Source organism: Streptosporangium nanhuense, assembly GCF_059358815.1.
In genome coordinates this window covers 1-115,343 of the sequence record NZ_JCADBG010000008.1, presented here as the reverse complement: position 1 = coordinate 115,343, position 115,343 = coordinate 1, and the positions used below count along the sequence as shown (strand labels likewise).

The window sequence follows — 115,343 nt, the reverse complement described above, 5'->3', positions numbered from 1 at the left end:
ACCGCCGCCGGGGTGCCCAGCTTCCTGGCGAGCGTCAGCAGCTCAAGGGTGACCTTCTTGACCTGGCCCTCGACGTGCTCGACCAGAACGAGAATCTCGGACATTGCAGCTAACCCCCGCTCTCAGACGAACTTCTTCGACGCGAGGAAGTCGGCGGCCTTCACGCCACCGTCGCCCTCGTCCTTGACGACCGTGCCCGCCGCGCGCGGCGGGGCGACCGCGAAGTCTGCGACCTCGCTCCAGGAGTTGGCCAGGCCCACCTGGGAGGCGTCGATCTCGGCGTCGGCGACGCCGAGCTTCTCGACCGGCTTCTTCTTGGCGGCCATGATGCCCTTGAAGGACGGGTAGCGCGGCTCGTTGATCTTCTCCACGACGGAGACGACGGCGGGCAGCGAGGCTTCGACCTTGTCGTAGCCGTAGTCGGTGACGCGCTGGATGGAGATGGAGCCCCCGTCGACCTGCACCTGGTTGGCGAAGGTGAGCTGCGGCACGCCGAGGCGCTCGGCCAGCATGGCGGCGAGGACCCCGGTGCGGGCGTCCGTCGACTCCGAGCCGAGCACGACCAGATCGAAACCGATCTTCTTGAGGGTCTGTGCCAGGGCGTGGGAGGTGCCCAGGGCGTCCGAGCCGTGCAGTGCGTCGTCCACCAGGTGGACGGCCTTGTCGGCACCCATGGCCAGGGCCTTGCGGATGGTGTCGCTCGCCTTGGCGGGACCCATGGTGAGGACGGTCACCTCACCGCCGTGGGCCTCCTTCAGGCGCAGCGCCTCCTCGACCGCGTATTCGCACAGCTCGTTGATGACGCCGTCGGCGGCATCGCGGTCGAGCGTATTGTCATCGGACTTCAGCTTGCGCTCGGTCGCCGTGTCGGGGACCTGCTTCACGCAGACGACGATGTTCATGGCCGGTGGCCGACCTCCCGTGTTCGCCTGCGCCACCGCGTCGCTGCGGTTGACGCCGGATGCGGTACGTGCACGCGGGGTACGTGCACGCGCTGCCAAGACTGCCAGGTGCCCTCGGGGGGCCTGGCAGCGGGTGGCCCGGTCGGTACGTGCCCGTCCCGGCCCCCCGCAATTATGTTACCCATCGGTAGCTTAGGTGCAAACCGCCAGGTTGCGCGGCTTGCGCCGAGCGGCCGTTACCTTCCCCGAGGACCGCCACCCCTACCTTACCGAACTATGTTCCGGTATTCGCGTGCGGGTTCCGCGCCCCGCGCACGCCCCCGTCCCACGCCCCGGCCCCGGCATCGGCCCGCTCAGCTGGCCACCAGGATCGCGACCAGGACGAAGACGACGGTGCCCAGCGCGAGCGCCAGGGTGAACGTGCTGAAGAACGCGCTGAGGGCCGCCCCCAGCGCGACGGTCCCGGCCCCGGCCGCCAGGTCGAGGATCATGCGCCCGCGGTCCCGGCGGGCGAACAGGGCGATGCCCGCGTCCACGAGCATCACCGAGCCGTACCCCGCCAGGAACAGCAGCGCCACCTCGGGCAGCGGTTCCCTGGCGGTCGCGGCCAGCAGGGAGACGAGCAGGCCGGTGCCGACGACCCAGCGGCGGTGCAGGACGACCCTGCGGCGCTCGCGGGCCTCCTCCGGCGAGGGCCTGCCGGTCTGCGGGCGCGACCGCCCCGGCCGCCACTCCCGGGTGCCGAGATCCTGCATCCCGGTGTCCGGGGAGTCCTGGGGCCGCCTGGCCTTCGGCACCTGGACGTCGTGGGGCCGGGCCTCCGGGAACGCCGCGGCACCGGGGGAGTCCGCTCCCGCGAACGGCGGGGGGTCGCGGAACGCCGCCGCCCGCCGCCACGCGCCCTCGGCCCAGGTGGCCTTCCGGGACTCGGCGGGAACCTGGCGCTGCCCGGCCGGCCGGACGACGGGGGTGCCGCCCACCCGCGTCAGGAGCGCGTCCGTGGGCGGCCGGGCCGCGGGGTCGCGCAGCAGGCACTCCCCGAGCGTCGGACCCAGCCATTCGGGAACGCCGTCGAGGTCGGGAGAGTGGTGGACGACGCGGTAGCCGATCGCCGACGCCGGGCCGGTGCCGTAGGGGTGCCGTCCGGTGGACGCGTACGCCAGCGTCGCCCCGAACGCGAAGACGTCGGCCTCGGAGCCGGCCTCGGCCCCCTCCAGCACCTCGGGCGCCAGGTAGCCGGGCGTGCCGAGCACGGCCCCCGAGGCGGTGACCGAGGGCGAGTCGAGCGCGGAGGCGATGCCGAAGTCGATGACGACCGGCTCCCCGTCGGTCAGGATCACGTTGGCGGGCTTGAGGTCGCGGTGCACCACCCCGGCGGCGTGCACGGTGGCCAGGGCCTCGGCCAGGCCGCGCGCCAGCCGTACGAGGGAGTCGCCGGAGATCGGCCCGTCGGCGGCGACCACCGCGCCGAGAGGGCGGCCCTGCACGTAGCGGGTGACCAGGTAGGGGCGGGCCCCCTCCAGGGAGGCGTCCAGGATCTCGGCGACACGCGGGCCCTGGACCAGCCGCATGGTCTCGACCTCGCGGGACAGCCTGGTCAGGGCCGTCTCGTCGGCCGCGACGTGCGGGTGCAGGATCTTGACCGCGACCGTGCGGCCCTGGGGGTCGAGCGCCAGGTGGACCTCGCCGAAACCTCCGGCGCCCAGTCTCGACAGCAGGCGGTAGGGGCCAAGACGTTCACCGTCCGGCGCAACCATGCGACTCCTTCCGGCGGGTCTCCTCCATCGTGCCGCAGAGAAGGCCGTCGCGCACCGGTCGGCGGCCGGGAAACACCCGCCGGCGGGGCCACTACTTCCAGAACGTCAGGAACCCCAGGCCGAGGCTGCTCATCAGGCTGTCGAAGAGACCGCCGACGAGGTCGAGCACGCCCATCGTGCCCTGGTCCACCGACTCCCGCCACTGCGCCGTGAGGCTGTCGACGACAGCGGTCGGGTTGCGCCACGGCGAGAAGGACGGGACCACGCTGAACGCCGCCATGACCGCGAAGAAGGCCAGCGTGCCCAGCACGATCGTGGTCACCATGCCCGCGCCGGGGCTCCGGATGACCCCGCTCAGCGTGCGGGCGACGGCCTTGCGGGGCTTGCCGCCGCCGGGCAGGACGAACAGCCCGGCCACGAAGGCACCGGCGGCGTAGGCGGCGGCGAAGTTCTTGTTCATGTCGCCGGCGTAGACGAGGAACCCCCACACGCACATGCCGAACATGGCGGACAGCGCCGCGCTGACCAGCGTCCCGAACGCGGACCTGATCAGCGCCCACGGGGTGCCGAGCACCGCGAGCAGGGGGTCGCTCGCGCTGTTGCCCCGGATGGAGCGGCGCTGGGCCAGGTCGCCGAGCAGGTGCTCGCCCACCCGCAGGCACAATGCGGCGACCAGCGCGAACGCGCTCACCACCACGGGCAGCACGCAGGCCAGCGCCACCAGGATCGTGAGCAGCAGCACCGACGCCAGCGGGTGGGCGGCGCGGTAGCGCTCCTGCGGAGGGGTGCGGGGCGCGGGCGCGGGCCGGTCCTGGGTGGGGGCCTCACGCCGCGCCTGGACCGGCGGCGGGTAGGGCCGCGCCTGGCCGGTGGGCGGCGGCGCGGGATACCCGGCCACCCGCTGGTCGGCGAAGGGCGGCGGGGCCGCGGCCCTGGCCTGCGCCGAGGGCGGCGCGGGGACGTAGGGCGGCGGCTTGGAGGCCGGGACGTACGGGGGCGGGGCCGTCGCGGCGGACCCCTGGCCCTGCTCCTGCCTGGGCCTGCGCTCGCGCCGCTCGGGCTTGGCGTACTCGACCGGCGGGAGCAGGTCGGAGTAGGTGCCGTCCTGCGGCAGCGCGCGGGTGCCGTTGCGCGGCGGCGCGGAGGGCCCGGGAGCGGACGGGGAGGGGGGCGTGGGCTGGCCGTCCAGGACCCTGGTGCCGTCGGCGTTGAGGACCTTCGTCCCGCCGCCGTCGAGGACGGAGGTGGGCGGCGTCTCCTGGAAGGCCGTCACTCTCGGGTCGAGGGCGCGGGCCATCCGGTGCAGCTCCGTCGCGGAAGGCCGGGCGACGGGGTCGACGGCGAGGGCCCGCCGCAGCCAGCCGCGCAGCCACGCGGGAGCCAGGTCGACGTTGGCCCGGCCCTCCATGATGTTGAAGCAGACGACCTCGAAGCTGCCCGTGCCGAACGGCGGCTTGCCGGTCGCGCCGAAGAAGACCGTCGAGGCCAGCGCGTGCACGTCGGCCGCCTGGGTGATCTCGGAGTCGCGGATGATCTCCGGGGCGAGGTAGCCGGGGGTGCCGACGAACATGCCGGTCTGGGTGAGCCGGGTCGCGTTGACCAGGTGGGCGATGCCGAAGTCGATGACCAGCGGGTCACCGTTGACGATCATCACGTTGGACGGCTTGAAGTCGCGGTGGATGACGTCGGCGGCGTGGATGGCCACCAGCGCCGCGCACATGCCCTGCGCCAGCCGGATGACCTGGTCGGCGGAGAGCGGGCCGTCCTCCAGGACGGTCTCCTCCAGCGTGCGCCCCGGCGCGAACCGGGTCACGATGTAGGGCTGCTTGGCCGTCAGCTCGGCGTCGAGCACCTCGGCGACGTGCGGGCTGCGCACCCGCCGCATGGTCTCCACCTCGCGGGTGAGCCGGTCGCGTGCCTTGAGGTCGGCGGCCACGTGCGGGTGCAGGACCTTGACGGCCACCTCGCGCCCGTCCTCGTCGAGCCCGAGGTGGACGACGCCCATGCCGCCCTCGCCGATCTTCCTGAGCAGGCGGTACGGACCCAGCCGCTCGGGCGCCCGCGTGTCCCCGGTCATCACGCCGCCTTCTTTCGTAGGTCCGTCAGTTTCTGCTCCACCGTTCCGACGTCGACCGGCGTCCACACCGCCCGTCGTGCTTTGTCTCCCACGGTGCCGATCGCCAGGAAGACCATCAGCGCCGCCACCGCCGCCAGCCCCGCGGCGGCGAGCATGGCCGCGCCGCGTGACGGCAGCAGTGATGCCAGCGTACGTCGCATCTGGCGGCTTGGGCCTTCTACGCCGGGTCCGGCGCACAAGGTCCAGAGCGCGACGGCCACGCCCCAGCTCAGCGCGTTGGTCACCGGCATGCTCCTGACCAGCACCGCCGCGAGCAGGAGCGTCACCGGCAGGCCGAGGATCAGCGCGTACGGCACGAGGGCGATGGTGATGCCGATCGACTTCAGGAGCGCGGCCGGCTGGCCGAGCACCCGGAAGACGTCGGCCGCCGCCTCGCCCGCGCCCCTCCTGCCATTGAACGCCGGCTGGGCGATGTCGGCGGCGCGCAGCAGGATCACCGCCGGGATCACCAGCGCGGCGACGATCACTGGGGCGATGACCGCCGCGGCCGTCATGACGACCAGCATCAGCACGCTCGCCACCCCGTACGCCTTGGAACGCTGCAACGCGTGTCCCGGGCGCTGGCCGGGATGGAGCGCCGACGGCACGGGCTGTTGCGGCTGCTGCTGGGGCTGGGGGTGCGGATAGGGGTAGGGGGGCGGGGTGGCGGGGGTGCGGACGTGCGGGGTCCGCTGCTGGTCGAAGGGGGCCTGCCGCTGCGGGTAGGGCGGCGGGGGCTGGCCACCGGGCAGCGGTGACCGGCCCCGCTGACCCTGCTGACCTGGCGGGGCCTGCTGGCCGGGCCCGCCGGGCCTGCCCTGCTGGTCGGTGTACTGGCGGATGTACTCCTGCAGGTCCTGGGGACGGACCCGCTGGGTGGGGATGTCCCCGTCGGCGACCGGCGCCGTGGCGCCGTCGTCGGACCGCGCCCCCTGCTGGTCGCGGGCGGTGGGGGTCTGCTGACCGGGGACGGCCCCCGGGGCGGGCCCCCGGGTGGGGACGTCCTCGGGGGCGAGCATGCCGGTGGGCAGGTCGTACGCGGCCTGCTGGGCCGCCGCGGCCTGGCGCAGCTCCTCGGGCGTCACCCGGCGGGTGGGCCACGGGTCGGGCTGCTCCTCGCCGAGCAGCGAGACGTACTCCTGGGGCTGGACCACGGGGGCCGGGGGCCAGGAGGTGGGCTGCTGGACCGCGGGGCGTGACGCCACCGGGGTCGGCACGTCGCCCGGCCCGTCGGCCTCGGAGCCCTGGCGCCCGGGGGCGCGCGGGACCGGGGCGCCGGTGCCTCCGGGGCCGCCGAAGGAGCCCGGGGGCGCGGCGCGGGAGCCGGTGACGGGGTCGTCGAACTCCGAGACCGTGGTGATCTCGTCGGGCACCCGGGACCTGCCGGGGCCGGTGCCGGGGCCGGGCAGCAGGCGCGCCACCTGCGCCGCCAGCTCGGCGGCGGCGGGCCGCCTGGCCGGGTCGCGCTGGAGCGCGGCCCGCAGCACCGGCTGGAGCGCCTGGGGGACGGCGTCGACGTTCGCCTTGCCCGCGGTGATGTTGTAGAAGATCATCTCCAGCGTGCCCTTGCCGAAGGGCGGCAGGCCGGTGGCGGCGAAGACCAGGGTGCCCGCCCAGGCGTGCACGTCGACCTCGGGCCCGGCCTCGTGCCCCTCGATGATCTCGGGGGCGAGGTAGCCGGGGGTGCCGATGAACATGCCGGTCTGGGTGAGCCTGGTGGCGTCGACGGCCTGCGCGATGCCGAAGTCGATGAGGACCGGCTCGCCGTCCAGGATGAGGACGTTGCCGGGCTTCAGGTCGCGGTGGATCACCCCGACCGAGTGGACGGCGGCCAGCGCCGACGCCACCCCGTGCGCGACCCGCAGCAGCGCGGGCAGCTCCATCGGGCCGTCCTGCTTGATGACCTCGTCCAGCGGCCTGCCCGCGACGTAGCGCGTCACGATGTAGGGGCGGTGGCCGGTCACGTCGGCGTCGAGGACCTCCGCGATGTACTCGCTGCGCACGCGGCGCATCGTCTCGACCTCGCGCGAAAGACGGCGACGCGCGACGTCGTCGCCCGCCACCTCGGCGCGGAGGACCTTCACCGCCACCTGCCGGCCCTGCGGGTCGACGGCTAGATGGACCACGCCCATACCGCCCTCGCCGAGCCGCCGCAGCAGCCGGTAAGGGCCCAATCGGTCGTCCTGATTCATGGCATGAAGCACCATATCGGCTTAGACCTCGCCCACGAGATGAACCATCGGGCCACATTTTCCGACTGAATAACGTTCACAGAACCCCGACGGTTTCCCGATTCCCGCTCTCACTTAATCTCATTTCCGCTTCAGTTGGCGAGGTGGAGAACCTGCGCCGTCTTCAACCCGGCGAGCAGGGAGCCGGGCACGGCCAGTTTGGAGCGGCGGACGCCGCTGCCGATCACCACCTCGGGGTGGGCCGCCACCGCCTCGTCGACGAGCACCGGCCAGTCCTCGGGCAGGCCGAGCGGGGTGATCCCGCCGTACTCCATGCCGGTCAGCGCGACCGCGTCGTCCATCGGCGCGAACGAGATCTTCCGTGCGTCCAGGTGGCGCCGGATCACCCCGTTGACGTCGGCCCTCGTGGTGGCGAGCACCACGCACGCCGCGTAGCGGGTCTCACCCGCGCGCCTGGCCGCCACGATCACGCAGTTGGCCGACTCGCCCGTGCCCACGCCGTAGCGCTCGCAGAAGGCCGCCGTGTCGGCCAGCTCCGGGTCGATCTCGGCGACGGTCACCCCGCCGAGCCCCCCGAGCTCACCCGGCCCGCCGATCGCCCGCGCCACCGGCTCGGCCAGCAGGTCCGGCCGCTCCGCGGCCCCCGTCCAGTCAAGCGTCCCGATCGCCATCGCCGTCTCGCCTCCCTAGGAATTCCTTCGGGGATTCTCTCGCACCGGAGACTTTACGGCGGCGGGGGGACACTCAGGAGGTCGTCTGGAGCACCCGCCGGTGCAGATCGGTGACCGCCCTCCTCGCGGACTGCATGGCACCGGCCTGCCAGGCGGTCAGGTGCGTGAGCCAGTCGCCGGCGAGGTAGACCCGGCCCGCAGGGCGCTGCAGCAGGTCGAAGGCGGCGTCGAAGGAGGGCCAGCTCGCCCAGCCGCCCTCGATGTAGGGCTGGCGCTTCCAGGCGATCGAGACGCTGGAGCGCAGCTCGGCGCGGTACTTCTCCCCGTGGATCTTCTTGCCCTGGGTGAGCGCGCGGTTCCGCCGCTCGCGGTGGGACAGGCCGGTGTACGCCTCGGCGTTCTCCTCGACGTTGTAGTAGCCGACCACCAGGCCGCCCCGGGAGTGGAAGCCGTAGGAGGGGTACCAGATGTGGGTGATGTCCAGGTCCGTCTCGCTGGCGCCGCCGTAGATGCGGTCGTCGATCTCCCACCAGCGCCTCCCGTACTCCAGCCCGATCTTGCCGGCGGAGACGGGTACGGGCGTGCGGAGCGCGGCGGTGACCGGGGTGCCGAGGTTGTGCGGCAGGCGCGCGAGCAGGTGGGGCGGCATGGTCGCGACGCAGTAGTCGGCGCGCACGACGCCGTCCCCGTCGCCGTCGCGGTAGGTGACCTCCACGCCGTCGGCCAGGTTCCTGATCCCGGTGACCGGCGTGCCCGTCCTGATCCGGTCGCGGCCGACCGCGTCGGCGAGCGCGCCGGTGATGACGTCCATGCCGCCCACCGGCTGGAACATGGGCATGACCTGGTCGTAGCCGAAGTCCATGGTGACGTACCTACCGGTGCCCGCGGCGAGCACGTCGCGCAGCGGGGAGGCCGGGCCCACGGGGACGCCCTCGCCCACCCCGGGGTAGGTCTCGAACCCCCGCCGCCTGGAGTCCCGCCGGTAGGCGAGGTCGGGGCCGAGGTCGCCGAAACGCCGCAGGAACTCCGCCAGCCGCTCGCGGTCGTCGGCGGTCAGGCGGCGGTTCAGCGCGCCCGCGTTGCTCGCCTTGGCCAGCAGCTCCGCGACGTAGCCGTACAGGTCCGCGCGGGCCGCGCGCGCCCGCGCCGGGGCGGTCATGCCCCGCGTGTAGACGTACGCCGAGGCGTTGTTGTTGACGAAGATCTCGACGGGGACGCCCAGCTCGCGGCAGTAGTCCATGGTGACCATCCAGGGCGCGATCCGCGCGGCCCCCGCGTTGAAGTAGATGCCCTCCCCGAACTCCGCGGTCTGCGTCTCGCCGCCCAGCTCGTCCAGCCGGTCGCCCGCGCGCAGCGTGAGGTTCCTGCCGCCCACCCGGCCGGACGCCTCCAGGACCGTGCAGTCGTACCCGGCCTTGCCCAGCTCGTAGGCGCAGGTCAGCCCGGCGACGCCCGCGCCGATCACGACCACCTTGGCCGCGGCCCTGCCGGTAAGGGAGAAGTCGGAGCGCTGCGGGGGCGTGAAGTTCCTGTCCTGGGACTCCGGGACGAGTCCGAGCGCGCCCATGGCCGCGAACATGGCCCCGGCGCCCCCGGCCGCGCCCACGCCGACCAGCAGCGCCCTGCGCGTCAGCCCCCCTCCGGCGGCGGGCGCGGTCTTGGCGGTGGAGGTCTCGGCGAGGGCGGGGGCGGCGTCGTCGGCCCGCGCGGGGTCCGTCTCGTCACTCATGGGGGTCGTCAGGGAACATCGGGCACCGTCGGGTCGAGGAGGGGCGTCGGGTCGAGGGGGATCGCGCGTCGTGGGCCGTCCGGGTCGAGGGGCCTCGGGCGCGGGGGCGGGAAGGACATCGAAGGAGATCTTGGGAGATCGGGGGGTCAGCCGTACGCGCCGCTGCCGCAGGCGATGTGGCCGCCGATCGTGGCGAAGATCCCCAGCAGGGCCATGATCTGCGAGAAGTCGTCGGTGGTGAACTCCGTGTGCCGCGGGCCCGCCGCCGTCACACCGGGGATGATCGCGCATCCCGCGGCGATGGCGGTGGAGTTCCACTCGACACCCAGGGTGAACGGCGGCTCGGGGACGCAGAGACGGAAGTCGGCCACCCGGTCGAGCGCGCGGGCGGCGGCCTCGCGGATGCGGGCGTGGGCGACGGCGGGCGGCAGGAGCTCGGCGGCGAACCTGTCGACGCCCTTCTTGACCGCGACGGTCTCCACGTCGCCGAGCAGCTCCCTGGCCTCCTCGCAGACGGCCTCGTCCCCGGTCACCAGGATCACGGGGACGCCGAGCGTCCCGGCGAAGGAGGCGACGAGACGGGTCTCCCCGCACACCTCGCCGTTGAGGTAGACGTTGTGGATCTCCTTGCCCATCCAGGTGTGGTTGAGCACCCCGTGCTGGACGCCGGCCCGCGCGTGGTAGCCGACGAAGCAGGCCGCCCGGTGGCTCGCGTCCAGCCCCTGCCCCATCCGCAGCGGCTTGCCGGGGCCCCGCAGCAGGGTCGCCCGCTCGTCGAGCAGGTCGATCCTGAGGTTCTTGGTCGAGCCGTGGGCGTCGTTCACGCGCACGGCGGTGGCCCCGGCGTCGAACACCCCCTCGACGGCCGCGTTGGCGTCGCCGGTCATCAGCTCGCAGCCGCGCTCGTAGCCCCGGCCCCCGGCGTGCATCTCCTCGGGGTCGGTCAGCCCGGTGACCCCTTCCATGTCGACCGAGAGGTAGACCTTCACGTCATCCCCCAGGTCTCGACGCGGCGCGCCTCATCCTCGCTCATGAAACCGATCTCCCCGTCCACGAAGTCGTGAACCTGCTTGCGCCACGGTTCGGGGATCTCCGCGACCGCGGGCGGGTAGCAGCGGTCCAGCCAGGCGGTGGAGGCCTCGGTCGCCCCGAGGTACCGCGCCGCCGCGGCGAAGACCGTGTCCTCGATGCCGGGCACCCGGGCGCAGCCGTACTCGATCATCTCCTGGCCGCCGTACGGGGGCGGCTCCTGCCACTTGCGGGCGACCGGGCGGCCCGCGGTGATCGTGGTGCGCAGCGGGCGGCGCTCGACGGCGGCCTGGATGAGCTCCTTGTACAGGCACTTGCCGCAGGTGCCGCAGGGGCCGCCCACCCCGCGCAGGCACCAGCGGAGCTGCCCGCGCAGACCGGAGTTCAGGGCGAGCCGCATCGTGACGGCCTCGCTCACCCCGCCCACCGGCAGCACGATGTGCAGCCCGGCGGCGGCGAACGCCCGTCCCCAGGCGCCGTGCGGGGCCCACATCAGGTTGTCGGGCGTGTAGCGGTGGATGTAGCGGGCGCCCCCCAGCCAGCGCGACCCCAGCTCGTAGCCGAAGGCCAGGCCGCCCAGGTCGAGCTCGTCGGCCATCAGCAGCGCGCCCGCGGCGACCGCGTGGTGCTCGGGGTAGCCGGGCCGGGGCTCGGCGAGGGTGAACTCCAGGTCGGAGCGGACGACGGTCAGCTCGCGGCCGGTCTCCTTCGCCAGCGAGGCAAGCACGTCGGAGCGGTAGTGGGTCCACCGGTTGGGAACGCGCGGGTGGGAGACCCGCTGGAAGTGCACGAACGGCGCGTCGGGCAGCATCGCGGCCACCGCGACCGAGTCGGCGCCGCCGCTGTAGGAGATCGCCAGCCTGCCCCCGGAGCGCGCCCCGGTGGTCCCGGTGGGACCGGCCTCGATCCCCCAGCCGTCGCCGATCGCCCCGGCGAGCTCCCGCGAGATCGGCCGGTCGAAGGTGACGCGGCGCCGGGTCCACGGCGCGACCACGGTCCACGCGGTGAGGGCGAGCAGGTCCGGGTGGATGTCACGCGGCGCCCGCGGCAGCTCGACCCTGAAGGTGTTCGTGGCGAGCTTCAGGGCCGCGCCGTCGGCGCAGTGGCCGGTGACGCCGTCCTCGGGGTCCAGCCGGAACTCCAGACGCCAGGTGCCGCCGTCGGCCGTCCAGGCCACTCTCACGCCGTGTCTCCCCTGCCCACCGTGCTCACCCTGCTCACCGTGCCCTCTGTACCGCCTCCGCCCGTACCGGCCGTGCCCGTCTCGCGCCCGGTGGCGCGGTCCACGGCCTGCCAGAGCAGCACCTCGTTCTGGAGCACCCCGTCCAGCGCGACCGCGGTCTCCTGGGCCAGCCGGTGGGTGTCGTCCCAGCGCTTGGCCCGCGCCGGGTCGAGTTTGACCCCGGCCACCCGCGAGCGGAGCTCGACGACCTCCGCGCGCAGCGCGGTGACCTCCCTGGCCAGCGTCTGGACCTCCCACAGCGCGTCCTTGACGTCCTGCCTGTGGTCGGCCCTGGAGATGTACCGGGAGTCGAACCAGCCGAGAACCGCCCGCCGCAGCGGGGCAGGCACCAGCGCACGCTTCACCAACCGCACCATAACCCGGCACGATACCGGCAATCCTCGATCATCCAGGACCAATCCCCCACAAGCTCCACCTCGACCGGCGAACAGGTCAGCGGCCGGTGAACTCGGCCTTCGACTTCTCGGAGAAGGCCCGCATGCCGATTCCCGCGTCGTCGGTGGCGAACAGCCCGGAGAACTGCAGGCGCTCGATCTCCAGGCCGGTGTCGAGATCGGTCTCCAGGCCGCGGTCCACGGCCTTCTTCGCGGCGCGCAGCGCGAGTGCGGGACCTCCCGCGAACCGGGCGGCGTACGCGAGGGCCTCGGTGTACACGTCCTCGTCGGGCACGACCCGGTCCACCAGGCCGATGGCCAGCGCCTCGGCGGCGGACACGTGGCGCCCGGTGAAGATGAGGTCCTTGGCCCTGGCCGGGCCGACCAGCCGGGGCAGCCTCTGGGTGCCGCCCGCCCCGGGGATGATGCCCAGCAGGATCTCCGGCTGGCCCAGCTTGGCCGACTCCCCGGCGATCCTGACGTCGGCGCACAGCGCCAGCTCGCAGCCGCCGCCGAGCGCGTAGCCGGTCACGGCCGCGACGACGGGCTTGCCGATCCTCGCGACGGCGGTGAAGCAGTCCTGCAGGACCTGCGAGTGGACCGCCATGTCGGCGTACGACATGCCGGCCATCTCCTTGATGTCGGCCCCGGCCGCGAAGACGTTCCCGCCGTAGAGGACCACGGCGTTCACGTCGTCGTCGGCGTCCACCCGCCGGGCGCACTCGGCGATCTCCAGCTGGACCTGCCGGTTGAGCGCGTTCATCTTCGGCCGGTCCAGCCTGATCGTCGCGACCCCGTCGGCCGCCTCCACCCGCACGAACTCACCCATGGACGTCTTCCGCCTTCCGCCGGGACCCGCGGGCCGCGCCGTGATCCTCGTCGATCTCTGTGCCGCGAACCACCATAGGCGCGTCTCAGTTGACGGGCATGGCCAGGTCCCTGCTCTCCCCCGCGCTCCGGCCCGCGCTCTCCCCCACCCGCCTGGGCAGCCCGGCGATCGTCCTGCGGTAGATCGCCTCGTACGCGCGGGCCATCACCTCCACGCCGAAGAAGCGCTCCACCCGGGAGCGGCAGGCACGCGGGTCGAGCGCGCCCGTCGCCTCGACGGCGGCGGGCAGCTCCGAGGGGTCGCTCCGGATGAATCCGGTGACCCCGTCCACGACCACCTCGGGCACGGCGCCCCTGCAGAGGGCGACCACGGGCGTGCCGCAGGCCATGGCCTCGATCATGACCATGCCGAACGGCTCCTCCCACACGATCGGGAAGATCAGGCACCGGGCCGCCGCCAGCAGCTCGTGCTTGCGCGCGGTGTCGGCCTCGCCGACGTACTCGGCGTCGGGGCCGAGCCTGGGCCTGACGTACTCGTCGAAGTAGTCGTACTCCATCTTCTCGGTGAGCTTGCCGGCGAGCAGGATGCGCCGTCCCGCGGCGCGGGCGGCGTCGATGGCCAGGTGGGCGCCCTTGTCCTCGTTGAAGCGGCCCAGCCACAGCGCCCAGTCCTCCTTGCGCTCCCTGAACGGGAAGGCCGTGACGTCGACCCCGTTGTGGACCACCCCCGCCCAGTTGAGGTCGGGGGCGATGCGCCGCTGGGCCTCGGAGATGGCGACCATCGAGACGGCCTCACCCAGCACCCGGTAGTACTCGCCGAACTCGCCCCCCACCTCCCCGTGGCAGGTGATCACCGTGGGGACCACCTGCGCGGGCGCGGTCAGCGGCCCGGCCAGGGTGTGGTCGTGGATCACGTCCACCACGAGCTTCGAGGTCATCGCGTACGCCTTGGCGGCGTGCAGGACCTCGGGCAGCGGCTCGCCGATCCGCTCCGAGGGCGCCCGCCCGTAGGTGCTCAGGAAGCGGGCGGAGGTCCCCGCCCGGCCGGCCCCGATCAGCGTGATGTCGTGCCCGCGCCGGGTCAGCCCGGCGACGAGACCGGCCACCATCGACTCGATGCCCCCGTATCCCTGGGGCGGCACGTCGTACCAGGGCGGCGCGACCATCAGGATGCGCATGCCCTCCGACCACTCCGGGACATTTCTCGAAGAAACCATGGCCACCTCACTGAAAAGAACACGGAACCTGGGAAACGCGGGAGAGACGATCAGTGGAACTGCCGCAGGGCGGCGGTCAGCGGGCTGCGCGGCTCGTTGATCAGGGTGATCCCCTCGGGCAGCCCGGTCACGACGGCGCCGTCCGGGCCGACCTCGATCGTGACCCTGGCGCCCGCGAGCGGCAGCCCCTGGATCCGCAGGCCCTCCAGGTCGACGGGATCCAGCCACACCCGCCCGTACGGGATCCACGGCTCGAAGCGCAGCAGGCTCCTGACCAGCTGGATGGGGCTCGCCGCGGCCCACGCCTGAGGGGAGCAGGAGGTGGGGTAGGGCACCGGCCAGGTGAACTCGGACCGGTCGAACCCGCAGAACAGCTCGGGCAGCCGCCAGCCGAAGACCTCGGCCGCGTCCAGCAGGCCGAAGGCGATCCGCTGGGCCTCGCCCGTGAAGCCGTAGCGCATCAGCCCGGCCGCGACCAGGGCGTTGTCGTGCGGCCAGACCGAGCCGTTGTGGTAGCTCATCGGGTTGTAGGCGCCCATGGTGGTGGCGAGGGTCCGCACCCCGTACCCGGTGAACATCTCCGGCGAGAGCAGCCGCTCGGCCACCTGGGGGGCCCGGTCCTCGTCGACGATGCCGGTCCACAGGCAGTGGCCCATGTTGGAGGCGAGGCTGTCGATGGCCCGCCCGGCGCCGTCGAGGCCGATGGCGTAGTAGCCCCGGTCCGGCAGCCAGAAGCACTCGTTGAAGGCGTCCCTGAGGCGCTCCGCGCGGGCCGTCCACTGCTCCTCCAGGACGTTGTCGCCCGCCTCGTGGGCGAAGTGGGCGCGGGCGATGTAGGCGGCGTAGACGTAGCCCTGGACCTCGGCCAGGGCGATGGGAGGGCTGGCGATGGTGCCGTCGGCGAAGTTGACGCCGTCGAAGGAGTCCTTCCAGCCCTGGTTGATCAGCCCGTGGTCGGTCTTCCTGCGGTAGGACAGGAACGGGTCGGCGGACCTGCGGATCCAGTCGAGGGCCGCGTCGACGTGCGGCATGAGCCCCTCGACGGCCTCCCCGTACATGCCCCACCGGCGCAGCTCGCCCATGACCATCACGAACAGCGGGGTGGAGTCCACCGAGCCGTAGTAGGCGCGGCCCGCGTGCGGCGAGGCGCCGGTCTGCGTGCCGAAACGGAGCTCGTGCAGGATCTTGCCCGGCTCCTCCTCGGTCAGCGGGTCGTCGACGGTGCCCTGCAGCCTGGCCAGGCGCCTGAGGGTGCCCAGTGCCAGGCACTGGTCCATCTGCAGCGCCATCCACGAGGTCAGCAGCGAGTCGCGGCCGAACAGGGTCATGAACCACGGCGCGCCCGCGGCGATCGTCGGCGCCTCGTCCGGCTTTCCGGCCTCGAAGAGCCGCAGCGCGCCGAGATCCTCCTTGGAGCGCTCCAGGACCTGGGCCAGGACGCGGTCGGAGGTGACGATGATCGGGCTGAGGCGCTCCCAGTCGGCGCGGCGCCTGGCGGGCTCGGCGTGCTCGAGCGGGTGGTGGGTGGAGAACCACGCGGGCGACTCCTCGCCCTCCAGGATCGGGTTGACCTGCAGGCTGGCGGTCCACTCGCCCCGCGCGGGCACGACGACGCGGAAGATGAGCATGCCGGGCACGGCGAACGGCGCGGGTTCGGCCACCACCCTGGTGCCGCGCGAGCGGCAGGCCGAGACGATCAGCAGTCCCGTCCTGTCGGCCGTCATCTCCACGTCGGTCACGTGCCGGACCCGGCCGGCCTTCACCTCGAACAGGTCGGCCACGTCGGAGGCGACGTGGATGTCGACCACGCATCCGGCCGGTTCACTCCCCAGGTTGCGCAGGGTCAGGTCCTCGCGCAGGCCTCCCCCGACGTAGCGGTCCCTGATGACCAGCAGGCTGCTCTCGGCCCGCCCGGGGCGGGGGGCCGCCTTGCTGAGGAACGTCGCGTGGTACGGCTCGGCGGGCAGGACCCTGAGGTCCTCCACCGGCATCTCGTCCACCCTCAGCTCCCAGCGCGACAGGATCCGGGTGTCGGCGTGGAAGACGCCCTGCGCCCCGCCGGGGAGGATGTCGCCGTTACGGGCGCACACGCAGAAGGAACCGCCCTCGACCAGCGTGACCGTGGTGTCGCCCAGCGCGCCCGGCTGGCCCTCGAACGTCCATGCGTCCACTGTTCTCTCCAGGATGTGCGAGATGTCGGCTATCTAGCCATTCCCACCACAAACAAGAAAGAACTACGCAAAAGATGTATGTTGTCGCTTTTTGCCCTATAAAGGAGGTTTTCTCAGAGCCGACCCGGCACCCGCACCCGGGGCCGCCCACCGCCGCAACCGCCCCTCGCGGGCGGAGAGGGCCCGACAAAAGCCGCGAATAACCGAGCCTCGCGCGAACGGTTGGAGTCACAACCGGAAAGATCCTGGCACGCCCGGACGTGAACCGATAGTAGTCATGCAACTACTTACAGTCACGAAGAAAGGGAGGATGTCGTGCCAGGTATGAACCGGCGGGGATTCGCCAGGTTGGCCGGGCTGGGCGCCGTGGGAGTGATGGGCTCGGCCGTGGACCCGGCGGTCGCGGCGGCGGTCTCGCTCACGGATCCCGCTCCCGCCCGCACCGGGCGGGAGCCGCGCGACGCGAGGCGCTGGGACGTCTGCACCCGGGTCGCGCGGGACCTGCTGCTCGTCGGCGAGAACGGCTCGGACCTCAAGCTCGAATACCTCAAGGTGCTGATCGACAACGGCCTGCCCAGGACCCGCTCCCCCAAGAGGATCCTCGTCGTCGGCGCCGGGATCGCCGGGCTGGTGGCCGCGACGCTGCTGAAGCGCGCCGGGCACCGGGTCACCGTCATCGAGGCCAACGGCAACCGGATCGGCGGCCGGATCAAGACCTTCCAGACCGGTTTCGCCGACCGGTCCCAGTACGCCGAGGCCGGGGCGATGCGCATCCCCGACTTCCACCCGCTCACGCTGGCGCTGATCGACAAGCTCGGCATCTCCCGCCGCCTGTTCTACAACGTCGACGTGCGGCCGGGCGACGCGGCGACCGGCCCCGTCCCGCCCGTCGTCTACACCCCGCGCAGCGGGCCGGCCTGGCGCTCCGGCCCCTCCCGGGGGGAGTTCACCGCGCCCGAGCGGGCCAACCACACCCTGATCCGGGTCAACGGCATCACCCAGCGCCGCGACGAGTACGCCAGGAACCCGCGCGAGATCAACGCCTCGTTCGGGCTGCGGGACGGCAGGACCGCCGGGAAGATCCTGGACGACGCGCTCGACCCGGTCAGGGACTACTTCTCCGTCGTCCGCGGCTCGCAGCGGGTCGACAAGCCGCTGCCGCAGCTGATCGAGGGCTGGGCCCGCGTGCTGTACGACTTCGACGACTACTCCATGAACCGCTTCCTGCGGGAGCACGCCCGGCTGAGCGACGCGGCGATCGACGCCATCGGCACCCTGGAGAACCTGACCTCCCGGCTGCCCCTGTCGTTCATGCACACCTTCCTGACCCGGAGCCTGGTCAACCCCTCGGCGACCTACTGGGAGATGGAGGGCGGCAGCCGGGAGCTGCCGTACAAGCTGGCGCCGGGGCTGCGCGGCGACATCAAGATGGACCGTCGGGCCGTGCGGATCCAGCACACCGGCCGGGGCGTGCGCGTCGAGACGGTCACCGAGACCGGCAGCACCGAGTCCGACTTCAGGCCCCAGGGCAGGGGCGAGACGTTCGAGGGAGACCTCGCGATCATCACGATCCCGTTCTCCGCGCTGCGCCACGTGGAGATCGCCCCCGCCCTGCCGTACCCGAAGCGGCGCGCGGTGATCGAGCTGCACTACGACTCCGCGACCAAGGTGCTGCTGGAGTTCCGCAGGCGCTGGTGGGAGTTCGACGAGCGCGACTGGAAGCGGGAGCTCGGCCCCCGCTACCGCCCGGGGACCGCGGCCCACGTGACGGGCGGCGGATCGGTCACCGACAACGCCAACCGGTTCGTCTACTTCCCCTCCCACCCGGTGCGCGGCAGCGAGGGCGGCGTGGTGCTGGCCAGCTACGCCTGGGCCGACGACGCCACCCGCTGGGACTCCATGGACGACGAGGAGCGCTACGGCTACGCGCTGCGGGGGCTGCAGGAGGTGCACGGGGAGCGTATCGCCGAGTTCTACACCGGCCACGCCCGGACCCAGAGCTGGATGCGCAACCGCTACGCCTTCGGCGAGGCCGCGGTCTTCACCCCCGGCCAGATGACCGAGATCCACCCGGCCATCGCCGCCCCCGTGGGACGGCTGCACTTCGCGGGCGAGCACACCTCGCTGAAGCACTCCTGGATCGAGGGGGCCCTGGAGTCGGCGGTCCGCACCGCCCTGGAGGCCAACGCCTGACCTCTCGCCCCTCGCCCCTTCGCCGCGGGGGGTCTCTCCGCGTGGCCCGCGGCACCGACCTCCGCGGGCCACGCGCCACCGGGCCGCCGTACGAGCGGGCGCGCTCCGGGGTCACGGCGCCGGGATGCTCTCTCGGGCGCCAGGGATCGAGTGCTCAACCCTACCCACCGCACCACGCGACGTGTCGGCACGCGCACGATTCCGGACCCGTCGGTGTCGTGACGTCGTACGCGGGCGCCGTCAGGCCGGCGTCGTACGTGAACGTTTCACGCGAGGACCGCGCGCGAGGCCCCGTGCGGCCCGCCCCTCGGGGACGCGAAGGCCCCCGTGCCCCTCCCGGAGAACCTGGAGGGGCACGGGGGCCTCGCCGTCCGGCGCGCGCCGGACGGTCACGCGGTCAGCGCAGGGTGCCGTTGGTCATGCCGACGGGCTCCTCGGGCACCGCGACCAGGCCGAGCTCCGAGGTCGAGGCCACCAGCGGGTGGTCGGGGACGACCCGGACGGTGTAGCCGAAGGGCCCGGTGCGGTCGAGGGGGATGGTCCCGGCGAAGACGGCCCTGCCGTCGTCGCCCTCGGACTCGACGGTGAGGTCGGCGTAGGAGGGGGCGGCCAGGTCGTCGTGGTCGCCGACCCGGCCGTAGGCCGCCTGGACCCGGATGTCGCCCGGCTCCAGCTCGCCCAGGGCGATGGTGGCCTTCAGCTCCACGGACGTGCCGAGCTCCGGGGTGCTGTCGCCCAGGCCCGAGGCCTCCACGTGCTCGACCCGCACGCCCGGCCAGGCCCTGCCGACCTTGAGCTTCCAGGCCGCGAAGCTCCTGGCCTGCTCGTACCCCTCGCCGGAGAGGGCGCGGGCGGACCTGGCGGCCGGGGCGTAGAGGTCGACCACGTAGTCGCGGAGCATCCGCCCGGCGAGCACCTTGGGGCCGAGCGAGGCCAGGGTGTGCCTGACCATCTCCAGCCAGCGCCGGGGCAGCCCGTCGGCCCGGTCGTAGAACCGGTCGGCCACCTCGTGCTCGATCAGGTCGTACAGGGCGGCGGCCTCGAGCTCGTCGCGGCGGTCGGGGTCGGCGACGCCGTCGGCGGTGGGGATGGCCCAGCCGTTGGTGCCGTCGTACCACTCGTCCCACCAGCCGTCGCGGATGGACAGGTTGAGCCCGCCGTTGAGCGCGGCCTTCATCCCGGACGTGCCGCACGCCTCCAGCGGGCGCAGCGGGTTGTTCATCCACACGTCGCAGCCCTGGACGAGCAGCTGGCCCAGGGCCATGTCGTAGTCGGGCAGGAAGACGATGCGGTGCCGCACGTCCTCGGAGTCGGCGAACTTCACGATCTGCTGGATGAGCTTCTTGCCGCCCTCGTCGGCCGGGTGGGCCTTGCCCGCGATCACGATCTGCACCGGCCTGTCGGGGTCGAGCAACAGCGCGCGGAGCCGGTCGGGGTCGGACAGCATCAGGGTGAGCCGCTTGTAGGAGGGCACCCGGCGGGCGAAGCCGATGGTGAGCACCTCGGGGTCGAGGGCGTCGTCGATCCAGCCGAGCTCGGCCGGCGAGGCGCCCCGGTTGATCCACGACTGGCGCAGCCGCGCGCGGGCCGCGACGACCAGCTTCTCGCGCAGCCGTCCCCTGATGCCCCAGACGTCACCGTCGGAGATCTTGCCGATGCTCTCCCAGCCCTGGGCGCGGTCGACCAGGGTGGGCAGCTCCCGGCCGGCGAGCTCCATGATCTCCCGGCCGACCCAGGTGGGGGCGTGCACACCGTTGGTGATGAACCCGATCGGGATCTCCTCGGTGTCGAATCCCGGCCACAGGCTCTGGAACATCTCCCGGCTCACGGCGCCGTGCAGCTCGGAGACGCCGTTGACCCGCTGGGCCAGCCGCATGCCCATCGCGGCCATGTTGAACTTGCCCGGCTCCTCCTCGGCGCCGAGCGCGAGGATGCGGTCGACGGGGACCGTGGGCCAGGCGTTCTCGCCGCCGAACTGGCGGCCGATCATCTCGGCGGGGAAGCGGTCGATCCCGGCCGGCACGGGGGTGTGCGTGGTGAAGACCGTCCCGGCCCGCACCGCCTCCAGGGCCTCGTCGAAGGAGAGCCTGGCCTCGGTGAGCTCGCGGATGCGCTCCAGGCCGAGGAAGCCCGCGTGGCCCTCGTTGGTGTGGAACACCTCGGGCTCGGCGTGCCCGGTGACCCGGCAGTAGGCGCGGATGGCGCGAACGCCGCCGACGCCGAGCAGCAGCTCCTGGAGCAGCCGGTGGTCGCCGCCGCCGCCGTACAGGCGGTCGGTGACGTCGCGGGCGGCGGTGTCGTTCTCGGCCACGTCGGAGTCGAGCAGCAGCAGCGGCACCCTGCCGACCTGGAGCACCCAGACCTGGGCGTGCAGCGTGCGGTGCTCGGGAAGGCTGATCTTGATGCGTACCGGGGTGCCGTCCTCCTCCCGCAGGAGGGTGAGCGGCAGGCCGCCGGGGTCGAGGGAGGGGTAGTGCTCCAGCTGCCAGCCCTCGGGCGAGAGGGACTGGGTGAAGTAGCCGTGGCGGTACAGCAGGCCGACGGCGAGGATGGGCACACCGAGGTCGCTCGCGGCCTTGAGGTGGTCGCCCGCGAGGATGCCGAGCCCGCCCGAGTACTGCGGCAGCGCGGCGGCGATGCCGTACTCGGGGGAGAAGTAGGCGATGGCCTTGGGCGCCTCGGACATGGTCTGGTACCACCGCGGAGCGGTCATGTACTCACGAAGATCGTCGGCGGCGTCGGCCAGCCGCCTCAGGAAGCGGCGGTCGGCGGCCAGCTCACGGAGCCGGTCGGCCTCCACGGCGCCCAGCAGGGCGACGGGGTCGTACCCGACGCGCCCCCAGATCGCCGGATCGACCTCGCCGAACAGATCCAATGTCTCGGGGTGCCAGGACCAACGCAAGTTGAGGACGAGCTCGCCGAGGGAGGCCAGCTCCGGCGGCAGGACGGTGCGGACGGTAAACCTGCGGATTGCTCTCACGGTGCCAGACCCTAGTTACTCAGCGCCACGAGGGCGACTCAAACACTCACGCGTCTCCCTCTCACCGCTATCAATCCACCCCAAACACATCAAAGGCAGGTGATCAACTGTTAGGACAACTCGCGGAAGAGTAAGAGGTGCCGCACTCTATCCAGCGGGACGCATGAAGCTGGACTATTGGGGCACCGGACATACGAGCCAGAACGTACTGCCCTCGGGATCCGGCCGTCTCATCAGGGCAGGCTTCCGCTTGCCCCGAGACCGGCCGCCCGGGGATGCTTGAAAAAACGAAGATCCTTCCTTGCTGACTTCCCCGGCGGTACCGGGCGTGCCGCCGCTACCTTGAGACGCGATGATCGGACGAATCCCAATCCAGGACATCCACCCCACGGTCGACTGCGGGCGCCGCCCCGCCAAGGCCGCCGCGGGTGAGACCTTCGAGATCTCCGCGACCGTGTTCCGGGAGGGACACGACGCGGTCGCGGCAGGGGTCGTGTTCACCGGCCCCGGCGGCGTGCGCGGCCCCCTGCTGCCCATGGGCGAGCTCGCCCCGGGCACCGACCGGTGGGGCGTGGAGGTGACGTTGCCCACAGAGGGTGAGTGGCGTTTCCGGGTGGAGGCGTGGAGTGATCCCGTGGCCACCTGGTTGCACGACGCGGGCATCAAGATCCCGCGCGACCTGGACGCCGACCTGATGTGCGAGGAGGGCGCCCGCCTCTTCGACCGCGCGGCGAGGGCGGTGCGGGCCGCCGACTGCGGGCCGGCGACCGCCCCCGCCGGCGGCACGGTCGCGACCGGCAAGCCGGTGAGCGGCAGGACCCCGGCGGCGCGAGCGGCCAAGCGCGCTGCCGGGCCCAAGGTGGCCCAGCAGCACGTCTGCGGGCACCGGGCCGCGCTCCAGGCGGTCGCGGCGAGGCTGCGCGACCCCGAGATCGACCCGCGCGCCCGGTTCACCGCGGCCCAGATGCCGGAGACGGCCGCGATGCTGCGCGCCCACCCGCTGCGCGACCTGGTGACGAGGTCGGCCCCGCGCACGGTCCTGGTGCACCGCCGCAGGGCGCTGTTCGGGTCGTGGTACGAGTTCTTCCCGCGCTCCGAGGGCGCGATCATCGAGCAGGGCGTCGCCCCCAAGTCGGGGACCTTCCAGACCGCCGCCAAGCGGCTGCCGGCCGTGGCGAAGATGGGCTTCGACGTCGTCTACCTGCCGCCGATCCACCCGATCGGGCACAGCTTCCGCAAGGGGCGCAACAACACCCTGACGCCCGAGCCGTACGACCCCGGCTCCCCCTGGGCGATCGGCTCGGAGGAGGGCGGCCACGACGCCATCCACCCCGACCTGGGCACGTTCGAGGACTTCGACGCCTTCGTGGCCAAGACCCGCGAGCTGGGCATGGAGGTCGCCATCGACTTCGCCCTGCAGTGCGCGCCCGACCACCCGTGGGTCAAGGAGCACCCTGAGTGGTTCAACATCCGCGCCGACGGCTCGATCGCGTACGCGGAGAACCCGCCGAAGAAGTACCAGGACATCTACCCGCTGAACTTCGACAGGGACCCCAAGGGGATCTACGAGGAGATCAGGCGGGTCGTGCGGCTCTGGATGGACCACGGGGTGCGGATCTTCCGCGTGGACAACCCGCACACCAAGCCGGTGGCCTTCTGGGAGAAGCTGCTCGCCGACGTGCACACCACCGACCCTGACGTATTGTTCCTGGCGGAGGCGTTCACCCGCCCCGCCATGATGCGGACGCTGGCCAAGGTCGGCTTCCACCAGTCGTACACGTACTACACGTGGAAGAACTCGCGCTCGGACGTCGAGGACTATCTGGGCGAGCTCTCCCACGAGACGTCGCACTACATGCGGCCCAACGTGTTCGTCAATACTCCGGACATTCTCCATGAATACCTGCAACACGGGGGAGTCCCGGCATTTTATATCAGAGCAGTACTCGCGGCCACGGCGATGCCGACGTGGGGCGTGTACGCCGGATACGAACTCGCGGAGAATGTGCCGGTTAGACCGGGCAGCGAAGAATACCTTGATAGCGAGAAATATCAATATAAACCCCGCAATTGGGTAGAGGCAGAACGAGAAGGTCGTAGCCTTGCCCCGTTCATCACCCAACTCAATTTGTTCCGAAGAGCACACCCGGCGCTCCAGGAACTGCGTAATCTACGGTTTCACAGCGTCAACAACCCGGATGTGATCTGCTTCTCGAAGCGGTTGCCCGGCGCCTACGACACGGCCACACGACGGCACGGCCTGGGCGACGTTGTCCTCGTCGTCGTGAACCTGGATCCGCACCACACGCATGAGGCGACGGTGTCGCTGGACATGCCCGCCCTCGGTCTCGACTGGCAAGCCGAGTTCGTCGTGGACGACGAACTGTCGGGCGAGTCGTACCGCTGGCGGCAGGACAACTACGTGCGTCTCGATCCCCACATCAACCCAGCGCACGTCTTCACTCTGCGTGCCGCGGCGGCGAACCAGCGGTGAGCCGGCCGGGTACGCATATACCGGCAGAACAGCGGGGAGTCACTGGTGAGTCAGCTACCTGAGCCAATTCCGAACACCTTCGACGAGGAAAAGCCGCGCGACCCGTACTGGTTCAAGCGTGCTGTCTTCTACGAGGTTCTCATCCGGGGTTTCGCCGATTCCAACGGCGACGGCACCGGAGACATCCGCGGTCTCATCCAGAAACTGGACTATCTCCAGTGGCTCGGTGTCGACTGCCTCTGGCTGCTTCCGCTGTACGAGTCGCCGTTACGCGACGGCGGGTACGACATCGCCGACTTCATGAAGATCCTTCCTGATTTCGGCGACCTCGGAGACTTCGTGAAACTGGTCGACGAGGCGCACAAGCGCGGCATGCGGGTCATCGCCGACCTCGTGATGAACCACACCAGCGACCAGCACCCGTGGTTCCAGGCCTCCCGCCACGACCCCGAGGGGCCGTTCGGCGACTTCTACGTCTGGAACGACAACGACGAGCTCTACAAGGACGCCCGGATCATCTTCATCGACACCGAGACGTCCAACTGGTCCCACGACCCGGTCCGGGGCCAGTACTACTGGCACCGCTTCTTCTCCCACCAGCCGGACCTCAACTACGAGAACCCGGACGTGCAGGACGCGATGCTGGAGGTGCTGCGCTTCTGGCTGGACCTTGGCATCGACGGCTTCCGCATGGACGCCATCCCGTACCTCTTCGAGCAGGACGGCACCAACTGCGAGAACCTGCCCCGCACCCACGAGTATCTGAAGCGGGTCAGGGCGGAGATCGACAGGCTCTACCCCGACCGGGTGCTGCTGGCCGAGGCCAACCAGTGGCCCGCCGACGTGGTCGAGTACTTCGGCGATTCGGCCACCGGGGGCGACGAGTGCCACATGGCGTTCCACTTCCCGCTGATGCCGCGCATCTTCATGGCGGTCAGGCGGGAGTCGCGCTATCCCATCTCCGAGATCATGGCCCAGACGCCGAAGATCCCGGAGAACTGCCAGTGGGGGATCTTCCTGCGCAACCACGACGAGCTCACGCTCGAAATGGTGACGGACGACGAGCGCGACTACATGTACTCGGAGTACGCCAAGGATCCCCGGATGCGCGCCAACGTGGGCATCCGGCGGCGGCTGGCCCCGCTGCTGGAGAACGATCGCAACCAGATTGAGCTGTTCACGGCGTTGCTGCTCTCCCTTCCGGGATCTCCCGTGCTGTACTACGGCGATGAGATCGGGATGGGGGACAATATCTGGCTGGGCGACCGCGACGGTGTCCGCACCCCCATGCAGTGGAGCCCCGACCGCAACGCGGGATTCTCCGACTGCGACCCGGGCCGCCTGTATCTCCCGGTCATCATGGACCCGATCTACGGCTACCAGGCGCTCAACGTCGAGGCGCAGCAGCGCAGCGCCGGCTCGCTGCTGCACTGGACCAAGCGGATGATCGACATCCGCAAGCGCCACCCGGTCTTCGGCCTGGGTGAGTTCACCGAGCTGAACTCCTCCAACCCGAGCGTCCTCGCCTTCGTGCGCGAGCTCGGCGACGACCGGATGCTGTGCGTCAACAACCTGTCCCGGTTCCCGCAGCCGGTGGAGCTCGATCTCCGCCGCTTCGAGGGATCGGTCCCCGTGGAGACGATGGGCGGAGTTCCTTTTCCAGCGATTGGCGAGCTTCCGTATCTTTTGACTCTTCCTGGGCATGGGTTCTACTGGTTCACCCTGCCACCAGCGTCCCAGGAGGCGTAAAGCCGTGTTGACGGAGCTCCTTACCGGTTGGATCACTCAGCAACGATGGTTCGCCGGTAAGGGGCGCCCGATCGACGATCTCGTCGTCGACTCGGACGTGGAGCTCTCACCGCGCCTGCGCCACCTGATCATCTCCGTTCACCAGGCCGGGACACGCGACCGCTACCAGTTGCTCCTCGGCAGCGAGGCGCCGGAGTGGGCCCGTTTCAGACCGGCCCACATCGGCGGCGGCTACTACGACGCCGCCTACGACGCCGACCTCACCGCCGCCCTGCTCGAGGGCATGGCCTCCGGCCGCGACCTGGGCGCGCTCCGCTTCCGCCACCTCGACGGGGTGGAGATCGACACCTCCATGCGCAGCCTGGTCCTCGGCGCCGAGCAGTCCAACACCTCGCTGGTGTACGGCGACACCTACATCTGCAAGCTGTTCCGCCGCCTGACCGCCGGGACGAACCCCGAGCTGGAGATCGTCACCGCGCTGGCCCGCCGTGACGGCACGCACATCGCCCAGCCGTACGGCTGGATCGAGACCGACCTCGACGGCGAGGTCACCACGCTGGCGATGACCCAGGAGTTCCTGTCGAACGCCAACGACGGCTGGGCCCTCGCCCTGGCCAGCGTCCGCGACCTGTACGGCTCCCTCGAACCGTCGGCCTCCGACGCGGGCGGCGACTTCAGCTCCGAGGCCTACCGCCTCGGCGTGACCACCGCCACGGTCCACCAGGAGATGGCCGCCGCCTTCCCGACCGACGTGATCGAGTCGCAGGAGGTCAAGCGGATGGTCGAGGAGTTCCGCCGCCGCCTGGGCGTCGTGGTGGAGGAGGTGCCCGCTCTCGGCGAGTACGCCCACGTCGCCGAGGAGGCCTACCAGCGGGTCGCGGACGTGGCCGGGGAGATGCCCGTCCAGCGCGTCCACGGCGACTACCACCTGGGCCAGGTGATGCGCACCAACAACGACTGGATCATCCTCGACTTCGAGGGCGAGCCCGGCCAGCCCATCGCCGAGCGCCGTGCCCTGTCCTCCCCGCTGCGGGACGTGGCCGGGATGCTCCGCTCCTTCGACTACGCCGCCCGCCACCTGCTGGCCGACCACTCCAACGCCGACGAGCTCCGCCCCCGCGCGGTGGAGTGGGCCGAGCTCAACCGCTCCTCCTTCCTCGCCGGCTACTCCGCCGGAGGCGGCCACCTCAGGGCCGAGGACGCCGTCCTGCTGCGGGCCCTGGAGCTCGACAAGGCGGCGTACGAGGTGATGTACGAGACGCGCAACCGGCCGACCTGGCTGCACATCCCGATGTCGGCCTTCCAACTGGGCCGCTGACCGGGCCGCTCATCGGGCCGCTCATCGGGCCGTCGTTCGCCCGGCAGGCGTCTCGGCCACCTTCGACGGTGCCGCCTGGGACGGAAGGACGCCGCCGCTCCCGCTACTCGCTCGGTTCCGCCGCGCAGGCGAGGTCCCGTGCCGGGCGCTTCCCGGTGGTCAGGAATTCCGTCACCGCGCCCTTCGCGCACGTGTTGGGGCCGAAGGGGTAGACGCCGTGCCCGCCTTGGTCGGCCGTCACCATCGTGGCCCGCTTCCCGAAGGCCCGCCGCAGCTCCCGGGCGCCGGCCGGCGGCGTTCCCGGGTCACGCTCGTTCTGCACCATGAGCACGTTCGACGGGCCCCGGTCACCGATGCGCACCGGCGGCTCGACCCGCTTGTTCGGCCAGAACGCGCACGGCCCGATGTTGGCCGTGGAGCCGCCCAGCATCGGATACTTCCGCCGGTCGGCCGCGACGTCCTTCTGATAGCTCCGGACCGTCCTCGGCCACCGCGAATCACCGCAGATGACGTGATAACGGCTGGACGTGGCGTTGTCCGGCGCGGTCAGCGGCGGGCCGGGCGGCAGCGCCCCGTCCGTGTCGAGCGCCCGCCAGGTCTCGGCCAGCAGGGGCATGCTCGCGTCGCTGTAGAGGCGGTCGAATGTGACCCCACGGAACAACGTCCCGTCGACGCCCTGGACCGGTGCCGCCTCCAACCGCTCCGCGAGTTCGAAGAACTTCGCGGTCACCTGTTCCGGTGTGGTGCCCAGGCCGTACTCGGGGCGCGCGGACGCGAACGCCGCGAAGTCCGGGAACCGGTCCTCCACCCCGCGGGCGAACAACCGCATGGCCGTGACGTCGTAACCGCCGGGGCCCAGGCTGCTGTCGAGCACGATCCGGTCGCCGCGCCGGGGGAACATCGTCGCGTACACCGCGCCGAGGTAGGTGCCGTAGGAACCGCCGAGGTACGACAGCTTCGGCTCACCCAGCGCCGCCCGGATCCGGTCCATGTCGCGCGCGGTGTTCGCGGTGGTGACGTGCGGCAGCATCCACGCCGTCGACGAGGTGGCGCACTGCCTGGCGACGGCCCGCGCGTTCTTCGCCGCCCGCGTGACATCGGCCGCGGTGTGCGCGTACGGCGGGAGGTTGCCGCGTGACAGCTGTTCCGGCGTGAAATCGCAGGTCACCGGCGTACTGCGGCCGACGCCACGAGGGTCGAAGCCGATCACGTCGTAGGAGTCCGCCACCTCCTGGGGCAACCCGAAGGTGGCGAGGATGACCGGGTAGCCGATTCCCCCGGCGCCGGGGCCGCCCGGATTGGTGAACAGCACGCCACGGCGCCGTGACGGTTTCTCGCTCGCCATCCGGGAGATCATGATCTTGATCTGCCGGCCGTCCGGATTCCGGTAGTCCAGCGGGACCTCGAGCGTCGCGCACTTGAGACGGGGCGAGGCGGCCTCCTTCGGGCACGGGCCCCACCGCAGGGTGTCCGACGTCGCCGCCGCCGATCCTCCCGAGATCATGGTCGCCGCCAGTGTGGTGGCGGCGAGGGTGAGGGACAGGGGTGAGCGCATCTGGTGTCCTTCTGAAGGGGCCTACGGGGCGCATGGGGTGCACGGGGGCACCGGAACGTGTTCTCCGTTTCGTGCCTGTTTGTCGCAGTACGTGAACGAGTCTGGCCATTCGCCGCGGCCGGCACATCAGCCCGGCGGCTCGAATCGTCTTCGACCACGGGCGAGGCGGCGATTCGACTCCGGTCGAGGGCGCCCCGGCCCCCGGTCCCCCTCACCGGCCGCACGGTGTTGCGATAATGACCAGGTGAACACTGGCGTCGCGCCACGGTTGGGGTGGTGGCAGCAGACATGGAGGCTGGCGCCGGCCGCGGCGGTGGGCGCGGCGTTCTGGCTCTCCACCGGGGTGCTGCTGCGGGGGCAGGCGGCCGAACTGGGCTCGTGGTTCTTCACCGGTGATCCGCTGGTGGCCCTCGGCTGCCTGACGGCGCTTCTGTGGCGGCGGCGGTTCCCGCTCGCCGTCGCCATGACGGTCGTGATCGCCTCGGCCGCGTCGACGCTCGCCACCGGCGCCGCGCTCCTGGCGCTGGGCTCGATCTCCACCCGTCGCCGTCCGGTGGAGATCGGGGTCGTCGGGCTGGCCTTCGTGACCGCCTCACAGTTCGCCGGCAGGTTCTACTCGACCCCGATCCCGAGCCCGCCCGGCCTGTTGTGGTTCCAGCTCGCGTTCCCGGCACTGATCGCGGGCATCGCGGTGGCCGCGGGGATGGCCGTCGGCGCGCGGCGTGTCGAGGTGCGGTCCTTGCGAGACCGGGCGGAGAGCGCCGAACGGGAGCAGACCGCACGAGCGGCGCAGGCACGGGCCCTGGAACGCAACCGGATCGCCCGCGAGATGCACGACGTGCTCGCGCACCGGATCTCCCTGGTCGCCATGCAGGCCGGGGTGCTGGACCACCGCGGCGACCTCACGGCCGAGGAGAGCCGCGTGCTGGCCCGCGGCATCGCCGACGGCTCCCACCAGGCCCTGGAAGAACTGCGGGATGTCCTCGGCGTGCTCCGGGCCGACCCGGGCCTCCCGGAACCACCACAGCCCTCCCTCGATCGGATCCCCGCCCTGGTGGACGACGCCCGCGCCTCCGGACTGGACGTCACGCTCACCACCACCGTGACGGGCAGGCCGCCCGACGTCGTCGGACGAACCTGCTACCGGATCGTCCAGGAGGGGCTGACCAACGCCGCCAAACACGCCCCGGGCGCGCACGTGCACATCACCCTCGAAGGAACGGCGGGCGGCGAACTCGGCGTCAGCGTCCGCAACTCCCCGGCCACCACGAAGAACGCGCACCCACCGGCATCGGGATTCGGCCTGCTCGGCCTCACCGAACGAGTCGACCTCGCCGGCGGAAAGCTCGACCACCACCCCACACCCGACGACGGATACGTCCTCACCGCGCGACTCCCCTGGCCCGACCCCGCCGACGAGAAGAGGACGTGAGTGGACAGCGAGCGGAAGCCGGTGCGTGTCGTCATCGTCGACGACGATCAGCTGGTACGAATGGCGCTGCGGCTCATCATCGACGGCGAACCGGACCTGACCGTCGTCGCGGAGGCGTCCGACGGGGACACCGCGATCACCGTGGTGGACGAGCAGCGGCCGGACGTCGTGCTGATGGACGTGCGGATGCCCGGCCGTGACGGTCTCAGCGCGACCCGGGAACTCCTCACCCGGCCGGCGCCGCCGCGGGTGCTCATGCTGACCACGTTCGACTCCGACGATCTGGTGCTCGGCGCGCTGCGCGCCGGAGCACTCGGGTTCGTCCTCAAGGACACCCCGCCGCCGCGGATCATCGACGCGGTGCGGGCCGTCGCGGACGGCAACCCCGTGCTGTCTCCGGCGGCCACGGCACGGGTGATCGCCGCGGCCACCGGCCCGCGGTCCTCCCACGCTCGCGACTCGTCCCGCGAAGCCGCGCGGAGACGGCTGTCCGCACTGACCGAACGAGAACTCGAAACCGCCCGGGCCATCGCGGACGGGCTGGGCAACCCCGAGATCGCCCAGCGGCTGCACATCAGCGTCGCGACCGTCAAGGCGCACACGGGCAACCTGTTCGCCAAGCTGGCGGTCGAGAACCGGGTACAGATCGCGCTCCTGGTCCGCGACGCGGAGGAATGACCCGGCGACAGGGGGAACCCCAGGCGGCCGACGGTGAGCCGGCCGTCACCCGGGGCCTACCGCCGATCTCCGTGCCGCGAGGGCCGGTGCCCGTACGACGGGAGCCCCCTGGCCGTTGACCAGGGGGCTCCCGTCGTAGGGGGATGCGGCCGGACGTCCACCGTACGGACGCGGGCGAGGGCCCGCCCCTGCCCGAACCCGGTTCCTGAACCCCGGGAGGCGTGACGCGCGACTCGCCGCGCGTGCGTCGGGACGCCGGTGAGTTACCAGCGGCCGCCCTTGACGAGCTGGCCGCGGACCGCGCCGTCGGGGAACTGCTTGGTGTGCAGGTTGGCGTACCAGTTCCTCGGGTTGCTCTTGATGCCCCTGAGCAGGCCGGAGTCCTTGACGACGACGGAGCCGAAGCTCGTGTTGCCGCGGATCTTGCCGTTGGACAGCAGGTCGATGACGACGGGGCCGTTCTTGCCCGCCTTGCCCTTGTGGATGTGGAAGGCGCTGGGCTTGCCGGTCCGCTTCCACTGGACGAAGTAGTAGAAGCGGTTCCCCTGGATGCGGAACTTCGCGACCGCGATGCCGTCCCGGTCGTTGACCTTCTTGCCCGGCTCGGGGACCTCGTTCCTGCCCAGGAGCCCGGCGGCGAAGTAGTACTTCCTGGCCGTGCTGCTGTGGGCGTCGCTGTGCGAGGCCGGGGCCGCGCTCGCCGTACCGGTGTGAGCGTGGCCGTGCGGGGTGGGTGTCGTGACCGCCGCCTCGGCGGGCACGGCCAGCGCGCCCGCGGCCAGCGCCACGGTCGCCGCGCCCACCGCCGCACGGCCCATCACGTGCCGCCAGGAGATACGCCCGCCGCTGACCTGTTCAAAAGCATTCATGTGAACCTCCGCCTCATTTTCGCCGTGCCGCTTTTCCCTGACACTGCGGACCTTTTTTCCGGACACCGCAGACCCTAGGAAGTCAGCCGCCGTTGTTATGCGTACAAATCCACACAGACGGCAATCGTGGTCAAGGTCACACAAGCGTGCTCGCGGTCCCCTCTGACACGCCGCATCCACCGGCCGTGCGTGGCGGGGCAGGGCCGAAACGGCACGCACCCGCTTGGAGCTCCAAGGCCCCGGAAGGTGTTTTCGCAGGTCGGCCGGTACCTTTACCGATGGGCCGCGTTCCTGTACGACGCTCTTACACGGCCTGTGTCACGCTCTGCGCAAAGCGGATGTTGAAGATCGGGTGGGTGTCAGGTGTCATCAGGTAGTGGGGGATCCGCATGGCGGCGTCCCGGCCGGGTCATCGCCTCGATGGCGGGGGTGGTCGCGATGGCGCTGCTGGCGGCGGGTTGTTCCTCCGACGACACCGCCGAACAGGCGGCTCCCGTCGTACGGCAGTCGGCCACCGTCTCACCGGCGGCACCCGAGACCGCGACGACGATCCGGAAGGCGCCACCGGTCGACCCCGCGTGGCCCCGCTGGGGGTTCACCCACACCGGGGTGAGCGCCAACAACGTCACCCAGGAGTTCGAGGAGGTCGTGGCCGGGGCGCTCTCTCGGACCCCGATGCTGCAGAACCAGCACATCATGGGCTTCGGCGCGCTCAACCCCCAGCCCCGCCCCCAGGAGTTCTACTGGGAGGACCTCGACAGCCGGACGAACCTCATGAGGAAGTCCGGCGGCACGCAGGTCATGACGCTCTGCTGCGCCCCCGACTGGATGAAGGGCGGACCCGAGGGCCCGACCTCGGACGCGGGCTGGGACGAGCACCTGGAGGACGCCCCCTACCCCAAGCACTTCGACGACTTCGCCAAGCTGTCGGCGGCCGTCGCCACCAAGTACCGCGACGTCAAGTACTTCATGGTCTGGAACGAGTTCAAGGGTTTCTGGAAGGACCACTCCAAACCCGCGGACTTCAAGGGCTACACCACGCTCTACAACAAGGTCTACGACGCGGTGAAGGCCGCCCGGCCCGACGCCATGGTCGGCGGCCCCTACCTCGGCTTCGACAGCAACAGGACGGGCAGGTCCGAGCTGCGGGGGAAGTGGGGGGTCGTCAACCAGAACGCCCTGGACGCCTTCGAGTACTGGTTCGAGAACAAGAAGGGCGCCGACTTCGTCGTGGTCGACGGCGCCTCGCTGACCGACGCCCACGAGATGCTGCCCGACGCGTTCGGAGCGCTGAGCAAGTTCAGCGCGGTCACCACCTGGCTGCGGGAGAGGACCGGCGACATGCCGGTCTGGTGGGCGGAGTGGTACTTCGTCCCCGAGGACAAGACCACGTGGCCCGAGCCGATGCGGCTCGCCGTCCAGGCCGCCTCGATGATCGAGTTCGCCGAGAGCGGCGCCGCCACGGCGCTGTACTGGAACCCGCAGTCCGTGAAGGGCTGCCAGGGGTGCATGTGGGACTCGAAGACCGGTGCCACCCTGCCCACAGGCAAGCTGGTGAGCGACTTCGTCACCTGGTTCCCGGCCGGAGCCGAGCTGGAGAAGGTCACCTCCTCCGACCCCGGGGTCCGGGTGCTCGCGCAGCCACGGCAGTTGCTGATGGTCAACACCACCAAGGCCCAGGTCACCACGACCGTGGACGGCGAGGAGTTCACCCTCCGGCCCTACGAGATCAGGTGGAGCGACCGCTAGCCTCCCTGGCCAGCGGACCTCGCGGGAGAACGCCCGGACACCGTCGACCGGCAGCACCGTCCCTCCGTCGCCGGTGGTCGGGGCGTCTTCGCCGACAACGCCGCGCACCTCGAACCCCCACGGAAAATCATCACCATATATCCACAAATGTCCAAATAGTGAGCATTGGTCAAATGCATTGACTAATGGTTGATTAAAACGAAAACACATGATTCGAGAGTGACTGTCTGTTCTTGGTCGTAGCCATGGTGCTACGGTGTTCGCCTGTTCACGCTCTGCTGTGAAACGGCACCGCATGGCCGTCCCGTCTTACAGGGGGAACAGCAGGTTCGACGCGGCCTTTCCATGCTCTGCCGCCACCCCCGAGGACGCCGATGTCAGTAGATGTACCCCACCGGGCGCGGAGAAGGTTTTCACCGAGGGAACTGGTCGTCCTCGCCTCCCTCAGCACCATGGTCATCGCGGCCTGCGCGTGGTTGTGGGCGCTGTCCGCCGCCCCTTACGCGGCCAGAGGGCTGATGGCGCTCGTCGGCGGGATCTCGGCCGTACTGCTGTCCGGCGCCGTCGCGGCCGTCGTCCACCACTCCGGCGCCAACCGCCGGCTGCGCGAGCGGGCCGAGTGGGCCGACGCGCGGTTCACCTGGATGGAGCGGGAAACGCTGCGAATGGCCGAGGAGACGCTGCCCTCGCTGGGACATCAGGTGCGGGGCGGCGCCTCGGTCGCCGACGCGCTCTCCCGGATGCCGCAGCCTCCGGACGGCCCGCTGCGGCACCTGCTCGGCGCGGCCGGGCACGAGCTCGAACTGCTCGAACGCGAGCGCGCCGTCGCCCAGGTGTCCCGTGAGACGACCGAGGACGAGATCTCCCGGCTGGTCGACGAAACGCTGCCGGAACTGGTCAGGCGGATCCAGACGAACCGGATGTCGGTGAGCACCGCACTGGCCGGGATGCACCAGCCGGAGCACGAACCGCTGCGCGACCTGCTGCGCGAGACGGCACGACATCTCTCCGAGAGCGAGCGCAGGGGCAGCGCCGTGATGGCGGCGTGCGCCGGGGCCGCGGCCCGGGTACAGGCACAGGCCACCAGCCTGCTCGCCCGGCTGCGCGAACTGGAGGAGCAGTACGGCGAGCACGAGAAGGTGTTCGCCGACCTGCTGGACCTGGACCACCGCATCTCCCAGATGAGCCGGCTGGCGGACAACGTCGCGCTGCTGAGCGGCGGCCGTTCCGGGCGGCGATGGACCCGGCCGATCGTCGTGGAGAGCGTCCTGCGCGGCGCGATGGGCCGCATCGGCGCCTACCGGCGCATCCGGCTGCACTCCACCAGCACCGTCGCCGTCGCGGGGTACGCGGCCGAGGGCGTGATGCACGCGCTGGCCGAGGTGATGGACAACGCCGCCACCTTCTCGGCGCACGGCACCGAGGTCCACGTGTACGTGGACGAGGAGGACGCCGGCGTCGTGATCACGATCGAGGACAGTGGCCTGGGGATGCGCCCGCGCGAGCGGCAGCACGCCACCAGGCTCGTGTCCGAGCCGCTCGACCTGCGGACGCTGTCCGGCACCCGGCTGGGCCTGGCGGTCGTGGGACGCCTGGTCGACAAGTACGGCCTGACGGTCAGCTTCCGGCCGTCCGCCCGCGGCGGCATGGGGGTCGTGATGCTGATCCCGCGCCTGCTGATCACGCAGTCCCTGCCGGCCGCCGTGCCGCCCGACGCCGAGGCGTCGGTCCGCCACCCCGTTCAGGTCGCCGTGCGGGCCACCGTGCCTGCACCGGCCGTGCCCGCGCAGGAGGGGCCGGCCGACGAGTCCGAGGATCTGCTGCCCAGGCGGCGCCGGGGGCAGACGCTGGCCGAGGCGACCAGGGCGCGGCAGGCATCGCCGGCCAAGCCCGCGCGCGAGGGGCGTGACTCGGCCGCGAGGTTCGCCGCGTTCCGCCAGGCCGGCGGCCGTGGGCGCACCTCCTCCCCGGCCCCTTCCCCGGCCCCGTCCACGGCTCCTTCCCCGGCCCCGTCCACGGCTCCTTCCCCGGCCCCGGGCGACTCTTGACACGCGTCCGCCGACCACCGGACATCTTCGGATTCACAGATGAGGAGGCAGGGGCCGTCCCTCCCGCGCCGAAGGGGCACCCCGTCGTTTCTATGAGCACAACCGACGCTTCGCACACCACCGATCGTGACTTCGACTGGCTGCTGGAGAACCTCAAGAAGAAGACCCCCGGGATCAGGCATGTGCTGGTGCTGACCAGGGACGGCCTGAAGATGTGCTTCACCGCCGGCCTGGGCCGGGACGGGGCCGACCAGCTCTCCGCCCTGGCCGCCGGGATCCAGAGCCTCTCGCTGAGCGCCTCCGCCGAGTTCGGGGACGGCATCGGAGCGGGGCAGGCGATGGTGGAGTTCGCCGGCGGGCTGCTGCTCATCGTGCCGGCCGGGGACGGCGCCCACCTGGCCGTGGTGGCAGAGGAGGACGGCGAGGTGGGGCTCATCGCGCACAACATGAACGAACTGGTGGAGCAGATCGGGGTGTACCTCACCGCGGCACCGCGGCAAACGGAGAACAGCGACGACCGCGGATGACACGGCGAGCCATCGACCGAGAAGACCCCGACCGGCTCTACACGGTCACCGGAGGGCGTACCAGCGCCGATGAGAAAACCTTCGACTCCGTCTCCCTCGTCGTCAGCGAGTGCGCCCCCACCCCCGGCATGCAGTCCGAGCACATCAAGATCCTGCGGATGGCCCAGCGGCCGGCGGCGGTGGTGGAGATCTCGGCGGAACTGCGGCTTCCGGTCAGCGTGGTGAAGATCCTGCTGCGCGACCTGCTGGACACCGGTCGCATCACCGTCCGTCATCCGTCGATCGCCGCACAGGCCGGACGACCGGATCCCGAAATCCTGAGGCAGGTGCTCGTTGCCCTCCACAACCTCTGACCAGATGGCGGCCGCCGTGCGAACGCCGCTACGCACGACCGCCACGGACGCCCTGAAAATCGTGATCGTCGGCGGGTTCGGGGCGGGAAAGACGACCATGGTCGGCTCGGTGAGCGAGATCCGCCCGCTGAGCACCGAGGAGGTCATGACCCAGGCGAGCGTGGGCATCGACGACGCCAGCCGGGTACGGACCAAGTCGACCACCACGGTGGCCTTCGACTTCGGCCGGATCACGCTGAACGCGAGCATGGTGCTCTACCTGTTCGGCGCGCCCGGTCAGCAGCGGTTCTGGTTCGTGTGGGACCAGTTGTTCGCCGGCAGCCTGGGCGCGGTCGTCCTGGTGGACGCCCGCCGCCTGGAGGATTCCTGGTACTCCATCGACCGGCTGGAGCACCACGGGACCCCGTTCGTCGTCGCGGTCAACCGCTTCGCCGACGGGCCCACCCTGGACGCGGTGCGCGAGGCGCTGGCGCTGTCACCCGAGGTCCCGCTCATCGACTGCGACGCGAGAGAGCGGTCCTCGTCCAAGCACGTGCTGATCACGCTCATCGAGCACCTCACCCGCCCCCACGACCAGTCGCCCGCCCGAGAGAGCATGCCGTGACGAACCCCCCTCCCCTGCCCGACTCCACAGACCCGTCAGCCGCCTCGCCCACATCGCGGAGTCCCGAGCGGAGCCGGGAGCCGCTGGAGGGATACGCCGACCACGCCGATGCCGTACGACTGCCCGGGGCGCTGATCGGCGACGACCCGGCCGCGATATTCCAGGAGATGCGCCGCGAGCACGGCCCCCTCGTCCCGGTTCTCCTCGACGGCATCCCCGCCTGGTACGTGATCGGTTATCGCGAACTGCACCATGTCACCAGTCAGCCGCAGTTGTTCGGCCGCGACCCCAGGCGCTGGAACATGCGGGACCACCTCCCCCCGGACTGGCCGTCGCTCGCGTACGTGACCTGGCAGCCGTCCGTGATGTACTCCGAGGGGGCCGAGCACCAGCGGCGGATCGGCGCCATCAGCGACGCGCTGGACACCGTCGACCGCACCGAGCTGGCCATGATCTGCGAGCAGGTCGCCGACCTCGCGATCGACGGGTTCTCCGGGGACGGCCGGACCGACCTGATCTCCCGGTACGCCTACCGGATTCCGGCTCAGGTCGTCACCCGGCTGTTCGGACTGGCGGAGACCGACCTGCCGGAACTGGTCGAGGACGTCAACCACGTGCTGGGCGGGAGCGAGGAGGCCCTCTCGGCGATCACCCGGATTCTGGACAAGCTGAGCCGGCTCATCGCCGACAAGCGCGCCCTGCCGGGCCACGACGTCACCTCGCACATGCTGGCACACCCCTCGCAGCTCACCGACGAGGAGATCGTCCAGGACCTGATCATGGTGATGATCGCCTCCCACGACAGCAGCGCCAACTGGATCGGCAGCGCCCTGCGGCTGATGCTGGTGGACGACCACTTCTCGATGAGCCTGCAGGGCGGCCGCAGCAGCGTCGGCGAGGCGCTGAACGAGGTGCTGTGGAAGGACCCGCCCTCGCCGAACCTGCCCTCGCGCTGGGCCGTGCAGGACTGCGAGCTGGCCGGGCGGCGCATCCGCCGGGGCGACATGCTGGTGCTCGGCGTCGCCGCGGCCAACGCCGATCCGCAGGTGCAGCCGGCCGCCCATGCCGGCTCCGGCGCCAACCGGGCGCACATGTCCTTCGGCCACGGCGAGCACGGTTGTCCCTTCCCCGCGCCCGAGCTCGGCGAGATCATCGCCAAGACGGCCGTGGAGGTCCTCCTCGACCGGTTGCCCGACGTCTATCTCACCGTGAAACCGGACGCGCTGCGGTGGCGCCCTTCGCTGTGGGTTCGCAGCCTGGAGGCCCTGCCCGTACGGTTCAGCCCGACCGTGCCGACCGGCCGCCCGTCGAACGCCTGAAACGCTCCCGGGTGAGGCCGGCCGAAGACCGCCCCCGGCGGGATCACCCCCGGACGCGGGTTCCCTCGTCTCCGGGACGAGCATCCGCGTCGGCGGCGGGCCCGTCGCCGGGAGCCCGTGGAAATCCGTTCCCGGCCGAACGCCGATCCGTTCGGGTACGCCACCCGGAACATGTCCGGCGAGGCCCGGAAGGCTGGAAACTTTCATCGGAGGAGGCGGGGGCATCCGTACCGCCTTCGGTACCGAAGGTGTTTCTCACCTGCGGGAAACCGCCGCGGAAAGGAAGGCGTCTGGCGGACGCGCGTCCGCACCCCACCTCGTGATTGAAAATTTCGGTGAATGAATTTAACTTTCGGCGACAGGTGTGAGGCGTCGGACGCCGGGGCCACGACGGTCAGGGGCTCAGGGGTTCGGCCGTGGCCGAAGGGAGATCGACAATGTCCGACAGCGATGTTCCACGCCGGACCCGGCCGGGACCGGGAAGCGGTCGGATGAGAACGGCCCTGCGAACGGTGTGCGCGGCCCTTCCCCTCCTGCTCGGCCTCGCGCTGACGACCTCGGCGGCGTCCTCTGCGTCCTCTGCGTCCTTCGCGTCTCTGGTGGAGGTCACCGGTTTCGGGACGAACCCCAGCAACCTGCGGATGCACATCTACGTCCCGGACCGGGTGGCAGCCAGGCCCGCCATCCTGCTGGCGGTGCACTACTGCACCGGTTCGGGGCCCGCCTTCCACTCCGGTACGCAGTTCGCCTCGCTGGCCGACCAGCACGGGTTCATCGTGATCTATCCCTCGGCCACCCGCAGCGGGAACTGTTTCGACGTCTCCTCCCCCGAGGCGCTCAGGCGCGGCGGCGGGAGCGACCCGGTCGGGCTCATGTCCATGGTGACCTACGCCCAGCAGCGTCACAACGCGGACCCGTCGCGGGTCTACGTGACCGGCGCCTCCTCCGGCGCGATGATGACCGAGGTCCTGCTGGGCCTGTATCCGGACGTGTTCAAGGCCGGAGCGGCCTTCATGGGCGTGCCCTTCGGCTGCTTCGCCAGCTCCTCGGGGTGGAACAGCGAGTGCGCCAACGGCACGATCATCAGGACTCCCCAGGAGTGGGGCAACCTGGTGCGGGCCGCCTATCCCGGGTACGCCGGCGCCCGGCCCCGCGTCCAGCTGTGGCACGGCACCGAGGACTCCACCCTGCGCTATCCGAACCTGGGCGAGGCGGTCAAGCAGTGGACCAACGTCCACGGCCTGAGCCAGACGCCGACCTCCACCGACACGCCCCGGGCGGGCTGGAACCGCAGCCGCTACGCCGACTCCACGGGCACCGTCAAGGTCGAGTCCTACAGCCTGCCGGGTGTGGGGCACAACCTGCCGCAGGGCGGGATGGCCGAGTCCGCGATCCAGTTCTTCGGCCTGGACACCCCCGGCCCCTCCCCCACACCCACTCCGACGCCCACCCCGACCCCGACTCCCACCCCCACACCTACACCCACGCCCACTCCCACCCCGACCCCCGGCCCCTCCTCCTGCCGGGTGACCTACAGCGCCAACAGCTGGAACACCGGCTTCACCGCCAACCTGTCCGTCACCAACACCGGCACCTCGGCGATCAACGGCTGGGAGCTGAGGTTCACCTTCCCCGGGAACCAGCAGGTCACCCAGGGCTGGAGCGCCACCTGGACGCAGTCCGGCCAGGTCGTGACCGGCCGCAACGCCTCCTACAACGGCACCCTGAACCCCGGGCAGTCCGCCGGGATCGGTTTCAACGGCGCCTACAGCGGCACCAACACCGCCCCCGGCTCGTTCACCCTCAACGGCTCGACCTGTAGCTGACCCCCGGGACACCCCCGGCGGCAGGCCCGCCATCCGGCGGGCCTGCCGCCGGACCCCCTCGCGTCACTTGACCGCCCCGATCGCGAGGCCCGAGATGAAGTGCCGCCGGAACCGCAGGAACACCGGCGGCGTCGGCACGGCGGCGATGATCGTGCCCGCCGCGATGACGTCCCAGGAGGAGACGAACTGCCCCTGCAGCCCGAGCAGCGCCGGGGTGACCGGCATCCTGGTGTCCGTACGCAGCACGGTGATCGCCCACAGCAGGTCGTTGAAGATCCAGGTGAAGGAGAGCGCGCCGAGCGCGGCGAGGGCGGGCCTGGTCAGCGGCAGCACGATGCGCCAGAAGACCTGCGCGACGCCCGCGCCGTCGATGGTGGCCGCCTCCTGGATCTCGCCGGGCAGCTCGCGCATGAAACCGTGCAGGACGAAGGTGTAGAAGCCCAGGCCGAACGCGACGTGGACGGCGACTGCAGGGCGCTGGAGTCGCGGTGAAGAACTGGGTGAGCTCCGCGGCCTCGTCCAGCATCGCCTCGCCCTCGGCGACCAGCGGCGAGTCGGCCGCCTTGGCCTTGGGGTCGGCCGGGAGCACGATGCCGGAGCCGCTCGCGATGTAGAGCTCCCGCGCCTCGGCCGAGGCCAGGTGGGTGAGCAGGGCGGGGCGGCGCCCGAGGAGGTGGCGGCGGCCGTCGTGGCGGGCTTCGTCGCGGAGGTGGCGCAGCCGCTCGCCAGCCGGGCGCCCCCGAGCGCGCCCAGCCCGGCGAGCCCCGTCTGCCCGAGGAACCGGCGGCGACCGGAGTCGAGGTCGCTCAAGAGTGTTCCCTCCTTCGTCGACACGTTACGTGACATCGCTTTGTGTCGGTCATGTGAACGTCGTGAGCAGAAGGTTGCGTCGGCCCTCGTCGACTGTCAATATATTTCATAATTAATGATTTAACTGCGACCGGCGGGACGACAGGAGACCGAATCATGGACCGGCTGCCGGGAAGGATCACGCTGGTCACAGGTACCACGGCGGGTCTCGGGGCGGCGAGCGCCCGGCGTCCCACCGCCGAAGGGGCCTCCGCGGCACCGCCGGACGTCCGTGCCGCGACGGGCCACGGGGGTGGCATCCGGCCCGCCGGCATGCGATCACCTTCCGTGATCGGCGACCTCTCGGACGGGACCGGCGGGACCGGCAAGACAGGCGGGACCGACAGGACAGGCGGGGGCGCGGCGGTCGCCACCGCCGCGTCTCTCTCGCTTCAGGACACGCCCCAGGACACGGCCCAGGACGCGCCCCAAAACGCGGCCCAGGACGCGGCCCACCCGGCCCGCGCCGCCCACGTGACCGCCACCGGTCTCGCTGTGGACGGCGGCCGGACCGCGATGAAAGCCTCGGCCTGAAACGTCGATCACCGACATCGATCACCACTAGGGAAGGCGCGAAAACCTTGGCACGGTACGCACATCGCGGCGTCCACGGGCAGACCGTCGAGATCGTCGCACGGCGAATCCTCAGCGGCGGGATCGCCGAGGGCGAAACGCTCAACATCGTGGCTCTGCAGGAGGAGCTGGGTGTGAGCCTCACCGCACTGCGCGAGGCGCTCAAGGTGCTCTCCGCCAAGGGCATCGTCGACGCCCGGCAGCGGCGCGGCACCTTCGTGCGGCCGCGCGCCGACTGGAACCTGCTCGACGGCGATGTGATCCGCTGGCAGTTCGACGAGCACACCGACCCCCGGCTGCTGGACGAGCTGCACGAGGTACGCACGATCGTGGAGCCCGCCGCCGCCCGGCTGGCCAGTGACCGGGCCACGGAGGCGGACCTCGCCGCCCTGGACGGGGCCCTCGACGCGATGGCCGCCGCCGACGGAGACCCCGTCGCGGCCGTCGCCGCCGACCTGCTCTTCCACCGCGCGCTGCTCGCCGCCACGCACAACGAGCTGCTGGAGCGGATGGAGATCGTCATCGAGACCGGCCTGGCCGAGCGGGACCGCCTCGTACACGGGGGCGAGCACCACGACGACCCGGTGCCCAGCCACCGGGCGGTGGTCGAGGCGATCCACGACCGCGACCCGGACGCCGCCGAACGCGCCATGCGCGGGCTGCTGGCCAAGGCCGTACACGACGTGGCCAGGGTCCGCCGCTCGAAGGACCCGGGCGACCCGGGCGACCCGCGAACGCCGAAGAACTCGAAGGACCTGAGGGAAGATCAGTGAAGATCGAGCGAGTCGAGACCTTCCTCGTCCCGCCACGCTGGCTCTTCTGCCGCGTGGAGACCGACGAGGGCATCGTCGGCTGGGGCGAGCCGGTCGTCGAGGGCCGCGCCGAGGTGGTGCGGGCGGCGGTGGAGGTACTCGCCGGACACCTCGTCGGCGAGGACCCCCTGCGGATCGAGCACCACTGGCAGGTGCTCACCAAGGGCGGCTTCTACCGGGGCGGGCCCGTGCTCTCCAGCGCCGTCGCGGGCCTCGACCAGGCGCTGTGGGACATCGCCGGGCAGGCGTACGGCGCACCGGTCCACGCGCTGCTCGGCGGCCCGGTGCGCGACCGCGTCCGGGTGTACTCCTGGGTGGGCGGCGACGAGCCCGGCGAGGTGGCCGCGGAGGTCGCCGCCCAGGTCGAGGCCGGTTTCACCGCGGTCAAGATGAACGCGAGCGGCCGCCTCTCCCCCCTGCCCACCCCGGCCGAGATCGACGGCGTGGTGCGACGGCTCGCCGCCGTCAGGGAGGTGCTCGGCGACGAGCGCGACGTGGCCGTCGACTTCCACGGCCGGGCGGGCGCGGCGGCGGTCCGCCGCATCCTCCCGGAGCTCGCGGCGCTGCGGCCGCTGTTCGCCGAGGAGCCCCTGCTCCCCGACCAGGGCCACTCCCTGCACGACGTCGTCACCTGCTCGCCGATCCCGATCGCCACCGGCGAGCGGCTGTACGGCCGCGCCGAGTTCCTCGAACCGCTGCGGGCCGGTGTCGCGGTGGTGCAGCCGGACCTCTCCCACGCGGGCGGCATCTCGGAGGTACGCCGCATCGCGGCCCTCGCCGAGACCTACGGGGCCCTCCTCGCCCCGCACTGCCCGCTCGGCCCGATCGCCCTGGCCGCGAGCGCGCAGGTCGCCTTCGCCACGCCCAACTTCCTCATCCAGGAACAGAGCGTCGGCATCCACTACAACGAGGGGGCGGACCTCCTCGACTACGTCGTCGACCCCGAGCCGTTCCGCTTCGTCGACGGGCACCTGCGCCGGATGGACGCCCCCGGCCTGGGCATCACCGTGGACGAGGAGGCGGTCCGCCGCGCCGACCGTGCCGGCCACGCCTGGCGCAACCCGGTCTGGCACCACGACGACGGCTCGTTCGCCGAATGGTGACCGGCCGGCACCAACGCCGCCGCACCCGCCTCCGGAACACCGACCACGAGCACCACAAGGACGAATGCCATGCGAATGCCTGATGTTCAGGTATCCGACATCCTCACCCTCGGAGAGACCCTCGTCAGCCTGTACGTGCAGGGGCAGCGCCTCGACAGCGCGTCCTGCCTGTCCAAGTCGATGGCCGGGGCGGAGGCGAACGTCGCCATCGGCCTGGCCAGGCTCGGCATGCGGCCCGCGATGATCTCGCGGGTCGGCCCCGACCCCTTCGGCGTGGAGGTCCACCGCACCCTGCGCGGCGAGGGCGTGGACGTCGGCCACGTGCGGACGGGCGCCTCCCCGACGGGGATGATGGTCAAGGAGGTGCTCGGCCCGCACCTCACGAACGTGTACTACTACCGCGCCGGATCCGCCGCGACCGAGCTGACCGGCGCCGACGTGCCCGTCGAGCTCGTCGCGGGAGCCCGCCGCGTCCACGTCACGGGCGTCACGCTCGCCCTCGGCGAGGGCCCCGCCGAGGCCGTACGCGCCCTCGTCGGCCTGGCCCGCGACCACGGGGTGCCGGTGAGCTTCGACCCGAACATCCGCCGCAAGCTGTGGACCCTGGAGGAGGCCGCGGCGGCCTGCCGCACGCTGCTGCCGGACGTCGACGACCTGCTCCTCGGCGAGGACGAGGCGCTCGCCATCAGCGAGACCACCACCTGCGCGGACGCGCTGAGCGCCCTGGCCGATCTCGGCGTCCCCCGGGTCGTGATCCGTCGCGGCGAGCGCGGATGCGTCGCCGTCGAGCGGGGCGGCGAGCCGGTCGACCTGCCCGCCCACCCGGCCCCGGCCGTCGTCGACACCGTCGGGGCGGGGGACGCGTTCACCGCGGGCTACCTGTTCGAGCTGCTCCGGGACCGGTCCTTCGCCGACGCCCTGCGGACCGGGGCGTGGACCGCGGCCCAGGTGGTGGCCCACCGGGGTGACTACGAGGGGTTCCCGCGCCTGCGCGAGTACGAGGCGTTCGTTTCAGGACAGGAAGGATTCGATCGATGATCGACCTGGTCAGGTCCCATCGGCTGGTGGCGATCATCCGCAAGCGGAGCGAGGACGAGGCGCGCGCCGCCGCGACCGAGGTGCTGGCCGCGGGTGTGAGGCTCATCGAGATCACCATGAACACCCCCGGGGCGCTGCGGCTCGTCCGCGAGCTGGCCGGCGCGTGGCCGGACGCCGTGGTGGGCGCCGGTACGGTGCTCACGGCGCGGGCGGCGGAGGAGGCGATCGAGGCGGGTGCCCGCTTCGTCGTCGCGCCCAACGTCGACCGCTCCGTCATCGAGGCCGCGCACCGCGGCGGGGCCGCCGCCGTGCCCGGGGCCTTCACGCCCACCGAGGCGCTGGCCGCGATGAGCTTCGGCGCCGACGTCGTCAAGCTCTACCCCGCGTCCGGGATGGGCCTGGCCGCCTTCGGCGACCTGTCCCGCGCCCTGGACCAGGTGCCCTTCATGCCGACGGGCGGGGTGACCGTACGGGACGCGCCGGAGTGGATCCGCGCGGGCGCGGTCGCCGTCGGCATGGGCGACGCCCTCACCCGGGCGAGCGCCGGCGAGCTGGCCGGCCTCCTGGACGGACTCGGCGGCGCGGGGTGACCGGGGCGGGCGGCCCCGGCCGCCGGTGACCGGCTGAGTAGGCATACTCACGACACGAAACCCCATCTGTCCTACCTTCACGGAAAGGACGGACGATGGGGGGACACCATGCACTTCGTTCCGCTGGCGCCAGACGCGCTGGAAACGCTGGAGGCTCGCTTCCACGAACTGATGGGCGCCGGGATCCTTCCCGGGCACCTGACGTTCGAGGACTACTACGCGGTGTGGCGCTCCGAGCGGCGCGGGCCGCGAGCGGCGGGCCTGGACGACGGCACCGTCGTCCCGCACGCCGCCGACGTGAGCCTGATCAACCGGCCGCCCAAGAAGCTCAGGGGCGTCATCAGGACCCTGGTGCTGCTGGTCGACTTCGACGACCGGCCGCACGACCCCGCTCACGACGTGGAGCACTTCGAGCGGCTGCTGTTCGGCACCCAGGCGGGCAGCATGCGCGACTTCTACCGGAAGGTCAGCGGCTTCGGCCCCGATCCCGACACGCGGGGCATCGACGTGCAGGGCGAGGTGTTCGGCTGGTTCCGGCTGCCGCGGACGCTGGCCTTCTACGCCAACGACAAGTCGGGGATGGACGAGGTGAACTTCCCGCGCAACGCCCAGGGCATGGCGCGCGACGCCGTGCTGGCCGCCCTGGAGGCGGGCGTCGACTTCGACCCCTCCTACGACGTGCTCGACGAGAACCGGGTCACCGCGCTGTTCGTCGTGCACGCCGGTCCGGGCGCCGAGACCTTCTCCGACGCCGCCGGGCTGCGGTTCATCTGGAGCCTGAAGTGGACCGTCGGCGACCGGCCGATCGATGTCGGGCCCGGCCTGCAGGTGAGCACCTTCCTCACCGTACCCGAGGACTGCAACGTCGGCGTCTGCGCCCACGAGTGGGGGCACCTGGCGGCGCGGTGGGCCGACTACTACGACACCGACCGGGCGCAGACCGGCGCCAAGTCCCACGGGCTGGGCAACTTCTGCCTGATGGCGGCGGGATCGTGGGGCGACAACGGCGTCACGCCCGTCTTCCCGACCAGCATGCTGCGCATGTTCCACGACTGGGTCACCCCGCGTATGGTCACCGAGACCACCCGCGGCGTCACGCTCCGGCCGGCGGCCGAGGGCGGTGACTTCGTCGTCGTCCACAACGCCCGGACGATGAAGGACACGCAGTACGTCGTGGTCGAGTACCGCCGCCGGCGGGGCCAGGACGCGTTCCTGCCCGACCAGGGGGTCGCGGTCTACGTCGTGGACGAGGCCGTTCCGAACGTGGACGACGAGGGACGCCTCGCGATCGAGCTGATGCAGGCCGACGGCCGGCGCCAGCTCTCCAGGCCCGGCAGCCTGGGCAACAGGGGCGACGCCGACGACCTCTACCCCTCGCAGGGCAACACGCGCATCGGCAGGGACACCTCACCGGCGCTGAACCTGCCCGGCGGCGAATGGACGGGGGTGACCATCGAGATCTCCGGCACCCCTGGCGACGAGGAGATGACGATCGACGTCATCTTCGCCCCGTGACCGCGTTCGAGCAAGCGGGGGTTCAGCGGGCGCCAAGACGGGCGCGCCAGCATGGTCCGCATGCCGTTCCTGCCGAGGACCCACGAGATTCCCGCCGGTGTGAAGCACGAGAGGTTCCACATCCGGCCCATCACGATCCATGACGCGGTGCGCGACTTCGACGCCGTGATGAGCAGCGCGGCCCGGTTGCGGGAGCGCTTCCCGCTGTGGGGCTGGCCGCCCGGCGACATGACGCTGGAGGAGAACCTGATCGACCTGGCCTGGCACCAGAAGGAGGCCCTGCTGCGCAGGTCGTTCAACTACGCGGTCATGAGCCCCGACGGGTCCCGCCTGCTCGGGTGCGTCTACGTCGACCCTCCGGAGAAGCGGGGGGCCGACGCCGACGTCTCGTTCTGGGTGCGGGCCGACGAGGAGGGCACGGGCCTGGAGGAGGAGCTGGAGCCGGTGGTCCGCGCCTGGCTGGACGAGGCGTGGCCGTACGCCTCGGTGCGCTGGCCGGGCAGGGACGTCTCCTGGGAGGAGTGGAACCTCCTGCCGGACGTGCCTCCGGCGGGTGGGTGAGGCGCCCGCGACACGAGCGGCGGCCGCCGATCGACGGACCGGCGGCCGCGCGGACGTACAGGCTCGCGGGTGACGCGCGAGCTCACGGGCTCGGGGGCTCCTGGACAACGCGCGGGCTCACGGGTGACGCGCGGGCTCGCGGGAGAGGGTCAGGGAGTCCTGGTGATCCTCACCTTCTCCCTGCGGTAGTTGTCGCCGTGACCGTCCGGCCGGTAGCCGTTCTCGACGTTCCCGGCGATGTCGACGGCGAACCAGCGCACCTCGGTGTTCCCGGTGACCGTGATCTGCTGCGCGCCCTCGCGCATCCCCGCGGCGGCGAGCTTGGTGGAGCTCAGCGTCGGGCGGCTGCCGTCCAGCGTGTAGTAGACGTTGGCGGGCTCGTCGGTCGCGAAGGTGAACGTGGACGAGGTGGGGGTCCAGCCGGTCCTCCTCAGCTCCGACCTGGGACGGTCGTCGTCGTCGGCGAAGGACCTGGCGATCTCCAGGATGCCGATCTGGCCGCCGGCGAACTCCATCGCCTCCTCGTGCCCCTCGGCGAAGTCCGGCTGGAAGCCGACCGCCCGGAACTGCTTGGTCGCCGGGTCGTAGACGTCCGCGCCGACCTCGAAGTCCCGGCCGATGATGCCCCGGTTGTACCAGTGCTCGTCGGCGCTGTTGCCGGCCGCGGAGTACAGCACGTCCGGCACCGGGCCGGTGCGACCCGGCCAGATCCCCGTACCGCGCCACGACTGGACCGCGGAGAGGATGTGGTCGGAGGCCTCCCGGAAGAAGTTCTCCGTGCCGTAGTCGACCCGCGGCAGCAGCTCGCGCCCGGCGGCCTTGTACGCGCCCGGGGGCCACATGAAGTAGCCGCCGTAGGAGTGCGTGTTCATCGCGAACTTGATGTTCGGGTACCGGGTGGTGAGCCAGACCTCGTTGCGCGCCTCCGGCTCCGACAGCTCGGCCGGGCCCGCGAAGGTGTCACTGGTGCAGGTGGTCGAGACGCCGCTTTAGCCGTCGTGGATGGAACCGACGGAGAAGTTGCGGTTCAGGTCCACGCCCCAGGAGTTGCGCCGCGCCGGGTCGGCCGCGTTCGCCGGGCAGTGGTTGGTCAGGTTGCGGCGCTGCATGTTGTAGTCGTACATGCTGTAGTGCCCGCCGTCGGGGTTGGACGTGGGCAGGACGAAGATGTCGAGGTCGTCGACGAGCTTCCTGGTCCGGTTGTCGCGGGCGTAGTTGCGCAGGAGCCGCTCGGCGGTCTCCAGGCAGACCAGCGGGGTCACCCACTCGCGGGCGTGCTCCTGGCAGTAGAGGAACACGCCGGTCCTCGACCCGTCGCGCTTCTTGCCGATGCGCAGCGCCTTCGTCTGGAACGGCTCGCGCGAGACGGTCGCCGGCGCCTTCAGGTTGTCGGTCAGCCTCGTCGCCGCCGCCGCGTCGACGAGGCCGCCGCCGGCGTTGCCCCGGTAGGTGGCGGCGGTCAGCAGCGCCGACGCCGCGCTGTCGGCGTTGAGCGCCTCGACCACCTGGATCGCGGTGCTGCCGATCGCGGAGGACGCGTCCGTGCCGAGGCTGACCACGACGTCCTTGCCGTTCACGGAGACGCTCAACGGGCTGGAGGCCGCGTCGGGCCTCACCAGGGCGAGGCTGATGTCGTTGCCGCCCTCGTGCCCGTACGCCTTCGAGCTCACGTAGAACGTGCTCGCCGCGACCGTGCCGAACTGGGCCTGCGCCGCCCTGCGGTAGCCGTTCGTCCTGTGGGGCAGGTCGACGATCTGGCTGATCTTCGGGAACTCCGCGGCGAGGGCGGTGATCCGGCCGGTGAGCTCGACATGAAGATTCCTTCAGTTGGCGCACGTCTCAGGTCGCTGGTCACCTGGAAATAAGTGCGCTGTCTGCAAGATCTTCGCTAGGGGTCCAATATCCGTCAAGAAGCAAAATATCGGCGCAAGTCACCCGAATTAGCTACCTGAGGCCGGGGAGAAGCGGTCGCATCACGACGCGGATCCGGCACGGGAAGGTGCCGGACCGACTTCAATCCTCGGCCCGAAATGCGGATGAACGCCCACAAACACCAACAATATAAACCAAAAGTGCAATACGCCTTTGGACCCGCCGGGACACTCACCGATCGCTACTCTTCGCAATGAAAAGTCAACGTTGCGTAAAGAGGGTGCTCATGGGGCGAGGACTTATGGTGATGGCGGTCGCGGGGGCGGGGGCGGCCGTCGTCGCCGGGGCGGTGCTGTTCCTCCCCGGCGAGCAGGGGTCGCAGGCCGCGAGGTCCACCCAGCGGGTGCCCGCGCGAGAGGACCCGCTGACCGGCCAGGAGGTCGCCCAGGTCACCACGATCGCGTCGGCGGGGTCCAGGTCGCACATGGCCGCCGGGCGGATCAAGCTGCTCTACGTGGAGCGCGACGACGACAAGGACTCCCCCGGCCGCCGCGCCGACGCCTACCTCTACGACTACGGCGGCGACAGGCTCATCGTGCGGACCGTCGACCTCGGCAGGGGCGAGATCGTGCGGGAGACCGTGGAGCGAGGGGTGCAGCCGCCGCCGTCGAAGGAGGAGGAGACGACGGCCGCCGGTCTCCTGCTCTCCCACCCGGGGTACGGCAAGGTGGCGCGCGACGCGTACGCCAAGGCCGGGGGCGGGCCGCTGAGGTCGGCGGCGGACCTGGGGCTGCGCGGGCTGATCTTCGTCCCGTCCGGCGAGAGCGGGCCCGCCGGGGAGTGCGAGGTCCACCGGTGCCTGCGGCTGTTCGTCCGGCTGCCCGACGGCACCTGGCTGGACACCAGCCGGATGGTCGTCGACCTGTCCGCCAAGAAGATCCACACCCTGGAGTGGTAGCCCGTGTTCCTCCGCCTCACCCTCTCCTGCGCCCTGCTCGCCGGATGGCTCGCCGCGCCGCCTTCCGCGGCCGGTGCGCCGATCCCCCCGCTGCCGTCGCTCACGTCGCCCAGCCGCCCGGCGGAACCGCGGGCGACGGCCGAACCGCGGGCGACGGCGGGGACCGGCGCGCGGCCCCCGGCGGCCCCCTGCAACGCGCCGTACCGCGTCGACAAGACCCTCCCCAACGGGGCGCGCTGGCAGCTGTGCTGGGAGATGCGCAACGTCGAGGGGCTCACCCTGACCAGGATCGTCTACACGCCGAGGGGCCAGCGGCCGATCACCGTGCTGCGCAGCACCTCGCTCGCCCAGATCCACGTGCCGTACGACAGGGGCCGGCCCCGCTACCACGACATCGGGTCGCTGGGCTACACCGCCATCCCGCTGCGGGCCGCCGACTGCCCGCTCGGCGAGCGTCGCGAGCAGTTCGTCTGCGTGACGACCAGGGCTCGCGGCCACGCGCACCTGAAGGCCGTCCCCGAGGAGCTGAACGTGACGGCCCAGGGGCGTGACCTGGTGGTGTTCGCCGCCTTCCAGGTCGGCTGGTACACCTACCTGGCCGAATGGGCCTTCTCCGACGACGGCTCGATCACCCCTCGGGTGGGGGCGACGGGGTCGCTGGCCGGGTTCACCACCACCCCCGAGCACGGCTGGCCCATCGGGGTGGGCGCCACCGGATTCGAGGCGAGCCACACCCACAACATCTTCTGGCGCCTGGACTTCGACGTGGCGGGCCGCGCGGACGACGTCGTGGAGCAGTACGACTTCAGCGGCTCCGGCACCGCGACCCGGAAGATCGTGCGGACGGCGTTCGCGGCGGAGGCGAAATCCGTCAGCAGGCCGATGCGCTGGTGGCGGGTGGTCGACGGGAAGGTGCGCAACGCCGACGGGCACCGCGTCTCCTGGGAGATCAACAACTCCGACACCGCCCAGTACCGCGGCCCCGCCGACGAGGCCTTCACCCGGGCCGACCTCTACGTCACCGACTACCGCTCCTGCGAGCGCCTGGCGACGGTCAACCCCTCCCCCCGGTGCGCCCGGTCCGTCGACCGCTACACCAACGGGGAGCGGCTCGCCGACCCGGTCCTGTGGGTCAACGTCGGTTTCCACCACGTCCCCCGCGACGAGGACGCCGACCCCATGCCGAGCCACTGGCAGGGGTTCCGCATCACCCCGCGCGACGTCACGGCCAAGAACCCGTACTGAGACCGTGCCGGGCGGAACCGATCACCGGCGGCGGCGCGAACCCGTACGCGACGTCGCCGATGATCGGATACGGTCGGCGCACGGCGTTGTGATGGGCCCCACATAACCGACAATCGTGACTTTTCTCTCGCTTGGATCCGCACGTTTTCCCAACACGCATGGTGATAGCGGACAGGGGCATGGGTTCGGTCACCCGAGTAGGGCAAGGTAGGGGCTATCGATCTACGGGAGTAAGCCATGAACGCGCACTTGGACCTGGACCGGCTCGCGGGCGGAGCGCACCACGATCCGCACTCGATCCTCGGGTCGCACCTGGGTCCCGAGGGCGTGACGATCCGGACGCTGCGCCCCCTGGCCCAGAAGGTCCAGGCGCTCGTGGACGGCGAGACCCACGACATGAAGCACGTGGCCCACGGCGTGTTCGCGGTGACCCTGCCCGGGTTCGACAAGATCCCCGACTACCGGCTCCGGATCACCTACGCCGGCGCCGAGCCGTACGAGACCACCGACCCCTACCGGCACTGGCCCACGCTGGGCGAGGTGGACCTGCACCTCATCGGCGAGGGGCGCCACGAGCGGCTCTGGGAGACCCTCGGCGCGCGGGTCATGCGGCACGAGGACGTGGACGGCACGGCCTTCGCCGTGTGGGCGCCCAACGCGCGCGGCGTCCGGGTGATCGGCGACTTCAACCACTGGGAGGGCGGCGCGTACCCCATGCGCTCGCTCGGCAGGTCGGGCGTGTGGGAGCTCTTCATCCCCGGTCTCGGCCCCGGTGACCGCTACAAGTTCAGCATCCTCGGCGCCGACGGGGTCTGGCGGGCCAAGGCCGACCCGATGGCCCGGCGCACCGAGGTGCCGCCCGCGACCGCGTCGGTGATCGAGAAGTCGGAGTACGCCTGGCGCGACGACGAGTGGATGCGCCGCCGCGCGGGGAGCGACGCCCTGCGGGAGGCGATGAGCGTCTACGAGGTGCACCTCGGCTCGTGGCGGCCCGGCCTGTCGTACCGGGAGCTCGCCGTCGAGCTGGTCGACTACGTGGTGGACATGGGGTTCACGCACGTGGAGCTGATGCCGGTGGCCGAGCACCCGTTCGGCGGCTCCTGGGGCTACCAGGTGACGTCCTACTACGCGCCGACGTCCCGCTTCGGCTCCCCCGACGACTTCCGCCACCTGGTCGACGCCCTGCACGAGGCGGGCATCGGGGTGCTGGTCGACTGGGTGCCCGCGCACTTCCCGATGGACGACTGGGCGCTGGCCAGGTTCGACGGCACCCCGCTGTACGAGCACGCCGACCCCGCGCGTGGCGAGCACCCCGAGTGGGGCACCTACATCTTCGACTTCGGCCGCAGGGAGGTGCGCAACTTCCTGGTCGCCAACGCGGTGTACTGGCTGCGCGAGTTCCACATCGACGGGCTGCGCGTCGACGCGGTCGCCTCGATGCTCTACCTCGACTACTCGCGGCGCGAGGGCGAGTGGACGCCCAACGAGTACGGCGGCAGGGAGAACCTCGACGCGGTCGCGTTCCTCAAGGAGATGAACGCGGTCGCCTACCGGGAGGCGCCGGGCATCATCACCGTCGCCGAGGAGTCGACCGCGTGGCCGGGCGTCTCGCGGCCGGTGCACCTGGGCGGGCTCGGCTTCGGGTTCAAGTGGAACATGGGCTGGATGCACGACACGCTCGCGTACCTCAAGCACGAGCCGGTCTTCCGCCAGTACCACCACCACCAGATGACGTTCTCGCTGATGTACGCGTACTCGGAGAACTTCACGCTGCCGCTCTCGCACGACGAGGTGGTGCACGGCAAGGGGTCGCTGCTCGGCAAGATGCCCGGCGACGAGTGGCAGCGGTTCGCGAACCTGCGGGCGCTGTTCGCCTTCATGTGGGCCCATCCCGGCAAGCAGCTGCTGTTCATGGGCGGCGAGTTCGGCCAGGGCTCGGAGTGGTCGGAGGAGCGCGGGCTCGACTGGTGGGTGCTCGACTTCGACGGGCACCGGGGGGTGCAGCGGCTGGTCCGCGACCTCAACCGCGTCTACAAGGAGTCTCCCGCGCTGTGGAGCGTGGACGCCTCTCCCGACGGCTTCCGCTGGATCGACGCCGACGACGCGCTGGGCAACGTGTTCTCCTTCCTGCGCTACGCCGAGGATGGCTCGGTGGTGGCGTGCGTGGCCAACTTCTCCGGCGCGCCGCACGACGACTACCGTCTCGGGCTGCCCTTCCCCGGCGCGTGGGAGGAGGTGCTCAACACCGACGCCTACGACTACGCGGGCAGCGGCGTGGGCAACCTGGGCGCCGTCGAGGCCACCGGGGAGCCGCGCCACGGTCTCCCGTACTCCGCCACCCTGCGCGTCCCGCCCCTGGGCGCCCTCTGGCTGCGCCACCCGGGCGAGCTCGAACCCGCCGTGGACGAGCTCGCGGTGAAGATCATCGAGGCCGAGGAGAAGGAGATCGCGCGGGAGCGGCTGGAGGTCGTACGGGAGACGACCGAGCCCGAGGCCGACGGCCCGGAGGAGCGCAGGGAGGCCGAACCGGCCTGACACGCCCACGCCGGACCCGCGGGCAGCGGGAACGGAGACGGCGGGCGGGGAGGCCGCGGACGCGAAGACGTCAAGCCGCCCCGGCATCCGGCCCATCGGGCCGTCGATACGTGTGGGCGTGTGAGGGACGGCCCTCCGGGCGAACCGGATATCTCCTGACAAGCCAGTTCGGAACGGGCCGGTCGCGTTGTCACGCGACCGGCCCGTTTCGCGCCCTATGCTTCCGGCACCCACGCCACCGCCCGGCAGACCGAAAACCTTAAATCGGCCTTATATCCCCCAACAAGGCATTGACCGTCAGCGAACGAGAACCTACGCTCAGGAAATTAATAGGAAACTTTCCTATGAATACGGGGACTTGGCACTCTCTGACCTGGAGCGACCCTTGCGACGAATTACCATCGGCTCCTTCATCGCGGCGGCAGCGCTGCTGGTCCCCCTGGGGATCGGTACGGCGACGGCCGCCACACCCGCCACCGCGACCTACTCGACCACCTCGAACTGGGGCTCCGGTTTCGAGGGCAAGGTCGTCGTGAAAGCCGGGACGAGCGCGCTGACCAGCTGGAAGGTCGAGTTCGACCTGCCCTCCGGCACCTCGATCAGCTCGTCCTGGGACGCCGACCTGACGAAGAGCGGCAACCACTACACCTTCGTCAACAAGTCGTGGAACGGCGCGCTCGCGGCGGGCGCCTCGACGAGCTTCGGTTTCAACGGCGCGCCCGGCGGCATCACCGGCGTACTGAACTGCAAGCTCAACGGCGCGGCCTGCACCGGCGGCACCACCCCGGACCCGACCCCCACCCCGACGCCCACGGTCACCCCCACGCCGACCCCGACCCCCACCCCGACGGTCACCCCCACCGTCCAGCCCCCCGGCGGTAAGAAGATCGTCGGTTACTTCACCCAGTGGGGCGTCTACGCCCGCAACTTCCACGTGAAGAACCTGGTCACGAACGGCTCCGCCTCGAAGCTGACGCACATCCTGTACGCCTTCGGCAACACCACCGGCGGCCGGTGCACCATCGGCGACTCCTACGCCGACTACGAGAAGGCCTACACCGCCGACCAGAGCGTCGACGGCGTGGCCGACACCTGGGACCAGCCGCTGCGCGGCAACTTCAACCAGCTCCGCGAGCTGAAGAGGGCCTACCCGAACATCAAGGTCATCTGGTCCTTCGGCGGCTGGACCTGGTCCGGCGGCTTCACCCAGGCCGCGCAGAACCCGGCCGCGTTCGCCGACTCCTGCTACAACCTGGTCGAGGACCCGCGCTGGGCCGACGTGTTCGACGGCATCGACATCGACTGGGAGTACCCCAACGCCTGTGGCCTGACCTGTGACAGCAGCGGCCCGAACGCCTTCAAGAACATCATCTCCGCGCTGCGCACCAAGTTCGGCGCCAACGCCCTCGTCACCGCGGCGACCACGGCCGACGGCTCCAACGGCGGCAAGATCGACGCCGCCGACTACGCGGGCGCCATCAACAACCTGAACTGGCTCATGCCGATGACGTACGACTACTTCGGCGCCTTCAACGCTCAGGGCCCGACGGCTCCGCACTCGCCGCTGACCTCCTACACCGGCATCCCGCAGGCCGGGTTCAACTCCGACGCGGCGATCCAGAAGTTCAAGGCCAAGGGCATCCCGGCCAGCAAGCTGCTGCTGGGCATCGGCTTCTACGGCCGCGGCTGGACCGGCGTGACCCAGGCGGCTCCGGGCGGCTCCGCCACCGGCGCGGCCCAGGGCACCTACGAGGCCGGCATCGAGGACTACAAGGTCCTCAAGACCAAGTGCCCGCCCACCGGGACCGTCGGCGGCACCGCCTACGCCTTCTGCAACGGCAACTGGTGGAGCTACGACACCCCCTCCACCATCGCCGGGAAGATGACCTACGCCAAGAACCAGGGTCTGGGCGGGGCGTTCTTCTGGGAGACCAGCGGCGACACCACCAACGGTGAGCTGATCACCGCCATCTCCAACGGCCTCAAGTAATATTTCGACCACTCGACCCTCCGTGTGCGCTACGCCGCGGGGGGTCGAGCTTTTCTCCGAAGATCCTCCAAATCTGGGGCAAAGTATTCACGCGACGCATACGGCTGCTTAGACTCCGAAACGCCCGTTTGATCCCCCCGGAGGACGTGTGCGACTTCGAGCTCTCGTGGCCATGGCGTTGGTTCTCACCATCGCGCCCGCCGTACCCGCCCTCGCCGAGGACTCCCCGGCGCCGCCGGCGGCCTCCGCGAGCGCGACGCCCCCGGTGAGCCCACCCGCGGCCCCGGGCGACGGGACCGGGGGGACGGAGGGCCAGGAGACACCCGCCACGCCGCCCCCGCCCCCGCTGCCGAAGCTGGAGGCGGGACTCGCCTCCGACGACGACGGGGCCCGGGTCATCGTCGAGCTGGCGGCCCCCGCGGAGGCGGCGCCGGTGGCCGGGGAGGCGCGGCAGCTGCCCGACGCCGAGGTCGTCCTCGAACCCGCGGACACCTCGTTCATCGTGGTCGAGGGGACCGGTGACTCGCTCGCCAAGCTGGCCGAGGACCCGCGCGTGCTCTCCATCCGCCGCGACCGCATGTACTCCCCCACGTCGCTGAAAGCACTGAACTCGGGCTCGCTCGCCACCAGCCTGCAGGTGGTCGGCGCGGACAAGGCGCACGCCGCGGGGACCAGGGGCGCGGGCCAGACGATCGCGATCATCGACACCGGGATCGACGCCGCCCACCCCGACTTCGGCGGCAAGGTCGTGGAGCAGGCCTGTTTCTCCGCGACGGACGACGGCGCGCAGTCCCTGTGTCCCAACGGGCAGACGAGCGACCCCGGGTCCGCCGACGCCAAAACCCCCGCCTGCCTCGACGGGCAGGTCAACCTGTGCGACCACGGCACCCACGTGGCGGGTATCGCCCACGCCGTCGCGCCCGACGCGGACATCGTGGCGATCCAGGTCTTCAGCAGGATCAACGACTGCGCCGACGAGGGCGGGGCCTGCCTGACCGCGTTCGAGTCCACGCTCCTGCTCGCCCTGGAGCACGTCGCGAAGCTCAAGGAGGGCGGCAGGAACATCGCCGCGGTGAACCTCAGCCTCGGCGGCGGCCTCTACGAGGGGGCGTGTGACGCCGAACCCGAACTCGCGGCGATGAAGACCCGGATCGACGACCTTCACGCCAAGGGCGTGGCCGTCGTGGCCGCCGCGGGGAACGAGGGAGTGCCCGGCGCCGGGGCTCCCGGCTGCTTCTCCGGCCCGGTGACGGTGGGCGCGACGGGCGACGACGACACCGTCCCCTACTGGTCCAACCACGGCTCCGTGCTCGACCTCTTCGCCCCCGGCCTTGAGATCGACTCCGCGGTGCCCGGCGGCGGCCACCAGGTCTACAGCGGGACCTCGATGTCCACCCCGTTCGTCACCGGCGCCGTGGCGCTGATGGCCCAGAAGGCGCCGGGCACCCCGGACACACTGGCCGCGCAGCTCAAGGCGGCGGGCCGCCCGATCGTCTACGGCACGGTGACCACCCCGCGCCTCGACCTGAACGCCGCGCTCGCCGGGGGCACCCCCGGCCCGCCCGTCACCCAGACGCCCCTTCCCGAGGAGCCCCCCGCCGACTCCGACACCCCGTCCGAGGAGCCTTCCGAGGAGCCGTCCGACGAGCCCTCGCAGGAGCCCAGCCCCGAGCCCAGCTCGGGGCCCTCGCCCTCGGCCACGCCGAGCGACCCGGTGCCGACGCCGGTCCCGCTGCCGACGGTGACGATCACCGTGACCGTGACCGTCCCCCCGGCGAAGACGACGGCGCCCACGGTGTGCACCCGCGGCAAGTCCACGAAGACGCTGAGCGCCGAGCAGTGGGCGGTGGAGGTCACCCGGGGCAAGGGGAAGATCAAGGACGCGACGCTCAGCTGCTATCTCGGCATGGTGACCAAGGCCAGCAAGGTCTTCGCGGAGGTCACGCCCGCCTCAACCCTGGGCGGCGCGTACAAGGTGCTCAAGCCCGCCAAGAAGACCTCGAAGGCCAAGCTGGAGAGCGAGCTGCTGGCCGCCTGGCTGAACTGGGCGAACGGCGGCGTGAACTTCACCGCCAAGATCAAGGAGCCGGCCACCCCGAAGACGGCCGCTCCGAAGACGGCCACCCTGAAGACCGTCCTCACCTCGGTGGAGAGGACCCGCCTGAAGGGCAGCTCTCCCGCCGCGTCCACCTCGATGCTCAAGAAGCAGGTGAACGCCCGCCGGACGGCGTAGGCGCCACGCGGTCCCCGGGGGTCGTGAGACCCCCGGGGACCGGAAAGCAGGTGGACGACCGCCGAACCGCATAAGCCCGGTATGTGTCGCTTAGGGTGAGGAGCATGGACGCGACCAAGGTGATCATCGACACTGTCGACCGGTTCAAGCAGCGCCGTACCGCTCCACTGGTTCTCGAACTCGACCTCACCGAGGGCCTGACCGACGGCAGCCCCCCGGCGGATCCGCTGAGCGCCGTCCTGGCGATGCGCAAGACGAGCCTGACCGACGTGCTGGCCGGGCTCAAGCGCGCCAGGAAGGACGACCGGGTCAAGGCGCTGGTCGTCAAGATCGGCGGCCAGCCGCTGGGCCTGGCGATCGTCCAGGAGCTCCGCCAGGCCGTGATCCACTTCCGGGCGTCGGGCAAGCTGACGGTCGCGTTCGCCGAGACCTTCGGCGAGCTCGGCGGGGGCACCGTCCCCTACTACCTGGGCAGCGCCTTCGAGCGGGTCTACCTCCAGCCGTCCGGCGACGTCGGGCTGACCGGCGTCGCGATGGAGCAGCGTTTCCTGCGGGGCGCCCTGGGCAAGCTCGGCGTCGAGTACCAGATCGGCCAGCGGCACGAGTACAAGACCGCCGCCAACACCTTCACCCAGGACCACATGACCGAGGCCCATCGCGAGTCGATGAGCCGCATCACCGAGTCGATCACCGAACAGGTCGTGGCCGGCATCGCCGACGGGCGCGGGCTCGAACCGGCCAGGGTGCGCGAGCTCATCGACCAGGGCCCGTTCATCGGCGCCGAGGCGGTCGAGGCCGGGCTCGTCGACCGGCTGGCCTACCGCGACGAGGTCTACGACGAGGTCAAGGAGGCCTTCGGCGACAACACGCTGCTGCTGTACGTCGGCCGCTACGCCAAGGCACTGTCCGCCAAGAAGCTCCCCCACCCCGGCGAGCAGACCGTCGCGCTGGTCCGCGGCAACGGCCCGATCCGGCTCGGCCGCAGCGGCCGCAGCCCGCTGGGCGGCGGTGGCGCCATGGGCTCCGACACCATCTGCGCCGCCCTGCGCGCGGCCCGCCGCGACGACAACGTCAAGGCGGTCGTCTTCCGGGTCGACAGCCCCGGCGGCTCGTACACGGCCTCCGACGCCATCTGGCGCGAGGTCGTGCTCACCCGCGAGGCGGGCAAGCCCATCGTGATCTCGATGGGCGACCTGGCCGCCTCCGGCGGCTACATGGTCTCGATGGCCGCCGACGCGATCGTGGCCCAGCCGGGCACACTCACCGGCTCCATCGGCGTGTTCGGCGGCAAGGCGGTCATCGGCGGGCTGCTGGAGAAGATCGGCGTGTCCTCGGAGACCGTCGGCGAGGGCGCCAACTCCGGGATGCTCTCCCCCACCAACGCCTTCTCCGAGGCGCAGTGGGCGCGGGTCAACGCCTGGCTCGACCGGGTCTACGACGACTTCGTGAACAAGGTCGCCGAGGGACGCGGCCTGTCCCGCGAGCGGGCCCACGAGCTGGCCAAGGGCCGGGTCTGGACCGGCGCGGACGCCCTTGAGGGCGGCCTCGTCGACGAGCTCGGCGGCCTGGAGGACGCCCTGGCCCTGGCCCGCAAGAAGGCCGGGCTGCCCGTCGACGCCCCGGTGCGCGTCTACCCCAGGCTCAGCCCCCTGGAGCGGCTGCGCCCCGCGGAGTCCAGCGAGGACAAGACCGCCGCGACGGCCCAGGTCCGCCTGGAGGCCTGGGGCCCGCTCGCCCACCTCGCCGGCGAGCTGGGCCTGCCGTCGTACGGACCGCTGATGCTCCCCGGCTCGTGGAAGATCCGCTGACCGTCTTCAGCGAAGGAGCCGCCGCCGTTCGAACGCGGCGGCTCCCCTCCGCGGGAGAACCGGGTCAGCGGTAGCGGCTCCGGTAGCGGGCCAGCGGCAGGACGGAGGCGTCGACGTAGTCGACCCCGAGCACCTTGGCGATGAAGATCGTGTGGTCCCCGGCCGGGACGACCTTCACCGTCTCGGCCTCCAGCGCGGTGACGCCGCCGTCCACGACGAGGGCCTCGCTCAGCTTCCCCCGGTGGTGCGGCGTGCCCGCGAGCAGCAACCTGGCCCCCGGACGGCCCGCGGTGGCGAAGCGGCTGGCGATCGCCTTCTGTCCCGCCGACAGCACGCTGGCGGCCCAGCGGTCGTGGCGGAGCAGCAGCTCGTTGAGATAGCCGGCGTTGTCCAGGCTCACCATCACCAGCGGCGGGTCCAGCGACAGCGAGGTGAAGGTCGCGACCGTCACCCCCACGTCGTCGCGCTCGTCCTTCACCGTGACGACCGTCACACCGGTCACCACCTGGGCCATGGACTCGACGAACTCGTTCATGCGGCCATCATCCCGGAACCGGACAGGTGCCCGGCCCGGCGAGGTGCGGTGCGGATCGCCTCAGTGCGGCACCTCGTCACCGCCGCTCCCCGCCCGCGACAGTTCGCCTTCCGCGTGATCCGGGACGCTTTCCATTCCGCGAGAACAGGGCCTGTCACAGGTTTATCCGCCGGTTTTCCTAGAAGGCCGGGACACGGCGAACGAGGGGCGTTCACCCGGGTCGCGACGCCGTTTTCCATGTGGTGGCCGGATGATAAAGTCGCGACCGACAACGCGGCCTTCCCGGCCAGGGTGAACGATTCAGCGTCGCGGGATCCGGCGACATCCGGTCCCCGCGCCTTCTCGTTCCACACCGGGGAGCCACGAACTCCGCGCCGGCCGAAACGCATCGGGAGCACCCATCGCACACGGGGTCGAGGCGACGGCCGAATCATCTCCGGCCCCAGCCGCGCCGAAGTCGCAGAAGGCGCGCCCCCCGTCGTCGAAACCGATGACGGACCCCGTCGCCGTCGCGGTTCTCTCCTGGCTGCTCGCCTTCATGGCCCTGAGGCTCGCCACAGCGCTGGAGAACCAGGTATGTCACTATTCTCCGCAACCGCTCTCGGAGCGGGACGCGAGGCTTTGCGAACAGATGCTTTCCTGGTCTGACCTGAGCACCCTCTGGTGGCTTCTCACTCCGATTCTCGGCGGACTGATCTGGGTGCTCGCCAGCACCTTTCTCGCACGTTCAAGGCGTGCACACCTGACAGTTCTCTGGATCATCCCCCTTCTTCCTCTCGCGGAGATCGTCGGCGCCTTTCTGGCCGGCCACCCCTACTGGCCTTCCCTCGAATGGCGGACATCGCTCACCGCCGTCACGGACTGGTAGACCCCGGACGAGACGCCTGTCGACACCGGCGGTTTCTCGGTAACGTGAAGTGATGTTCTTCGATCCCGTACCGACGGAGCCGGAGCTCATCCCCGCCCGGCCCGACCTCCCGCCCTGGTCGGCTCCTCCCTCCCTCGAGGCCGGAGCCGTGCTCGCGGTCGAGCGGGTGGTGGCCCGGAGCCCGAACGTCGTGGTGCTGCTACCGACGATCCGGGTCTTCAGCACCGGCTGCATGCTGGAGGTGGAGGTCGTGTCCCGGCAGGGGGAACTGTCGGCCCAGGACTGGTGGTACCTGCACATGGGCGGCTCCCCGTTCGCCCAGAGCGCCGGACCGCGCGGCGGGGCCCAGCCACCCGACTCGCTGCTGCGGCTGGGCGTGCGTTTCGCCGACGGCGCGAAGGCCACCACCATCGAGCACCTGCGAAACAGGGCGAGCCCTTTCGGCGAGCCACCGGCCGGGCCCATGCTGGCGTGGTCGCCGACCGGCAGCGGCATGCGCGGCGGCGAGTTCGGCTTCAGTGATTTCGGGCTGTGGCTGTGGCCGCTGCCCCCGCCCGAGAGCTTCGAGTTCGCCGTGGAGTGGCCGCTGGGCGGCATCGAGCTGACCATCGTCGAGCTCGACGGCGCGGCGATCGTGTCCGCGGCCGCCCGCTCCGCGCGCTACTGGCCCGGCGACGACCGGTGAGAACGCCGGAAGGCGGGTGGACGTCCACCCGCCTTCCGCCGGTACCGCCGATGAGATTTAGAGCAGGGCGTTCTGGGTGAGCCAGTCCTTGGCCACCGCCTCGGCGTCGTCCTTGTCGACCGCGATGCGCTTCATCAGCGCGACCAGGCCGGCGGTGTCGAGCTTGGCGGAGACCGCGTCGAGGGTGGTCTTCACGGTGTCGTTCACGCCCGCCTTGTTGACCAGGGGGGCGATGTTCTCGGCGGCGAAGGCGCTCTTGTTGTCCTGGAGGGAGACCAGGTCATTGACGATGATCTTCGGGTCGGTGGTGAAGACGTTGCCGACCTGGACGGTGCCGTCCTTGATGGCGTCGGCGGTGGCGTCGCCGGTCTTCTTCCACTCCTTGAACTCCAGGCCGTAGGTGTCCTTGAAGTTCTTCTCCTGGCGGGTCTGGAACTCCGGCGGGCCGCCCACCGAGTAGTTCTTGGCGACCTTGACCAGGTCCTCGATCGTGGTGAGGCCGTCCTTGGTGGCGGTCTCCTTGGTGACGGTCAGCGAGTTGTTGTCCTCGGCCGGGGCGGGGGTGAGGACCTCCAGCTCGGCGGGGAGCTTCTCCTTGAGACCGGCGACGACGTCGTCCTTCGACTTCGCCGTGGTCGTGTTGTCGACGAAGGCGAGGAGGGAGCCGATGTACTCCGGAAGGATGGTCAGGCCGCCGCTCTTGACCTGGTCGTACAGGACCTCGCGGCTGCCGATGTTGAACTTCTCCTCGACCTGCACGCCCTTGGCCGCCAGGGCCTGGGAGTAGATCTCGCCGAGCAGGACGTTCTCCGGGAAGTTGGCCGACCCGATGACGACCTTCCCCCCGGCCGCCGGCGCCGAGGCGGAGCCGGACCCGGCCGGCGCCGGGGAGGCGCTGGTGAGCGGGTCTCCGCCACCGCACGCGGTAAGTGTGAGCGCCGCGGACAGGAGGACCGCCGCGGTGCTGATCAGGCGCTTCATGGTGCTATTCCCTTCCAAAACGGGGGGTAAAGAAGACTATCTGATGGTCTGGCGCTCGCTCACCCCCGGGGAGACCGTTACGCGCTGCACCAGAGTGAACCCGAGCTGGACGATGAGCGCCAGCAGTGCTACGAGGACCGCCCCGCCGATCGTGCTCGGGAAGTTCTTGGTCGCGAGACCGTCGATGATGAAACGGCCGAGGCCGCCCAAGCCTACGTAGGCGGCCACGGTCGCGGTCGCCACCACCTGGATCGCCGCCAGGCGCAGGCCCAGCAGGATCAGCGGCAGCGCGACCGGCACCAGCACCCGCCCGAGGACCTGCCCGCCCTTCAGGCCCATGCCGTACGCGGCGTCGCGCAGGTCGGGGTCGACCCCCCGGATGCCCTCGTACGTATTGACCAAAATGGGCGGCACGGCCAGCGCCACCAGCGGGATGAGCACCGGCAGGATGGTCCCGACGCCCATGAACAGGACGATGAGCACCAGCAGGCCGAGCGTCGGCAGGGCGCGGGCCGCGTTGGCGGTGAGGATGACGAGCGTCGCGCCCCTGCCGGTGTGGCCGATCAGCAGCCCCAGCGGGAGCGCGATCAGCATCGCGAGGAGCAGCGAGAGCCCGGCGAACTCCAGGTGTTCGAGCAGCCGGTTGGGGATCCCGTCGGGTCCCGACCAGTTGGCCGGGTCGCCGAAGAAGTCGATCAGCCAGTTCACACGGCCTCCTTTGCCCGCGACCCGATCAGCCACGCCACGCGAACGGCCGGAGACCCGCTCAGCCGGTTCACGCGGACCCCCTTGCCCGTGACCACGGGGTGAGCAGGCGTTGCGCCAGGATCAGCAGCAGGTCGGCGATCCCCGCGAGCACCACGACCAGCACGATGCCGACGACGATCGGGGTGTAGAACTGCCGCTGCCAGCCGTCGATGAACAGGTAGCCGAGCCCGCCCCTGCCCACCAGCGCGCCGACGCTGACCAGGCTGACGCTGGCGACCGTGGCCACCCTGAGCCCGGCCAGCACGACCGGTACCGCGATCGGCAGCTCAACCTGGAGCAGCCTGCGCAGCGGGGTGAAGCCCATGGCCACCGCGGACTGGCGCACGTGGTCGGGGACCGAGCTCAGCCCGTCGACGACCGCGGGGATCAGCACCGCCATGGCGTAGAAGGTGAGCGGGACCATGACGGTCGTCCGCGTGGCGAGGCCGGTGATCGGGATGAGCACGATGAAGACGGCCAGCGAGGGCAGCGAGTAGATCACGTTCATCACGCCGACGGTCGGCTGGTAGAGCCAGCGCCACCGCACCCCGGCCAGTCCGAGCGGGAGCGCGATGAGCAGCCCGATGAGGACCGGCACCAGCGCCATCACGATGTGGTCCTCGAGCAGGCCCTGGATCGTGGGCCAGTTGCGCCCGATCCAGTCCCAGCGGACCAGCGGCTCCTCATCCATTGGCGCCTCCCGCCGGGCCGTCGGTGCTCTCCGCGGCCCCGTCGGCGCCCGCCGAGCCACCGGCACTCCCGGCGCTGGTGGCACTCCCGGCGCCCCCGGTGCCTCCCGCGGAACCGGCGGCACCTCCCGCGAGTTCGTCGCCGCCCCGCGCCGGTCCGCCGACGCTTCCCGCGACCCTGGTCAGCGCCTCGTCCAGCGCCTCGCGGGTGGCGACGCCCACGGCCTTGCCCGACCTGTCCACCGCGACGGCGTGGCCCGACGGGGACAGCAGCGTCGCGTCCAGCGCGGCGCGCAGCGAGTCGTGCCCGCTGACGAAGGTCCCGTACGGCGCGAGCTCCACGTCGGCGAGGGTGCCCTGCTCGGGCAGGTCCTTGACCGCGGCCCAGCCCAGCGGCCGGCCGCCCTCGTCCGTCACGGCCAGCCACGGCTCTCCGGTGGAGCGCGCCGCGGCGGCGCCGGTGGAGGCGGGCACGAGCAGGTCGGTACGGAGCCGCACCCCCTCGTCCGAGACGAACGACAGCCGCCGGATGCCCCGGTCGCGGCCGAGGAACTCGCGGACGAAGTCGTCGGCGGGCCGGGCCAGCAGCGTCGCGGGGTCGTCGAGCTGGGCCAGGCGGCCCCCCACGCGGAGCACGGCCACCCGGTCGCCGAGCTTGACGGCCTCGTCGATGTCGTGGGTGACGAACACGATGGTCTTGTTCAGCTCGGCCTGGAGCCGCAGGAGCTCCTCCTGCAGGCTCGTACGGACGATCGGGTCGACCGCGCTGAACGGCTCGTCCATCAGCAGCACGGGCGGGTCGGCGGCGAGCGCGCGGGCCACGCCGACGCGCTGTTGCTGCCCGCCGGAGAGCTGGAAGGGATAGCGGTCGGCCATCTTGAGGTCGAGCCCGACCCGTTCGAGCAGCTCCATCGCCCGGTCGCGCGCCTTCTTCCTGTCCCAGCCGAGCAGCAGGGGCACCGTCGCCACGTTGTCGACGATCTTGCGGTGCGGGAAGAGCCCCGCCTGCTGGATGACGTAGCCGATGCCCCGGCGCAGGGTCGGCGGGTCGATGGTCTTGACGTCGACGCCGTCCAGGAGGATCTGGCCCTCCGAGGCGTCGATCATTCTGTTGATCATGCGGAGGGACGTCGTCTTACCGCATCCCGAGGGACCGACGAAGACGGTGATCTCCCCGGTCGGCACCTCAAGGTTCAGGTTGTCCACGGCGACGGTCCCGTCGGCGTAGCGCTTGGTGACACCGTTGAATGTGATCATGCGCAACCTCTTGTTTTCGCAGGGTTACGGCTCCCCTGCCCCAACCGTCCCCATGATCCCGCACGGGTCAGCCTATGCCCCACTTCTCCGATCTGTCTTCCAGGCTTTCCCGAACCAGCCCCGAAGCAGATCCACAAGTGTATTTCTCAACAAAAGGGCATTGAGTAGTGCGGGAGGTGCCCATGACTTGACATGATTACCCACATCGCCGGAGTCAATCCCTCCAGCACCGTACGTCACAGGCCTCACGGCCGCTCCGCCCCTCCACCCCGCTCGCCGAACCACCAGAGGAACCGGTCCCGTGACCCAACCGCTCCTCGGTCAGCGCTCGCGCGTCGAACTCATCGCCGAGCTCTATGACCGCCACGCAGCAGGGCTGTTCGCCTACTCCCACGACCAGCTGGGCAACGCGGACTCGGCCTCCGACGTCCTGGTGGCCGTCCTCTCGGGCGTCTCGGACACCGAACCGCCGCGCGCCGCGCTGTACGCGCTCGCCCGCCGCGAGATCTTCCTGCGCGACATCGTCTACTCGCCCCCCGGCATCGGGCTCGACCCGGCCGCGGCCCTCGTCGAGCGCGTCCTGGGTGACCTGCGCACCCACCAGCGCGAGGTGCTGTACCTGTCGGGCGTGTGCGAGATGGACGCCTCCGAGCTGTCCTGGGTGCTCGACGTGGCCGTCGACACCGCCGACGAGCTGACGGTGAGCGCCTGCCGCCGTTTCGCCCAGTCGCTGGGCTACGCCCTGGCCGCGGCCAGGGTTCCCGAGAACATGACGGAGGTGTTCGGCGCCCTCGCCGTCGCCCCGGTCCGCGACGTGCTCAACCTCGCCCCCTGGGCCGTCCCCCCGGCGGGGCTGCGCGCCGCCGTGCTCGGGCCCCAGGCGCCGCCCGCCGTTCCCGCCGCCAGGCGGTCGACGTCCCCGCTGTTCAGGCAGCTGTGGCCGACGACGCCCGCGTGGCCGCTGCCGCTCGCGGAGACCGGCGTCCCGGCCGGTCCGCCGACCGGCCCCCCGACGGGCGCCCCGGCCTTCCCCGTGCCGGACGACCACATGGCGGACGACCGGTTCCCCGACCCCTTCGCGCCGCGGGATCCCGACGCCGTCTCCACCCACGAGGCCACCACGCAGCCGATGCCCAGGCTCGGCGACTCGGTGCTCACCGCCCTGGACACCGCGGCCCTGCGGCCTCGCCGCCGCCTCCAGCGTCCCCGGCCGCGCCGGGCGACGTCGCTGCCCGCTCCGATCCCCGGGGACGTGCTGGACGACGCCCCCGGGCGGGAAGACCTCTTCCGCCCGCTCAGCCCGGAGGCGCGGGCGGCCCGCGTCTACACCGACAGGCTCGTCGCCGCCGCCCCCCGCACCGAGGCCCCGCCCGCCGACCGCACCGCGCCCCCGGCCGACGAGACGCCGCAGGCCCCGGCCGCGGCGACGCCGGGAAGTGCGGCCCCCGCCGCCGAGCCCCTCCGCCCCCCGCTCACCGGCGTCCCGCCCCTCGGGAGCCCGGAGAACCTCGGGAACCCGGGGAACCCCGGGAACCTCGGTGACGTGCTGGACGACGGCCACGGGGACGTGCTGGGCGACGGTCCCGGCGACGCGCCGGCCGCCCCGCGTCCCCTTCCCGGCTGGCCCCTGCAGACCGACCAGCTCGACGCCCTCGCCGACCGCGAGCGCCACCGCCCCACCCGTGCTCCCTCTCGCGTACGAGGGGCCGGGCGGCACGCGTCCACCACCGGCGACCGCCCCCGGCTCACACTCCCCGTCTGGGCCCCGCGGGCGGAGAACCCCGCGCCGCGGACGGAGAACCCCGCGCCCCCGGCGGAGCGCGCCGAACCCCCGCGCCCCGCCCCGGCCCCCCGGGCCGCCGATCCCGGCCGACCCTCCGCCGTCGACTGGTTCGCGGACGCCGCCCCCTCCGACGCCCCACCTCGGGAGACCCCGACCGCCCTTCCCGTCTGGTCCCCCCGGACCGACCACCTCCGCACCCCGGCCGGTCGCGCCCAGTTGCGCCTGCCCCGCTGGGTCATGCGCGAGGACGAGCCCGACGACGCCCCCCGGACCGCGCCGCCGAACCACACCCTGACGCCGTACGACACGCCGCGGGACGACGCGGACACCGTCCCGGGGAACGGGTTCCCGGCGATACCCCCGCTGCCCCCGGCGCCCCCGGCCTCCGAGCCGTCCGGGTCGAGCGGGCCGGCCGGGTCGGCCAGGTCTGCCGCCCCTCCGGCCCTCGGGGGGACCGGTGCGGTGCTCTCCCCCTCCGGCCGGAGCGCGTCCCGCGGGCGCGGGGACGACAAGGCGCCGCGCAGTCACAAGGTGATCAAGGACGCGACCCACCACGACTGGGCCTGGGAGCTGATCGGCTTCGTCATCGCGGTGACGATCGCCATGATCGTCTTCTTCGCGGTACCGATGATGACCACCCCGTAGGCCCCGGAGCCCCTCCGGGGCGGCCGGGCGCTCAGAGCCAGTGTTCGGTGGCGACGCGCCAGGCCAGCTGCATTCGGGTCTGGGCGCCGGCGAGTTCCATGATGTTCGAGACGCGCCGCTGCACGGTCCGCTGGCTGATGCCCAGCTGGGTGGCGATCGACTTGTCCGGTACGCCCGCGACCAGCAGCGAGACCAGGTAGAGGTCGTCGGAACCGAGCGGGCAGGGTGTCGTCCCCTCGGTGAGGGCGCCGTCCTCGGCGATCCGCAGCGGCGTCGCCCGCTCCCAGCAGCCCTCGAAGAGGGCGATGAGCGCCTCCAGCAGCTGGCCGCCGCGGACCAGCGCCGCCGTCGGCTCGGAGATCCCCGCCTCCTGCACCAGCGGGATCACGGCGACCTCCCGGTCGACGATCGTCAGTCGCACCGGCAGGCAGGGCACGGCCCTGGCCTGCTCGCCCAGCTTGACCCCGTACGCCACGTTGGCCTGCATGCCCGGCTCCTCCAGCAGGGTCCTCTCGTAGACCACCCGGTACTCGACCCCGCGGCGCAGCGCGTCCGGCTCGGCGAGGTTCTCCTCGGCGGGCAGCGCGATCGCGCGGCTCCGGCACAGGGAGAGGACCTCGCGGCGGGCGTTCTCCTGGAGGTGGTCGAGACGCTCCCGCAGCACGCCGCGGTTCGGCAGGACCTCGACCAGCCGCCCGGCGTCGCGGCGGCGGGCGTTGTCCCGGTACTCCTCGGAGAGCCGGTCCACCTCGCGCCGGGCCCAGTCGAGCGCCTGCTGGCGGCGGAGGAGCTGCGAGCCCAGCACGATGTCCGGGGCCACGACCGTGAACCGCCGCCTGCCGGGACCGACCGTCCTGATCAACCCTCTGACCCGCATGGATATCAGCACCGTCTCGGCCGTCTCGGCGTCGATACCCAGCTTGCCGATGAGGTCGGTGACCTCCGCCTCCGCGGTGGTGACCAGGAACCGGTAGACGCGCTCCTCCACGGGATCGAGCCCGAGGGAATCCAACATGACGCACATGATGACATCCAAAACGCCCACAAAAGTTACATTCACTGTCTAACCGGACTTATAACGCCAGTGTGAATTAACCAGACGTGGGTCATATCGGACGCGGAACGCACCTGTCCACAACAGCGGGAATCCAGGGTCATCGGGGTTGTGAAGGCGTTCTGTCAAGGCTAGTATCACGGCAACTCTTAGGAAACTTTCTTAAGAGAAAGTTAAGGCGGGAGCCCTCGCGGCCCCCGGGCAACCGTCCGATCCGACCAGGAGCTGCGCGAACCTCGACGACGCGGGCCGTCATTTCCCGGAAGTCCGACCGTCCGGACATTCCACACCGGTCCCGCGTCCCCGAATGGCGCCGGTAACGCGGAGCCATCCTCCCTTACTCGCCCTGACTGGTTCTGCAAGCTTCCCGCGCGAGCCACTCGCGTCCCGGTCGCACGGAAATCTCGAACCTCTGCGGCCCCCACCGCACGAAGGAGTGATCAAGTGTTGAGACAGCGCATCATGGCCGCCCTCGCCGCCCTGGCGGTCACGGGCGTGCTGGCGGTCGCCCTGCCGGCGGCCTCCGCGTCCACCGCGTCCACTACCGCCGTCGCGGCCGCCTGCGTGACCCCGTGGAACTCCTCGGCGGTCTACACCGGCGGCATGACCGCCTCCCACAACGGCCGCAACTGGTCGGCGAAGTGGTGGACCCAGAACGAGGTCCCCGGCACCGTCGACGTGTGGGCGGACCAGGGCTCCTGCGGCGGCGGCACGACGCCTCCCCCGAGCAACTGCAACCACCCGAACTGGGCGGCGGGCACCTGGTACCCGGCCGGGAGCATCGTCAAGTACACCAACGGCCAGTACTACCGCGCCAAGAACGAGAACCCCGGCTACGACCCGGTGATCAGCACCTGGTACTGGGAGCCGTACACCTGCGGCGGCACGACGCCTCCCCCCACCGGCGGTTTCGTCGTGAGCGAGGCGCAGTTCAACCAGATGTTCCCGAGCCGGAACTCGTTCTACACCTACAGCGGCCTGACCGCGGCGCTGAGCGCCTACCCGGGCTTCGCGAAGACCGGCAGTGACACCGTCAGGAGGCAGGAGGCCGCCGCCTTCCTCGCCAACGTCAACCACGAGACCGGCGGCCTGGTCCACGTCGTGGAGCAGAACACCGCGAACTACCCGCACTACTGCGACACGAGCCAGTCGTACGGCTGCCCCGCGGGCCAGGCGGCCTACTACGGGCGCGGTCCGATCCAGCTGAGCTGGAACTTCAACTACAAGGCCGCGGGCGACGCGCTCGGCATCAACCTGCTCGGCAACCCCTACCTGGTCCAGAACGACGCGGCGGTGGCCTGGAAGACCGCCCTGTGGTACTGGAACACCCAGAACGGCCCCGGCACGATGACCCCGCACAACGCGATGGTCAACAGCCGTGGCTTCGGCGAGACGATCCGCAGCATCAACGGCAGCCTGGAGTGCAACGGCAGGAACCCCGCGCAGGTGCAGAGCCGGATCAACGCCTACCAGCGCTTCGTGCAGATCCTCGGCACCACCCCCGGCGGCAACCTGAGCTGCTGAGCCACAGCCCCACCACAGCTCCACCGAGGAGCCGCCGAAAGACCGGACGGCGCCCCTCACCCGACGGCCGTCGCACGCCCCGCCTCCGCGCCGGGCACGCGGCGGCCGTCGGGACGTCTCGCGGATTCGCGCGCCCGGCGGGACGTCCCGCCGGGCGCGCGAATCCGCGAACCCGCATAAGCGCCCCCGCAGGACGCCCGCTCACTCCGACGACAGGACCAGGCCGCTGGTCGGCACCCCCGTGCCGGCGGTGACCAGCACGTTCCGTACCCCGGCCACCTGGTTGGCCGAGGTGCCCCTGATCTGCCTGACGGCCTCGGCGATGCCGTTCATGCCGTGGATGTACGCCTCCCCCAGCTGGCCGCCGTGCGGGTTGACCGGGAGACGGCCGTCGATCTCGATGCCGCCGTCGGCCACGTAGTCGCGGGCCTCGCCGCGCCCGCAGAAGCCCAGCTCCTCCAGCTGGGTGAGGACGAACGGGGTGAAGTGGTCGTACAGGATGGCCGTCTGCACGTCCGAGGGGCCGAGGCCCGACTGCTTCCACAGCTGGCGGCCGACCACCCCCATCTCCGGCAGGCCGGTCATGTCGTCGCGGTAGTAGCTGGTCATCATCATCTGGTCGGCGCCCGACCCCTGGGCGGCGGCGGTGATCACGGCGGGTGACCTGCGCAGGTCCCTCGCCCGCTCGGCGGAGGTGACCACGAGCGCCACCGCGCCGTCGCTCTCCTGGCAGCAGTCGAGCAGGTGCAGCGGCTCCGCGATCCACTTGGACGCCTGGTGCTCCTCCAGGGTGATCGGGCGGCCGTGGAACCACGCGGCCGGGTTGGTGGAGGCGTGCCTGCGCATGGCGACCGCCACCCGGCCGAAGTCCTCGGAGGTGGCGCCGTAGGTGTGCATGTAGCGCCGGGCGAACATGGCGACCCAGGCTGCGGGGGTCATCAGCCCGTACGGGACGTGCCAGCTCATCTCCAGGCCCTGGGACGAGGGCTCGCCGCCGATGCGGGCGTCGGGCTGGCCGAACCTGTTGCCCGAGCGCTCGTTGAACGCCCGGTAGCAGACGACGGTCTCGGCGACCCCGGTGGCGACGGCCATCGCCGCGTGCAGCACGGTCCCGCACGCGGCGCCGCCGCCGTAGTGGACGCGGGAGAAGAACGACAGGTCGCCGATGCCCACCTCGCGGGCCACGGCGATCTCCTGGTTGGCGTCCTGGGTGTAGGTGACGAGACCGTCGACGTCCGAGGGCGCGAGACCCGCGTCGTCGAGCGCCGCGAACACCGCCTCGGCCGCGAGCTGGAGCTCGGACCTGCCCGACTGCTTGGAGAACTCGGTCGCGCCGATGCCGGCGACGACCGTACTCCCGGAGAAGGAGACCACGGTGGTGAGGGCCTTTCTGTGTTCCGGTGTTCCCGCCTTCTCCCGGCCGCTGGGGCGCGGTCAGCGGGAGGGGAGGGCGAACCTGACGGTGCCCGAGACGTGGTCGCCGAGGCTGACCCCGCCCCGGACCTCGACGGTGAACTCGCCGTCCTCGCAGGCGACCACGCTGCCGGTGAAGGCCAGCCTGTCGCCCGCGTACGCGGGGACGCCGAGCTTGACGTTGATGCCACGGATGATCGCCTCGGGTCCGGCCCAGTCGGTGACGTAGCGCTCGACGAGACCCATGGTGGTCAGGATGTTGAGGAAGATGTCCTTCGACCCCTGCGCCCTCGCGCCCTCGACGTCGTGGTGGACGGGGGTGAAGTCCATGGTCGCGAGCGCGGTCGACACGACCACGGTGGGGCTCAGGTCGACCGCGAGCTCAGGAAGCGGAGCTCCGACCCGCACCTCGTCGTCGGTAAGTGTCCGCATTCACGCCTCCCGGGGGACCCACATGGGCAGGATCAGCTCGTCGTCCATCTGGCGGTACGTCAGGCGCACCGGCATACCGATACCCACCCGTGAAGCGTCGCAGTCCACCACGTTGCCCACGATCCGCGCGCCTTCCGGCAGTTCCACCACGGCGACCACGAAAGGCGTCCGAAGCCCCGGAATCGGCGGGTTGTGGTGGACGACGTAGCTGTAGACCTCACCCTCGCCGCTCACCGCCACGAACGTGCGGGCGGCCGAGCGGCACGAGGGGCAGACCGGCCCCGGCGGATGACGGAGCTCGCCGCAGTCGGCGCACTTCTGTATCCGCAGCTCACCCGCCGCGACCCCCTCCCAGAAGAAGGCGGTGTCGGCGTTGACGGCGGGTCTCAGCGGGTACGGCGTGCGCGGTGACGCGTCCTCCCGCGCCACGGGCGCATCCTGAACGAGCGCATCCTGAACGGGCGCGCTCCGAGCGGGCGCGTCCTGGGCGGGCGGGGGCTCGGAGGGGGCCTGCCGCGCGGGGGCGAGCCCGTTCCCGCTCGCCGCGGCCCCGTTCCCGCCGGGCGTGGCCGCGTTCTCCCCGGGCGTGGCCGCGCCCGGCTCCCCCGCCCGCTCCCTGGGCAGGAACTTCAGCACCCGGAACAGCATCTCGGCCACGGCCTCGCCGCCGGCGTACCAGGTGATGTTCCAGGTGACGAAGTAGCCCTCACCCAGCGCGGTCCGCTTCGGCCCGGTGATGCCGGTCAACCGGGTGGCCGGGACCAGGGACTCGCCGAGCCTCACGTAGCGGTGGTAGGTCTGCTCGCAGTTGGTGGCGACCACGCCGGTGTAGCCGTTGCCGTCCAGCATCGCGAGCACCGGGTCGATCGGCGTGCCCGGCCGCTTCCTCCTGGACCCGTCCACGCCGGGCATCGTCCAGACCTGGATCATCGCCGGTGGCGCCACGATCCCCCCGTGCACCCCGGCGGCGGCGGCCTCGGGGTCGGTGTAGAGCGGGTTCGTGTCGCCCATGGCGTCGGTCCAGTGCCGGATCATCGGGATGTTCACCGGGTCCGCCTCCGCGACGCCGAGCACCTCGCCCACGGCGATCTGCCGCTCGGCCAGGGCTGTGAGCCGCTCGTGCAGGGAGCCGGACTCGGATGCCGGGGTGGTCGGGTCCGTGGAAGGGGTCTCGGTCATCGGGGCGGCCTCGGCAGGCTCAGGCCGAGCATGGCGATGAGCTCGCGCTGGACCTCGTTGACCCCGCCTCCGAAGGTGAGCACCAGTCCCCCCTTGGCGCCGCGGTCGACGCGCTCCATCAGGTCGGCGGTGTCCGGGTCCGACGGGTCGCCGAAGCGAGCCAGGACCTCGCCGACGATCCTGCCGACGTCCTGCAGCCGCTCGGAGCCGTACACCTTGGTGGCCGAGGCGTCGGGGGCGCCCAGCCAGCCGAGGTCCATGTTGGCGGCGACCTGCCAGTTCAGCAGCTCGTTGGTCCGGAAGTAGGCGTAGACCTGGCCGAGCGCCCTGCGTACCGCGGGCTCCTCGACCGTGCCGGTGCGGCGGGCCCAGGCCAGGAACCGGTCGTAGGTGTGGGCGAGGTTGCCCGCCGGGCCGAGCGTGACCCGCTCGTGGTTGAGCTGGTTGACGATGAGGTCCCAGCCCTTGTTCTCCTCCCCCACGACCATGTCCACCGGCACCCGTACGTCGGAGTAGTAGGTGGAGTTGGTGTGGTGGCGCCCGTCCATCGTCGTGATCGGGGTCCACGAGTAGCCGGGGTCGGCACAGTCGACGATCATCATCGTGATCCCGCGGTGCTTCTTCGCGTCCGGGTCGGTGCGGGCGGCGAGCCAGATGTACTGGGAGTAGTGGCCGCCCGAGGTGAAGATCTTCTGCCCGTTGACGACGTAGTGGTCGCCGTCGCGGATCGCGGTGGTGCGCAGGGCCGCCAGGTCGGTGCCCGCCCCCGGCTCGCTGTAGCCGATCGCGAAGTGGCAGTCCCCGGCCAGGATGCGCGGCAGGAAGAACTCCTTCTGCGCCGCCGTCCCGTACTGCATGAGGGTCGGGCCGACGGTCTGCACGGTGATGATCGGGTAAGGCACCTCGGCGCGGGCGATCTCGTTGGCGAAGATCTGCTGCTCCAGCGGGCCGTACCCGCCGCCGCCGTACTCCTTGGGCCAGCCGAGCCCGAGCTTGCCGTCGCGGCCCAGGGTGCGGCAGTGCTCCATGTAGGCGTCGCCGAACGGGTCGGTGGAGATCCGCGCGCGGTCCTCGGCGGTGAGACATGACCGGAAGTACTCGCGCAGCTCGTCGCGGAGCCTCTTCTGGTCGGGAGTCAGGTCGATCAGCATCAGACGAGCGCTCCGATCGTGTCGAGCCGGGCTTCCACCCCGCCCAGCAGGTGGGCGTGGTGCTTGCCCCAGGCGAAGTAGCGGTGCAGCGGGTAGGTCACGTCCACCCCGATCCCGCCGTGCAGGTGCTGGCAGGTGTAGAGCGCCCGCAGCGCCTGGTCGGTCGCGGTCAGGGCTCCGACGGCCAGGTCCGCCTCGGCCTCCTCGTCCGCCCCCTCGGCCAGCCGCCACGCCCCGGACCACACGGCCACGTCCAGGGACCGCCCGGCGATGTAGACGTCGGCGATCTGCACGGTGACCGCCTGGAACTCCGCCAGCGCCCGGCCGAACTGCTTTCGCGTCCTGATGTACTCGGTGGTGAGCGCCAGCGCCCCGGCCAGCACGCCGGAGGTGACGGCGATGTTCCCGGCCAGCGCCAGCCTCCGCAGACCGTCGGCCGCCTTGCCGTCCTCGGCCCCGACGAGCTCGCCGGGGGTGCCCGCCAGGGTGAGCGCGGCGGCCGGCTCCCCGGTGGAGGTCGGCACCGGCCGCGAGCCCGCCTCGGCGGGGTCCACCAGGAACAGGCCGACCCCGGTGGCGGTGGCGGCGGTGACCAGGACCTTCGCCGCCTGGGCGGCGTAGGGCGTCGTGCCCTTGGCGCCGTCCAGCACCCACCCGGCACCCTCCCGCCTGGCGGTCGTGGCCGGCGGGGCGGCGAAGTCGCCGAAGTCACTGCCCGGCTCGGAGGTGGCGGCGGCCAGCGAGATCTCGCCGTCGGCCAGCGGGGCCAGTGCCTCGCGCTGCTCAGGGGAGCCGTACCTGGTGATCACCTGCGCCGCGACCAGGCTCTGCTCGGCGGGTACGGGGGCCACGTGGGCGCCGATCTCCCGCAGGACGACCGCCATCTCCACCGGTCCGAGTCCCGCGCCCCCGGCCTCCTCGGGCAGGGTGGCGCCGAGCAGCCCGGCCCCGGCGAGGGAGCGCCACAGGGCCGCGTCGTAGGGCGCGCCGCTCTTCTCGTGGGCTTCGAGCCTGGTCGAGGTCACCTCCTTGCCGAGGAGGTCGACCGCGAGTTTGCGCAGGTCGGTCTGTGTCTCGTCGAGATTGAAGTCCACTGGCGCTCCAGGGTTTCTGTCGGCCGCTTCGCCCTTCCGGAAAGTAGAACAGATTCTATTCTGTGTCCAGAGGCAGCCAATCGCAATAAGTCGCCGCATAACCGCCGCACCGCATATGCCATGTAAGCGCGGGGCATCTTTGTGACTGGCGAGTAACCCATCGGAGTATCCGGAAATCAGATAACGTGTTCTCATGCGCACCTCGCATGTGACCACCGGTACGCCGGTCACCCCGCACCGGGCCGGCAGGCACGCACCGAGCGACGCCGATCCGGCCACGACCGAGGGGGCATCCGGCATGCAGAGCGAATCGGCGTCCACGGGTGTCCGCACCAGGAGCCAGCACCAGCGGCGCAAGCGCATCGTCCAGGCCGCCGCGGCCCTCGCCTCGCGGGGCGGCGTCGAGGCGATGCAGATGCGAACCGTCGCCGAGCGCGCCGGGGTCGCGCTCGGGACGCTCTACCGATACTTCCCCTCCAAGATGGATCTCGTCGTCGCCGTCGTCGGCGAGGAGATCGATCTCCTGGAGACCAGCATCGAGCGCCGCCCGCCCAACGCCGCCACGGCCTCCGGCCGGGCCGTCGACGTCCTGATGCGCGCCACCCGGGGCCTGATGCGCGAGCCCGAGCTCGCCGACGCGCTCATCCGCTCGTTGATCATGGCCGATGTCGACATACCGTTCGGCGACCGCATGGCGGGGCTGCTGCTCCGCGTCGCCGGCGACGACCTCACCGTCGAGACCGCGACCGAGGAGCAGTTCGCCCTGGCGGGCTCGCTGTCCAGCGTCTGGGTGCACGAGCTCATGGAGATGCTCAGGGGCCGCCGCACGTACGAGCAGATCCAGCGCCGCATCGAGATCGCCGCCGGGCGCCTGCTCGCCGACTTCCAGCCCTCCCCCTCCGGCTGAGGCCCCGTCCGCCGGGCGCCCCTCTCCCTCCCGGGACCGTCCCGTCCGGGACCGCCGGAGGCCCCGTCCCGCCGGGAACCCGTCCCACCGGGGCACCGCTCCATCGGGCGCCGTCGGGGCGCCATCGGGAGCACCGTTCCACCGGAAACCCCGCCGCTCCTTCCGCCTGAAACTAGAACCCGTTACAGTCGCTACGGAAGCGACTAGAGCGACATTCTGGAGTGGCGCGCGACCGGGCGGATCGGCGGGAACGGTCGCCCGGTGGCCGCGAGCTCCGACCCGGATGGCGAGGAGATCGTTATGGGTGCGGTGATCGTCGAGGCCGTGAGGACCCCGATCGGCAGGCGCAACGGATGGCTCGCCGGGCTGAAGCCGCAGGCGGTCCTCGCCGCGGCGCTCAACGGCCTGGTCGGCAGGTCGGGCATCGATCCCGGCGCGGTGGAACAGGTTTTCGCCGGATGCGTCACGCAGGCCGGGGAGCAGGGCGGCCACGTCGGGCGGCACGCCTGGCTCTACGCCGGGCTGCCGTACCAGACGGGCGTGACCACGATCGACGCGCAGTGCGGCTCCTCGCAGCAGGCGGTGCACCTGGTCGCGGCGCTCATCCAGGCCGGGGTCATCGACGTCGGCGTGGCCTGCGGCGTCGAGGTGATGAGCCGGGCGCCGCTCGGCTCCAACGTGCTGCCCGCCAACCCCAGGCCCGACGACTGGGCCATCGACCTTCCCGACCAGTTCACCGCCGCCGAGCGGATCGCGCGACGGCGCGGGCTGACCCGCGAGCGGCTCGACCGGTTCGGCGCCAGGTCCCAGGGCCTCGCCGCGGAGGCGTGGGCCCAGGGCCGCTTCGACCGGGAGGTCGTCCCGGTGACCGCGCCGGTCCTCGGCCAGGACGGGGAGCCCACCGGCGAGACCCGCGTCGTCGACAGGGACCAGGGGCTGCGCGAGACCACCGTCGAGGGGCTGTCCGCGCTCAGGCCCGTCATGGGCGAGGACGGCCTGCACACCGCGGGCACCTCCTCCCAGATCTCCGACGGCGCGGCGGCGGTGCTCCTGATGAGCGAGGAGGCCGCCGCCCGGCACGGCCTGCGGCCCCGGGCCCGCGTCCTCGCCCAGGCGCTCGTCGGCTCCGAGCCGTACTACCACCTGGACGGGCCGGTGGACGCGACCGCCAGGGTTCTGTCCGTCACCGGGATGAGCGCGGCCGACATCGACAGGTTCGAGGTGAACGAGGCGTTCGCCTCGGTAGTCTTGTCCTGGGCGTCGGTGCACAAGCCGGACATGGAACGGGTCAACGTCAACGGCGGCGCCATAGCGCTCGGCCATCCGGTCGGAGCGACCGGTTCCCGGCTGATCACCACCGCCCTGCACGAGCTTGAGCGGTCCGACTCCTCGACCGCGCTGGTGGCGATGTGCGCGGGAGGGGCGCTCGCGACCGCGACCATCCTGGAGCGCCTCTGAGCGGCACCGCCGACGGGACGCCCGCGAACGGCGCCGACCCCCTGGAGCGTCTTGAGCGACACCGGCACCCCGGACCGCCCCGGGCGGTACCGATGACCTGGAGCACCCATGGGCGGCGCCCGCCACCCGGAGCGCCCCCTCGCACGGCACCGACGGCCCGGAACGTCACGGGCGGCGCCGTTCGAGCCATGCGAGCCGTTCAGGCTGTTGTACGAGAAGCACCGTTGAGATCCCGCAGGCCGCACAAGGAGCACCACCGTTGAAATCCCGCCGCAGGCCGTACAGCGAGCAGCGCCCGTTCGACACCGGCGGCGGGGTGTGGAGCGTGCCCGTCCCGATCCCCGGCAACCCGCTCGGATACACGCTGGTCTACGCGATCGAGTCCCCCGCCGGTCCCGTGCTGGTCGACGCGGGCTGGAACGCCCCCGAGGCGTGGCTGGCGCTGCGCGACGGGCTGGGGGCGGTCGGCATGGACGTCCGCGACGTGCGCGGGGTGGTCGTGACCCACTTCCACCCCGACCACGCCGGGCTGGCGGGCCGGGTCAGGGAGGAGTCCGGCGCGTGGATCGCCATGCACGAGGCCGACGCCGCGCTGATCAGCTTCATGCGCGAGTTCCAGGGTGACGCGCACCGCGACTTCCAGGCGGACATGCTGCGCCGGGCGGGAGCGGGAACCGTCGAGGTGGAGGAGGTGACGGGGAACCGGCCGCAGCCGCCCGCGGTACCCGACCGCGTCCTCACCGACGGCGACCTGATCGACCTGCCGGGGCGCAGGCTCCGGACGATCTGGACGCCCGGCCACACCCCCGGCCACGTCTGCCTGCACCTGGAGGACGCCGACCGGATCTTCACCGGTGACCACGTGCTGCCGGCGATCACGCCGCACATCGGGATCTATCCGTACGACCGCGCGGACGTGGATCCGCTCAGCGACTTCCTGGAGTCGCTGGAGAAGGTGAAGGGCCTGGGACGGCTCGAAGCCCTCCCCGCCCATGAATGGATATTTCCGGATACGGGGACTCGGGCGACGGAGATCGTCGTCCATCACGAGGAGAAGCTCCGACGGCTGGCCGCCCTGCTCGCCGAGGCGGAGGAGCCCCTCACCATCTGGGAGATCGCCGGACGTATGACCTGGAACCGCCCGTGGGAGGACTTCCCGCCCGTGCTGCGCGGGATGGCGGCAGGAGAGGCCGCGGCCCATCTGCGCACGCTGGAGGTCCGCGGAATCATCCGTCGCGTGACGGGAGTGGATCCGGTCCGGTTCGCCATACACTCATAGACATCGGATGTCTTGCGCGACCTGAGGACGGTGCAGAGTGGCGGTCACCGACGCCGCTATCGACAAGATCAAGCAGATGATCCTGTCTGGCGAGCTCGCCCCGGGCAGCAGGCTGCCCAAGGAGGCCGACCTGGCCGATCGGCTCGGCCTGTCGCGCAACTCGCTGCGCGAGGCCGTCAGGGCCCTGGCACTGATCAACGTGCTGGACGTGCGCCAGGGCGACGGCACGTACGTGACCAGCCTGGAGCCGAGGCTGCTGCTCGACGCGATGTCGTTCGTGGTCGACTTCCACCAGGACGACACCGTGCTGCAGTTCTTCCAGGTCCGGCGGATCCTGGAGCCCGCGGCGACCGCGATGGCGGCGACGCACATGTCAGAGTCCGAGGTCGCCGAGCTGCGCAAGATCCTCGACGAGCTGCCTCCCGACCCGAGCGTCGAGCAACTGGTCGCCAACGACCTGGAGTTCCACCAGCGCATCGCGGCGGGCTCGGGCAACGCGGTGCTGTGCTCCCTCATCGAGAGCCTCTCGGGGCCCACCACCAGGGCCAGGATCTGGCGGGGCCTCACCCAGGAGAACGCCCTGGAGAAGACCCGCGAGCAGCACACCGCGATCTGCGACGCCATCGCCGCCCACCAGCCGGAGGTGGCCCGCGCCTGGGCCACGGTCCACATCGCCGGTGTCGAGGAGTGGCTCCGCAACGCCCTCGCCTGACGGTCCCGAGCGCCCGGGTCAGGTGAGCGCCTCGCGGTTGCGGCGCAGGAAGTCGCGCTCGGCCGCGTTGCCGGTGAGGGTGATCGCCTCCTCGTAGGCCCGCGCTGCCTCGGCGGTGCGGCCCAGCCGCCGGAGCAGGTCGGCGCGGACGGCGTGGAACAGGTGATGGCCGCCGAGGTCGAGGCCGTCGACCAGGGCGAGCGCCGCCCCCGGCCCGTCGACCTCGGCCACCGCGACCGCGCGGTTGAGCGCGACCACCGGGTTGGGGGCCAGGGCCAGGAGCCGGTCGTACAGCGCCAGGATCTGCCACCAGTCGGTGAGGGCCGCGGTCGGCGCGTCGCTGTGGACGGCGTTGATCGCGGCCTGGATCTGGTACGGGCCGGGGCGGTCGCGCCGCAGGCACCACCGGACGATGTCCTGTCCCTCGGCGATCAGGTCGCGGTCCCAGCGGTCCCGGTCCTGGTCCGCCAGCAGCACCAGGTCGCCGTCCGGCGTGGTGCGGGCGACCCGGCGCGACTCGACGAGCAGCATGAGCGCGAGCAGCCCCATCACCTCGGGTTCGCCGGGCATCAGCCCGGCCAGGAGGCGTCCCAGCCGGATCGCCTCCGCGCAGAGGTCCTCGCGGACCAGCCGCTCGCCCGAGCTCGCCGTGTGGCCCTCGGTGAAGATGAGGTAGACCACGGCCAGGACGGCCCGGAGGCGGTCGGGGAGATCGGCCTCGACCGGGACGCGGTACGGGATCCCCGCGTCACGGATCTTGCTCTTGGCGCGGACCAGCCGCTGGGCCATGGTCGCCTCGGGGACCAGGAAGGCCCTGGCGATCTCGGCGGTGGTGAGCCCGCCCAGGAGCCGCAGTGTCAGCGCGACCCGGACGTTGGCGGCGAGCGCGGGGTGGCAGCAGGTGAAGATCAGGCGGAGCCGGTCGTCGCGCACGGCGCCCTCCTCCAGCGGTTCGTCTCCGGCGTGCGGGGCGTGCAGCAGGGCCGCCTGGGCGTGGCGGTCCTGACGGGTCGCCTCCCGCCGGAAGCGGTCGATCGCCCTGTTGCGGGCGGTGGTGACGATCCACCCCGCCGGGCTCGGCGGCAGGCCGGTGGAGGGCCACCGGCGCACCGCCACGGTGAACGCGTCCTGGACCGCCTCCTCGGCGAGGTCGATGTCACCGAGGAGACGCACCAGGACGGCGACCGCGCGCCCGTACTCGGCACGGAACACGCGGTCGATCTCCGAGACGGGGATGCCCGGCATACCGGACGTCAGCCGTCCACCTCGCCCTGGAACGGCCGCACCTCGATGGGGAGGAGGCCGATCGCCAGGGCGAGCCTGCGCCCCCATTCGAGCGCCGCGTCGAGGTCGGGCGCCCTGATGACCGTGAACCCGCCGAGGTGTTCCCTGCCCTCGGTGTACGGACCGTCGGTCATGAGCGTGTCACCGTCCTTGACCCGGACCACGGTCGCCGTGTCCGGGGAGTGCAGGCCGCCGGAGAAGACCCACACGCCGGCGGTCCTCATCTCCTGTTCCAGGGCCTCCAGGTTGCGTGCGATCGGCTCCAGCACCTCGGGAGCGGGGGAACCTCCGTCGGGCTGGTAGATGCTGAGCAAATACTGTTTCATCGCGCGTCCCTCCTGGACGACCGGTGCGGCGTCGTCGCCGCCTTCCTACCCCTTACACGAACGGCGTCCGACGGGATCGACACCGGGCGCGGCCGTCCTTCGAAAAGATCGGGGCCAAAATACTTGCCTTAGGCAATATATTGACTGAGTAAAGATTTCTGGCCGGCTTCACGGCCGAACGATTGGAGTACGCCATGCGCATCGGTGTCGCACTGCCCACCGATCACACGCGGCTGTCCGCCGAAGCCAACTCCGTCGACACCCTGATCGGCGAGACCCGGGAGCTCGCCGACGCGGGGCTCACCTCGGCCTGGTTCACCCAGCGGTTCGACCACGACGCCATCACGGTGGCCGCGCTGGCCGCGCGCGAGGTGCCCGGCATCGACGTCGGCACCGCGATCGTGCCGATCTACCCCCGCCACCCGATCGCGATGTCGATGCAGGCCCAGACCGCGCAGGCGGCCGGCCACGGACGCTTCACGCTGGGCGTCGGCATGTCGATCAGGTCGTTCGTCGAGGAGACCTACGGGATCGCGCCGCACCCCAGGATCAGGCATCTGCGGGAGTACCTGGAGGTGCTGCGCGACCTCTTCGAGAACGGCACCGCGAACCTGGACGGCGAGACGCTGGTCGCCAGGACCTCCCTGCCGGCGAGCGTGCCGGGCGCGCGGCCGCGGGTGCCGGTGCTGGTCGCGGCGGCGGGCGAGCTGACCCTGCGCGCCGCGGGCGAACTCGCCGACGGCGCGCTGCCGATCCTGTCCGGCCCGCGCACGCTCGCCGAGTACACCGTGCCGACCATCACCCGGTACGCGGAGGCGGCCGGCCGGCCCGCGCCCCGGGTCGCCGCGATCGTCTCCGGCGTGGTGACCGCCGACGTGGCGGGCGCCCGGGCCCGCGCGGAGCAGAACATGGGGTACTACGGGACCATCCCGTCCTATCGCGCGGCACTGGACCGCGAGGGCGTCGACAACCCCGCCGACCTGGTGGCGATCGGGGACGAGGAACTCCTCGCGGACCAGGTGGCCGCGTACTTCGAATCGGGCGTGACCGAACTCGTCTACACCCAGACCTCGATCGGTTCCGCGGAGGACGAGCGCCGCACCTGGAGACTGCTCGGCGAGCTGGCCGCGGGACACCGGCGCGAACCGGCAGGCGCCGGGCCGGCACCCGCTCCGGGAACCGGCGCGTCGTAGACGGTGTCCGCCGGCTCATCACGACCCCCGAGTCAAACCCGATGTCCTCGGCGGCGCTTTCAGGGGTGGGAGAGCCCGCGTCTCAAGTCTGGCGTCCTCGGCGACGCTTTCAAGGCTGGGAGGAGCCCGCGTCGGCCGCGGAGTGCCGGCGGTATCGGCCTGGGCATCTGCGCCTGGCGTTCGGCCGCGTCTCCCGCGTCCTCCGCGTCCTCCGCGTCTTCTGTGTCTTCTGTGGCCGCCGCGTCCCCGGCACCCTCCCGGCCGCACCGGCGCCTGCCGGAGTTCTCCGGCTCCGCCTATCTCCAGGCGCTCCTCGCCAACGTCCTCAACCCGAGGGCGGCCTCCATCTACCTGACCCTGATGCCGCAGTTCGTCACCCCCGGCGAGTCGCTCGGCGGCCAGCCCCTCACCCTGGCCACCACCCACGCGCCGCTGATCGCGCTCTGGCTCCTCGGGGTGGACGCTCCGGGCCACGCGCTCTCGCCCCGGCCCGCACGTGACCTTTCCCACACGATCGCGAACGTCATCACAGAAGACCACGTCGCCTCGTCTCCAATGGAGAACAGAGAGGAGATCGAGGGAGCGTGTCCGGCCGCCGGTGCCCGTTCCGGCGAGGCGACCGTCCCTTTGTACGCGTGGCCTTCGGCCGTTCCTCGCCGGGGCGGCCGACGGCACGATCCAGGGCGGTCGTCCGCGATCGCCACCACCGGGCCCCCGGCCGGCGCCGATCACGGATTCCTTTACAGAACGATTTCCGAGCTGTTCAACAGAATCACGACACAGAAGAGGGTGATGGCAATGCGAATCGGTCTGTCCCTGCCACAGATGGGGGCGATCGCCGAGCCCGGTCGCGTGGGAGAGTTCGCGGCCAGGGCGGAGGAACTCGGGTACGACAGCCTGTGGGCGCAGGACCGGATTCTGACGCCCTTGCGGCCCTCTCCCATCTATCCGGGTTTCACCCCGGAGCAGCCATGGCCGCCCGAGCAGGCCCGCGTCGCGGACCCGATCGTCGCTCTGACCCTCGCCGCGTCCGTCACCAGCCGCGTCCGGTTGTCCACCAGCACGTTCAACGCCACATGGCACCACCCGCTGTTTCTCGCGCGTACGTTCACCTCACTGGATCTGCTCAGCCGGGGACGGCTCGACCTGGGGTTCGGCATCGGCTGGATGCGTACCGAGTACGAGGCCCTCGGCATTCCCTTCGCCGGGCGTGGGGCGCGGCTGGAGGAGATCATCACCGCGATGCGGACGATCTGGGCCGACGACACGTTCGAGCACGAGGGGGAACTCTGGCGGATCCCGCCCTCTCGCCTTGAGCTACGTCCCTTCCAGCCGGGCGGACCCCCGCTCCTGCTGGGCGGCTACGGGCCGGAGGCGCTGAAGCGCGTCGGCCGCCTCGCGGACGGCTGGCTGCCCGCCGCCACGGCCGTCGACGGGCTACAGGTCGAGGCGCTCGCCCAGATATGGGAACTGGTCAGGCACACCGCCGCGTCGGCGGGCCGCGACCCGGACACCCTGCGGCGCGAACTCCGCATCAACACCTCGCCCGGCGGGCCGGTCGACGACGCCGTACGAGTGGCGCTCACCGCGCGGGACGCCGGCTACGAGGGCGCGTTCATCGATCTCCACTACATCGCCACGGGCACCGACCACGCGCTGGAACTAGCGGCCCGCGCCAAGGAACTGTACGAGAGGGGCTGAGAGACGAGGACGGGCCCCGGGCCCTCGCCGATCGGCCCCGCGGGCAAGCCCCGGAGCCGCGGCGGGCGGGCCTGGCCGCGGACCGTGATCGCGGCATCGGCGAGGTCGGAGACCTAGCTGATCGCCTTCCGGCGTCGTTTCAGGATCCTTGAGCAGCAACCGAACAGCCAGTGACGTCAGCAAGCCATCTGGGCACGGGCCAGTGAGGTGATCTCAGCGAAACAGTTCGGGGCGATCGGAATTCCCTGGATGCCGGTAACGGCGTTCCGGGCCTTTCGGGAGGAGTCATCGAAGGCCGGGAACAGACGTGGAGCCCTTGTGGAAGAGCTCTCACCACAAGAGTTCTCGGTCGGCCGGAAGGCTCCGCGTGATCGCTCATCGTGCCACGCTCGATGTCTCCCGCGTACCGGTTCACTACACCGCCGGGTTACTGCGGGCCGAACGCTGGTTGCGTGCACGCCCACCGGCGGCCGGGCCTTGACCCCGTTCCGCCAAGCGGTCATGGTGCTGCGAGGTCGAGCCCGGCTCCGTCCATGACCTGACCGCCGCCCGCGCCCTGGGCGCGCTGTACGCCGCCGCACGCGGCCTGCCCACTCTCACCGACAGCGGCTGCAACGGCACCGGGATGGCATTCACACGCCGATCAAGCAGTCCGAAGGCAACCAGATCCTCAGCCCCGGCAACCGGCTCCTGCACGCTCTACGCTGCCTCGGCGAACGCGGATTCGCCCTGTTCAAAGACCGCTGGAGGATCCTCCGGCACATCACCGTCAGCCCCGGCCGAATTAGCGACATCGCCCGCGCTGCTCTCGTCCTCTACCCGCTTCGAGCACAGCCACCTACCGGGAATTCATTGAAGTCACCGCATTGCTTCGCTTTGCATCAAGAGATTTTGATTGGTTTGCATCTTTTGACCTGTTTCAACAGGTGCGACTGCTCGTGTGGACACCGGGAGTTCTCCCAGGACGAGCTGCAAGCCGGACGATGAACAGGGAAGACCGATCACCAGCAGGTATCATATAGTAGTGATTCAATAACGAACCGTAGTGTCGCCATTAGCAAACCTCTATCTTTTGACGATGAGGGCGCGCATGCTATTAAAGGCACGAATCATACGAGATCAGACAATCCGCCTCATTATCGATACAAGCGCACAATGTTCGCAAAATGGACAATAACAATTTAGGCAGTTCATGAGGAATTGATGATAGCTGTAGACGTCGCTGGCTAACGTCCATGGCATGAGTCAGTCAGATTGAGACTACGTACGCCGAGAGGCCTGTAAGTGCGGGCCACCTCCCGAACTGTGCGTAACAGACGATGAAGTGCTGACTCATCATACGAAAACTGTAGATCAGTTTCTTAACGTACCTCGCATTGAAACCGAACGCGAAGTTTCCCTTCTCAGAGGCAAACTCACCATCAAAGAGGCTACGCGCTACCGCTTCAGGCGAGGAGGCCTCGCAGCTATACAGGCAGCAGTCGAAAGATCAAGTGTCCGCCACACCATAGCCAGCCAGCTAAGAGAATCGGGTTTCGCAGTGGTACATACACCGGGAAGGATGATCAATGGCCCTCATGTCTCAGTGGTATGGCCTGCTGACGACCCGTTGGAGAGGCAGGACATCCCTTGGCCGGACGACGTGGCGAAAAGGTTCGATAGCTGTTTTATTGGGCATGACCAGACGTGAGGTGGTTACGGTGAACCTTGACTCGCTAGTGAAGCAGGGCCGTCTGCCATGGCGTCCAAATGCTCATTCAAGTCGCCTGGAAGTATTTCATCAATACGAGATCCCGCTTACAGGCATCTTTTGGATGGGACAATCGGCGGTTCTCTTCACGATGGCGTTTGAGGGCGACAAAGAGCTCTCAATCTGGGCATACGTTAAGCTCGACAAAGAAGTAGCAAAAGATATACCAGCACTTACGTTTGATTCCCCTGAGGCGCTGGACGAGTGGGTCGATGGCAAGTTCCTCGGACGGGAAGCTGTATTCGCCATCGTCCATGGCGACAGGATCGGATCCCGATGGACACGGCTTCAGGTGGACTCTGGTTTGCTGGAAGCAACAGACGCTTTCCTTACTGCGGTCATCCAGAGTTTAGACAGAGTCGAAGATACCGCTAGTAGGATTCGGGCCAAGATAGCAGGACTCAACGCCGCTCGATCTGAGCTTCCCGACAGTCCTGAGCTCCTGAAAATTTAGTGGACCTTTATTCACCTCACCTCGCCGAGGTGAAGCACAGGGATCATTCTGACGAGTCGACCTGCTCAGAGGGTGTGCGCCAGGACTTCGCTCGCATGCCGAGGTTACGAAGCCTGGCGTCGCCAAACACCGAAGTTGCCCGGCCAGGGCATGGTATTGACGCACTCCTTTACGTCATCGAGGGTCGGCGGGCATGGGTAGCGGGCAGACGTGAGAGCTCTCAAAGATCGATCGGTAACGCGATTGCGAAGCCCCGGATTGGAATGCTCGGAGCTTTCAGCATGAGGGCCTGGGTTGCGCAGCCGGCGTTCGTCGTGCAGGAATCGGGCGAGATAGTGCACGAATGCGCGGGATATATGGAGCGTGGCACGATGAGCAATCACGCGGAGCTTTCGGCCGACTGACAATTTTTTGTGGTGAGAGCTCTTCCACCGGGGCTCCACGTCTTTTTCCGGCCTTTGGCGACTCCTCCCGAAATGGCCGGAACGCCGTTACAGGCATCCAAGAAATCCCAATTGCCCCGAAGTATTCCGCTGAGATCACCTCAGTGTCACCGGATATTTTCGATGCGGATGACGTGGCCGGTTTTCGTCTTGATTCATGGGGACTTTCCCTCGTCGTCAAGCGAGTGCGGCAGCTCCCCGTCCGCGCCGGCCCGGCAAGGCTCACCGGCCGTCTCCACGACTTCAGGGCCGTCGGTCACGGGCAGTCCTTTTTGACGGGACAAGGCCGTATCTCCGTTACCCAGGCCGCCTGGACGTTCTTCCCCTTCACGTTCTTCCGGACGGCGTACGACGAAAAATTGCCGATGATCCCATACACCAACCCGTCGCGGGCCGCACGCCGGAGGTCGGCCGGGTTCAGCCCGAAACCGGCCAGAATCGGCTCGTCCTCGGCCGTCAGTGTCGACACCCAGCTTCTGAACTGACTGACCGACGAGTAATCGACGCACGGCTCGGGCAGTCCCTTACCCGAACACCCCTCGTGGGCCGGCCAGTATACGGCCTTGCCCCCCACCTTCCGGCGGGAGAGGAAGACGTCCCTCGCCGGCCCGTTTTCCAGCCCGAGGCTCTTTTCCGTCACCGGCTTCCTGAATTCGATCACGGTGGTCGTCATCACCCCCGGCCTCAGCTCGCCCAGGGACTCGACACCGGAAATTCCCTGCGTACCCGACCCGAACTCGGCGACGGCGGCGGTGAGGCCGGTCGGTGGGAGCTTGGAGATGTCCTGCACCTCACCCGCCAGGCTCACCTTCACCCAGTAGGGCGATTCGAAGGAGATGAACGGACCGGCGTAAGGTCGTGCGGCAGTCCCCACGAACCGGAACTCGTAGCCGCCCAGGGCGGGCCAGAGCTCGGACCCTCCCATGACGAACTTGCGATCCGGGTTGGCGACCATGGCGGCATTCCCGACCACCGTCAGGAGATGGTCGTTCGAGACGACCATCGGCATGTCAGACTGCCGAGCCGGAAGGTCCGACTCCTGTATACGAAGGTCCGATTGCACTGCCCGGAGATCGGAATGCGTTGCCCCCTCCCCCGCCGCACACGATGTCAGCAAGAGCATCAGGCCGGCCGTGGCACCGGCGGCCAACGACTGCTTCACGGACTCGCCTCCGCTTCTCGTCGTCGAACCGTCGCCCCATCCTGACGCCTCCGGGTCCGCTGCGGTGACCGGAGTCTCCTCGCGGTGAAAAGAGGTGGCGGGGAATCAGGCCCGTCACCGGACCGTCAGGGAATCAGGCCCTCGGCGGCCAGATCGGCCCACAGGGCTTCGGGGACGGGCCTGGCGGTCAGGTCGACGTTGCGGGTGACCTCGGCGGCGGAGCGGGCGCCGATGACCACGCTGGTGACGGCCGGGTGGCGCAGGGGGAAGGCGAGGGCCGCCTGGGGGAGGGTGACGTCGTGGCGCTCGCAGACGGCGGCGACGCGGCGGGCGCGCTCCAGGAGCGGGCCGGGGGCCGGGGCGTAGTCGTAGGTGCCCGCCGGGTCGTGGGTGGCGAGCAGGCCGCTGTTGAACACCCCGGCGGCGAACACCGAGACGCCGCGCTCGGCGCACAGCGGCAGCAGCTCCTCCTCCCCCGACTGGTCGAGGAGGGTGTAGCGCCCGGCGAGCATCACCATGTCGACGCCGGTCTCGCGGACGAACCTGGTGAGCATCGCCGCCTGGTTCATGCCGGCCCCGACGGCCTTGACGACGCCCTGGTCGCGCAGTTCGGCCAGGGCCGGGTACGCCTCGGAGACGGCCTGCTCCCAGTGGTCGTCCGGGTCGTGGATCAGCACGATGTCGACCGCGTCGAGGCCGAGCCGCTCCAGGCTCTCCTCCAGCGACCGCAGCACCCCGTCGCGCGAGAAGTCCCACACCCGGCGCAGGTCGGCGGGGACGTCGAAGCCCTGGTCGTCCCGGCCGAAGGGGCCCTCGCCGGTGGCGGGCACAAGCAGGCGGCCGACCTTGGTGGACAGGGTGTAGGAGTCGCGGGGCCGCTCCGCGAGGGCGGTGCCGAGCCGCCGTTCCGACAGGCCGAGCCCGTAGTGGGGCGCGGTGTCGAACACGCGGACCCCCGCCTCGTAGGCCGCGTCCACCGCCGCGCGCGCCACGTCCTCGCCGACCTCCGAGAACAGGTTCCCGATCGGGGCCGTACCGAAGCCGTATCTGCTGACCTGCACCGCTCGCTCCGTTCTGTACGGCTTCATGTTTCTCGTGCCGCTTGATGCATTTGTATCGCTTCACGGCTCGCGCCCGTACGGCTTTCACCTCTCCCGTACGGGCCGCGCTTCCGCGTGGCTCAGCCCGTGTCAAAGGCGCACGCCACCGTCACAGCGTCAATCTTGGGCCTTGCCGCCAGCCAGGCGGCTGATCATCAGGGCGACCAGGATGATCGAGCCGTAGACGAGCTGCTTCCACTCGCCGGGGACGCCCTTGAGGGTCAGGATGTTCTCGACGAGTCCGATCACCAGGACGCCGGTGAGCGCGCCGAGGATCGTGCCCTTGCCGCCGTCCATGCTGACGCCGCCGATGACGGCCGCGGCGAAGGCCATGAAGATCCAGCCGACGCCCTGGTTGGCGCTGATGCCGCCCAGGCGGCCGGTCTCCAGCACCCCGGCGAGCGCGGCGACGATCCCGCCGATGACGAAGACGACCCAGACGACCCGCTCGACCCTGATGCCGGCCGCGCGGGCGGCGTCGGCGTTGCCGCCGATGGCGTAGAGCGAGCGGCCGGCCCGGAAGTAGCCGAGGGCGACGATGGCCACCGCGAAGAGGACGCCGGTGATCCAGATGGCCGCCGGCAGGCCCAGCCAGCTGGCGCTGCCGAGATAGAGGAACGACTCGGGCAGCTCGAACAGGCTCTTGCCCTGGGTGAGGCCCAGCTGCAGGCCGTGCACGACGATCATCATGGCGAGCGTGACGATGAAGGCCGACAGCTGGAAGCGCAGGATCAGGAAGCCGTTGAAGGCGCCGACCAGGCCGCCGACCAGCAGGCACAGCGGGATGGCCAGGATGCCGGGCAGCTCCAGGCCGAACCCGCCGGCCGCCACCGGGATGACCAGCATCACGCCGACGGCGGGCGCCATGCCGACCGTGGACTCCAGCGACAGGTCGAACTTGCCCGCGATCAGGATCAGCGCCTCGGCGAGGACCACCAGCGCCAGCGCCGACTGCTGCTGCAGCACGTTGGTCAGGTTGCCCGTGGTGAGGAAGACCGGGTCCACGAAGGAACCGGCGATCAGCAGAACGATGATCACCGGGACCAGGGTGAGGTCGCGGAAGCGCCCGAGCTGGATACGGCGGCCGGTCGGGGCCGCCAGCACGGGCGGGGGGGTCTTTGTCGTGGTCATGAGTGGTCGATACCTTCCATCGCCGCCACCAGCTCGTTGTCGGTCCAGCCGCGCGGCACGTCCTTGACGATCCTGCCGTGGAACATGACGAGGACGCGATCACAGATGCGCAGGTCGTCGAGTTCGTCGGAGACCAGCACGGCCCCCGCCCCCCGCTCGGCCGCGTCCTCCACGGCGCCGAGCAGGGAGTGCTTGGCCTTGACGTCCACCCCGGCGGTCGGGTTGATGACCACGAGCGCGTTCGGGTCGTCGGCGAGCGCCCTGGCCAGCACCACCTTCTGGGCGTTGCCGCCGGACAGGTCGGCCACCGGCTGGTCGGGGCCCGTCGTCTTGATGTCCAGCAGGTCGATCATCCCGGCACCGCGCTCGCGGCGGCGGGCCGGGGAGACGGCGCCGTAGCGGCCGAGCTTGTGGGCGATCGGGATGGTCGCGTTCTCGGCGATCGACAGCAGCGGCACGAAACCCTGGTGGTGCCTGTCCTGGGGGACGAACCCGAGCCCGGCGCGGAGCGCGGAGGGCACGTCGCCCTGTTTGACGTCGGTGCCGTTGACGGTCACCGTCCCGCTGTCGGCCCGGTGCAGGCCGACCAGGGTCTCGGCGAGGCCGACCTTGCCGCTGCTGCCCGAACCGGCGAGACCGACGATCTCCCCCGCCCTGACGGCCAGGTCCACGTCCTCGTAGCGCCCGGCGAGGCTGAGCGCCTTCGCGGACAGCACCACGGGGGCCGCGGGGGCGACCGTCCGGGTGCGGTACTCGTAGGCGGCGGTGGCCTCGCCGGTCATCGCGTCCACGAGCTGGTCGTGGGGCAGGTCGCCCACCGGGGCGGTGACGATGTGCCGGGCGTCGCGGAAGACCGAGACGCTCTGGCAGATCTCGTACACCTCCTCCAGGTGGTGGGAGATGAACATCATCGTGACGCCCTGCTCGCGCAGGGAGCGCATCCGGTCGAAGAGCCGCTGGATGGCCGGGCCGTCGAGCTGCGCGGTGGGCTCGTCCAGGATGATGAACCGGGCGCCGAACGACAGCGCCCTGGCGATCTCCAGCAGCTGGCGCTGCTCGACCCCCAGGTCCCCGGCCATGGTCTCCGCGTCGACGTCCACGCCGTACTGCTCAAGCAGCTGGCGGGCCCGCGTGCGAAGGCTGCGCCAGCTGATCCTGCCCCGCTCTGTCTGGCGGTTCAGGAAGAGGTTCTCCGCGACGGACAGGGTGGGGATGATCGTCGACTTCTGGTAGACGCACGCGACCTTCTGCCGCCAGGCGTCCCGGTCGGCCGGCGACGGCGCGGGCTGCCCGGCGAAGCGGACCTCGCCCTCGTCGGGACGCTGGAGCCCGGTCAGGATCGACACCAGCGTGGACTTGCCCGCGCCGTTCCTGCCGACGAGCGCGTGCGTCTCCCCCTCGGTGATGGCGATCCCGGCACCGTTGAGCGCGGTGGTCGGGCCGAAGCGCTTGGTGATCCCAAGCGCCTCGACTGCCTTGACGGAAGATGTCATCACTTGACCTGGTTGCCCCAGAGAGCCTGGTCGTCCACGTTCTCCTTGGTGACCAGCGGGGCGGGGAGCTGGTCCTCAAGGCCGTTCGGCAGCTGGATGATCGTGCTGTCGTGGTCGGTCGGGCCGGGCTGGAAGGTCTTGCCCTCGGCGGCGGCCTTGGCGTAGAAGAGCGCGTACTTGGCGTAGAGGTCGGCCGGCTGGGAGACCGTGGCGTCGATCTCGCCCTTGCGGATCGCCTCGAACTCCTGCGGGATGCCGTCGTTGGAGACCACGAAGACGTGCTTGGGGTCCTCCGGCGGCACGATCAGGCCCTTGGCCTTGAGCACCTGCAGGGTGGGGGCGAGGTGGACGCCTCCGGCGTGCATGTAGACGCCCTTGATGTCCGGGTGCTGCTCAAGACGGGTCTGGAGCATGGAGGCGGCCTTGGTGCCCTCCCACTCGGTCGGCTCCTCGAAGACCGTGATGCCGGGGAACTTGTCCTTCATGCAGCCGCGGAACGCCTCGGCCCGGTCACGGCCGTTGATCGACGACAGCGCGCCCATGAGCTGGACGACCTTGCCCTTGCCGCCGAGCTTCTCGCCGAGGAACTCGCAGGCCTGCGTGCCGTACGCCTTGTTGTCGGCGCGCACGACCATGTAGACCTTGCCCTTGTCGGGGCGGGTGTCCACGGTGACGACCGGGATGTTCTTGCCCTCGAGCGTCTGCAGGGTGGAGGCGATGGCGCCGGTGTCCTGCGGGGCCATGACGATCACCTTGGCACCCTGGCCGGTCAGGGCCTGGGTGTTGGCGACCAGCTTGGCCACGTCGTTCTGCGAGTTGGTCGGCGGCATCAGGTCGACGCCCAGCTCGGTCGCCATCTGGGGGACGTACTTGTTGTACGAGTTCCAGAAATCGGAGTCGGTGCGGGGGAAGTCGATGCCGACCTTGGCGCCCGCGGGGGCGGCGGCCGCGTCACCGGAGGGCTGGGCCGCGGTGGTGGCGGGCTCCGACGATCCGCAGGCGGAGAGGGTGAAGGAGATCGCGAGCAGTGCCGCACCTGTCGCCGCGGGTCCGATTTTCATACCGTTGCCTCGATTCAAAGCTATATGGGGGGTGAATTATTTTTCGGCCGACCGCGCGGCCGATTGCCCGGCCGGCACGGGGAGCCCGGTCATGACTTCGGCCGGAGCCTGAGCCCCTGCATCCCGCCGTCCACGGCCAGGGCCGTGCCCGTGGTGGCCGCCGCGAGCGGGCTCGCGAGGTAGGCGATGGCCGCGGCGACCTCCGGGGCGCTCACCAGGCGGCCCATCGGCTGGCGCCCCTCCAGGGCCGCCCGCTCCGCCGCCGGGTCCTCGGCCGCGTCGAGCAGGCGCTGCACCCAGGGGGTGTCGGCGGTGCCGGGGTTGACGCAGTTGACCCGGATGCCCTCGCGGACGTGGTCGGCCGCCATCGCGAGGGTCAGGGACAGGATGGCCCCCTTGGACGCGCTGTAGAGCGCCCGCTGGGGCAGTCCGGCCGTCGCCGCGATCGAGCAGGTGTTGACGATCGCGGCGTGCGCCGAGCGGCGCAGGTGCGGCAGGCTCGCCCGGGTGACCCGGACGATGCCCAGCACGTTGACGTCCAGGACCCTGGACCACTCCTCGTACGGGTTGTCCTCGATCGTCCCGGCGGCGCCGATCCCAGCGTTGTTGACCAGGATGTCCAGGCCGCCGAGCTGCTCGACGGCCAGGGCGACGGCCGCGTTGACCGCCTCCTCGTCGGTGACGTCCGCCCTGACCTCGACGAACGGGCCGTCGGAGGAGTTGATGTCGAGGGAGGCCACTCTCGCGCCCCGCTCGGCCAGCAGGGTGGCGGTGGCCAGGCCGATGCCCGAGCCGCCACCGGTGACCAGGGCGCGCAGGCCGTCGAACTCACCCATTGAGGGACCTCCATACCGGACCGTCGGGGTAGGTGTAGTCGATGATCGAGGCGGCGTGCATGGCCGCCCCGAAGCCGGGCCGGCTCGGCGCGGCGTAGGCACCGTTCTCGATCACCACGGGGTCGACGAAGTGCTCGTGGAGGTGGTCGACGTACTCGATCACCTTGCCCTCCATCGAGCCGCTGACCGCGACGTAGTCGAACATCGACAGGTGCTGCACCAGCTCGCACAGGCCGACCCCGCCCGCGTGCGGGCAGACCGGGACGCCGAACTTGGCGGCGAGCAGCAGGATCGCGATGTTCTCGTTCACGCCCGCGACGCGGGCCGCGTCGATCTGCAGGTAGGAGATCGCGCCGGCCTGCAGGAGCTGCTTGAAGACCATGCGGTTCTGGACGTGCTCGCCGGTGGCCACCGGGATGGGCGCGATGCCCCGGGCGATGGCGGCGTGGCCGAGCACGTCGTCGGGGCTGGTCGGCTCCTCCACCCAGTGCGGGCGGAACTCGGCGAGGGCGTTCACCCAGGCGATGGCCGAGTCGACGTCCCAGCGCTGGTTGGCGTCGATCGCGATGGGGAAGTCCTCGCCGCAGGTCTCGCGGGCGATGCGCATCCGCCGCCTGTCGTCCTCCAGATCGGCGCCGACCTTCAGCTTGATCTGGGTGAAGCCCTCGTCCATCGCCTCCTTGCACAGGCGGCGCAGCTTGTCGTCGCCGTAGCCGAGCCATCCCGGTGAGGTCGTGTAGGCGGGGTAGCCGTGCTCGCGCAGGTGGGCCACGCGCTCGCGCCTGCCGGGCTCGGCGGCGCGCAGGATGTCCAGCGCCTCCCGCGGGGTGAGCGCGTCGGTGAGGTAGCGGAAGTCGACCAGCTCGACGAGCTCCTCGGGGGACATCTCGGCGAGCAGCAGCCAGAGCGGCCTGCCCGCCCGCTTGGCCTTGAGGTCCCAGAGCGCGTTGACCACGGCGGAGATCGCCATGTGCATGACGCCCTTCTCCGGGCCGAGCCAGCGCAGCTGGGAGTCGTGGACCATGTCCTTCCAGAGCGCGCCCATGTCCTCGACGTCCCTGCCGAGCACGTACGGCTCCAGCGCCCTGATCGCGGCGGTCTGCACCTCGTTGCCGCGCCCGATGGTGAAGGCGAAGCCGTGGCCCTCGAACCCGTCGTCGGTCCGCAGGACGAGGTAGGCGGCCGAGTAGTCGGGGTCGGGGTTCATCGCGTCGGAGCCGTCGAGCTCCAGCGAGGTGGGGAAGCGGATGTCGTGGGTCTCCATCGAGGTGATGCGGTACGCGCCGACCCCCGCCGTCACCTCCTCCTCCGCCTCCGCCGCCTCCGCCACCTCGGCCGCGACGGCTTCGACCGGCGCGTCCTCGCGGGTGTCGATCCTGTCGCTCATGCCTGCCCCATGGTCTGTCGCTGGCGCCCGAGGCCGTCGATCTCCAGCTCCACGACCTGTCCGGCCCGCAGGTACGGCGTGCCGGGCAGGCCGAGCGCGACGCCCGCGGGGGTGCCGGTGTTGATGAGGTCACCGGGTTCGAGGACCATGAACCGGCTCAGGTAGCGGACGACCTCCGCCACCGTGAAGATCATGTTCTTGGTGTCGCCGTTCTGGAACCGCGTGCCGTCCACCCACAGGCGCAGGCCCAGGGACTGCGGGTCGGCGATCTCGTCGGGGGTGACCAGCCAGGGGCCGAGCGGGTTGAAGGTCTCGCAGGACTTGCCCTTGTCCCACTGGCCGCCGCGCTCCAGCTGGAACTCGCGCTCGGAGACGTCGTTGGAGATGGCGTATCCCGCGATCTTGGACAGTGCCTCCTCGTGCGTCTCGACGTAGCGGGCCGTCTCGCCGATGACGACGGCGAGCTCGACCTCCCAGTCGGTCTTCACGCTCTCCCGGGGGATGAGCACCTCGTCGTCGGGCCCGACGATCGTGTTGGGGGCCTTCATGAAGATGATCGGCTCGGCCGGGATCGCGGCGTTCGTCTCCTCCGCGTGGTCGCGGTAGTTGAGCCCGACGCACACGATCTTCCCCGGCCTCGCGATCGGGGCGCCGATCCGCAGCCCCTGGGCGTCCAGCACGGGAAGCTCGTCCCGCTCCAGCGCCTCTCGGACACGAGCCACTCCCCCGGAAGCGAAGAAAGCCCCGTCGATCTCGGCTTCCGAGATTTCGCGGAGGTTACCGGCCCCGTCCAGGACGGCCGGTCGCTCCTGGCCGACGGGTCCCACTCGCAGCAGCTTCACACCGCACCCTTCGTTGATACATCGGATGTCTTGTCTCGTGATGCTGAACGACGCCGAACCTCGGTGTCAACCCCTCCCAGGCCGATACGTCCGATCCGTTATCGAGGAGAAACCGCAGCTGACAGGGGCAATACCGAACCGTGCCTCAATTTTGACCTCCAGTCATCGGATTTCCCCGCGCGGACGGAAACAGAGATCATCTAGGGCGTTCGCGGTGGTGAGCGGCACAAAAGCGATCAACTGTCGATAAACATCGGAGGATGAGGCTTGTTACGGCGGAATTTCGGTGCTATCTCCTTGAAACAGTCCCGCCCTGTGATCGGAGGAATCCGTTGCACCGCCCCCCACGACGTCGTCTCGGCGTCGCACTCCTCGCCGCACTCACCCTCGCTACCGGGTTGTACGGCCAGAGCTCGGCCAACGCGGAGCTGTCAACAAACATGACAAGCGCAGATACACCCGATGACTTGACGCTCTGGTATGACAAACCCGCCACCGACTGGGAGACCCAGGCGCTGCCCATCGGCAACGGCGCGCTGGGCGCCATGGTGTTCGGCGGTGTCAACAGCGAGCAGATCCAGTTCAACGAGAAGTCCCTGTGGACCGGCGGCCCCGGCGCGCACAACTACGACTTCGGCAACTGGACCTCCCCCAGGCCGAACGCGATCGCCGAGGTCAGGGCGCAGATCGACCGTGACGGCAAGATCTCCCCCGAGGCGGTGGCGGCCAAGCTCGGACAGCCCAAGAGCGGCTTCGGCGCCTACCAGACCTTCGGGGACCTCTGGCTCGACATGCCCGAGATCCCGGCGGGCGCCGCCACCGGCTACCGCCGGGAGCTGAACCTGCGCGACGCGGTCGCCAAGGTCGGCTACAGCGCGGACGGGGTGACCTACTCCCGCGAGTACTTCGCCAGCCACCCCAGCAACGTCGTCGTCGGCAAGGTCTCCGCCAGCGAGCGCGGCAAGGTCTCCTTCACGCTGCGCACCTCCTCGCCCCGCAACGACAAGCAGGTCTCGGTCTCCAAGGGCCGCCTCACCGTCAGGGGCGTGCTCGCCGACAACGGCATGAGGTTCGAGGCGCAGGTCCACGTGGTCACCCAGGGCGGCACCCGGACCGACGGCACCGACAGGATCACCGTCACGGGCGCCGACAGCGCGATGTTCGTGCTGTCGGCGGGCACCGACTACTCCGACGTCTACCCGGCCTACCGGGGCGAGGACCCGCACGCCAAGGTGACCGCGGCGGTCGACGCGGCCGCCGGCAGGTCGTACGAGGGGCTCAAGGCCAAGCACCTGACCGACTACCGGAACCTGTTCGACCGGGTCAAGCTGGACCTCGGGCAGAAGGCCCCGGCCATCCCGACCGACAGGTTGCGCGCGGCGTACACCGGCGGCGCCTCGACCGACGACCGGGCGCTGGAGGCGCTGTTCTTCGCCTACGGCCGCTACCTGCTGATCGCCTCCTCCAGGGAGGGGTCGCTCCCGGCCAACCTCCAGGGCGTGTGGAACAACTCCACCAACCCACCCTGGTCGGCCGACTACCACGTCAACATCAACCTGCAGATGAACTACTGGCTCGCCGAGCAGACCAACCTCGCCGAGACGACCGAGCCGTACGACAGATACGTCCGGTCGATGGTCGCCCCCGGGCAGAAGACCGCGCAGGAGATGTTCGGGGCGCGCGGCTGGGTGGTGCACAACGAGACCAACCCGTTCGGCTTCACCGGCGTGCACAACTGGGCCACCTCGTTCTGGTTCCCCGACGCGGCGGCGTGGCTGACCCAGCAGATGTACGACCACTACCGCTTCAGCGGCAGCAACAAGTACCTGCGCACGACCGCGTACCCGGTGATGAAGGGCGCGGCCGAGTTCTGGCTGGACGCCCTCTACACCGACCCGCGTGACGGCAAGCTCGTGGTCTCCCCCAGCTACTCCCCCGAGCAGGGCGACTTCACCGCGGGCGCCTCGATGTCCCAGCAGATCGTCTACGACCTGCTGACCAACACCCTGGAGGCGGCGAAGGAGCTGAAGAACGACAAGCCCTTCCAGGCCGAACTGCGGGCCGCGCTGGACAAGCTCGACCCGGGCATCCGGATCGGCTCCTGGGGGCAGCTCCAGGAGTGGAAGGCCGACCTGGACGACCCGCGCAACGACCACCGGCACGTCTCCCACCTCTTCGCCCTGCACCCCGGGAGGCAGATCACGGCCGGCACCCCGGAGGCCGAGGCGGCCAAGATCTCGCTCACCGCGCGAGGCGACGGCGGCACCGGCTGGAGCAAGGCGTGGAAGATCAACTTCTGGGCCCGCCTGCTGGACGGCGACCACTCGCACAAGATGCTCAGCGAGCAGCTCAAGAGCTCCACGCTGGACAACCTGTGGGACACCCACCCGCCGTTCCAGATCGACGGCAACTTCGGTGCCACCTCCGGCATCGCGGAGATGCTGCTGCAGAGCCAGCACGACACGGTCCACGTGCTGCCCGCGCTGCCGTCGGCCTGGTCCGACGGCTCGGTCACCGGCCTGCGCGCCCGGGGCGACGTGACCGTGGACGCCTCGTGGAAGGACGGCAACGCCGACAGGGTCACCGTGCACGCCGGGAGGTCCGGCCCCCTCAAGGTCCGCGCCGCCATGGTCGGCGGCCTCTACCACGTCGAGGACGAGAGCGGAAAGACGATCAACCCGCCCCGCGACGGTGACGTCATCACCATCGACGCCAAGGCCGGGGAGTCCTTCACGATCGTCAACGGGGTGACCGTCAAGATCACCGCACCCGTGATCGCGGGCGCCGGCGAGTCGATCCCGGTCACCGTCACCGTCACCGCGCCCGGCACGAAGGACGTGCCCGCCGGAACGCTGGCCCTCGCCCTGCCGCAGGGCTGGACCGCCACCCCCGCCTCCCCGGTCCAGGTGCCCGCCGTCTCGCCGGGCAGCCCGAAGACCTTCTCGTTCTCCGTGGCCGTCGGCCCCGCGAACGGGACCAGGTCCGCGCGGATCGCGGCGGAACTCTCGGGCGACGGCTGGAAGGCGGGCAGCTCGGCGGCCGTCGGCCTCAACCCGTGCGTCACCCCGCCGGCGGACAGGGCCGTCGTCGCCTGGGACCCGACCTCGGGCACGACCGTCACCGACAGCTCCGGCAGCGGCAGGAACGCCACCGTCGTCGGCACGGCGACCTACGACGCCACGGCCCCGAGCGGCAGCGGGCTGGTCCTGAACGGCTCGACCTACCTCACCACGGCCAACACGCTGATGGGTTACATGCCCGAGGCGACGTTCGCGGCCGAGGTCAAGATCGGGGGAACCGGTTACCGGAGGCTCTTCGACTCCCAGCCGGGCGGCAACCCCGGCACCGACGGGATCATCATCGACCTCACCCCCTCCAACACCCTGCGCTTCATCGGCGCCGGGCAGAACGTGGGGCTGAGCGGGGCGATCCCGACGGGCCGCTACATCGACCTCGTCGTCACCATGAACCGCAACGGCGTGATCAACACCTACGTCGACGGCACCCGGGTCGGCGGCGGCAACGCCACCACCGACGGCATCACCGGCTGCACCTCCCGGCCGCTGCGCTTCGCCGCCGACCAGGACGGCGGCCAGCGCCTGACCGGCGCGGTCGACCGCATGGCCATCCTGCCGAAGGCCCTCACCGCCGCGGAGGTGGGCACCTGGCGCGACATCGCGTTCTGATCCGCACGCTCCCGTACGAGGTCCGTCCCCGCTTCCTCCGGCGGAGCCGGTCCTGAAAGTCCCACCCGGTGAGGCCCGGGACGCGCCCACGCGTCCCGGGCCTCACGGCCGTGCGGGGGCCGGCGGCGTCGCCCGGAACGCCGCCGGCCGTCGTGCGGAGCAGCCGGCGATCACCGTACGGAATGCCGGCGACGGTCACGCGGAGTGCCGGAGACCGCCGCGCGAGGCGCCGACGGCCGTCGTCCGGAGACCTGACTTGACGGGCCACCCCGGCCGTAATAGAACACGTTTCAGAAAGAGGAATCGCCAAACGCCTGATCAAGCGCTTGGTGACTCGACGTGCCCCGGGCGGGAGGCGGGAACATCGGAAAGTCCCGTGATCGCCACGTTCGCGATGGATTCTCGGCGAACAGGTAGGGTACGCCGCTGACCGCACCCCCAGGCCGCACCGACAATGAACCGTGTCGTCGCGTCACGAGAACGCCGACCCGGCTCGCAGGAGGACCTATGGACATCGATCTGGTCGACCAGGACTTCTACTGGCGGAACGGCGCGCCTCACGACCAGCTGGCCTGGCTACGGGCGAACGCGCCGGTCTACGCGCACCCCGGCGACGCCGAGCGGGGCTGGCCGGGCTTCTGGGCGGTCACCAAGCACGCCGACGTGGTGCAGGTCTCCCGCCGCTCCGACCTGTTCTCGTCCAGCAGGAAGCTCGCGCTCTTCAACGAGATGCCCGAGGACCAGATGGCCCTGCAGCGGATGATGATGCTCAACCAGGACCCGCCCGACCACACCCGGCGGCGCTCCCTGGTCAACCGGGGCTTCACCCCGCGCATGATGGGCGCCCTGGAGCAGCACATCCGCGACATCTGCCACGAGCTGGTGGACGAGGCCAAGGGACGCGGCTCGGTCGACTTCGTCCGTGACATCGCCGCCCCGCTGCCGCTGTACGTGATCTGCGAGCTGCTCGGCGCCCCCGTCGAGGACCGCGACAAGATCTTCAACTGGTCCAACCAGATGATCGGGGCCGAGGACCCGGACTACGCGGCCGACCCCGCCGAGGGCACGAACGCGGCCATGGAGGTCTACGCCTACGCCAACACCCTGGCCGCCGAGCGGCGCGCGCAGCCCCGCGAGGACATCGTCACCAAGCTGATCATGCCCGACGCCGCCGGGGAGACCCTCACCGAGGAGGAGTTCGACCTGTTCGTGCTGCTGCTCGTGGTGGCGGGCAACGAGACCACCCGCAACGCGGCCTCGGGCGGCATGCTCGCCTTCTTCGAGAACCCCGAGCAGTGGCGGCGGCTGGTCGCCGACCGCGCCCTCGCTCGCACCGCGGCCGACGAGATCGTCCGCTGGGTCGCCCCGGTGAACCTCTTCCGCCGTACGGCCACCACCGACACGACGCTCGGCGGGCAGGAGGTCAAGGAGAACGACAAGATCGTCGTCTTCTACAGCTCCGCCAACCGGGACGAGGAGGTGTTCGCCGACCCCGGCGTCTTCGACATCTCCCGCGACCCCAACCCGCACATCGGCTTCGGCGGCGGCGGGGCCCACTTCTGCCTGGGCAACCACCTCGCCAAGCTGGAGCTGCGGGTCCTCTTCGAGGTGCTGGCCGAGCGCCTGCCCGGCCTGGAGCAGGCCGGCGAGGCCCGCCGCCTGCGGTCCAACTTCATCAACGGCATCAAGGACCTGCCGGTCTCCGTCGCCTGACACCGGGCGCCACCGAAGGCGACGCCGGAACGACGCCGAAGACGGCCGGAGACGGCTGAAGACGGCCGACGACGGCCGACGACGACATCGAGAAGGCCACGTGAGGGCGAGCGGCCTCACGTGGCCTTTCGCGTGCCGGCGCCACGGGCGGGGCGGAGGGATTCCCCGGCTCGCCACCCCCTCCAGCGAATCACGAAGACGACGCCCTCTTCTTTTAAACAGTTTGTTTAACACGTTATGTTGACAACGAACTGTTCGCCGGTCCATCCTGGTCGCATGCCCGCGAACCACGACGGATCATCCGACCCCTTCACACCCCCCGACCCGGGCCTGACCCGGGCACACCGCGAGTACGCCTCCCTCTCGCGCATCACCGAGCGTCACGCGGCCGACGAGGGCCGGCGCCTCCGGCAGGTCCACCCCACGGTCCTCGGAGCCCACGAGGCCGTCAGGCTCGTGACGTTCCTCCTCAGCGGCGGCGCCCACCTCGAGGAGGGCGAGCCGGAGGTGGACCACGCCGACATCACCGCCGCCCTGACCCTCCTCCCCAGGGCCCGCGCGGACATGGACGAGCTGGAGGCGGCGCTTCTCCTCGTGGCGCGGGGCCGCGGCCTCACCTGGCAGGAGATCGCGTTCGGTCTCGGCCTCGCCACCCCCCAGGCCGCCAAGCAGCGCCACGAACGCCTGGCGGGCCGCACCGCCGTTCACTGAACAGCGCCACGCACGCCTGCGGGCCGCACCGCCGCCCACCGGGTCAGGAGACCGCGCGCGGTGCGAGCAGTTCCTCGACGAGGTCGGCCGCGCGTACGGTGCCGCCCTCGCCCCGGACCTCGTCCCGGAGCTTCGCCAGCCGAGCCGCCACCTCCGGGTCGGAGGTGAGGTCGAGCAGGGCGGCGCGCAGCGCCTCGGGGGTGGCCTCCCCGGTGTCGATCCGGCGGCCGACCCCGAGCTCCACGAGCCGGTCGGCGTTGCCGAACTGGTCGGCGGCCTGCGGGACGGCGATCATCGGGACGCCGCAGTAGAGGCCCTCCTGGGTGCCGCCCATGCCCGCGTGGGTGACGAACGCGTCGGCCTGTTCCAGGATCGAGAGCTGCGACACCCAGGAGTGCACCTCGACGTTGGCGGGGATCGCGCCGAGCTCCGCCCGGTCCACGAACCTCCCGACCTGGAGGACGACGTGCCAGCCGGGCAGGTCGCCGAAGGCCGCCAGGCAGGAGCGGTAGAAGTCCGGCAGGTTGGTGAAGGCCGACCCCAGCGAGACGAGCAGCACCTTCTCCGCGCCCTCGGGGCGGATCCAGGGCTCCTGATGGGGACGGGTGGCGAAGCAGGGCCCGGTGAAGGTGATCCGGGCGGGATCGACCCGGTCGGCGTTGGGCTGCAGGACCTTCGGGATGAGCGCCAGCGCCCGTGGCGGGCGGCCCCCGAAGTCGTCGGAGTCGATGCCGTGGATGCCGTTGCCGCGCAGCCACTCCTCGAACCGCCGGTAGTGCCCGGCCCCGCCCGGAGCCCTCCTCAGCTCCTCCATCATCGGCGCCATGTCCTCCCGGTAGCCCTCCCAGGCCACGTAGGTCGGCGAGAGCTGCATCAGCGGGATGTCCCAGTTCTCCGCGAGCACCCGGGCGGTGTAGCCGCCGATGTCGTAGAGGAAGAGGTCGGGCCGGTCGTTCTCGTACGCGGCGCGCAGCTGCGGCAGCATCGAGATCGCGTCGTTGAGGAAGACGTCGAGCTGGGCGATCACGTCCTCCGGCCACCCGGCGGTGTCGCCCATGGGCAGGGTCGAGGCGTAAGGGACGAGCTCGGCCCCGGCGCCGGTGACCACCTCGGCGAAGGAGGGGTCGTTGGCGTAGGTCACCCGGTGCCCTCGCGCCACCAGCTCCCTGATCACCTCGATGCTCGGGTTCACGTGACCCGGCGCGGGGATGCTGACCATCGCGATGTGCGCACGTCGGGACATGCCTTCTCCTCTGTCGAATCTGTCGGATCTGTCGGAGTCCGTGGAGTCCGTAGGGGTCCGTCGAACCCTCCGGGGCCGTCGGGTCTTTCGAGGTGCCCCTTAAGGAACGAGACGTTTCGTCTCGCGTTCAGGCACGACCTTACCCCGCCCGGGCGCGGTGTTCAAGACGAGACGATTCGACTCGTCTAGCGGGAGGGAAGGCTCAGGGCCAGGAGGAGTCCTGGTCGGGGTCGCCGCCCTCGGAGAGCAGCTTGACGTCCGCCTCGACCATCATCGCCACCAGATCCTCGAAGGTCACCGTGGGCTCCCAGCCGAGCTGGACGCGGGCCTTCTTCGGGTCGGCGCAGAGCAGGTCGACCTCCGCCGGGCGGTGCAGGTTCTGGTCGATGACCACGTACCGCTCCCAGTCGAGCCCGGCGGCGGCGAAGGCGGCCCGCACGAGGTCGCGGACGGTGTGGGTGCGGCCGGTGCCGATCACGTAGTCCTCCGGCGTCTCCGCCTGGAGCATCAGGTGCATCGCGCGGACGTAGTCCCCGGCGAACCCCCAGTCGCGGCGCGCCTCCAGGTTGCCCAGGCGCAGCTCGGAGGCGAGGCCGAGCTTGATCCTGGCCACGCCGAGCGTCACCTTCCTGGTGACGAACTCGGCCCCCCGGCGCGGGGACTCGTGGTTGAACAGGATCCCCGAGACCGCGTACATGCCGTACGACTCGCGGTAGTTCTGCGTCAGGAAGTGCCCGTACGCCTTGGCCACGCCGTACGGCGAGCGGGGATGGAAGGGGGTGATCTCGGTCTGCGGGGTCTCGCGCACCTGGCCGAACATCTCCGAGGAGGAGGCCTGGTAGAACCGGATCTGGTCCGATCCGGCGACCGTGCGCGAGGAGGAGATGCCGGAGCAGACCCGGATGGCCTCCAGCATGCGCAGCACGCCCATGCCGGTCACCTCGGCGGTGAGCTCGGCCTGCTCCCACGACATGGGGACGAACGAGATGGCGCCCAGGTTGTAGACCTCGTCGGGCTGGACCTTCTCGACGGCGGAGATCAGCGAGCCCTGGTCGAGCAGGTCGCCCCGGACGAGCTGGACGTCCTGGAGGAGCTTGCGGAGCCGCGATACGCGGGGGTTGGCCTGCCCTCGGGCCAGGCCGGAGACCTCGTAGCCCTGATTGAGCAGGCACTCGGCCAGATAGGAACCGTCCTGCCCGGTGATACCGGTGATCAGCGCGCGCCTGGCCAACGCGTCCTCCTCGCTTGCGGGGGTGGCGACCTATGCCTGGTCTTGTGCCATTTGATGGCGAATGTACCCTCACACCCCCCAGCAGGCACCATCACCCCACAGCGCGCCTAGAACGCGTTACACCGAATCACGCTCGGTAAGGCTAACTTCCCAGTTCGCGCCCTGTGAAGCACGATCTAGGAACAATTCCACATCAGGTGCAACAGAGCTCACGAATGGTAGGGTCCGAGGACTAAGGTCATCTTTCACGGTACCTGTCCCCTTTTCGGACAGGTTGAGAAGGGGGTTGCCGTGCCGGGTGCTGAATCACTGCGCGTCGCGCTGCTGTCGTACCGCAGCAAGCCGACCTGTGGTGGGCAGGGCGTCTACCTGCGTCATCTCAGTCGCGAGCTGGTCGCCCTCGGGCACAGCGTGGAGGTCTTCTCCGGCCAGCCCTACCCGGAGCTCGACGAGGGCGTCGTCCTCACCAAGATCCCCAGCCTGGATCTGTACCGCGACGAGGACCCCTTCCGCACCCCCAAGCTGAGCGAGTACCGCGACTGGATCGACCTGCTCGAGGTCGGCACCATGTGGACCGCCGGCTTCCCCGAGCCGCTCACCTTCAGCCTGCGGGCCTACCGCGAGCTGAAGAAGCGCGTCGGCGACTTCGACGTCGTGCAGGACAACCAGACCCTCGGCTACGGCGTGCTCGGCATCCAGAAGCTGTTCCCGGTGGTCGGCACCATCCACCACCCGATCAGCGTGGACCGGCGCATCGAGCTGAAGGCCGCGACGCTGCGCAAGAAGATCCCGATGCGGCGCTGGTACGGCTTCGTGCGCATGCAGGCCAAGGTCGCCCCCCGGCTCAGCCCGATCCTGACCGTCAGCGAGTCGTCCCTCGCCGACATCCACCGCGACTTCAACGTGCCGCAGAAGAACATGCGGCTCATCCCGCTGGGCGTCGACACCCGCTACTTCCACCCGCGCCCGGAGATGCCCAAGCGGCCCGGTTCCATCGTCGCGGTGGCCAGCGCCGACTCCCCGATGAAGGGCGTCGCGACGCTGCTGCGGGCGGTGGCGAAGCTCGCCACCGAGCGCGACGTCAACCTCACCGTGGTCAGCAAGCCCACCCCCGGCGGACCGACCGAGAAGCTCGTCACCGAGCTGGCGCTGCAGGACCGGGTCAGGTTCGTCCACGGCATCTCCGACACCGAGCTGGGCGAGCTGATCGCCACCTCGGAGATCTCGGTCGTCCCCTCCCTGTACGAGGGCTTCTCGCTCCCGGCCGTCGAGCACATGGCCTGCGGCACCCCGCTCGTCGCCAGCCGCACCGGCGCGCTGCCGGAGGTCGTCGGCGACGCCGCCGTGCAGGTGGCGCCGGGCGACCCCGAGGAGCTGGCCGCGGTGCTGCGCCGCCTGCACGACTCCCCCGAGGAGCGCGCGGCGGTGGGCCGCAAGGGCTACGACCGGGTGATGGAGCGCTACACCTGGAACGTCGTCGCCAAGCGGACCGTGGAGGCCTACCACGAGGCCATCCAGGCCCGCCGCGCGAAGTGAGCCACCCCCCCGAACGATCACCTGAAGATGTGAAGAGGAGCGGCGAGTGCTGACTGTCGACTTCGACCGGCTGCCCGTGGGACCGGGGACCCGAGTCCTGGACCTGGGCTGTGGCGGTGGACGGCATGCCTTCGAGGTGCTGCGGCGCGGCGCCGACGTGGTGGCCTTCGACATGGACGCCAGGGAGCTTGAGGGCGTGGCGAGCATGTTCGCCGCGATGGACAAGGCCGGGGAGGTGCCGCCCGAGGCTACGGGCGACACCGTGACGGGCGACGCGCTCGACATGCCGTTCGAGGACGGCAGCTTCGACCGGGTGATCGCGGCCGAGGTGCTGGAGCACATCCCCGACGACATGGCCGCGATGCGCGAGATCTTCCGGGTGCTCAAGCCGGGCGGCCAGGCGGCCATCACCGTGCCGAGCTTCCTGCCCGAACGGATCTGCTGGGCGCTCGACGAGGCGTACCACACCGCCCCCGGCGGGCACGTCCGCATCTACACGCTGGCCGAGCTGAGCGCGAAGCTCAAGTCCACGGGCTTCGTCATCGGCCCGCACCACCACGCCCACGGCCTGCACGCGCCGTACTGGTGGATCAAGTGCGCGGTCGGCGTCGGCAACGACGACCACCCGCTGGCCAAGGCGTACCACGAGCTGCTGGTCTGGGACATCATGAAGCGTCCCGCCGCCACCAGGATCGCCGAGGCCGTGCTCAACCCGCTCATCGGCAAGAGCGTGGTGCTCTACGTCCGGAAGCCTGCGTGAGCTCCGAGGGAGAAGCGGTGAGCGCCTCGCTGGAGTGGGAACAGCTCGTCCAGACCGCGCGGAGCATCGCGGCGGTGCAGGAGCCCGACGGCGGCGTCCCGTGGCCCGAGGGGCACGTGGACGCCTGGAACCACATCGAGTGCCTGATGGCGATGAGCGTGGCCGGGCTGACCGGCCCGGTCCGCCGGGGGTACGACTGGCTGGTCCGCACGCAGCGGGCCGACGGTTCCTGGCCGATGAAGCTGGTCGGCGGCGAGGCCGTCGAGCAGGGCGGGGAGTCCAACCACGCCGCGTACGTCGCGGTCGGCGTCTGGCACGAGCTGCTGGTGACCGGCGACGAGGACTTCGCCCGGCGGATGTGGCCGGTCGTCCGGGCGGCGATGGACTTCGTGGTCGGCCTGCAGACCACCCGCGGCGAGATCGTCTGGGAGCGCGCGGCCGACGGCAGGCCCGCGGGGTACGCCCTGCTGACCGGCTGCGCCTCCGTCCACCAGGGGCTGCGCTGCGGCGTGCTGCTCGGCGAGCACCTGGGCGACCCGCAGCCCGACTGGGAGCTCGCCGCCGACCAGCTGGGCCACGTGCTGGCCGCCCACCCCGAGGCGTTCGCCGACAAGAGCCGCTTCTCGATGGACTGGTACTACCCGATCCTGGGCGGCGCGGTGCGCGGCCCGGCCGCGGAGGCGCGGCTGGCCGAGGAGTGGGACACGTTCGTGGAGCCGGACCTCGGCATCCGCTGCGTCTCCGACCAGCCGTGGGTGACCGGTGCCGAGACGTGCGAGCTGGTGCTCGCCCTCGACGCCCTGGGCGACCGGGAGCGGGCCTCGAAGCTCTTCGCGGACATGCAGCACCTGCGGCACGAGGACGGCTCGTACTGGACCGGCTGGCAGTTCGTGAACGAGAAGTACTTCCCGCACGAGCGCTCGGCCTACACCGCGGCCGCGGTCGTGCTCGCCGCCGACGCGCTGTCCGGGCACACCCCCGCCTCGGGCATCTTCCGCGACGCGGGCACGTACGTGACCGACCGGCCCACCGCCGCCTGCGGCTGCAGCCACGCCCACTCCAGGGGCTGAGCTGCCCGCTCCTCCTTCCCGCTCCGGCGTTTTCTTTGCCCGGAATCGGAAACGCGGTGCTTGAAGGGCCGGGGGCGGCTCACTACCTTCGGGTCCGTGAGTAACGCGGAGGGCATTCGTACGGTGGCTCAGAGCGATGACGCCGAGGCGAACCCACCGGCCCCTCCCGATCCGCCGGACCTCCCGAACGCGCCGGACATCTCGGATGCGCAGAACCTCCCGGATGTACGGGACGTCTCGGACGTGCAGGACCTACCGGATGTGCAGGACCTACCGGATGTGCAGGACCTCCCGGATCCCTCGGAAGACCTCTCACCCCCGCCGGACCTGCCGGACTCCCCGTCCGCTCCGCCCCACCTCCCGGACCCCCCGCCCCCTCGCACGTTCCAACCGCCCTCCAGGCCGCGGGGCGTGGCCCGGCTGCTGTGGCAGGACCCCGCCCGGATGGGGTTCGGGGTGCGGCGGTTCCGGCTGGGACCGGCACGCGAGCCGCTGGAGGACGCGGGGACGGCGTTCGTCTCCGGCTTCAACGCGGTGGTCGCCGGGGAGACCGGGCGGATCGACGACCTCGGCGAGGAGCTGCGCGGCTTCGCGTACGAGGGCGCGGGCATGGCCTGCGCCACCCTCGACGTGCTCACCCTCACCGGCGGACGCCGGCTGAGGGAGCTGCTGAGCGGGCAGGGCCTGCGCTACCCGCACCTCGTCCACATGGGCACCGGCCGGGCATACGCCCGCATGCGGATGCGGCCGATGTGGGGCGTCCACTCGGTGCATCCGCTGCTGCGCTGGCTGGCCCACGACGGCTTCGGTTTCCACCAGGGTTTCTTCTCCTCCGACCGGACGGTGGGACGCCAGCGCACGGCCGGGCTGATGGACCGGACGCGGCGGGCGATCTTCGACCAGGGGCTGGGGCGGATGCTCTGGTTCCACGAGTGCGCCGGGGCGGGTGACGTCGTGCTGCGCGTCGCCGAGTTCCCCGTGGGACGCCGCGCCGACCTGTGGAGCGGCGTCGGCCTGGCCGCCGCGTACGCCGGGGGCGCGAGCACCGCGGACCTGGGGCTGCTGGCCTCGGCCGCGGCCGAGGACGGCTTCCGCGCCCACCTCGCCCAGGGCTGCGCCTTCGCCTGCGCCGCCAGGCTGATCTCGGCCGTCGTCCCCGGACACACCGTCGCCGCCGCCCCCGTGCTGTGCGGGGCCGAGGTGGACGAGGCCGCGGGCTGGACCGACACCGCGCTCGTCGCGCTGGGCCACAACGCGCACACCGACGACCACTACCAGGCCTGGCGGGCGGGCGTCCGGAAGGCCTGGGCGCGACGCGACCGCGACTCATGACCACTCACGACCGCTTGTGAACACGACTCGGAGGGGCGGTGGGAACGGTGCCGGGGGTTCGCAGGTACGCGGCGGGAGTCCTGGCCCTGGTGGCCGCCACCGCCGGGTGGAGGCTGACCGCCCTGCCGGACGACACCTCGGTCGTGGAGGCGTCCGCGGGCTTCTCCTTCCACGCGAGGCGGCTGGGCCCGCCCGCGGAGCCCGGTGACCGCGTCCTGCGGCCGGTCGCGCCGGGGTACGCGAACCTCCGGAGCCGGGTGTCGTCCCTGGGCGCCGCGGTGGCCCTGTTCGACGTGGACGACGAGGTCGTCGCCGACGACCTGTGCCTGGTCGATCCCCGCCGCGACACGGTGACCGTCAGGCCCGCGCCGGGGACCTCGCGCGGCTACCGGCCGTTCACGCTGGTCCCCCCGGAACGCAGGCGGCACGAGGCGCCGACCGGGTGCCTGCCCGCCGATCTCGACCAGGACGGCTGGGAGGACCTGGTCGTCTACTACTGGGGCCGCTCCCCCTCCCTGTTCCTGCGCGTGCCCGGGACGCCCCCGTCCGGCGCGGCCTTCCGCCACCGCGCGCTGACCGGCGAACCGGAGATCTGGAACACCAGCGCCGCCACGGCCGGCGACTTCGACGGGGACGGCCGCCTCGACCTGGTCTTCGGCAACTACTTCCCCGACGGCGTCAGGGTGCTGGGCGGCGGCACCGACGGGGGCGACGCCGTGATGCCCGACTCACTGCCGGCCGCCGGCAACGGGGGCGGCGACCGGCTCTACCGGGCGACGGGCCCCGCGCTGTTCACCGAGGCCGAGGGGGTGTTCGACGAGATCCAAGGCGGGGACGGGGGCGGGGGCTGGACCCTCGCGCTGGGCACCCAGGACCTGGACGGCGACGGGCGGCCCGAGCTGTACGTGGCCAACGACTTCGGCCCCGACCACCTGCTGGTCAACGATTCGGTTCCCGGCAGGATCCGGTTCACCGAGGCCCGGGGCACCCGGCACCCGGCGACCCCCCGCTCCCGGGTCCTCGGCCACGACTCGTTCAAGGGGATGGGGGTGGCCTTCACCGAGCTCAACGACGACGGCAGGCCGGACATCCTGGTGAGCAACCTCACCGGGAACCAGGCGCTGCGCGAGAGCGACTTCGCCTTCGTCTCGCGCCCCGGCGGGCTCCACGGGGGTCACGCGCCGTACGACGACCTCGGCGAGGAGCTGGGGCTGAGCCGCAGCGGCTGGTCCTGGGACGTCAAGGCCGCGGACTTCGACAACGACGGCGTCGACGAGATCATGCACGCGACCGGGTTCGTCAGGGGCGAGGTCGACCGGTGGGCGCAGTTGCGGGAGGTGTCGTCGGCCAACGACCTGCTCCTCCCCCACCCCTCGCTGTGGCCGGACCTGCGGGCCGGGGACGACCTGTCGGGCCGTGACGCCAACACCTTCCTCACCAGGGGCCCGGACGGCCGCTACGTGGACGTGGCGCGGCAGGCCGGGGTCGACGGCGGTGACGGTGACGGTGACGGTGACGACGGCGGCACGGTCAGCCGGGCGTTCGCGGTGGGCGACGTCGACGACGACGGGCGGCTGGACTTCGCGGTCGCCAACCAGTGGTCCGCGTCGGTGCTCTACCTCAACCACGGCCCGACGGCCCCGTTCGTGGGCCTGCGGCTCCGCCTTCCCGCGGGTGCCTGCGGAACGACCGCCGCGCCACCTCCCGCGCCGGCGCGCACCGGCACCGAGCAGGCGCGCCCCGAACCGGCGCACTCCGGGCAGACGTATCCCGGGCAGGTGTACTCCGGGCAGACGTACTCCGGGCAGGCGCGTACCGGGCCGACGCGGCCCGCCATCGGGGCCGTCGCCACCGTGCGCCTGCCCGGCGGGGTCACTCGCAGCAGGCAGCTCTACCCCGCCAACGGCCACAACGGCGTCTCGGCGCCCGAGCTGCTGTTCGGCCTGGGCGACGGCCTGCCGGACCCCACCGTCCCCGTCGAGATCTCCTGGAGGGACGCCTGCGGCGGCGCCCGTACCGCGTCGCTGTCCCTGGAGCCCGGCTGGCACCGGATCCTGCTGGCCGACGGCCGCGCCTCGAAGATCCGGCGGCCATGAACGCCGGCCGGAGGCGAGACGACCGAGGACGAGACGGCCGGAAGCCGGACGACCGGAAGCGGGACGAGGCGTTCCGGCGGCTGGCGGAGTCCCTCACCCTGATCACCGTGCTCGGGCACACCGTGCTCGGGTTCGAGGAGTCCTTCCTGGCGCCGGTGGTCGGCGTGCTCACCGGCGTGACCGCCGAGTTCGCGCTGGAGACCGTGGAGGCGTGGTCGCGGCGGCGCCCGGCCCGCTACCTCGGGGTGCCCCGCGCCCGGGTCGTGGGCTTCTTCCTGCCCTCCTACGTCTGCGGCCTGCTCTGCGCGATGCTGCTGTACGGCGGCGGGCACCTGGCGCCGATCGCGCTCGCCGTCCTCATCGGCGTCGGCGGCACGTACGTCTTCCGCGTGAGGGCACCGGAGGCACCGGAGGCACTGCGGGTCCCGAGGGCGCGGGAGGCGCCGGAGACGGCGGGAGGGGCCGTGGTGGCGGGGCGGACCGCCGAGGACGCGCCGGGCAGGCCGTTCCTGAACCCGGCGGCCTTCGGGGTCGTCGCCGTGCTGCTGCTGTTCCCGTGGGTCGGCCTCGCTCCGGCGTACCAGTTCACCGCGTGGGTCTCGGGGCCGCTCGACCTGGTCGTGCCGCTGGCCGTGCTGGCCTGGGGAACGGCGATGAACGCCAGGCTCGCGGGGAGGCTGCCGCTGGTCCTCGGCTGGGTCGGCGGGTTCGCCCTGCAGGCGCTGGTCAGGGGAGGGCTGACCGACGTGTCGACGGTCGCCGCCCTGCTGCCGATGACCGGGGCGGCCTTCGCCCTCCACACCGGATACATGCTCGTCGACCCGGGCACCTCCCCGGCCCGGCCGCGTGACCAGGTCGTGTTCGGCCTGGCCACGGCGGCGGTCTACGGGCTGCTGGTCCAGTGCCACGTCGCCTTCGGGCTGTTCCTCGCCCCGGTGCTCGTCTGCGCGGGCCTGGGGTTCCGGGCGGCCCTGCGTACACGCTTCCGCCCGCCCGATGCCGGTCGGCCGGTGCCGTACGGGGAGCTCAGCCGATCCCGGGACCGACCCGTTCGAGCACCCGCAGCGAGCCCTCCTGCCGGACCTCCTTGAACGCGCCGGAGGCGAGGACCCTCTGGTAGACGCGGTAGGGGGCCTGCCCGCCCTTGGACGGGTCGGGGTAGATGTCGTGGAAGACCAGGGCTCCGCCCTGCATGACGTGCGGGGCCCACCCCTCGTAGTCCTTGGTCACCGGGTCCTCGGAGTGGCCGCCGTCGATGAAGAGCATCGCGAGCGGGGTGTTCCACAGCGCCGCGACGCGCTCGGACCTGCCGACGATCGCGACGACCTCGTCCTCCAGACCGGCGGAGGCGATGGTGGCCCGGAACGTGGGCAGCGAGTCCATCTTGCCGAAGCGGAGGTCCATCAGCGTGGGGTCGTGGTGGGCCCAGCCCGGCTGGATCTCCTCGGAGCCCCGGTGGTGGTCCACGGTGAAGACGACGGACCCGGCCTGCCGGGCCCCCGCCCCGAGGTAGACGGCGGACTTGCCGCAGTAGCTGCCGATCTCGCAGATCGGGCCGCGCGGGCCGTACCCGGCGGCGGTCTCGAACAGCGCGATTCCCTCCTGATGTGGCATGAAACCCTTGGCGCGCTGGGCGACGTACAGCAGGTCGGCCGGCATGGTGGCGATGCTCATCGCAGCAGACTACCGAGACCGAACAACATTCCGAATGCCCTTGCCCGACCTTGTGGAACGTGTTCTACTTTGCACCGTGAACCAGCGCGCCCGCATCGTGATGTCCGACGACGAGGTGACGGCTTTCGTCGGAGAGTCACGAAAGCTGCAACTCGGCACGATCAACCCGGACGGGACACCGCACATGGTGACCATGTTCTACGGGCTGACGGAGGGCAAGATCTCGTTCTGGACCTACGGCAAGGCGCAGAAGACACTCAACATCCAGCGCGACGCCCGGGTGAGCTGCCTGATCGAGGCCGGGGACGAGTACTCCGACCTGCGCGGCGTCCTGGTCTACGGGGTCGCGCGAAGGATCGACGACCCCGAGGGCATCCTCGACGTCGGTATGAACGTGGCCAGACGGATGGCCGGGATGCCCGACGCGGAGGAGTTACTCACGGAGTACGTGGCCTACACCGGCCGCAAAAGGGTCGCCTTCGTGGTAGAGCCGAGTCGAGTGATCTCCTGGGATCACCGTAAGCTCGCCATTCCCGGCTAGGAGGCCCGTATGAAAATCAACGTCGACTATCTGGTCTGTGAGGCCAATGCGATCTGCATGGGACTCGCCCCGGAGGTCTTCGAGCTCGACGACGACGACCAGCTGCACCTGCTGCTGCCTGAGCCGCCGCCGGAGATGATGGACCGCGTCCGGCACGCGGTCCGGTCCTGTCCCAAAGCCGCCCTCTCCCTTGAGGAGAACTAGGAGGACCCCCCATGCGTGGTGCGCTTCTGCATGCCGTCGGCGACGACAAGCTCGACATCCGCGATGACTTCACCCTCGCGCCGGTAGGCCCGACGGATGTCCGCGTCAAGATCAGGGCCACCGGCGTCTGCCACTCGGACCTGTCGGTGATCAGCGGCGTGCTGCCCATGCCCCTGCCGGTCATCCCCGGCCACGAGGGCGCGGGAGAGGTCGTCGAGGTCGGCGACCACGTGACCTCGGTACAACCCGGCGACCACGTCATCATCAACTGGACCCCGGCCTGCGGCAGCTGCGCGAACTGCCTGGTGAACCAGCCGTTCCTGTGCATGACGTACGTGATGGACAGCTTCGTCAACGCCCGCTTCCGCTACGGCGGCGACACCCCGGCGTTCGGCATGGCCGGGTGCGGCACCTGGTCCGAGGAGATCGTCGTGCCCTGGCAGGGCGCGATCAAGGTCGATCCCGACGTGCCGTTCGAGGCGGCGGCCCTGATCGGCTGCGGGATCACCACCGGCGTCGGCGCGGCGCTGAACACGGCCAAGGTGAAGGCCGGCTCGACCGTCGCCGTGGTCGGCGCGGGCGGCATCGGCCTGTCGGTGATCCAGGGAGCCCGCATCTCCGGCGCCACCACGATCCTGGCGATCGACCCCCTGGAGTCCAAGCACGCCCTCGCCAAGAAGGTCGGCGCGACCCACGCCATCACCCCGGACCAGCTCATGGACGCGGTCGGCACGCTCACCGGCGGTGCCGGGTTCGACTACGGCTTCGAGGCCGTCGGCAAGTCCGCCGCCATCATGACGGCCTGGCAGGCGACCCGCCGGGGTGGCGACACGATCGTGGTGGGCGCGGGCGCGATGGACGACAACGTCCCGCTGACCGCCTTCAACCTGCTGTTCGAGGGCAAGAACATCCTCAGCTCGCTGTACGGCGGCTCGGACGTCCGCCGCGACTTCCCGTTCTTCGCGGGACTCTACAAGGCGGGCAAGCTCGACCTGGAGAGCATGATCAGCTCTCGCATCAAGCTGGCCGACCTCAACGACGCCGTGGCGGCGCTCAGGGGCGGCGAGGTCCTGCGTCAGGTCGTCGTCCTGGACTGAGCCGTCTCCGAGCGGTCCCGGACCGAGCCGCCCTGAACCTGGACCGGCACGGCCGGGAGAAGAGCCTCGGCCGGGTCACCGGTCCGCCCACCTGAGCGGGGCGGACGGGCGGCCCGGCCGAGTTCGTCGTGTTCACCGTGTTCGCGCGTTCGTCACGTTCGTCGCGCGCGCCTCGGCCTTCGGCCTTCGGTTCTCAGGAGGAGAACCTCACTCCGAGGAGAAGGCGGCGTCGAAGGCGGCGGTGGGCGGGGTGATGGCGTTGAGCTTGCGGATGACGGCCAGCGCGTC

The 115,343-nt window shown here is 70.9% G+C and carries 91 protein-coding genes and 2 pseudogenes (1 of these 93 running past the window's edge); 50 read left to right on the top strand and 43 right to left on the bottom strand.

The annotated features are described in order from the left end of the window. The 13 genes from AC5L38_RS17430 to AC5L38_RS17370 form a co-directional block, all read right to left on the bottom strand. Positions 1-104 carry the start of an electron transfer flavoprotein subunit alpha/FixB family protein gene (locus tag AC5L38_RS17430; protein ID WP_495243846.1) on the bottom strand. The gene continues 850 nt to the left of window position 1, outside the view, so 104 of the gene's 954 nt are visible here — the first part of the coding sequence; its start codon is at positions 102-104; its stop codon lies off the left edge, out of view. Between the two features lie 18 nt (positions 105-122). Further along, positions 123-902, bottom strand: a complete 780-nt coding sequence (locus AC5L38_RS17425) for an electron transfer flavoprotein subunit beta/FixA family protein (RefSeq protein ID WP_495243845.1) — start codon at positions 900-902, stop codon at positions 123-125. Between the two features lie 353 nt (positions 903-1,255). After that, on the bottom strand, positions 1,256-2,659 hold the full coding sequence (locus AC5L38_RS17420; RefSeq protein ID WP_495243844.1) for a serine/threonine-protein kinase: 1,404 nt from the start codon (positions 2,657-2,659) through the stop codon (positions 1,256-1,258). A gap of 91 nt (positions 2,660-2,750) precedes the next feature. Next, positions 2,751-4,736: a serine/threonine-protein kinase gene (locus AC5L38_RS17415; RefSeq protein WP_495243843.1), complete on the bottom strand. Its 1,986-nt coding sequence runs from the start codon at positions 4,734-4,736 to the stop codon at positions 2,751-2,753. After that, positions 4,736-6,967: a serine/threonine-protein kinase gene (locus AC5L38_RS17410; RefSeq protein WP_495243842.1), complete on the bottom strand. Its 2,232-nt coding sequence runs from the start codon at positions 6,965-6,967 to the stop codon at positions 4,736-4,738. Before AC5L38_RS17410 ends, AC5L38_RS17415 begins: the two co-directional genes overlap by 1 nt. A gap of 131 nt (positions 6,968-7,098) precedes the next feature. Then, on the bottom strand, positions 7,099-7,638 hold the full coding sequence (locus AC5L38_RS17405) for a YbaK/EbsC family protein (protein ID WP_495243841.1): 540 nt from the start codon (positions 7,636-7,638) through the stop codon (positions 7,099-7,101). 73 nt (positions 7,639-7,711) lie between these two features. Then, positions 7,712-9,367, bottom strand: coding sequence for a flavin monoamine oxidase family protein (locus tag AC5L38_RS17400; protein ID WP_495243840.1), 1,656 nt, complete (start codon positions 9,365-9,367; stop codon positions 7,712-7,714). Positions 9,368-9,513: 146 nt separating this feature from the next. Next, on the bottom strand, positions 9,514-10,356 hold the full coding sequence (locus tag AC5L38_RS17395) for a M55 family metallopeptidase (protein ID WP_495243839.1): 843 nt from the start codon (positions 10,354-10,356) through the stop codon (positions 9,514-9,516). Next, positions 10,353-11,579 (bottom strand): DUF6395 domain-containing protein, encoded by a 1,227-nt coding sequence (locus AC5L38_RS17390; RefSeq protein ID WP_495243838.1) that lies wholly within the window; start codon positions 11,577-11,579, stop codon positions 10,353-10,355. Before AC5L38_RS17390 ends, AC5L38_RS17395 begins: the two co-directional genes overlap by 4 nt. Further along, the gene (locus AC5L38_RS17385; protein ID WP_495243837.1) at positions 11,576-11,983 is read right to left on the bottom strand and encodes a hypothetical protein; all 408 of its coding nucleotides are present in this window, start codon (positions 11,981-11,983) and stop codon (positions 11,576-11,578) included. Before AC5L38_RS17385 ends, AC5L38_RS17390 begins: the two co-directional genes overlap by 4 nt. An 88-nt stretch (positions 11,984-12,071) precedes the next feature. After that, positions 12,072-12,842: an enoyl-CoA hydratase/isomerase family protein gene (locus AC5L38_RS17380; protein WP_495243836.1), complete on the bottom strand. Its 771-nt coding sequence runs from the start codon at positions 12,840-12,842 to the stop codon at positions 12,072-12,074. An 85-nt stretch (positions 12,843-12,927) separates the two neighbouring features. Continuing rightward, a complete protein-coding gene (locus tag AC5L38_RS17375) occupies positions 12,928-14,058 on the bottom strand; it encodes a glycosyltransferase family 4 protein (RefSeq protein ID WP_495243835.1) in 1,131 nt (376 codons plus the stop codon). Between the two features lie 50 nt (positions 14,059-14,108). Beyond that, positions 14,109-16,229, bottom strand: coding sequence for an amylo-alpha-1,6-glucosidase (locus AC5L38_RS17370; protein ID WP_495243834.1), 2,121 nt, complete (start codon positions 16,227-16,229; stop codon positions 14,109-14,111). 324 nt (positions 16,230-16,553) lie between these two features. Here AC5L38_RS17370 and AC5L38_RS17365 point away from each other — a divergent pair, with 324 nt between their 5' ends. Continuing rightward, positions 16,554-18,422, top strand: coding sequence for a flavin monoamine oxidase family protein (locus AC5L38_RS17365; protein ID WP_495244033.1), 1,869 nt, complete (start codon positions 16,554-16,556; stop codon positions 18,420-18,422). 397 nt (positions 18,423-18,819) lie between these two features. Here AC5L38_RS17365 and glgP read toward each other — a convergent pair whose 3' ends face one another. Next, positions 18,820-21,402 carry an alpha-glucan family phosphorylase gene (gene glgP / locus AC5L38_RS17360; protein ID WP_495243833.1) on the bottom strand — a complete coding sequence of 861 codons (2,583 nt, stop codon included), beginning with the start codon at positions 21,400-21,402 and terminating at the stop codon, positions 18,820-18,822. A gap of 352 nt (positions 21,403-21,754) precedes the next feature. Here glgP and AC5L38_RS17355 point away from each other — a divergent pair, with 352 nt between their 5' ends. The 3 genes from AC5L38_RS17355 to AC5L38_RS17345 are packed head-to-tail and all read left to right on the top strand — an operon-like array spanning position 21,755 to position 26,963. After that, positions 21,755-23,896 (top strand): alpha-1,4-glucan--maltose-1-phosphate maltosyltransferase, encoded by a 2,142-nt coding sequence (locus AC5L38_RS17355; RefSeq protein ID WP_495243832.1) that lies wholly within the window; start codon positions 21,755-21,757, stop codon positions 23,894-23,896. Positions 23,897-23,941: 45 nt separating this feature from the next. Then, complete coding sequence (gene treS / locus AC5L38_RS17350; protein ID WP_389915030.1) at positions 23,942-25,645, top strand: maltose alpha-D-glucosyltransferase; 1,704 nt, start codon at positions 23,942-23,944, stop codon at positions 25,643-25,645. A gap of 4 nt (positions 25,646-25,649) precedes the next feature. Further along, on the top strand, positions 25,650-26,963 hold the full coding sequence (locus AC5L38_RS17345; protein WP_495243831.1) for a maltokinase N-terminal cap-like domain-containing protein: 1,314 nt from the start codon (positions 25,650-25,652) through the stop codon (positions 26,961-26,963). A gap of 103 nt (positions 26,964-27,066) precedes the next feature. On the opposite strand, the gene AC5L38_RS17340 is transcribed toward AC5L38_RS17345, so the two are convergent. After that, on the bottom strand, positions 27,067-28,518 hold the full coding sequence (locus AC5L38_RS17340) for an alpha/beta hydrolase (protein WP_495243830.1): 1,452 nt from the start codon (positions 28,516-28,518) through the stop codon (positions 27,067-27,069). Between the two features lie 244 nt (positions 28,519-28,762). Between AC5L38_RS17340 and AC5L38_RS17335 the strand changes: the two genes are divergently transcribed. Both AC5L38_RS17335 and AC5L38_RS17330 read left to right on the top strand, forming a co-directional pair. Beyond that, positions 28,763-29,950 (top strand): sensor histidine kinase, encoded by a 1,188-nt coding sequence (locus AC5L38_RS17335; RefSeq protein ID WP_495243829.1) that lies wholly within the window; start codon positions 28,763-28,765, stop codon positions 29,948-29,950. Continuing rightward, positions 29,951-30,628: a response regulator transcription factor gene (locus AC5L38_RS17330; protein ID WP_495243828.1), complete on the top strand. Its 678-nt coding sequence runs from the start codon at positions 29,951-29,953 to the stop codon at positions 30,626-30,628. Positions 30,629-30,891: 263 nt separating this feature from the next. Here AC5L38_RS17330 and AC5L38_RS17325 read toward each other — a convergent pair whose 3' ends face one another. After that, positions 30,892-31,497, bottom strand: a complete 606-nt coding sequence (locus AC5L38_RS17325; protein WP_495243827.1) for a CHRD domain-containing protein — start codon at positions 31,495-31,497, stop codon at positions 30,892-30,894. Positions 31,498-31,860: 363 nt separating this feature from the next. Between AC5L38_RS17325 and AC5L38_RS17320 the strand changes: the two genes are divergently transcribed. The 7 genes from AC5L38_RS17320 to AC5L38_RS17290 all read left to right on the top strand — a co-directional run bounded on the left by AC5L38_RS17320 (position 31,861) and on the right by AC5L38_RS17290 (position 39,923). After that, positions 31,861-33,246, top strand: coding sequence for a xylan 1,4-beta-xylosidase (locus tag AC5L38_RS17320; protein ID WP_495243826.1), 1,386 nt, complete (start codon positions 31,861-31,863; stop codon positions 33,244-33,246). Between the two features lie 374 nt (positions 33,247-33,620). Next, a complete protein-coding gene (locus AC5L38_RS17315; protein ID WP_495243825.1) occupies positions 33,621-35,294 on the top strand; it encodes a sensor histidine kinase in 1,674 nt (557 codons plus the stop codon). 92 nt (positions 35,295-35,386) lie between these two features. Beyond that, positions 35,387-35,821 carry a roadblock/LC7 domain-containing protein gene (locus tag AC5L38_RS17310; protein ID WP_495243824.1) on the top strand — a complete coding sequence of 145 codons (435 nt, stop codon included), beginning with the start codon at positions 35,387-35,389 and terminating at the stop codon, positions 35,819-35,821. After that, entirely contained in the window at positions 35,818-36,174 is a 357-nt protein-coding gene (locus AC5L38_RS17305; protein WP_495243823.1) for a DUF742 domain-containing protein, read from the top strand. Before AC5L38_RS17310 ends, AC5L38_RS17305 begins: the two co-directional genes overlap by 4 nt. A 4-nt stretch (positions 36,175-36,178) precedes the next feature. Further along, complete coding sequence (locus tag AC5L38_RS17300; protein ID WP_495243822.1) at positions 36,179-36,778, top strand: GTP-binding protein; 600 nt, start codon at positions 36,179-36,181, stop codon at positions 36,776-36,778. Beyond that, positions 36,775-38,097, top strand: coding sequence for a cytochrome P450 (locus AC5L38_RS17295; RefSeq protein ID WP_495243821.1), 1,323 nt, complete (start codon positions 36,775-36,777; stop codon positions 38,095-38,097). Before AC5L38_RS17300 ends, AC5L38_RS17295 begins: the two co-directional genes overlap by 4 nt. A gap of 491 nt (positions 38,098-38,588) precedes the next feature. Then, positions 38,589-39,923 (top strand): extracellular catalytic domain type 1 short-chain-length polyhydroxyalkanoate depolymerase, encoded by a 1,335-nt coding sequence (locus tag AC5L38_RS17290; RefSeq protein WP_495243820.1) that lies wholly within the window; start codon positions 38,589-38,591, stop codon positions 39,921-39,923. A gap of 63 nt (positions 39,924-39,986) precedes the next feature. Here the strand turns inward: AC5L38_RS17290 and AC5L38_RS17285 are convergent. Further along, positions 39,987-40,385: pseudogene (locus tag AC5L38_RS17285) on the bottom strand (carbohydrate ABC transporter permease); the annotation flags it as partial. Positions 40,386-40,411: 26 nt separating this feature from the next. On the opposite strand from AC5L38_RS17285, the gene AC5L38_RS17280 reads away from it, so the two are divergent. The 8 genes from AC5L38_RS17280 (at position 40,412) to AC5L38_RS17245 (ending at position 46,964) form a co-directional block, all read left to right on the top strand. Then, on the top strand, positions 40,412-40,537 hold the full coding sequence (locus AC5L38_RS17280; protein WP_495244038.1) for a hypothetical protein: 126 nt from the start codon (positions 40,412-40,414) through the stop codon (positions 40,535-40,537). A gap of 352 nt (positions 40,538-40,889) precedes the next feature. After that, the gene (locus tag AC5L38_RS17275; protein ID WP_495243819.1) at positions 40,890-41,306 is read left to right on the top strand and encodes a hypothetical protein; all 417 of its coding nucleotides are present in this window, start codon (positions 40,890-40,892) and stop codon (positions 41,304-41,306) included. A 47-nt stretch (positions 41,307-41,353) separates the two neighbouring features. After that, a complete protein-coding gene (locus AC5L38_RS17270) occupies positions 41,354-42,118 on the top strand; it encodes a FadR/GntR family transcriptional regulator (RefSeq protein WP_495243818.1) in 765 nt (254 codons plus the stop codon). Further along, positions 42,115-43,260, top strand: a complete 1,146-nt coding sequence (gene dgoD / locus AC5L38_RS17265; RefSeq protein ID WP_495243817.1) for a galactonate dehydratase — start codon at positions 42,115-42,117, stop codon at positions 43,258-43,260. The genes AC5L38_RS17270 and dgoD overlap by 4 nt, the downstream gene beginning before the upstream one ends. 75 nt (positions 43,261-43,335) lie before the next feature. Next, a complete protein-coding gene (locus tag AC5L38_RS17260; protein ID WP_495243816.1) occupies positions 43,336-44,298 on the top strand; it encodes a sugar kinase in 963 nt (320 codons plus the stop codon). Continuing rightward, positions 44,295-44,888 (top strand): bifunctional 4-hydroxy-2-oxoglutarate aldolase/2-dehydro-3-deoxy-phosphogluconate aldolase, encoded by a 594-nt coding sequence (locus AC5L38_RS17255; protein WP_495243815.1) that lies wholly within the window; start codon positions 44,295-44,297, stop codon positions 44,886-44,888. The genes AC5L38_RS17260 and AC5L38_RS17255 overlap by 4 nt, the downstream gene beginning before the upstream one ends. A gap of 108 nt (positions 44,889-44,996) precedes the next feature. Next, a complete protein-coding gene (locus tag AC5L38_RS17250; protein WP_495243814.1) occupies positions 44,997-46,403 on the top strand; it encodes a M6 family metalloprotease domain-containing protein in 1,407 nt (468 codons plus the stop codon). A gap of 60 nt (positions 46,404-46,463) precedes the next feature. Further along, positions 46,464-46,964, top strand: a complete 501-nt coding sequence (locus AC5L38_RS17245) for a GNAT family N-acetyltransferase (protein WP_495243813.1) — start codon at positions 46,464-46,466, stop codon at positions 46,962-46,964. Between the two features lie 149 nt (positions 46,965-47,113). Here the strand turns inward: AC5L38_RS17245 and AC5L38_RS17240 are convergent, their stop codons facing one another. Then, entirely contained in the window at positions 47,114-47,479 is a 366-nt protein-coding gene (locus tag AC5L38_RS17240; protein ID WP_495244032.1) for a chitobiase/beta-hexosaminidase C-terminal domain-containing protein, read from the bottom strand. A 141-nt stretch (positions 47,480-47,620) separates the two neighbouring features. Further along, positions 47,621-48,469 (bottom strand): annotated as a pseudogene (locus AC5L38_RS17235) (M14 family metallopeptidase); the annotation flags it as partial. A gap of 653 nt (positions 48,470-49,122) precedes the next feature. Here AC5L38_RS17235 and AC5L38_RS17230 point away from each other — a divergent pair. The 6 genes from AC5L38_RS17230 to sppA all read left to right on the top strand — a co-directional run bounded on the left by AC5L38_RS17230 (position 49,123) and on the right by sppA (position 59,605). Further along, positions 49,123-49,794 carry a hypothetical protein gene (locus tag AC5L38_RS17230; RefSeq protein ID WP_495243812.1) on the top strand — a complete coding sequence of 224 codons (672 nt, stop codon included), beginning with the start codon at positions 49,123-49,125 and terminating at the stop codon, positions 49,792-49,794. 3 nt (positions 49,795-49,797) lie between these two features. Beyond that, positions 49,798-51,039, top strand: a complete 1,242-nt coding sequence (locus AC5L38_RS17225) for a copper amine oxidase (RefSeq protein ID WP_495243811.1) — start codon at positions 49,798-49,800, stop codon at positions 51,037-51,039. Positions 51,040-51,276: 237 nt separating this feature from the next. Then, positions 51,277-53,574 carry a 1,4-alpha-glucan branching protein GlgB gene (glgB, locus tag AC5L38_RS17220; protein ID WP_495243810.1) on the top strand — a complete coding sequence of 766 codons (2,298 nt, stop codon included), beginning with the start codon at positions 51,277-51,279 and terminating at the stop codon, positions 53,572-53,574. 385 nt (positions 53,575-53,959) lie between these two features. Continuing rightward, a complete protein-coding gene (locus tag AC5L38_RS17215) occupies positions 53,960-55,564 on the top strand; it encodes a glycosyl hydrolase family 18 protein (RefSeq protein ID WP_495243809.1) in 1,605 nt (534 codons plus the stop codon). Between the two features lie 172 nt (positions 55,565-55,736). After that, positions 55,737-57,797 (top strand): S8 family peptidase, encoded by a 2,061-nt coding sequence (locus tag AC5L38_RS17210; RefSeq protein ID WP_495243808.1) that lies wholly within the window; start codon positions 55,737-55,739, stop codon positions 57,795-57,797. 104 nt (positions 57,798-57,901) lie between these two features. After that, the gene (gene sppA, locus AC5L38_RS17205) at positions 57,902-59,605 is read left to right on the top strand and encodes a signal peptide peptidase SppA (RefSeq protein WP_495243807.1); all 1,704 of its coding nucleotides are present in this window, start codon (positions 57,902-57,904) and stop codon (positions 59,603-59,605) included. 64 nt (positions 59,606-59,669) lie between these two features. Here sppA and AC5L38_RS17200 read toward each other — a convergent pair whose 3' ends face one another. Continuing rightward, entirely contained in the window at positions 59,670-60,140 is a 471-nt protein-coding gene (locus AC5L38_RS17200; protein WP_495243806.1) for a flavin reductase family protein, read from the bottom strand. 490 nt (positions 60,141-60,630) lie between these two features. Between AC5L38_RS17200 and AC5L38_RS17195 the strand changes: the two genes are divergently transcribed. Beyond that, positions 60,631-61,008, top strand: a complete 378-nt coding sequence (locus AC5L38_RS17195) for a hypothetical protein (RefSeq protein WP_495243805.1) — start codon at positions 60,631-60,633, stop codon at positions 61,006-61,008. 52 nt (positions 61,009-61,060) lie between these two features. Next, positions 61,061-61,693, top strand: a complete 633-nt coding sequence (locus AC5L38_RS17190; RefSeq protein WP_495243804.1) for a hypothetical protein — start codon at positions 61,061-61,063, stop codon at positions 61,691-61,693. A gap of 57 nt (positions 61,694-61,750) precedes the next feature. Here AC5L38_RS17190 and AC5L38_RS17185 read toward each other — a convergent pair whose 3' ends face one another. The 4 genes from AC5L38_RS17185 to AC5L38_RS17170 all read right to left on the bottom strand — a co-directional run bounded on the left by AC5L38_RS17185 (position 61,751) and on the right by AC5L38_RS17170 (position 65,367). Further along, positions 61,751-62,674 carry an ABC transporter substrate-binding protein gene (locus tag AC5L38_RS17185; RefSeq protein WP_495243803.1) on the bottom strand — a complete coding sequence of 308 codons (924 nt, stop codon included), beginning with the start codon at positions 62,672-62,674 and terminating at the stop codon, positions 61,751-61,753. A gap of 36 nt (positions 62,675-62,710) precedes the next feature. Further along, positions 62,711-63,382: an ABC transporter permease gene (locus AC5L38_RS17180; protein ID WP_495243802.1), complete on the bottom strand. Its 672-nt coding sequence runs from the start codon at positions 63,380-63,382 to the stop codon at positions 62,711-62,713. Positions 63,383-63,449: 67 nt separating this feature from the next. Then, a complete protein-coding gene (locus tag AC5L38_RS17175; protein WP_495243801.1) occupies positions 63,450-64,112 on the bottom strand; it encodes an ABC transporter permease in 663 nt (220 codons plus the stop codon). Beyond that, positions 64,105-65,367, bottom strand: a complete 1,263-nt coding sequence (locus AC5L38_RS17170; RefSeq protein WP_495243800.1) for an ABC transporter ATP-binding protein — start codon at positions 65,365-65,367, stop codon at positions 64,105-64,107. The genes AC5L38_RS17175 and AC5L38_RS17170 overlap by 8 nt, the downstream gene beginning before the upstream one ends. Before the next feature lie 301 nt (positions 65,368-65,668). Between AC5L38_RS17170 and AC5L38_RS17165 the strand changes: the two genes are divergently transcribed. Next, positions 65,669-67,795, top strand: a complete 2,127-nt coding sequence (locus AC5L38_RS17165) for a hypothetical protein (RefSeq protein WP_495243799.1) — start codon at positions 65,669-65,671, stop codon at positions 67,793-67,795. A gap of 31 nt (positions 67,796-67,826) precedes the next feature. Here AC5L38_RS17165 and AC5L38_RS17160 read toward each other — a convergent pair whose 3' ends face one another. Next, positions 67,827-68,810: a helix-turn-helix domain-containing protein gene (locus AC5L38_RS17160; protein ID WP_495243798.1), complete on the bottom strand. Its 984-nt coding sequence runs from the start codon at positions 68,808-68,810 to the stop codon at positions 67,827-67,829. A 483-nt stretch (positions 68,811-69,293) separates the two neighbouring features. Between AC5L38_RS17160 and AC5L38_RS17155 the strand changes: the two genes are divergently transcribed. Continuing rightward, positions 69,294-70,373 carry a glycoside hydrolase family 19 protein gene (locus AC5L38_RS17155; RefSeq protein ID WP_495243797.1) on the top strand — a complete coding sequence of 360 codons (1,080 nt, stop codon included), beginning with the start codon at positions 69,294-69,296 and terminating at the stop codon, positions 70,371-70,373. Between the two features lie 201 nt (positions 70,374-70,574). Here AC5L38_RS17155 and AC5L38_RS17150 read toward each other — a convergent pair whose 3' ends face one another. From AC5L38_RS17150 to AC5L38_RS17130, 5 genes are read right to left on the bottom strand one after another with little or no spacing between them, the layout of a single operon-like run. After that, entirely contained in the window at positions 70,575-71,747 is a 1,173-nt protein-coding gene (locus AC5L38_RS17150; RefSeq protein ID WP_389915091.1) for a lipid-transfer protein, read from the bottom strand. Between the two features lie 60 nt (positions 71,748-71,807). Further along, positions 71,808-72,218 carry a MaoC/PaaZ C-terminal domain-containing protein gene (locus tag AC5L38_RS17145; protein WP_495243796.1) on the bottom strand — a complete coding sequence of 137 codons (411 nt, stop codon included), beginning with the start codon at positions 72,216-72,218 and terminating at the stop codon, positions 71,808-71,810. After that, positions 72,219-73,397: a bifunctional MaoC family dehydratase N-terminal/OB-fold nucleic acid binding domain-containing protein gene (locus tag AC5L38_RS17140; protein WP_495243795.1), complete on the bottom strand. Its 1,179-nt coding sequence runs from the start codon at positions 73,395-73,397 to the stop codon at positions 72,219-72,221. Next, complete coding sequence (locus AC5L38_RS17135; RefSeq protein ID WP_495243794.1) at positions 73,394-74,548, bottom strand: acyl-CoA dehydrogenase family protein; 1,155 nt, start codon at positions 74,546-74,548, stop codon at positions 73,394-73,396. The genes AC5L38_RS17140 and AC5L38_RS17135 overlap by 4 nt, the downstream gene beginning before the upstream one ends. Further along, positions 74,548-75,642, bottom strand: a complete 1,095-nt coding sequence (locus AC5L38_RS17130; RefSeq protein WP_495243793.1) for an acyl-CoA dehydrogenase family protein — start codon at positions 75,640-75,642, stop codon at positions 74,548-74,550. Before AC5L38_RS17130 ends, AC5L38_RS17135 begins: the two co-directional genes overlap by 1 nt. Before the next feature lie 298 nt (positions 75,643-75,940). On the opposite strand from AC5L38_RS17130, the gene AC5L38_RS17125 reads away from it, so the two are divergent. The 4 genes from AC5L38_RS17125 (at position 75,941) to AC5L38_RS17110 (ending at position 79,998) form a co-directional block, all read left to right on the top strand. Beyond that, positions 75,941-76,549, top strand: coding sequence for a TetR family transcriptional regulator (locus AC5L38_RS17125; protein ID WP_495244031.1), 609 nt, complete (start codon positions 75,941-75,943; stop codon positions 76,547-76,549). Between the two features lie 300 nt (positions 76,550-76,849). Beyond that, a complete protein-coding gene (locus AC5L38_RS17120; protein ID WP_495243792.1) occupies positions 76,850-78,007 on the top strand; it encodes a steroid 3-ketoacyl-CoA thiolase in 1,158 nt (385 codons plus the stop codon). A 259-nt stretch (positions 78,008-78,266) separates the two neighbouring features. Continuing rightward, positions 78,267-79,286 carry an MBL fold metallo-hydrolase gene (locus AC5L38_RS17115; protein ID WP_495243791.1) on the top strand — a complete coding sequence of 340 codons (1,020 nt, stop codon included), beginning with the start codon at positions 78,267-78,269 and terminating at the stop codon, positions 79,284-79,286. 37 nt (positions 79,287-79,323) lie between these two features. After that, the gene (locus tag AC5L38_RS17110; protein WP_495243790.1) at positions 79,324-79,998 is read left to right on the top strand and encodes a FadR/GntR family transcriptional regulator; all 675 of its coding nucleotides are present in this window, start codon (positions 79,324-79,326) and stop codon (positions 79,996-79,998) included. Between the two features lie 18 nt (positions 79,999-80,016). Here the strand turns inward: AC5L38_RS17110 and AC5L38_RS17105 are convergent, their stop codons facing one another. Continuing rightward, positions 80,017-81,243 (bottom strand): RNA polymerase sigma factor, encoded by a 1,227-nt coding sequence (locus AC5L38_RS17105; RefSeq protein ID WP_495243789.1) that lies wholly within the window; start codon positions 81,241-81,243, stop codon positions 80,017-80,019. A gap of 8 nt (positions 81,244-81,251) precedes the next feature. Next, a complete protein-coding gene (locus AC5L38_RS17100; protein WP_495243788.1) occupies positions 81,252-81,608 on the bottom strand; it encodes a YciI family protein in 357 nt (118 codons plus the stop codon). Positions 81,609-81,802: 194 nt separating this feature from the next. Here AC5L38_RS17100 and AC5L38_RS17095 point away from each other — a divergent pair, with 194 nt between their 5' ends. The 3 genes from AC5L38_RS17095 (at position 81,803) to AC5L38_RS17085 (ending at position 86,706) form a co-directional block, all read left to right on the top strand. Then, positions 81,803-82,801, top strand: coding sequence for a TIGR03564 family F420-dependent LLM class oxidoreductase (locus AC5L38_RS17095; protein WP_495243787.1), 999 nt, complete (start codon positions 81,803-81,805; stop codon positions 82,799-82,801). 231 nt (positions 82,802-83,032) lie between these two features. Continuing rightward, positions 83,033-84,502 (top strand): TIGR03619 family F420-dependent LLM class oxidoreductase, encoded by a 1,470-nt coding sequence (locus AC5L38_RS17090; RefSeq protein WP_495243786.1) that lies wholly within the window; start codon positions 83,033-83,035, stop codon positions 84,500-84,502. 1,700 nt (positions 84,503-86,202) lie between these two features. Continuing rightward, the gene (locus AC5L38_RS17085) at positions 86,203-86,706 is read left to right on the top strand and encodes a hypothetical protein (protein ID WP_495243785.1); all 504 of its coding nucleotides are present in this window, start codon (positions 86,203-86,205) and stop codon (positions 86,704-86,706) included. Positions 86,707-87,405: 699 nt separating this feature from the next. Here the strand turns inward: AC5L38_RS17085 and AC5L38_RS17080 are convergent. The 8 genes from AC5L38_RS17080 to AC5L38_RS17045 form a co-directional block, all read right to left on the bottom strand. Continuing rightward, the gene (locus tag AC5L38_RS17080; protein ID WP_495243784.1) at positions 87,406-88,311 is read right to left on the bottom strand and encodes a hypothetical protein; all 906 of its coding nucleotides are present in this window, start codon (positions 88,309-88,311) and stop codon (positions 87,406-87,408) included. A 125-nt stretch (positions 88,312-88,436) separates the two neighbouring features. Next, positions 88,437-89,372 (bottom strand): aldo/keto reductase, encoded by a 936-nt coding sequence (locus AC5L38_RS17075; RefSeq protein ID WP_495243783.1) that lies wholly within the window; start codon positions 89,370-89,372, stop codon positions 88,437-88,439. 156 nt (positions 89,373-89,528) lie between these two features. Next, complete coding sequence (locus tag AC5L38_RS17070) at positions 89,529-90,542, bottom strand: ABC transporter permease (RefSeq protein WP_495243782.1); 1,014 nt, start codon at positions 90,540-90,542, stop codon at positions 89,529-89,531. Then, positions 90,539-92,035 (bottom strand): sugar ABC transporter ATP-binding protein, encoded by a 1,497-nt coding sequence (locus AC5L38_RS17065; protein ID WP_495243781.1) that lies wholly within the window; start codon positions 92,033-92,035, stop codon positions 90,539-90,541. Before AC5L38_RS17065 ends, AC5L38_RS17070 begins: the two co-directional genes overlap by 4 nt. Then, positions 92,035-93,096 (bottom strand): sugar ABC transporter substrate-binding protein, encoded by a 1,062-nt coding sequence (locus tag AC5L38_RS17060; RefSeq protein ID WP_495243780.1) that lies wholly within the window; start codon positions 93,094-93,096, stop codon positions 92,035-92,037. Before AC5L38_RS17060 ends, AC5L38_RS17065 begins: the two co-directional genes overlap by 1 nt. Positions 93,097-93,185: 89 nt before the next feature. Then, complete coding sequence (locus AC5L38_RS17055; RefSeq protein ID WP_495243779.1) at positions 93,186-93,932, bottom strand: SDR family NAD(P)-dependent oxidoreductase; 747 nt, start codon at positions 93,930-93,932, stop codon at positions 93,186-93,188. After that, the gene (locus AC5L38_RS17050) at positions 93,925-95,319 is read right to left on the bottom strand and encodes an L-fuconate dehydratase (protein ID WP_495243778.1); all 1,395 of its coding nucleotides are present in this window, start codon (positions 95,317-95,319) and stop codon (positions 93,925-93,927) included. Before AC5L38_RS17050 ends, AC5L38_RS17055 begins: the two co-directional genes overlap by 8 nt. Further along, complete coding sequence (locus AC5L38_RS17045; RefSeq protein WP_495243777.1) at positions 95,316-96,161, bottom strand: fumarylacetoacetate hydrolase family protein; 846 nt, start codon at positions 96,159-96,161, stop codon at positions 95,316-95,318. The genes AC5L38_RS17050 and AC5L38_RS17045 overlap by 4 nt, the downstream gene beginning before the upstream one ends. 467 nt (positions 96,162-96,628) lie before the next feature. On the opposite strand from AC5L38_RS17045, the gene AC5L38_RS17040 reads away from it, so the two are divergent. The 3 genes from AC5L38_RS17040 to AC5L38_RS17030 all read left to right on the top strand — a co-directional run bounded on the left by AC5L38_RS17040 (position 96,629) and on the right by AC5L38_RS17030 (position 102,271). Beyond that, the gene (locus AC5L38_RS17040; RefSeq protein WP_495243776.1) at positions 96,629-99,847 is read left to right on the top strand and encodes a glycosyl hydrolase family 95 catalytic domain-containing protein; all 3,219 of its coding nucleotides are present in this window, start codon (positions 96,629-96,631) and stop codon (positions 99,845-99,847) included. 507 nt (positions 99,848-100,354) lie between these two features. Continuing rightward, the gene (locus AC5L38_RS17035) at positions 100,355-101,560 is read left to right on the top strand and encodes a cytochrome P450 (protein WP_495243775.1); all 1,206 of its coding nucleotides are present in this window, start codon (positions 100,355-100,357) and stop codon (positions 101,558-101,560) included. Positions 101,561-101,836: 276 nt separating this feature from the next. Next, positions 101,837-102,271 carry a DNA-binding protein gene (locus tag AC5L38_RS17030; protein WP_495243774.1) on the top strand — a complete coding sequence of 145 codons (435 nt, stop codon included), beginning with the start codon at positions 101,837-101,839 and terminating at the stop codon, positions 102,269-102,271. Positions 102,272-102,314: 43 nt separating this feature from the next. Here the strand turns inward: AC5L38_RS17030 and AC5L38_RS17025 are convergent, their stop codons facing one another. Together AC5L38_RS17025 and AC5L38_RS17020 are read right to left on the bottom strand one after the other, a co-directional pair. Further along, positions 102,315-103,514 carry a macrolide family glycosyltransferase gene (locus tag AC5L38_RS17025; protein ID WP_495243773.1) on the bottom strand — a complete coding sequence of 400 codons (1,200 nt, stop codon included), beginning with the start codon at positions 103,512-103,514 and terminating at the stop codon, positions 102,315-102,317. A 202-nt stretch (positions 103,515-103,716) separates the two neighbouring features. Continuing rightward, positions 103,717-104,745, bottom strand: coding sequence for a GDP-mannose 4,6-dehydratase (locus AC5L38_RS17020; RefSeq protein WP_495243772.1), 1,029 nt, complete (start codon positions 104,743-104,745; stop codon positions 103,717-103,719). A 291-nt stretch (positions 104,746-105,036) separates the two neighbouring features. Between AC5L38_RS17020 and AC5L38_RS17015 the strand changes: the two genes are divergently transcribed. The 6 genes from AC5L38_RS17015 (at position 105,037) to AC5L38_RS16990 (ending at position 112,630) form a co-directional block, all read left to right on the top strand. Then, positions 105,037-106,281, top strand: a complete 1,245-nt coding sequence (locus AC5L38_RS17015; protein WP_495243771.1) for a glycosyltransferase family 4 protein — start codon at positions 105,037-105,039, stop codon at positions 106,279-106,281. A gap of 46 nt (positions 106,282-106,327) precedes the next feature. Beyond that, complete coding sequence (locus AC5L38_RS17010) at positions 106,328-107,041, top strand: class I SAM-dependent methyltransferase (protein WP_389915178.1); 714 nt, start codon at positions 106,328-106,330, stop codon at positions 107,039-107,041. Between the two features lie 17 nt (positions 107,042-107,058). Continuing rightward, the gene (locus AC5L38_RS17005) at positions 107,059-108,111 is read left to right on the top strand and encodes a prenyltransferase (RefSeq protein WP_495243770.1); all 1,053 of its coding nucleotides are present in this window, start codon (positions 107,059-107,061) and stop codon (positions 108,109-108,111) included. A gap of 411 nt (positions 108,112-108,522) precedes the next feature. Then, positions 108,523-109,443, top strand: a complete 921-nt coding sequence (locus tag AC5L38_RS17000) for a DUF1702 family protein (protein ID WP_495243769.1) — start codon at positions 108,523-108,525, stop codon at positions 109,441-109,443. Between the two features lie 38 nt (positions 109,444-109,481). Continuing rightward, positions 109,482-111,539 carry a CRTAC1 family protein gene (locus AC5L38_RS16995; RefSeq protein WP_495243768.1) on the top strand — a complete coding sequence of 686 codons (2,058 nt, stop codon included), beginning with the start codon at positions 109,482-109,484 and terminating at the stop codon, positions 111,537-111,539. Continuing rightward, positions 111,536-112,630 (top strand): enediyne biosynthesis protein UnbU, encoded by a 1,095-nt coding sequence (locus AC5L38_RS16990; protein ID WP_495243767.1) that lies wholly within the window; start codon positions 111,536-111,538, stop codon positions 112,628-112,630. The genes AC5L38_RS16995 and AC5L38_RS16990 overlap by 4 nt, the downstream gene beginning before the upstream one ends. Here AC5L38_RS16990 and AC5L38_RS16985 read toward each other — a convergent pair. After that, entirely contained in the window at positions 112,566-113,213 is a 648-nt protein-coding gene (locus AC5L38_RS16985) for a class I SAM-dependent methyltransferase (RefSeq protein WP_495243766.1), read from the bottom strand. The two genes, AC5L38_RS16990 and AC5L38_RS16985, sit on opposite strands and share 65 nt — an antisense overlap. Before the next feature lie 76 nt (positions 113,214-113,289). Here AC5L38_RS16985 and AC5L38_RS16980 point away from each other — a divergent pair, with 76 nt between their 5' ends. The 3 genes from AC5L38_RS16980 to AC5L38_RS16970 are packed head-to-tail and all read left to right on the top strand — an operon-like array spanning position 113,290 to position 115,055. Then, positions 113,290-113,754: a pyridoxamine 5'-phosphate oxidase family protein gene (locus AC5L38_RS16980; protein ID WP_362696936.1), complete on the top strand. Its 465-nt coding sequence runs from the start codon at positions 113,290-113,292 to the stop codon at positions 113,752-113,754. 9 nt (positions 113,755-113,763) lie between these two features. Beyond that, a complete protein-coding gene (locus AC5L38_RS16975) occupies positions 113,764-113,958 on the top strand; it encodes a ferredoxin (RefSeq protein ID WP_362696938.1) in 195 nt (64 codons plus the stop codon). Between the two features lie 11 nt (positions 113,959-113,969). After that, positions 113,970-115,055: an alcohol dehydrogenase catalytic domain-containing protein gene (locus tag AC5L38_RS16970; RefSeq protein ID WP_495243765.1), complete on the top strand. Its 1,086-nt coding sequence runs from the start codon at positions 113,970-113,972 to the stop codon at positions 115,053-115,055. The last annotated feature ends 288 nt before the right edge of the window (positions 115,056-115,343 follow it).

Coding starts and splice junctions, on each gene's coding strand:
- AC5L38_RS17425 (WP_495243845.1), bottom strand. CDS start 902: ATGAACATCGTCGTCTGCGTGAAGCAGGTCCCCGACACGGCGACCGAG.
- AC5L38_RS17420 (WP_495243844.1), bottom strand. CDS start 2,659: ATGGTTGCGCCGGACGGTGAACGTCTTGGCCCCTACCGCCTGCTGTCG.
- AC5L38_RS17415 (WP_495243843.1), bottom strand. CDS start 4,736: ATGACCGGGGACACGCGGGCGCCCGAGCGGCTGGGTCCGTACCGCCTG.
- AC5L38_RS17410 (WP_495243842.1), bottom strand. CDS start 6,967: ATGAATCAGGACGACCGATTGGGCCCTTACCGGCTGCTGCGGCGGCTC.
- AC5L38_RS17405 (WP_495243841.1), bottom strand. CDS start 7,638: ATGGCGATCGGGACGCTTGACTGGACGGGGGCCGCGGAGCGGCCGGAC.
- AC5L38_RS17400 (WP_495243840.1), bottom strand. CDS start 9,367: ATGAGTGACGAGACGGACCCCGCGCGGGCCGACGACGCCGCCCCCGCC.
- AC5L38_RS17380 (WP_495243836.1), bottom strand. CDS start 12,842: ATGGGTGAGTTCGTGCGGGTGGAGGCGGCCGACGGGGTCGCGACGATC.
- AC5L38_RS17375 (WP_495243835.1), bottom strand. CDS start 14,058: ATGGTTTCTTCGAGAAATGTCCCGGAGTGGTCGGAGGGCATGCGCATC.
- AC5L38_RS17365 (WP_495244033.1), top strand. CDS start 16,554: ATGAACCGGCGGGGATTCGCCAGGTTGGCCGGGCTGGGCGCCGTGGGA.
- AC5L38_RS17355 (WP_495243832.1), top strand. CDS start 21,755: ATGATCGGACGAATCCCAATCCAGGACATCCACCCCACGGTCGACTGC.
- AC5L38_RS17340 (WP_495243830.1), bottom strand. CDS start 28,518: ATGCGCTCACCCCTGTCCCTCACCCTCGCCGCCACCACACTGGCGGCG.
- AC5L38_RS17325 (WP_495243827.1), bottom strand. CDS start 31,497: ATGAATGCTTTTGAACAGGTCAGCGGCGGGCGTATCTCCTGGCGGCAC.
- AC5L38_RS17315 (WP_495243825.1), top strand. CDS start 33,621: ATGTCAGTAGATGTACCCCACCGGGCGCGGAGAAGGTTTTCACCGAGG.
- AC5L38_RS17310 (WP_495243824.1), top strand. CDS start 35,387: ATGAGCACAACCGACGCTTCGCACACCACCGATCGTGACTTCGACTGG.
- AC5L38_RS17305 (WP_495243823.1), top strand. CDS start 35,818: ATGACACGGCGAGCCATCGACCGAGAAGACCCCGACCGGCTCTACACG.
- AC5L38_RS17300 (WP_495243822.1), top strand. CDS start 36,179: ATGGCGGCCGCCGTGCGAACGCCGCTACGCACGACCGCCACGGACGCC.
- AC5L38_RS17290 (WP_495243820.1), top strand. CDS start 38,589: ATGAGAACGGCCCTGCGAACGGTGTGCGCGGCCCTTCCCCTCCTGCTC.
- AC5L38_RS17275 (WP_495243819.1), top strand. CDS start 40,890: ATGGACCGGCTGCCGGGAAGGATCACGCTGGTCACAGGTACCACGGCG.
- AC5L38_RS17260 (WP_495243816.1), top strand. CDS start 43,336: ATGCCTGATGTTCAGGTATCCGACATCCTCACCCTCGGAGAGACCCTC.
- AC5L38_RS17255 (WP_495243815.1), top strand. CDS start 44,295: ATGATCGACCTGGTCAGGTCCCATCGGCTGGTGGCGATCATCCGCAAG.
- AC5L38_RS17250 (WP_495243814.1), top strand. CDS start 44,997: ATGCACTTCGTTCCGCTGGCGCCAGACGCGCTGGAAACGCTGGAGGCT.
- AC5L38_RS17245 (WP_495243813.1), top strand. CDS start 46,464: ATGCCGTTCCTGCCGAGGACCCACGAGATTCCCGCCGGTGTGAAGCAC.
- AC5L38_RS17240 (WP_495244032.1), bottom strand. CDS start 47,479: ATGGAGTTCGCCGGCGGCCAGATCGGCATCCTGGAGATCGCCAGGTCC.
- AC5L38_RS17230 (WP_495243812.1), top strand. CDS start 49,123: ATGGGGCGAGGACTTATGGTGATGGCGGTCGCGGGGGCGGGGGCGGCC.
- glgB (WP_495243810.1), top strand. CDS start 51,277: ATGAACGCGCACTTGGACCTGGACCGGCTCGCGGGCGGAGCGCACCAC.
- AC5L38_RS17210 (WP_495243808.1), top strand. CDS start 55,737: ATGGCGTTGGTTCTCACCATCGCGCCCGCCGTACCCGCCCTCGCCGAG.
- sppA (WP_495243807.1), top strand. CDS start 57,902: ATGGACGCGACCAAGGTGATCATCGACACTGTCGACCGGTTCAAGCAG.
- AC5L38_RS17200 (WP_495243806.1), bottom strand. CDS start 60,140: ATGAACGAGTTCGTCGAGTCCATGGCCCAGGTGGTGACCGGTGTGACG.
- AC5L38_RS17195 (WP_495243805.1), top strand. CDS start 60,631: ATGACGGACCCCGTCGCCGTCGCGGTTCTCTCCTGGCTGCTCGCCTTC.
- AC5L38_RS17190 (WP_495243804.1), top strand. CDS start 61,061: ATGTTCTTCGATCCCGTACCGACGGAGCCGGAGCTCATCCCCGCCCGG.
- AC5L38_RS17185 (WP_495243803.1), bottom strand. CDS start 62,674: ATGAAGCGCCTGATCAGCACCGCGGCGGTCCTCCTGTCCGCGGCGCTC.
- AC5L38_RS17175 (WP_495243801.1), bottom strand. CDS start 64,112: ATGGATGAGGAGCCGCTGGTCCGCTGGGACTGGATCGGGCGCAACTGG.
- AC5L38_RS17170 (WP_495243800.1), bottom strand. CDS start 65,367: ATGATCACATTCAACGGTGTCACCAAGCGCTACGCCGACGGGACCGTC.
- AC5L38_RS17160 (WP_495243798.1), bottom strand. CDS start 68,810: ATGTTGGATTCCCTCGGGCTCGATCCCGTGGAGGAGCGCGTCTACCGG.
- AC5L38_RS17145 (WP_495243796.1), bottom strand. CDS start 72,218: ATGCGGACACTTACCGACGACGAGGTGCGGGTCGGAGCTCCGCTTCCT.
- AC5L38_RS17140 (WP_495243795.1), bottom strand. CDS start 73,397: ATGACCGAGACCCCTTCCACGGACCCGACCACCCCGGCATCCGAGTCC.
- AC5L38_RS17135 (WP_495243794.1), bottom strand. CDS start 74,548: ATGCTGATCGACCTGACTCCCGACCAGAAGAGGCTCCGCGACGAGCTG.
- AC5L38_RS17125 (WP_495244031.1), top strand. CDS start 75,941: ATGCAGAGCGAATCGGCGTCCACGGGTGTCCGCACCAGGAGCCAGCAC.
- AC5L38_RS17120 (WP_495243792.1), top strand. CDS start 76,850: ATGGGTGCGGTGATCGTCGAGGCCGTGAGGACCCCGATCGGCAGGCGC.
- AC5L38_RS17105 (WP_495243789.1), bottom strand. CDS start 81,243: ATGCCGGGCATCCCCGTCTCGGAGATCGACCGCGTGTTCCGTGCCGAG.
- AC5L38_RS17100 (WP_495243788.1), bottom strand. CDS start 81,608: ATGAAACAGTATTTGCTCAGCATCTACCAGCCCGACGGAGGTTCCCCC.
- AC5L38_RS17095 (WP_495243787.1), top strand. CDS start 81,803: ATGCGCATCGGTGTCGCACTGCCCACCGATCACACGCGGCTGTCCGCC.
- AC5L38_RS17070 (WP_495243782.1), bottom strand. CDS start 90,542: ATGACCACGACAAAGACCCCCCCGCCCGTGCTGGCGGCCCCGACCGGC.
- AC5L38_RS17065 (WP_495243781.1), bottom strand. CDS start 92,035: ATGACATCTTCCGTCAAGGCAGTCGAGGCGCTTGGGATCACCAAGCGC.
- AC5L38_RS17060 (WP_495243780.1), bottom strand. CDS start 93,096: ATGAAAATCGGACCCGCGGCGACAGGTGCGGCACTGCTCGCGATCTCC.
- AC5L38_RS17055 (WP_495243779.1), bottom strand. CDS start 93,932: ATGGGTGAGTTCGACGGCCTGCGCGCCCTGGTCACCGGTGGCGGCTCG.
- AC5L38_RS17050 (WP_495243778.1), bottom strand. CDS start 95,319: ATGAGCGACAGGATCGACACCCGCGAGGACGCGCCGGTCGAAGCCGTC.
- AC5L38_RS17035 (WP_495243775.1), top strand. CDS start 100,355: ATGGACATCGATCTGGTCGACCAGGACTTCTACTGGCGGAACGGCGCG.
- AC5L38_RS17030 (WP_495243774.1), top strand. CDS start 101,837: ATGCCCGCGAACCACGACGGATCATCCGACCCCTTCACACCCCCCGAC.
- AC5L38_RS17025 (WP_495243773.1), bottom strand. CDS start 103,514: ATGTCCCGACGTGCGCACATCGCGATGGTCAGCATCCCCGCGCCGGGT.
- AC5L38_RS16990 (WP_495243767.1), top strand. CDS start 111,536: ATGAACGCCGGCCGGAGGCGAGACGACCGAGGACGAGACGGCCGGAAG.
- AC5L38_RS16985 (WP_495243766.1), bottom strand. CDS start 113,213: ATGAGCATCGCCACCATGCCGGCCGACCTGCTGTACGTCGCCCAGCGC.
- AC5L38_RS16975 (WP_362696938.1), top strand. CDS start 113,764: ATGAAAATCAACGTCGACTATCTGGTCTGTGAGGCCAATGCGATCTGC.
- AC5L38_RS16970 (WP_495243765.1), top strand. CDS start 113,970: ATGCGTGGTGCGCTTCTGCATGCCGTCGGCGACGACAAGCTCGACATC.